Annotated in this window: 100 protein-coding genes and 1 riboswitch (1 of these 101 only partly in view); of the genes, 44 read left to right on the top strand and 56 right to left on the bottom strand. The window is 73.3% G+C overall.

All coding sequences use genetic code 11. The features are described 5' to 3' along the window. From ACFC1T_RS23285 to ACFC1T_RS23260, 6 genes are all read left to right on the top strand, one after another. Positions 1-792: the 3' portion of an FAD binding domain-containing protein gene (locus tag ACFC1T_RS23285; protein WP_375891470.1), read on the top strand. 96 nt of this gene lie to the left of the window's left edge; 792 of the gene's 888 nt are visible here — the last part of the coding sequence; its start codon lies off the left edge, out of view; the stop codon is at positions 790-792. Continuing rightward, positions 789-1,277, top strand: a complete 489-nt coding sequence (locus ACFC1T_RS23280) for a (2Fe-2S)-binding protein (protein WP_375891469.1) — start codon at positions 789-791, stop codon at positions 1,275-1,277. The genes ACFC1T_RS23285 and ACFC1T_RS23280 overlap by 4 nt, the downstream gene beginning before the upstream one ends. Beyond that, a complete protein-coding gene (gene pucD, locus ACFC1T_RS23275) occupies positions 1,274-3,640 on the top strand; it encodes a xanthine dehydrogenase subunit D (protein ID WP_375891468.1) in 2,367 nt (788 codons plus the stop codon). The genes ACFC1T_RS23280 and pucD overlap by 4 nt, the downstream gene beginning before the upstream one ends. Positions 3,641-3,996: 356 nt before the next feature. Continuing rightward, positions 3,997-5,481 carry an NCS2 family permease gene (locus tag ACFC1T_RS23270; RefSeq protein WP_375891467.1) on the top strand — a complete coding sequence of 495 codons (1,485 nt, stop codon included), beginning with the start codon at positions 3,997-3,999 and terminating at the stop codon, positions 5,479-5,481. 92 nt (positions 5,482-5,573) lie between these two features. Next, on the top strand, positions 5,574-6,764 hold the full coding sequence (locus ACFC1T_RS23265) for an XdhC family protein (RefSeq protein ID WP_375891466.1): 1,191 nt from the start codon (positions 5,574-5,576) through the stop codon (positions 6,762-6,764). 115 nt (positions 6,765-6,879) lie between these two features. Next, positions 6,880-7,179 carry a hypothetical protein gene (locus tag ACFC1T_RS23260; protein WP_375891465.1) on the top strand — a complete coding sequence of 100 codons (300 nt, stop codon included), beginning with the start codon at positions 6,880-6,882 and terminating at the stop codon, positions 7,177-7,179. 64 nt (positions 7,180-7,243) lie between these two features. Here ACFC1T_RS23260 and ACFC1T_RS23255 read toward each other — a convergent pair whose 3' ends face one another. From ACFC1T_RS23255 to ACFC1T_RS23190, 14 genes are all read right to left on the bottom strand, one after another. After that, entirely contained in the window at positions 7,244-7,864 is a 621-nt protein-coding gene (locus ACFC1T_RS23255) for a LysE family translocator (protein WP_375891464.1), read from the bottom strand. Between the two features lie 33 nt (positions 7,865-7,897). Continuing rightward, positions 7,898-8,314 (bottom strand): PIN domain nuclease, encoded by a 417-nt coding sequence (locus ACFC1T_RS23250; RefSeq protein WP_375891463.1) that lies wholly within the window; start codon positions 8,312-8,314, stop codon positions 7,898-7,900. After that, positions 8,307-8,504, bottom strand: coding sequence for a type II toxin-antitoxin system VapB family antitoxin (locus tag ACFC1T_RS23245; protein WP_375891462.1), 198 nt, complete (start codon positions 8,502-8,504; stop codon positions 8,307-8,309). Before ACFC1T_RS23245 ends, ACFC1T_RS23250 begins: the two co-directional genes overlap by 8 nt. A 95-nt stretch (positions 8,505-8,599) precedes the next feature. Next, positions 8,600-10,333: an SDR family oxidoreductase gene (locus ACFC1T_RS23240; RefSeq protein ID WP_375891461.1), complete on the bottom strand. Its 1,734-nt coding sequence runs from the start codon at positions 10,331-10,333 to the stop codon at positions 8,600-8,602. After that, positions 10,330-11,271: a M24 family metallopeptidase gene (locus tag ACFC1T_RS23235; protein WP_375891460.1), complete on the bottom strand. Its 942-nt coding sequence runs from the start codon at positions 11,269-11,271 to the stop codon at positions 10,330-10,332. Before ACFC1T_RS23235 ends, ACFC1T_RS23240 begins: the two co-directional genes overlap by 4 nt. 12 nt (positions 11,272-11,283) lie before the next feature. Continuing rightward, positions 11,284-12,396, bottom strand: a complete 1,113-nt coding sequence (locus ACFC1T_RS23230; protein WP_375891459.1) for a PDR/VanB family oxidoreductase — start codon at positions 12,394-12,396, stop codon at positions 11,284-11,286. 167 nt (positions 12,397-12,563) lie between these two features. Beyond that, a complete protein-coding gene (locus ACFC1T_RS23225; RefSeq protein WP_375891458.1) occupies positions 12,564-13,481 on the bottom strand; it encodes a metal-dependent hydrolase in 918 nt (305 codons plus the stop codon). 235 nt (positions 13,482-13,716) lie between these two features. Further along, on the bottom strand, positions 13,717-14,496 hold the full coding sequence (locus ACFC1T_RS23220; RefSeq protein ID WP_375891457.1) for an IclR family transcriptional regulator: 780 nt from the start codon (positions 14,494-14,496) through the stop codon (positions 13,717-13,719). 332 nt (positions 14,497-14,828) lie between these two features. Beyond that, positions 14,829-16,289 (bottom strand): catalase, encoded by a 1,461-nt coding sequence (locus ACFC1T_RS23215; RefSeq protein ID WP_375891456.1) that lies wholly within the window; start codon positions 16,287-16,289, stop codon positions 14,829-14,831. Between the two features lie 68 nt (positions 16,290-16,357). Beyond that, positions 16,358-17,632 (bottom strand): allantoicase, encoded by a 1,275-nt coding sequence (gene alc / locus ACFC1T_RS23210; RefSeq protein ID WP_375891455.1) that lies wholly within the window; start codon positions 17,630-17,632, stop codon positions 16,358-16,360. Positions 17,633-17,756: 124 nt separating this feature from the next. Then, complete coding sequence (gene allB, locus ACFC1T_RS23205) at positions 17,757-19,115, bottom strand: allantoinase AllB (protein WP_375891454.1); 1,359 nt, start codon at positions 19,113-19,115, stop codon at positions 17,757-17,759. A gap of 113 nt (positions 19,116-19,228) precedes the next feature. Continuing rightward, positions 19,229-20,371, bottom strand: coding sequence for a glycerate kinase (locus ACFC1T_RS23200; protein ID WP_375891453.1), 1,143 nt, complete (start codon positions 20,369-20,371; stop codon positions 19,229-19,231). Positions 20,372-20,826: 455 nt separating this feature from the next. After that, complete coding sequence (locus ACFC1T_RS23195) at positions 20,827-21,720, bottom strand: 2-hydroxy-3-oxopropionate reductase (RefSeq protein WP_375891452.1); 894 nt, start codon at positions 21,718-21,720, stop codon at positions 20,827-20,829. Positions 21,721-21,861: 141 nt separating this feature from the next. Continuing rightward, positions 21,862-22,704, bottom strand: a complete 843-nt coding sequence (locus ACFC1T_RS23190; RefSeq protein WP_375891451.1) for a TIM barrel protein — start codon at positions 22,702-22,704, stop codon at positions 21,862-21,864. A gap of 218 nt (positions 22,705-22,922) precedes the next feature. Here ACFC1T_RS23190 and ACFC1T_RS23185 point away from each other — a divergent pair, with 218 nt between their 5' ends. The 7 genes from ACFC1T_RS23185 to ACFC1T_RS23155 all read left to right on the top strand — a co-directional run bounded on the left by ACFC1T_RS23185 (position 22,923) and on the right by ACFC1T_RS23155 (position 28,954). Continuing rightward, positions 22,923-23,168, top strand: coding sequence for a thiamine-binding protein (locus ACFC1T_RS23185; protein WP_375891475.1), 246 nt, complete (start codon positions 22,923-22,925; stop codon positions 23,166-23,168). Then, complete coding sequence (locus ACFC1T_RS23180; protein WP_375891450.1) at positions 23,165-23,545, top strand: helix-turn-helix domain-containing protein; 381 nt, start codon at positions 23,165-23,167, stop codon at positions 23,543-23,545. The genes ACFC1T_RS23185 and ACFC1T_RS23180 overlap by 4 nt, the downstream gene beginning before the upstream one ends. Positions 23,546-23,793: 248 nt before the next feature. Next, positions 23,794-24,297, top strand: coding sequence for a 2-oxo-4-hydroxy-4-carboxy-5-ureidoimidazoline decarboxylase (gene uraD / locus ACFC1T_RS23175; protein ID WP_375891449.1), 504 nt, complete (start codon positions 23,794-23,796; stop codon positions 24,295-24,297). A 118-nt stretch (positions 24,298-24,415) separates the two neighbouring features. Beyond that, positions 24,416-24,751, top strand: coding sequence for a hydroxyisourate hydrolase (uraH, locus tag ACFC1T_RS23170; RefSeq protein WP_375891448.1), 336 nt, complete (start codon positions 24,416-24,418; stop codon positions 24,749-24,751). A 30-nt stretch (positions 24,752-24,781) separates the two neighbouring features. Continuing rightward, the gene (gene pucL, locus ACFC1T_RS23165; RefSeq protein WP_375891447.1) at positions 24,782-25,702 is read left to right on the top strand and encodes a factor-independent urate hydroxylase; all 921 of its coding nucleotides are present in this window, start codon (positions 24,782-24,784) and stop codon (positions 25,700-25,702) included. A 321-nt stretch (positions 25,703-26,023) separates the two neighbouring features. After that, positions 26,024-27,499, top strand: coding sequence for a nucleobase:cation symporter-2 family protein (locus tag ACFC1T_RS23160; protein WP_375891446.1), 1,476 nt, complete (start codon positions 26,024-26,026; stop codon positions 27,497-27,499). A gap of 69 nt (positions 27,500-27,568) precedes the next feature. Further along, positions 27,569-28,954: an 8-oxoguanine deaminase gene (locus tag ACFC1T_RS23155; protein ID WP_375891445.1), complete on the top strand. Its 1,386-nt coding sequence runs from the start codon at positions 27,569-27,571 to the stop codon at positions 28,952-28,954. 311 nt (positions 28,955-29,265) lie between these two features. Here ACFC1T_RS23155 and ACFC1T_RS23150 read toward each other — a convergent pair whose 3' ends face one another. After that, positions 29,266-29,667, bottom strand: a complete 402-nt coding sequence (locus tag ACFC1T_RS23150) for a gamma-glutamylcyclotransferase (RefSeq protein WP_375891444.1) — start codon at positions 29,665-29,667, stop codon at positions 29,266-29,268. A gap of 162 nt (positions 29,668-29,829) precedes the next feature. Then, complete coding sequence (aceB, locus tag ACFC1T_RS23145) at positions 29,830-31,482, bottom strand: malate synthase A (RefSeq protein WP_375891443.1); 1,653 nt, start codon at positions 31,480-31,482, stop codon at positions 29,830-29,832. A 201-nt stretch (positions 31,483-31,683) separates the two neighbouring features. On the opposite strand from aceB, the gene ACFC1T_RS23140 reads away from it, so the two are divergent. Together ACFC1T_RS23140 and ACFC1T_RS23135 are read left to right on the top strand one after the other, a co-directional pair. Further along, on the top strand, positions 31,684-32,481 hold the full coding sequence (locus tag ACFC1T_RS23140) for an IclR family transcriptional regulator (protein WP_375891442.1): 798 nt from the start codon (positions 31,684-31,686) through the stop codon (positions 32,479-32,481). A gap of 173 nt (positions 32,482-32,654) precedes the next feature. Continuing rightward, a complete protein-coding gene (locus ACFC1T_RS23135; protein ID WP_375891440.1) occupies positions 32,655-33,263 on the top strand; it encodes a hypothetical protein in 609 nt (202 codons plus the stop codon). Between the two features lie 97 nt (positions 33,264-33,360). Here ACFC1T_RS23135 and ACFC1T_RS23130 read toward each other — a convergent pair whose 3' ends face one another. Continuing rightward, positions 33,361-34,713: a hypothetical protein gene (locus ACFC1T_RS23130; RefSeq protein WP_375891438.1), complete on the bottom strand. Its 1,353-nt coding sequence runs from the start codon at positions 34,711-34,713 to the stop codon at positions 33,361-33,363. Positions 34,714-34,720: 7 nt separating this feature from the next. Continuing rightward, positions 34,721-34,828: riboswitch (cyclic di-AMP (ydaO/yuaA leader) on the bottom strand. Between the two features lie 443 nt (positions 34,829-35,271). On the opposite strand from ACFC1T_RS23130, the gene ACFC1T_RS23125 reads away from it, so the two are divergent. Next, the gene (locus ACFC1T_RS23125) at positions 35,272-35,601 is read left to right on the top strand and encodes a MoaF N-terminal domain-containing protein (protein ID WP_375891436.1); all 330 of its coding nucleotides are present in this window, start codon (positions 35,272-35,274) and stop codon (positions 35,599-35,601) included. 73 nt (positions 35,602-35,674) lie between these two features. On the opposite strand, the gene ACFC1T_RS23120 is transcribed toward ACFC1T_RS23125, so the two are convergent. Together ACFC1T_RS23120 and ACFC1T_RS23115 are read right to left on the bottom strand one after the other, a co-directional pair. Further along, on the bottom strand, positions 35,675-36,835 hold the full coding sequence (locus tag ACFC1T_RS23120; RefSeq protein WP_375891434.1) for an alpha/beta hydrolase: 1,161 nt from the start codon (positions 36,833-36,835) through the stop codon (positions 35,675-35,677). A 268-nt stretch (positions 36,836-37,103) separates the two neighbouring features. Continuing rightward, positions 37,104-37,766 (bottom strand): TetR/AcrR family transcriptional regulator, encoded by a 663-nt coding sequence (locus tag ACFC1T_RS23115; RefSeq protein WP_375891432.1) that lies wholly within the window; start codon positions 37,764-37,766, stop codon positions 37,104-37,106. Positions 37,767-37,903: 137 nt separating this feature from the next. On the opposite strand from ACFC1T_RS23115, the gene ACFC1T_RS23110 reads away from it, so the two are divergent. Continuing rightward, positions 37,904-38,668, top strand: coding sequence for an SDR family NAD(P)-dependent oxidoreductase (locus ACFC1T_RS23110; RefSeq protein WP_375891430.1), 765 nt, complete (start codon positions 37,904-37,906; stop codon positions 38,666-38,668). Positions 38,669-38,923: 255 nt separating this feature from the next. Here the strand turns inward: ACFC1T_RS23110 and ACFC1T_RS23105 are convergent, their stop codons facing one another. The 6 genes from ACFC1T_RS23105 to ACFC1T_RS23080 all read right to left on the bottom strand — a co-directional run bounded on the left by ACFC1T_RS23105 (position 38,924) and on the right by ACFC1T_RS23080 (position 43,791). Next, positions 38,924-39,586, bottom strand: a complete 663-nt coding sequence (locus ACFC1T_RS23105; RefSeq protein WP_375891429.1) for a Pr6Pr family membrane protein — start codon at positions 39,584-39,586, stop codon at positions 38,924-38,926. Between the two features lie 138 nt (positions 39,587-39,724). Then, complete coding sequence (locus ACFC1T_RS23100; RefSeq protein ID WP_375891427.1) at positions 39,725-40,657, bottom strand: phosphotriesterase; 933 nt, start codon at positions 40,655-40,657, stop codon at positions 39,725-39,727. Further along, positions 40,654-41,172: a carboxymuconolactone decarboxylase family protein gene (locus ACFC1T_RS23095; RefSeq protein WP_375891426.1), complete on the bottom strand. Its 519-nt coding sequence runs from the start codon at positions 41,170-41,172 to the stop codon at positions 40,654-40,656. Before ACFC1T_RS23095 ends, ACFC1T_RS23100 begins: the two co-directional genes overlap by 4 nt. A gap of 17 nt (positions 41,173-41,189) precedes the next feature. Beyond that, positions 41,190-41,774, bottom strand: a complete 585-nt coding sequence (locus ACFC1T_RS23090) for a DUF4865 family protein (protein ID WP_375891424.1) — start codon at positions 41,772-41,774, stop codon at positions 41,190-41,192. Positions 41,775-41,897: 123 nt separating this feature from the next. Then, entirely contained in the window at positions 41,898-42,464 is a 567-nt protein-coding gene (locus ACFC1T_RS23085) for a TetR/AcrR family transcriptional regulator (RefSeq protein ID WP_375891422.1), read from the bottom strand. A gap of 307 nt (positions 42,465-42,771) precedes the next feature. After that, entirely contained in the window at positions 42,772-43,791 is a 1,020-nt protein-coding gene (locus ACFC1T_RS23080) for an LLM class flavin-dependent oxidoreductase (protein WP_375891420.1), read from the bottom strand. Between the two features lie 522 nt (positions 43,792-44,313). Here ACFC1T_RS23080 and ACFC1T_RS23075 point away from each other — a divergent pair. Further along, positions 44,314-45,306, top strand: coding sequence for an aldo/keto reductase (locus ACFC1T_RS23075; protein ID WP_375891418.1), 993 nt, complete (start codon positions 44,314-44,316; stop codon positions 45,304-45,306). Positions 45,307-45,460: 154 nt separating this feature from the next. On the opposite strand, the gene ACFC1T_RS23070 is transcribed toward ACFC1T_RS23075, so the two are convergent. The 6 genes from ACFC1T_RS23070 to ACFC1T_RS23045 all read right to left on the bottom strand — a co-directional run bounded on the left by ACFC1T_RS23070 (position 45,461) and on the right by ACFC1T_RS23045 (position 51,539). Then, entirely contained in the window at positions 45,461-46,534 is a 1,074-nt protein-coding gene (locus ACFC1T_RS23070) for an LLM class flavin-dependent oxidoreductase (RefSeq protein WP_375891416.1), read from the bottom strand. A 3-nt stretch (positions 46,535-46,537) separates the two neighbouring features. After that, positions 46,538-47,443: an ABC transporter substrate-binding protein gene (locus tag ACFC1T_RS23065; protein ID WP_375891414.1), complete on the bottom strand. Its 906-nt coding sequence runs from the start codon at positions 47,441-47,443 to the stop codon at positions 46,538-46,540. A 152-nt stretch (positions 47,444-47,595) separates the two neighbouring features. Then, on the bottom strand, positions 47,596-48,420 hold the full coding sequence (locus ACFC1T_RS23060) for an ABC transporter ATP-binding protein (RefSeq protein ID WP_375891413.1): 825 nt from the start codon (positions 48,418-48,420) through the stop codon (positions 47,596-47,598). Continuing rightward, a complete protein-coding gene (locus ACFC1T_RS23055) occupies positions 48,417-49,283 on the bottom strand; it encodes an ABC transporter permease (protein WP_375891412.1) in 867 nt (288 codons plus the stop codon). Before ACFC1T_RS23055 ends, ACFC1T_RS23060 begins: the two co-directional genes overlap by 4 nt. Continuing rightward, a complete protein-coding gene (locus ACFC1T_RS23050) occupies positions 49,280-50,308 on the bottom strand; it encodes an ABC transporter substrate-binding protein (protein ID WP_375891410.1) in 1,029 nt (342 codons plus the stop codon). The genes ACFC1T_RS23055 and ACFC1T_RS23050 overlap by 4 nt, the downstream gene beginning before the upstream one ends. 244 nt (positions 50,309-50,552) lie before the next feature. Next, entirely contained in the window at positions 50,553-51,539 is a 987-nt protein-coding gene (locus tag ACFC1T_RS23045; protein WP_375891408.1) for an ABC transporter substrate-binding protein, read from the bottom strand. Positions 51,540-52,127: 588 nt separating this feature from the next. On the opposite strand from ACFC1T_RS23045, the gene ACFC1T_RS23040 reads away from it, so the two are divergent. Beyond that, positions 52,128-52,910: an IclR family transcriptional regulator gene (locus ACFC1T_RS23040; protein WP_375891406.1), complete on the top strand. Its 783-nt coding sequence runs from the start codon at positions 52,128-52,130 to the stop codon at positions 52,908-52,910. Positions 52,911-53,151: 241 nt separating this feature from the next. Here the strand turns inward: ACFC1T_RS23040 and ACFC1T_RS23035 are convergent, their stop codons facing one another. From ACFC1T_RS23035 to ACFC1T_RS23015, 5 genes are all read right to left on the bottom strand, one after another. Beyond that, positions 53,152-53,907 (bottom strand): winged helix-turn-helix domain-containing protein, encoded by a 756-nt coding sequence (locus ACFC1T_RS23035; RefSeq protein ID WP_375891405.1) that lies wholly within the window; start codon positions 53,905-53,907, stop codon positions 53,152-53,154. 722 nt (positions 53,908-54,629) lie between these two features. After that, positions 54,630-55,277 (bottom strand): ATP/GTP-binding protein, encoded by a 648-nt coding sequence (locus tag ACFC1T_RS23030; protein WP_375891403.1) that lies wholly within the window; start codon positions 55,275-55,277, stop codon positions 54,630-54,632. Then, positions 55,258-55,866 (bottom strand): DUF742 domain-containing protein, encoded by a 609-nt coding sequence (locus ACFC1T_RS23025; RefSeq protein ID WP_375891402.1) that lies wholly within the window; start codon positions 55,864-55,866, stop codon positions 55,258-55,260. The genes ACFC1T_RS23030 and ACFC1T_RS23025 overlap by 20 nt, the downstream gene beginning before the upstream one ends. A gap of 8 nt (positions 55,867-55,874) precedes the next feature. After that, positions 55,875-56,294, bottom strand: coding sequence for a roadblock/LC7 domain-containing protein (locus ACFC1T_RS23020; protein ID WP_375891400.1), 420 nt, complete (start codon positions 56,292-56,294; stop codon positions 55,875-55,877). Further along, positions 56,291-59,443: a nitrate- and nitrite sensing domain-containing protein gene (locus tag ACFC1T_RS23015; RefSeq protein WP_375891398.1), complete on the bottom strand. Its 3,153-nt coding sequence runs from the start codon at positions 59,441-59,443 to the stop codon at positions 56,291-56,293. Before ACFC1T_RS23015 ends, ACFC1T_RS23020 begins: the two co-directional genes overlap by 4 nt. Before the next feature lie 550 nt (positions 59,444-59,993). Between ACFC1T_RS23015 and ACFC1T_RS23010 the strand changes: the two genes are divergently transcribed. From ACFC1T_RS23010 to ACFC1T_RS23000, 3 genes are all read left to right on the top strand, one after another. Further along, positions 59,994-61,823 carry an AMP-dependent synthetase/ligase gene (locus tag ACFC1T_RS23010; RefSeq protein ID WP_375891396.1) on the top strand — a complete coding sequence of 610 codons (1,830 nt, stop codon included), beginning with the start codon at positions 59,994-59,996 and terminating at the stop codon, positions 61,821-61,823. A gap of 274 nt (positions 61,824-62,097) precedes the next feature. Continuing rightward, positions 62,098-63,264 carry a polysaccharide deacetylase family protein gene (locus ACFC1T_RS23005; protein ID WP_375891474.1) on the top strand — a complete coding sequence of 389 codons (1,167 nt, stop codon included), beginning with the start codon at positions 62,098-62,100 and terminating at the stop codon, positions 63,262-63,264. A gap of 426 nt (positions 63,265-63,690) precedes the next feature. Continuing rightward, on the top strand, positions 63,691-64,581 hold the full coding sequence (locus tag ACFC1T_RS23000) for a nitroreductase/quinone reductase family protein (protein WP_375891394.1): 891 nt from the start codon (positions 63,691-63,693) through the stop codon (positions 64,579-64,581). Positions 64,582-64,715: 134 nt separating this feature from the next. Here the strand turns inward: ACFC1T_RS23000 and ACFC1T_RS22995 are convergent, their stop codons facing one another. The 4 genes from ACFC1T_RS22995 to ACFC1T_RS22980 form a co-directional block, all read right to left on the bottom strand. Beyond that, the gene (locus ACFC1T_RS22995; protein ID WP_375891392.1) at positions 64,716-65,513 is read right to left on the bottom strand and encodes an SGNH/GDSL hydrolase family protein; all 798 of its coding nucleotides are present in this window, start codon (positions 65,511-65,513) and stop codon (positions 64,716-64,718) included. Positions 65,514-65,779: 266 nt separating this feature from the next. Next, positions 65,780-66,577: an SGNH/GDSL hydrolase family protein gene (locus tag ACFC1T_RS22990; protein WP_375891390.1), complete on the bottom strand. Its 798-nt coding sequence runs from the start codon at positions 66,575-66,577 to the stop codon at positions 65,780-65,782. A gap of 320 nt (positions 66,578-66,897) precedes the next feature. Further along, positions 66,898-67,536 (bottom strand): hypothetical protein, encoded by a 639-nt coding sequence (locus ACFC1T_RS22985; RefSeq protein ID WP_375891388.1) that lies wholly within the window; start codon positions 67,534-67,536, stop codon positions 66,898-66,900. Between the two features lie 191 nt (positions 67,537-67,727). After that, the gene (locus ACFC1T_RS22980) at positions 67,728-68,705 is read right to left on the bottom strand and encodes a hypothetical protein (protein WP_375891386.1); all 978 of its coding nucleotides are present in this window, start codon (positions 68,703-68,705) and stop codon (positions 67,728-67,730) included. A gap of 602 nt (positions 68,706-69,307) precedes the next feature. Here ACFC1T_RS22980 and ACFC1T_RS22975 point away from each other — a divergent pair. Together ACFC1T_RS22975 and ACFC1T_RS22970 are read left to right on the top strand one after the other, a co-directional pair. Further along, complete coding sequence (locus tag ACFC1T_RS22975; RefSeq protein ID WP_375891385.1) at positions 69,308-70,477, top strand: exonuclease SbcCD subunit D; 1,170 nt, start codon at positions 69,308-69,310, stop codon at positions 70,475-70,477. After that, complete coding sequence (locus ACFC1T_RS22970; protein ID WP_375891383.1) at positions 70,474-73,518, top strand: AAA family ATPase; 3,045 nt, start codon at positions 70,474-70,476, stop codon at positions 73,516-73,518. The genes ACFC1T_RS22975 and ACFC1T_RS22970 overlap by 4 nt, the downstream gene beginning before the upstream one ends. An 81-nt stretch (positions 73,519-73,599) precedes the next feature. Here the strand turns inward: ACFC1T_RS22970 and ACFC1T_RS22965 are convergent, their stop codons facing one another. Beyond that, positions 73,600-73,839, bottom strand: a complete 240-nt coding sequence (locus ACFC1T_RS22965; RefSeq protein WP_375891382.1) for a hypothetical protein — start codon at positions 73,837-73,839, stop codon at positions 73,600-73,602. Positions 73,840-74,032: 193 nt separating this feature from the next. On the opposite strand from ACFC1T_RS22965, the gene ACFC1T_RS22960 reads away from it, so the two are divergent. Next, positions 74,033-74,506: a DUF1990 family protein gene (locus ACFC1T_RS22960; RefSeq protein WP_375891380.1), complete on the top strand. Its 474-nt coding sequence runs from the start codon at positions 74,033-74,035 to the stop codon at positions 74,504-74,506. 85 nt (positions 74,507-74,591) lie between these two features. On the opposite strand, the gene ACFC1T_RS22955 is transcribed toward ACFC1T_RS22960, so the two are convergent. Further along, entirely contained in the window at positions 74,592-75,047 is a 456-nt protein-coding gene (locus ACFC1T_RS22955) for a YjbQ family protein (protein WP_375891378.1), read from the bottom strand. Positions 75,048-75,251: 204 nt separating this feature from the next. Continuing rightward, a complete protein-coding gene (locus ACFC1T_RS22950; RefSeq protein WP_375891376.1) occupies positions 75,252-75,521 on the bottom strand; it encodes a hypothetical protein in 270 nt (89 codons plus the stop codon). Between the two features lie 785 nt (positions 75,522-76,306). Here ACFC1T_RS22950 and ACFC1T_RS22945 point away from each other — a divergent pair. After that, entirely contained in the window at positions 76,307-78,538 is a 2,232-nt protein-coding gene (locus tag ACFC1T_RS22945) for a CDP-glycerol glycerophosphotransferase family protein (RefSeq protein WP_375891374.1), read from the top strand. Positions 78,539-78,630: 92 nt separating this feature from the next. Here the strand turns inward: ACFC1T_RS22945 and ACFC1T_RS22940 are convergent, their stop codons facing one another. Continuing rightward, entirely contained in the window at positions 78,631-78,843 is a 213-nt protein-coding gene (locus tag ACFC1T_RS22940) for an EF-hand domain-containing protein (protein WP_375891373.1), read from the bottom strand. A 176-nt stretch (positions 78,844-79,019) separates the two neighbouring features. Between ACFC1T_RS22940 and ACFC1T_RS22935 the strand changes: the two genes are divergently transcribed. After that, complete coding sequence (locus ACFC1T_RS22935; RefSeq protein WP_375891371.1) at positions 79,020-79,688, top strand: lysophospholipid acyltransferase family protein; 669 nt, start codon at positions 79,020-79,022, stop codon at positions 79,686-79,688. A 147-nt stretch (positions 79,689-79,835) separates the two neighbouring features. Here ACFC1T_RS22935 and ACFC1T_RS22930 read toward each other — a convergent pair whose 3' ends face one another. Together ACFC1T_RS22930 and ACFC1T_RS22925 are read right to left on the bottom strand one after the other, a co-directional pair. Beyond that, positions 79,836-81,668, bottom strand: a complete 1,833-nt coding sequence (locus ACFC1T_RS22930) for an ABC transporter ATP-binding protein (RefSeq protein ID WP_375891370.1) — start codon at positions 81,666-81,668, stop codon at positions 79,836-79,838. Positions 81,669-81,902: 234 nt separating this feature from the next. Further along, complete coding sequence (locus ACFC1T_RS22925; protein ID WP_375891368.1) at positions 81,903-82,676, bottom strand: SDR family NAD(P)-dependent oxidoreductase; 774 nt, start codon at positions 82,674-82,676, stop codon at positions 81,903-81,905. 154 nt (positions 82,677-82,830) lie between these two features. Between ACFC1T_RS22925 and ACFC1T_RS22920 the strand changes: the two genes are divergently transcribed. The 4 genes from ACFC1T_RS22920 (at position 82,831) to ACFC1T_RS22905 (ending at position 85,838) form a co-directional block, all read left to right on the top strand. Continuing rightward, positions 82,831-83,031, top strand: coding sequence for a hypothetical protein (locus ACFC1T_RS22920; RefSeq protein WP_375891366.1), 201 nt, complete (start codon positions 82,831-82,833; stop codon positions 83,029-83,031). A 91-nt stretch (positions 83,032-83,122) separates the two neighbouring features. Continuing rightward, a complete protein-coding gene (locus ACFC1T_RS22915) occupies positions 83,123-83,857 on the top strand; it encodes a hypothetical protein (RefSeq protein ID WP_375891364.1) in 735 nt (244 codons plus the stop codon). Then, entirely contained in the window at positions 83,854-84,786 is a 933-nt protein-coding gene (locus ACFC1T_RS22910) for a DUF6895 family protein (protein ID WP_375891362.1), read from the top strand. Before ACFC1T_RS22915 ends, ACFC1T_RS22910 begins: the two co-directional genes overlap by 4 nt. Continuing rightward, the gene (locus ACFC1T_RS22905) at positions 84,783-85,838 is read left to right on the top strand and encodes a serine hydrolase domain-containing protein (protein WP_375891360.1); all 1,056 of its coding nucleotides are present in this window, start codon (positions 84,783-84,785) and stop codon (positions 85,836-85,838) included. The genes ACFC1T_RS22910 and ACFC1T_RS22905 overlap by 4 nt, the downstream gene beginning before the upstream one ends. 12 nt (positions 85,839-85,850) lie before the next feature. Here the strand turns inward: ACFC1T_RS22905 and ACFC1T_RS22900 are convergent, their stop codons facing one another. Then, entirely contained in the window at positions 85,851-86,531 is a 681-nt protein-coding gene (locus ACFC1T_RS22900; protein WP_375891358.1) for a LysE family translocator, read from the bottom strand. A gap of 100 nt (positions 86,532-86,631) precedes the next feature. Here ACFC1T_RS22900 and ACFC1T_RS22895 point away from each other — a divergent pair, with 100 nt between their 5' ends. Then, a complete protein-coding gene (locus ACFC1T_RS22895) occupies positions 86,632-87,966 on the top strand; it encodes a PLP-dependent aminotransferase family protein (protein ID WP_375891356.1) in 1,335 nt (444 codons plus the stop codon). Between the two features lie 99 nt (positions 87,967-88,065). Here the strand turns inward: ACFC1T_RS22895 and ACFC1T_RS22890 are convergent, their stop codons facing one another. Genes ACFC1T_RS22890 through ACFC1T_RS22880 form a run of 3 tightly spaced genes read right to left on the bottom strand, consistent with a single transcriptional unit; the run spans position 88,066 to position 91,570 of the window. Further along, complete coding sequence (locus ACFC1T_RS22890; protein ID WP_375891354.1) at positions 88,066-88,971, bottom strand: SDR family oxidoreductase; 906 nt, start codon at positions 88,969-88,971, stop codon at positions 88,066-88,068. Then, positions 88,968-89,987 (bottom strand): alpha/beta fold hydrolase, encoded by a 1,020-nt coding sequence (locus ACFC1T_RS22885; RefSeq protein WP_375891352.1) that lies wholly within the window; start codon positions 89,985-89,987, stop codon positions 88,968-88,970. Before ACFC1T_RS22885 ends, ACFC1T_RS22890 begins: the two co-directional genes overlap by 4 nt. Continuing rightward, complete coding sequence (locus ACFC1T_RS22880; RefSeq protein WP_375891350.1) at positions 89,984-91,570, bottom strand: flavin-containing monooxygenase; 1,587 nt, start codon at positions 91,568-91,570, stop codon at positions 89,984-89,986. Before ACFC1T_RS22880 ends, ACFC1T_RS22885 begins: the two co-directional genes overlap by 4 nt. 225 nt (positions 91,571-91,795) lie before the next feature. Here ACFC1T_RS22880 and ACFC1T_RS22875 point away from each other — a divergent pair, with 225 nt between their 5' ends. Beyond that, on the top strand, positions 91,796-92,584 hold the full coding sequence (locus ACFC1T_RS22875) for a MerR family transcriptional regulator (RefSeq protein WP_375891348.1): 789 nt from the start codon (positions 91,796-91,798) through the stop codon (positions 92,582-92,584). Positions 92,585-92,642: 58 nt separating this feature from the next. Continuing rightward, positions 92,643-93,638 (top strand): ABC transporter substrate-binding protein, encoded by a 996-nt coding sequence (locus ACFC1T_RS22870; RefSeq protein WP_375891347.1) that lies wholly within the window; start codon positions 92,643-92,645, stop codon positions 93,636-93,638. A 412-nt stretch (positions 93,639-94,050) separates the two neighbouring features. On the opposite strand, the gene ACFC1T_RS22865 is transcribed toward ACFC1T_RS22870, so the two are convergent. The 5 genes from ACFC1T_RS22865 to ACFC1T_RS22845 form a co-directional block, all read right to left on the bottom strand. Beyond that, the gene (locus ACFC1T_RS22865) at positions 94,051-95,646 is read right to left on the bottom strand and encodes a M4 family metallopeptidase (RefSeq protein WP_375891473.1); all 1,596 of its coding nucleotides are present in this window, start codon (positions 95,644-95,646) and stop codon (positions 94,051-94,053) included. A gap of 553 nt (positions 95,647-96,199) precedes the next feature. Continuing rightward, on the bottom strand, positions 96,200-96,541 hold the full coding sequence (locus tag ACFC1T_RS22860) for a glutaredoxin domain-containing protein (protein ID WP_375891346.1): 342 nt from the start codon (positions 96,539-96,541) through the stop codon (positions 96,200-96,202). Beyond that, a complete protein-coding gene (locus ACFC1T_RS22855) occupies positions 96,538-98,643 on the bottom strand; it encodes a serine/threonine-protein kinase (protein WP_375891344.1) in 2,106 nt (701 codons plus the stop codon). Before ACFC1T_RS22855 ends, ACFC1T_RS22860 begins: the two co-directional genes overlap by 4 nt. Positions 98,644-98,755: 112 nt before the next feature. Then, positions 98,756-99,805, bottom strand: coding sequence for an alpha/beta fold hydrolase (locus ACFC1T_RS22850; RefSeq protein ID WP_375891343.1), 1,050 nt, complete (start codon positions 99,803-99,805; stop codon positions 98,756-98,758). Positions 99,806-99,913: 108 nt separating this feature from the next. Then, positions 99,914-100,675 (bottom strand): dienelactone hydrolase family protein, encoded by a 762-nt coding sequence (locus ACFC1T_RS22845; protein WP_375891341.1) that lies wholly within the window; start codon positions 100,673-100,675, stop codon positions 99,914-99,916. A gap of 119 nt (positions 100,676-100,794) precedes the next feature. Between ACFC1T_RS22845 and ACFC1T_RS22840 the strand changes: the two genes are divergently transcribed. After that, a complete protein-coding gene (locus ACFC1T_RS22840) occupies positions 100,795-101,139 on the top strand; it encodes a DUF6191 domain-containing protein (RefSeq protein ID WP_375891339.1) in 345 nt (114 codons plus the stop codon). A gap of 48 nt (positions 101,140-101,187) precedes the next feature. Here ACFC1T_RS22840 and ACFC1T_RS22835 read toward each other — a convergent pair whose 3' ends face one another. After that, the gene (locus ACFC1T_RS22835; protein ID WP_375891337.1) at positions 101,188-102,189 is read right to left on the bottom strand and encodes an iron-sulfur protein; all 1,002 of its coding nucleotides are present in this window, start codon (positions 102,187-102,189) and stop codon (positions 101,188-101,190) included. Positions 102,190-102,421: 232 nt separating this feature from the next. Here ACFC1T_RS22835 and ACFC1T_RS22830 point away from each other — a divergent pair, with 232 nt between their 5' ends. The 9 genes from ACFC1T_RS22830 to ACFC1T_RS22790 all read left to right on the top strand — a co-directional run bounded on the left by ACFC1T_RS22830 (position 102,422) and on the right by ACFC1T_RS22790 (position 113,682). Beyond that, entirely contained in the window at positions 102,422-103,387 is a 966-nt protein-coding gene (locus tag ACFC1T_RS22830; RefSeq protein ID WP_375891472.1) for a FecCD family ABC transporter permease, read from the top strand. An 82-nt stretch (positions 103,388-103,469) separates the two neighbouring features. Further along, positions 103,470-104,504, top strand: coding sequence for a FecCD family ABC transporter permease (locus ACFC1T_RS22825; RefSeq protein ID WP_375891335.1), 1,035 nt, complete (start codon positions 103,470-103,472; stop codon positions 104,502-104,504). Next, complete coding sequence (locus ACFC1T_RS22820; RefSeq protein WP_375891334.1) at positions 104,504-105,340, top strand: ABC transporter ATP-binding protein; 837 nt, start codon at positions 104,504-104,506, stop codon at positions 105,338-105,340. Before ACFC1T_RS22825 ends, ACFC1T_RS22820 begins: the two co-directional genes overlap by 1 nt. 73 nt (positions 105,341-105,413) lie before the next feature. After that, the gene (locus tag ACFC1T_RS22815) at positions 105,414-106,415 is read left to right on the top strand and encodes an ABC transporter substrate-binding protein (protein ID WP_375891333.1); all 1,002 of its coding nucleotides are present in this window, start codon (positions 105,414-105,416) and stop codon (positions 106,413-106,415) included. A 140-nt stretch (positions 106,416-106,555) separates the two neighbouring features. Continuing rightward, complete coding sequence (locus tag ACFC1T_RS22810) at positions 106,556-107,755, top strand: acetyl-CoA carboxylase biotin carboxylase subunit family protein (RefSeq protein WP_375891331.1); 1,200 nt, start codon at positions 106,556-106,558, stop codon at positions 107,753-107,755. Continuing rightward, positions 107,752-109,476: an IucA/IucC family protein gene (locus ACFC1T_RS22805; protein WP_375891330.1), complete on the top strand. Its 1,725-nt coding sequence runs from the start codon at positions 107,752-107,754 to the stop codon at positions 109,474-109,476. The genes ACFC1T_RS22810 and ACFC1T_RS22805 overlap by 4 nt, the downstream gene beginning before the upstream one ends. Continuing rightward, the gene (locus tag ACFC1T_RS22800; RefSeq protein ID WP_375891328.1) at positions 109,473-110,678 is read left to right on the top strand and encodes an MFS transporter; all 1,206 of its coding nucleotides are present in this window, start codon (positions 109,473-109,475) and stop codon (positions 110,676-110,678) included. The genes ACFC1T_RS22805 and ACFC1T_RS22800 overlap by 4 nt, the downstream gene beginning before the upstream one ends. After that, complete coding sequence (locus ACFC1T_RS22795) at positions 110,675-112,453, top strand: IucA/IucC family protein (protein WP_375891326.1); 1,779 nt, start codon at positions 110,675-110,677, stop codon at positions 112,451-112,453. Before ACFC1T_RS22800 ends, ACFC1T_RS22795 begins: the two co-directional genes overlap by 4 nt. Beyond that, complete coding sequence (locus ACFC1T_RS22790; protein ID WP_375891325.1) at positions 112,450-113,682, top strand: type III PLP-dependent enzyme; 1,233 nt, start codon at positions 112,450-112,452, stop codon at positions 113,680-113,682. Before ACFC1T_RS22795 ends, ACFC1T_RS22790 begins: the two co-directional genes overlap by 4 nt. Positions 113,683-113,799 lie beyond the last annotated feature (117 nt).

Here is a 113,799-nt window from a genome sequence, read left to right as displayed (position 1 = left end):
GTCGAGCTGAACTTCGACGTGCACCGGCCATCCGCGATTCTCGACCTGAACCGCGTCACCGAGCTCACCGAATGGACGAACGACGGCAGCGTCGTCCGACTCGGCGCCTCCGTCCCGTACGCCCGGATCATCTCGGAGCTGTCCGGGCCGCTGCCCGGGCTCGCCCTCGCGGCCCACACCGTCGGCTCGCCGCAGATCCGCAACCGCGGCGGCGTCGGCGGCAACCTCGGCGGCGCCTCCCCGGCCGGTGACGCGCACCCCGCGCTGCTGGCGGCCGGGCGGGACGTCTTCGTCGAGGCGGCCTCGGTGCGCGGCACCCGGCTGATCCCGATCGACGAGTTCTACGTCGGCGTGAAGCGCAACAGCCTGGAGGCCGACGAGCTGATCCGGGCCGTGCACATCCCGGTCGCGGACGGCCCCCAGCAGTTCTCGAAGATCGGCACCCGCAACGCGATGGTGATCGCGGTCTGCGCCTTCGGCTTCGCCCTTCACCCGAAGAACGGCACCGTCGGCACCGGTATCGGTTCGGCTGCCCCCACGCCGCGCCGCGCCGTCGAGGCCGAGGAGTACCTGCGGGACGTGCTCGCCGAGCGCGGGCTCTGGGAGTCCGGGGAGCTGCTGGGCACCGAGGTGATCCAGCGCTTCGGCGAGCTGGTCAAGGCCGCCGCCTCCCCCATCGACGACGTCCGCGGCACCGCCGACTACCGGCGGCACGCGCTGGCCGTGATGGCCCGCCGCACCCTCACCTGGTGTTGGAACGACTACAGCAAGCAGATCAGGAGCGCGGCATGAAGGTCACGTTCACCGCCAACGGCAAGCAGGTCGAGGCCGACGACGTGTGGGAGGGCGAGAGCCTGCTCTACGTGCTGCGCGAGCGCGTCGGCCTGCCCGGCTCGAAGAACGCCTGCGAGCAGGGCGAGTGCGGCTCCTGCACCGTCTACCTGGACGGCGTGCCGGTCTGCTCCTGCCTGGTCGCCGCCGGCCAGGTGCAGGACCGCGAGGTGCGCACGGTCGAGGGCCTGGCCGAGGAGAACGGCGAGCTGGGCCTCGTCCAGCAGGCGTTCGTCGACGCCGGGGCCGTCCAGTGCGGCTTCTGCACCCCGGGGCTGCTGGTGCAGACCGACGCCCTGCTGGAGCAGGACGCCCAGCCGAGCGACAACGACATCCGCGAGGCGCTGTCCGGCAACCTGTGCCGCTGCACCGGCTACGAGAAGATCATGGACGCGGTGCGGCTCGCCTCCGCCCGCAAGTGCTCGGGCAAGGGGGCTTCGGCATGACCACGCGGACCATCCAGGGCCAGAAGAACCTGCAGAACATCAACCAGGCCTCGAAGGACGGCATCGGCGGCTCGCCGCTGCGCCCGGACGGCAACCTGAAGGTCAAGGGCGAGTTCGCCTACTCCTCGGACATGTGGCACGAGGACATGCTCTGGGGCATGGCGCTGCGCTCGCCGCACCCCCGGGCCAACATCCTCTCGGTGGACATCTCCGAGGCGCTCAAGGTGCCCGGCGTCCACGCGGTGCTCACCCACGAGGACATCCCCGGCGCCAAGTACTACGGCCTGGAGATCCAGGACCAGCCGGCCCTGGCCATCGACAAGATCCGCTACCACGGCGAGGCGATCGCCCTGGTCGCCGCCGACCACCCGGAGACCGCCCGGCGCGCGGTGAAGAAGATCAAGGTCGAGTACGAGGTGCTCACCCCGATCGTCACCGAGGAGCAGTGCCTGGACCCGCAGACCCACGGGTACGTGCACGAGCCGCACGAGTACAAGTCCCACGCGTACGGCAACATCTGCCACGAGCAGCGGCTGGTCTCCGGCCTCGGCGTGACCGACGAGGTGCGGGCGCTGGCGGACGTCATCGTCAGCGGCGACTACGAGGTCGGCATGCAGGACCAGGCCTTCCTCGGCCCCGAGTCCGGCCTGGCCGTGCCCGCCGAGGACGGCGGCATCGACCTCTACATCGCCACCCAGTGGCTGCACGTGGACCGCGAGCAGATGGCCCCGGTGCTGGACCTGCCCGAGGAGAAGGTCCGGCTCACCCTGGCCGGCGTCGGCGGCGCCTTCGGCGGCCGCGAGGACATCTCGATGCAGATCCACGCCTGCCTGCTGGCCCTGCACACCGGCAAGCCGGTCAAGATCGTGTACTCCCGGGACGAGTCCTTCTACGGCCACGTCCACCGCCACCCGGCGCGGATGCACTACGAGCACGGCGCCACCCGCGACGGCAAGCTGGTCTTCGCCGACTGCCGGATCGTGCTGGACGGCGGCGCCTACGCCTCCGCCTCCCCCGCCGTCGTCGGCAACGCGGCCTCGCTCGGACACGGCCCGTACGTGATCCCGAACGTGAAGATGCACGCCATCGCGCTCTACAGCAACAACCCGTCCTGCGGGGCGATGCGCGGCTTCGGGGCCGTCCAGGCGGCCTTCGGCTACGAGACCCAGATGGACAAGCTGGCCGTCGAACTCGGCATGGACCCGGTCGAGTTGCGGCAGCTGAACGCGATGTCGGAGGGCGACTTCATGCCCACCGGCCAGCAGATCGACTCCCCTGCCCCGGTGGCCGAACTGCTGCGGCGGGCCAAGGAGATGCCGCTGCCGCCGCCGCTGGACACCGAGCACCTCGACGTGCGCTCGCTGCCCGGAGCACTCTCCAACACCTCGCACGGCGAGGGCATCGTGCGCGGGATCGGCTACTCGGTCGGCATCAAGAACGTCGGCTTCTCCGAGGGCTTCGACGACTACTCCACCGCCCGGGTGCGCCTGGAGGTGATCGGCGGCGAGCCGGTCGCCATGGTGCACACCGCGATGGCGGAGGTCGGCCAGGGCGGCGTCACCGTGCACGCCCAGATCGCCCGCACCGAGCTGGGCGTCGAGCAGGTCACCATCCACCCGGCCAACACCGAAGTGGGATCGGCCGGTTCGACCTCCGCCTCGCGCCAGACGTACATGACCGGCGGCGCCGTGAAGATCGCCGCCGAGGCCGTCCGGCGGGAGCTGATCGAGAAGGGCCGGCGCCGCTACGGCTGGACCCACAAGGACATCACGCTGACCGGCGGCAAGGTCGTCTCGGAGAGCGCCGGCGTGCTCGTGCCCATGGTGGACCTGCTCGGCGACGAGGCCATCGACCTCACCCGCGAGCACCACCACCGGCCGACCCAGGCCTTCGACAAGGAGACCGGCCAGGGCTTCGGCCACGTCCAGTACACCTTCTGCGCCAACCGCGCCGTGGTGGACGTGGACGTCGAACTCGGCCTGGTCAAGGTGGTCGAGCTGACCGCCGTCCAGGACGTCGGCAAGGCGCTCAACCCGCTCTCCGTGGTCGGCCAGATCCAGGGCGGCTGCACCCAGGCCCTCGGCCTGGCCGTGATGGAGGAGATCATCGTCCGGGACGGGAAGGTGCGCAACGCCTCCTTCACCGACTACCTGATCCCCACCATCCTGGACACCCCGCCGATCCCGGTGGACGTCCTCGAACTGCCCGACCCGCACGCCCCGTACGGGCTGCGCGGCGTCGGCGAGGCGCCGACCGTGTCGGCGACCCCCTCGATCGTGGCGGCGATCCGCAACGCGACCGGACTCGCGCTCAACCGGATCCCGGTCCGGCCGGAACACCTGACCACCGAACAGCCCGGCTGACAGCGGGAGTTCGACCAGCGAGGTTCCACCAGTTCGGTTCGACCAGTTCGGTTCGACCAGTTCGGTTCGACCAGCGAGGCCTACCACGGCCGTACTTCCCGGGGCGGCGACACGTCTTCCCCGCCGCCCCGGGACCCCCACATCCGCTGCCCTGCCCACGCCGGGGTTCCGCAGTGGTGCGCACCACCCGCACCTGCACCACCACGCACCACCCTCACGCACCACCCCATCCGCACCGCTGGCACTCCCCGACGAGTGCCTCCAGTGAGTCGATACCGTCCCCCTGTGCCAACTTCGTTGACTGGCAGTCAGGTCGGCTCGCCCACCCCAACCCCCTTTGACACTTGGGAGTGGACATGACCAGGATCCCCACGGAGCCCGGCACCACTGAAGCAGACAGACCCGCCGAGGACGAGACCCACCCCTCGCCCTCGACAGCAGAGCCCAAGGGCGCGCTCGACGCGTACTTCAAGATCTCGGCCCGCGGCTCGACCCTCGCCAACGAACTACGCGGTGGCCTCACCACGTTCATGGCGATGGCGTACATCATCCTGCTCAACCCGCTGATCCTCAGTGGCGCGGACGTCACCGGCGTCAAGCTCGACCACGCCGCGCTGACCACCGCCACCGCCCTCGCGGCCGCCGTCACCACCATCCTGATGGGCGTGGTCGGCAACGTGCCGCTCGCCCTGGCCGCCGGCCTCTCCGTCTCCGGCGCGGTCTCCGCACTCGTCGTACCGCACACCACCTGGCCCCAGGCCATGGGCCTGTGCGTGATCTACGGCCTGCTGATCGTGCTGCTGGTGGTCTCCGGACTGCGCGAGAAGATCATGAACGGCATCCCCCTGCCGCTCAAGCACGCGATCACCATCGGCATCGGCCTGTTCGTCACCATCATCGGGCTCTACAAGGCCGGCTTCGTGCACACCGGCGGCCCCACCCCGCTGTCGCTCGGCCCCTTCGGCGAGCTCTCCGGCTGGCCCGTCCTGATCTTCTGCCTCACCGTGCTCACGATCTTCGTGCTGATGGCGCGCGGCGTGCGCGGCGCGATCCTGATCGGCATCGCCGGCGGCACCGTGGTCGCCGTCGTCGTCAACAAGCTCGCCGACCTCCCCGCCAAGGCCTGGGGCAACTCCGCCCCGGTGTGGCCCGGAAGCCCCGTCGCCGCCCCCGACTTCAGCCTCTTCGGCCACGTCGACCTGTTCGGCGCCTTCGGCGGCAAGGGCCTCGGCGCGATCAGCGCCTCGGTGGCCGTGTTCACCCTCGTGCTGGCCGGCTTCTTCGACGCGATGGCCACCATCATCGGCGTCGGCACCGAGGCCGGGCTCGCCGACAAGCAGGGCCGGATGCCCGGCCTGTCCAAGGCCCTGTTCATCGACGGCGCCGGCGGCGCGGTCGGCGGCCTGGCCGGCGCCTCCGGACAGACCGTCTTCGTCGAGTCCGCCACCGGCGTCGGCGACGGCGCCCGCACCGGCCTCGCCTCCACCGTCACCGGCGGCCTGTTCGCCCTGATGCTGTTCTTCTCGCCGCTGGCCGGCATCGTCCCGGTCGAGGTCGCCTCCGCCGCCCTCGTGGTGATCGGCTCGATGATGATGAGCCAGGCCCGGCACATCGACTGGTCCGACCGCGAGGTCGCCATCCCGGCCTTCCTCACCTGCGTGCTGATGCCGTTCACCTACAGCATCACCGCGGGCGTCGCCGCCGGCGTCATCTCCTACTCGGTGATCAAGGCCGGCCAGGGCAAGTGGCGCGAGCCCGGCCTGCTGATGTGGATCCTCACCGCGGTGTTCGTCGTGTACTTCGCGCTCAGCCCCGTCAAGTCCTGGCTGGGCGTGCACTGAGTGCCCTTCTGATCATCACCGCCGCCGTACGGGATCGTTTCCCGTACGGCGGCGTCTCCCGCTACTGTCGAAACGTGTAAGGAGCATCCGACATGCAGGACATCGCCGAGCAGTTGCAGGCCTGGCACGCGTCCGGGCGCTCCTTCGCCGTGGCCACCGTCGTCGGCGTCTCCGGCAGCGCCCCGCGCGACCCCGGGGCGGCCCTGGCCGTCGACGCCGCCGGGGAGGCCGTCGGCAGCGTCTCCGGCGGCTGCGTCGAAGGCGCCGTCTACGAGCTCTGCCAGGCCGCGATCGAATCCGGCGAACCCGTCCTGGAACGCTTCGGATACAGCGACGAGGACGCCTTCGCCGTCGGCCTGACCTGCGGCGGGATCCTGGACGTGTTCGTCCAGCCGGTCGTGCCCGGCACCGACCCGGGCCTGGACACCGGCCTGCGCCACATCGCCGACGGCACGCCCGTCGCCCTCGCCCGGGTGATCGACGGCCCGGCCGGACTCCTCGGCGCCACCCTCGCCGTCACCGCCGACGCACAGCACGGCGCGCTCAGCGTCGGACCGTCCACCGTCGGCGCCCTCGAACGCGCCCTCGTAGCCGAGGCCCGGGCCATGCTCGACGCCGGACGCACCGGACGGATCGTGCTCGGCCTCGACGGCCGGCCCTGCGACGAACAGGAACAGGGGACGGTCACCTGCTTCGTCGAGTCCTACGTGCCCGCGCCCCGGATGCTCGTCTTCGGCGCGATCGACTTCGCCGCCGCCGTCGTACGGATCGGCAAGTTCCTCGGCTACCACGTCACCGTCTGCGACGCCCGGCCCGTCTTCGCCACCACCCGGCGCTTCCCCGAGGCCGACGAGGTCGTCGTCGACTGGCCGCACCGCTACCTGGACTCCCAACTCGGCCGGATCGACGGCCGCACCGTGCTCTGCGTGCTCACCCACGACGCCAAGTTCGACGTCCCACTGCTCGAACGCGCCCTGCGCCTCCCGGTCGGCTACGTCGGCGCCATGGGCTCCCGGCGCACCCACCGCGACCGGCAGGCCAAGCTCCGCGACGCCGGCCTCACCGACGCCGAACTCGCCCGGCTGCGCTCCCCCATCGGCCTCGACCTCGGCGCCCGCACCCCCGAGGAGACCGCCGTCTCGGTCGCCGCCGAGATCATCGCCCACCGCCGCGGCGGCAGCTGCCTGCCGCTGAGCGCCGGCAACGGACCGATCCACCACGACACCGCCGCCCCGCTGCCCGCGCAGGAGTCCGTCGAGCGGCGCTCGCCGCACGCGGCGTGACGCCCCCCGCGTCCGGCCACTCGCTGCGACCGCCCGGGTGACGTTGCGGACGGTAGTCGGCAGCGGGAGGCTGGAGGTGCGGACTCACCCCGAGCCCGGGGAAGGAGCGGGGACCATGCGCGCCCTGCTGGATGTCACCCTCGACACCGCTGCCTCCAACAAGCTCATCGCCGACGGCTCGATGGGCGCCGAACTGGAACGCGTCCTCGGCGAACTCAAGCCCGAGGCCTCGTACTTCTTCGCCAGCGGCGACGGCCGCCGCGGCATGCTGCTCGTCGTGGACGTACCGGACGAGGCCTCCGTCGTCGCGATCTGCGAGCCGTTCTGGCTGCGACTCGAAGCGAACGTGGACGTCCGCATCTGCATGAACGCCGACGACCTGCGCGAGGGGCTGCGGCGGCTCACCCCGGCCTGAACCGGTCCGAACTGGACTGAACCTGCCTGAACCGGACTGAACCGGTCCGGTACGGCAGCTCCGCTCAGTCGGCCAGCGCCAGCTTGAGGCCGAAGCCCACCACCACCGCACCGGTCACCCGGTCCATCACCCGCCGGGCGGCCGGGCGGCGCAGCCAGCCCCGCAGCACCCGGGCGAAGCCGACCAGGACCGTCGACCACAGCACGCCCTCCACCACGTGCACGCCGGTCAGCGCCACCCCGGCGGCGAAGTGCGGGGCCCCGGAGGGGATGAACTGCGGCAGCACCGCCACGTAGAACACCCCGACCTTGGGATTCAGCAGATTGGTCAGCGTCCCGCGCCGCCAGCCGTGGACGAACCCGCCCTCGGCCGACTCCTCCTCGGCCTCGGCCTGCGCCCCGCGCTTGCGCAGCATCCCGACGCCCATCCACACCAGGTAGGCGGCACCGGCCCAGCGCAGTACCTCGTACGCCACCTGCGAGGCGGTGAGCAGCGCCGTCACGCCCGCCGAGGTCAGCGTCCCCCAGATCAGCGTCCCGGTCTGGATCCCCAGCACGACCCCCCACGCCTGCCGCCGCCGCCCCAGCGCGGACGTCCGCAGGATCAACGCGGTGTCGAGCCCGGGGGTGAGGGTGAGCAGCCCCACGACGAGGGCGAAGGACCACAGAGCCGTTGTCATCTCCATGGACCTCGATGCTCTCACAGTGCCGAGGGGCTCTCAGTCCGCCGTCCCCGGCGGGACGACCCACTCGGTGGGCTGACCGGTGACGGCGGCGATCATGTCGTAGTCGCCGTCGTAGTGGAGGACGGTCGCGCCATGACGCTCAGCCGTGGCGGCGATGATGAGATCCGCCACGGACAGCGCCCGCCAGTTGCCGGCGGCCGTGAGGAGGGCCTGCACCTCGATGGCGCGGTCCCACACCTCGTCGGGTGTGGCCAGCCACTCGAACCCGCTCAAGCCCTCCCGGATCTCAAGGGCGTCGGCCTTCGACCGGGCGCTGTGCATGATCTCCAACTCGATGGCCCCACAGATCGCCACCACGCCTCTGAAGATCAGCGGCTTGAGAACCAACATGACCGTCGGCTTGGGATAACGGGCAAAGGCCGACTTGTCGATCAGGTAGCGCTCACTCACCGTTCTCGACCGGTCCGGTGAGATCAGGCAGTCCGCCCTCTGCGAGCCAAGCCATGAACCTCTCGCGCTTGCGGCGCTTCACGAGATCCTCAAGGGCGGCGTTGACAGTCGCGACCTTGGTCGACGTGCCCAGGATCTCGGCGGCCTCGGCCAGGAGTTCGTCGTTGACGTCTATCACGGTGCGAGCCATGAGTCGCCTCCAAAGGAATACAGACCTGCGATATCACAATCGATGATAGTTGATATCGCAGGCCCGTTGGGGCCGATCAGGTGACGTTCGCCCGATCAGGTGATGTTGAGGCGGGCGGCGAGGCGCAGGAGGCCGGGGCTGAGGCGGGAGAGGAGGCGGGCGGCCTTGGCCTCGGGGGTGACCGGGACGACCGGCTTGCCGGTGCGGACGGCGCTGACGATGGCGCCGGCGACCTTCTCGGGCGGGAAGCCGCGGCGGGCGTAGAGCCTGGCGGCGCGGGCCTGCTTGGCGGACTGCTCGTCGGCGGTGGTCGCCGAGAAGGTGGAGGTGCGGGTGATGTTGGTGTTGACGATGCCCGGGCAGATGGTCGAGACGCCGATGCCGTGGCCGACGAACTCGGCGCGCAGGCAGTCGGAGAGCATGAAGACGGCGGCCTTGCTGGTCGCGTAGGCGGTGAGCGCCTTGGCGGGCAGGTAGGCGGCGGCCGAGGAGACGTTGACGATGTGGCCGCCCTGGCCCCGGTCGGCCATCAGGGTGCCGAAGGCGCGGCAGCCGTGGATGACGCCCCAGAGGTTGACGTCCAGGACGCGCTGCCACTCCTTCTCGGTCGTCTGCAGGAACGTCCCAGAGTGGCCGATGCCGGCGTTGTTGACCATCACGTCGGGCACGCCGTGCTCGGCCGCGACGCGCTGCGCGAAGGCGTCCATCGCGGCGCCGTCGGAGACGTCCACCTGGTAGGCGTGCGCCTGCGGGCCGACCAGGGCGGCGAGTTCGGCGGTGCGCTCGGCGGCCGCGAGGTCGAGGTCGCAGACCACCACCCGGGCGCCGTCCTCGGCGAAGGCCAGCGCGGTGGCCCGGCCGATGCCGCTGCCGCCACCGGTGACCACCACCAACCGGCCGTCACCGTAGGACTCTTGGGCCCCGTCCGCCTTCCCGGTGTCGATCCGGGCGGTGAACTCGCGGACCATGCCGGCCACGGCGGCTCCCTTCTCCAGCAGCGCCGACCAGTGGCCGGCGTGCAGCGTGCGGCGGGTCAGGTGGGGCACCCAGCGTTCCAGGCCCTCGGAGAGGTAGGTACCGACGTAGCGGTCCCGGGTGAGGGTGACCAGCTGGACCGGCACCTCCGTCGGCCGCTCCCGCGGACTCCCCAGCGTGGGACGGAAGTTGGCCCGGTACAGCTCGATGCCGCGGACCGCGTCGCGGCGCAGGGTGCGCTGCGGGTGGTCGGCCCGCGGGGTGACGTGCTCCAGGTCGCGCAGCACCCGCGGCCAGGCCCGGGCGAGGCCGAGGCGCCAGACGGCCGGGGCCAGGAAGGGCAGGTGGAAGGCGGTGATGTACCAGGAGTGCGCGCCCTGGTGCAGCAGTTGGCGCAGGTGGCGCGGGGTGGGGCGGCGCATCCGGTGGCGCAGCCAGAAGCCCATGTGGTCCAGGCTGGGGCCGGACAGGGTGGTGTAGGAGGCGATCCGGCGCTCGGCGCCGGGGGTGGTGACGGCCTCCCAGGACTGGATCGAGCCCCAGTCGTGGGCGACCAGGTGGACCGGGCGGTCCGGGCTGACGGCGTCGGCGACGGCGAACAGGTCGTCGGCGAGCTGCTCCAGGCGGTAGCCGTCGCGGTGCGCCGGGGTGCCCGACTCGCCCGCGCCGCGCACGTCGTAGCGGACCACGTGGTGGTCGCGGGCCAGGTCGGCGGCGATGTCGTCCCAGACGGTGTGGGTGTCCGGGTAGCCGTGCACCAGGAGGACGGTGGGGGCCTCGGGGTCGCCCTGCTCGAAGACGGCGAGCGGGATGCCGCCGGAGTGGACGGTCCGGCGGCGGGTGGGGGTCGTCATCGGGTGGCCTCCTGGGCGGTCGGCTCGGCGGTGGCGGTGACGGCCGCGGCGAGGGCGGTCGGCTCGGCGGTGGTGGTGGCGGCGAGGGCGGTCGGCTCGGCGGCGGTCCAGCGGCGGACGTGCGGGAGGTCGTCGTCCAGCCAGTAGGCGTCGTCCTCGGTGACCACCAGCAGTTCCTCGAACTTGATGCCCACGCCGCGGAAGCCGATGTGCGGCTCGACCGCCCACAGCCCCGGGGTGGGCGCGTGCCGGGACGACCGCCCGTCCGCCCACAGCGGCGAACGGCCGTGCAGGCGCTCGGAGATGAGCTCGCGGCCGAGGGTCTGCAGGGTGCGCACGCCGAAGCCGAAGACGTTCACCCCGGCCGGGCCGCGCGCCGTGGTGCGGGTGACCTGGTGGCCGATCACCCGGCCCGGGTAGACCTGGTGCCGGTTGTCGTAGCCGTGCGCGGCGATCTGCGCGTCCACCGCCGCGTACACCTCGTTGAGCGGCTTGCGGGCGCGCACCTCGGTGAGGATCAGCTCGCGGTAGACCTGGAGGTCGGCGGCCAGCCGGTCCCAGACCCGGTTCTCGCCGACCTTGCCGCCGTAGCCGATGTCGGCGGTGTAGCCGTCCACGACGGGCGCGCAGTCCAGCACGTACGGCATGCCCTCCTCCAGACGGCGGCCGCCGGCGAAGAACTGCAGCGGGGTGTGGAAGTGCCGGAACGCCGTGCGGTCGCCGAACCAGGCGAACGGGACGTGGAAGAAGTCCTGCACCCCGGCGGCGACCAGGCGGCGGCGCAGCTCGGCGGTGGTCTGGCGCTCGGTGACCCCGGGCTCGATCCAGGCGGCGACCTGTTCGGCGCAGTGGTACGCCAGTTGCTGGGTCTCGCGGAAGCGGGCGAGGTCGCGCTCGGAGTAGGAGAACGTCGGCATCGCATGCGCCGTCGGGGGCATCGGGGGCTCCTTCTAGACGTCGAGGTCGGCGTCGAGGTCGAGGTCGAGCACGAGGGTCTCACCCTCGGCGGCGCGGGAGACGCAGGGCAGCAGGGCGCCGGCGGCGCGCTGTTCGGGGGTGAGGCGGCGGTCCCGGTGCTCGGGCGTACCGGCCACCAGGCGGACCTCGCAGGTGCCGCAGAAGCCCTGGTGGCAGGAGTACGGGAGGTCGGGGCGGGCCTCGCGCAGCACGTCCAGGGCGGAGCGGTCGGCGGGGACGTCCAGGATCGGCCCGTCGGCGCCGAGCCGGACGGCGAAGGGCCGGCCGTCGGTGACCGGGGCGGCGCCGAAGCGCTCGAAGTGCAGGGCGGTGGAGGTGGATTCGTCCAGAGCCGCCTGGACGGCGGCGAGCATCGGGGCCGGGCCGCAGCAGTAGACGGCGGCGCCGCGCGGGGCGTGGGCGAGGAGTTCGGCGCCGGTGGGGACGCCGCCGTGCTCGTCGTCGGTACGCAGCACGACCCGGCGCGGATCGAGGGCGCGCAGCTCGTCGCTGTACGGGAGGGTGTCGGCGCTACGGCCGACGTGCACCAACGTCCAGTCCAGGCCGTGCCGTTGGGCCTCGCGGGCCATCGGGAGGAGCGGGGTGACGCCGATGCCGCCGGCGAGCAGCAGGACGGCGGGCTCGGCACAGAAGGCGAAGCCGTTGCGCGGACGGCGGGCGGCGAGGCGGGCGCCGGGATGCAGGGCGTCGTGGACCTCGACGGACCCTCCGCCGCCCCCGGGCAGCCGCCGGACGGCGATCCGGTAGTGCCGGCGGTCGGCGGGGTCGCCGCTCAGCGAGTAGTGGCGCTCACGGCCGGAGGGCAGGGCCAGCCGCAGGTGGGCGCCGGGCTGCCAGGACGGCAGTTGCCCGCCGGAGGGGTCGGCGAGCGTCAACTCGATCACGTCGGAGGCGAGTTGACGGCGCTCGGCGACGACCAGCCGGAGCAGCGGGGTGGGGCGGCCGAGCGGGCGGCGGGGGTTGCGGCGCAGCAGCGGGCCGCCGAGCGCCGGGGAGTAGCGGTCACCGAAGGCGGTGAGCCAGCGCATGAAGCCGTCGGCGCGGGGGCGGCCGTAGAGGTCGGGGGGCGGGGTGAGCAGGTCCATCCGGGCGGGTCCTTGGCGGGGAGAGGGGACGGGCGGCGGGAGCGGGCGGGCGGCGGGCGGCAGCTGACGGCCGACGACTGACAACTGACAGATTTCAGATTTCAGCGAACAGATAACGTTCGCTGTTCGTTGAAACCTGTCAGTTGTCAGCCGTCAGCTGTTCCCCGTCAGCCCCGCCCGGCCGCCGCCCGGGCGGCCGGGGAGGTGGCGAGGTAGCCCAGCGCCTGGCTGGAGGAGCCCTCCTGGGTCGGGTGGTAGCCCGGCCGGAGGTAGCGCAGCCCGGAGCGGAGGGAGCGGACCGGATCCGGCAGCAGTCCGCGCCTGGCGATCCGGCTCGCCTCCCGCCAGGTGGGCCTGAGCCGCCCCTCCAGGGTCGGGTCGGCGGCGAGCAGGAAGCGGGCTCCGCGCACCCAGAGGTGCACCAGCAGCGGCCCGGAGATCGCCATGCCGCGGACCCGCCGCAGGTAGCCCGGGTCCAGGTGGACCATCAGGTCGAAGGCGACGCTGCGGTGCTCGACCTCCTCGGCGCCGTGCCAGCGCAGCAGGTCCAGCATCGTCGGGTCGGCCTTGGCCCGGTCCAGGCCCGGGGAGTTGAGCGCCCAGTTGCCGAGGAAGGCGGTGAAGTGCTCGATCGCCGCGACGAAGGCGACCCGTTCGATGACGTTCTCCCGCCGCTGCGCCGGCGTCAGGCCCGGCTTGTCGCCGAGGACGCGCTGGAACAGCCAGGAGATCTGCCGGACGTACGGGCGCGGGTCGAGGCCCTGGCCGAGCAGGTGGTCGAGCACCTCCTGGTGGGCCTCGGCGTGGATGGCCTCCTGCCCGATGAAGCCGAGCACCTCCTCGCGCAGCTGCTCGTCCCGGATCAGCGGCAGCGCTTCCTTGAACACCTTGACGAACCAGCGCTCGCCCTCGGGCAGCAGCAGGTGCAGCACGTTGATCACGTGGGTGGCCATCGGCTCGTCCGGGATCCAGTGCAGCGGCAGCCGGGCCCAGTCGAAGCGGACGTCCCGGGGTTCCAGGACGAGGCTCTCGTGCACCCGCGCCGCGGGGGCGGCGCCGGCGGGGACGGGGGTGGGGCGGGGCATGGCAGGCCCTCCTGACCTGGGGGCGGCGGCTCGACTCTCGGAAACGTACTCGCCGGTAGCGGTGGGGACAAGGGGTTCGGCACCTCTTATCGACATCGAGTCTAATAAGTGATGTGCACCGCGGGACACCCCCGGAAACCCTCCCGTGGCAACCCACCCCCGGCAACCCTCCCGTGGAAAGCGCGCGGGCCCCGCCGGACGACGCGTCCGACGGGGCCCCACGAGCGAGCGGTGCTCAGACCGCCATCGCCAGTATCAGCGGCGCCGCCCGGGCGGCCAGCAGTTCGGCCGCGGCCCTGAGCTTGTGGATGTTGTCCACCGGCATCGAGGTGGCCAGGCAGCCGACCGTGCTGCCCGCCGTGATCGGCACCGCCGCGCAGACGGTGCCGAGCGCGTACTCCTGGATGTCCAGCACCGGCACCGTCGCGGGCTGGCGCTCCAGCCGGTGCATCAGCTGGTCGGCATCGGTGACGGTGCGGGAGGTCAGCCGGGCGACCGGGTGCCGGGAGAGGTGGTCCCGCCGGCCGTCCGCGTCGAGCTGGCTGAGCAGGCACTTGCCGATCGCACTGGCGTGCGCGGTGGCACGGAAGTCCACCCACTCCTGGACGGCGGGCGCGTAGTCGGCGGCGGCGACCGCCTCGACCGACAACTCCCCGTCGTGGTACCGGGTGAAGTAGACCGCGGCGCCCAACTCGTCCCGGAGTTCGGCGAGTTTGCGGTTCAGCCGGGCCTTGACGAGCTGTTCCCGGTTGTGCTGCCCGAGCAGGGCGAAGGTGCCGCCGAGCACCCAACCGCCGTCCTGGCACTGGAGGTAGCCCTCGATCTCCAGGATCTCGGCGAGCCGGCGGACGGTCGGCAGGCCCAGCGAGGTCTCCCGCGCGAGCCCGACCAGGGTGGCGCCGTCGGGGTGCCGGTCGACGGCCTCCAGCAGTCTGAGGGCGTGCTGCAGGGAGGTGAACGGGCCCGTCGGGCCCTGGTCCAGCGCGGCGTGACGACCCGGGGCTGGTGTCGACATGTCGTCCCCTTCCGATGTCCCCCCACGGAGCGACCGCGGGCGGTCTCCAGCCTATCCACCCCGGGCCCCGGGCGGCTGCCGTCCGTGAATATCCGTGAACATTCCGTGGAGCACGGCCGGTCGGCTGGTACAAGGGGCCCCGCGCACACGCACGAACGGAACCCGCACCCGACACCTCCTCCGCCGCAGCGCCCCCGCGAAGCCCGACGGGCCCCTCCCCCACTGCCCGGGGGGAGGGGCCCGTCGTGGAGCCGCCGGGGTGCGGGCCCCGGCGGTCCTGAGGGTGCGGAAGGTCGGTGCGGAGTGTGCGAGGAGGGTCGGCCCGCGGAGGGTCAGCCCTCGTCGCCCGCGCGGAGCTTGGCGACGGCGGCCTCCAGGCGGGCGCCGTACTCCTCGTCGGCGGCGTGGAAGTGGGCGAGGTTCTTCTCCACCACGTCGTCCCGGCTGACCTGCGACAGGAAGCCGGCGATGTTGTCGATCAGGCGGGTCCGCTCGCCCTGCGACATCAGCCGGTAGAGCTCGCCGGCCTGGAAGAAGTCGTCGTCCTTGGTGTGGGCCGGCGTGGTGTAGGTGCCGGTGTAGCCGTCGACCTTGACCGGCGCCGCGAGCGCGCCGTCGGTCTGGGCCGGGCCGTCGTACGAGTTGGGCTCGTAGTTCTTGCCGCGGCCGGCGCTGTTGACGGCCATGAGGCCGTCCCGGCCGTAGTTGGCGGCCTCGGTGGCGTGCGGGGCGTTCACCGGCAGCAGGGTGTGGTTGACGCCGAGGCGGTAGCGCTGGGCGTCGGCGTAGGCGAACAGCCGGCCCTGGAGCATCTTGTCCGGGGAGGGGCCGATGCCGGGCACGAAGTTGTTCGGCGAGAACGCGGACTGCTCGACCTCGGCGAAGACGTTCTCCGGGTTCCTGTTGAGCACCAGGCGGCCGACCTTGACCAGCGGGTAGTCGGCGTGCGGCCACACCTTGGTGAGGTCGAAGGGGTTGAAGCGGTAGTCCGCGGCCTCGGCGACCGGCATCAGCTGGACGTAGAGGGTCCAGGACGGGAACACGCCCCGCTCGATGGCCTGGTGGAGGTCGCGCTGGTGCGAGTCGGCGTCGGCGCCGACCACCTCGGCGGCCTGGTCGCCGTCCAGGCTGCGGATGCCCTGGTTGGTCTTGAAGTGGTACTTCACCCAGTAGGCCTCGCCCTCGGCGTTGACCCACTGGTAGGTGTGCGAGCCGTAGCCGTTCATGTGGCGGTACGAGGCGGGGATGCCGCGGTCGCCGAACAGCCAGGTGATCTGGTGGGTCGAGGCCGGCGAGTGGGCCCAGAAGTCCCAGACGTTGTCCGCCTCCTGCACGCCGGTGTACGGGTCGCGCTTCTGCGAGTGGATGAAGTCGGGGAACTTGACCGGGTCCTTGATGAAGAACACCGGGGTGTTGTTGCCGACGAGGTCGTAGTTGCCCTGCTCGGTGTAGAACTTCAGCGCGAAGCCGCGCGGGTCGCGCACCGCGTCGCTGGCGCCGAGGTTGCCGGCCACCGTGGAGAAGCGCAGGAAGACCTCGGTGCGCTTGCCGACCTCCGACAGGAACGCCGCCCGGGTGTACTTCGACACCTCGTCGGTGACCTCGAAGTAGCCGTACGCGCCGGAGCCGCGGGCGTGCACGACGCGCTCCGGGATGCGCTCGCGGTTGAACCGGGCCAGCTTCTCCAGCAGCTGCTGGTCCTGGATCAGCAGCGGGCCGTACTCGCCGGCCGAGGCCGAGTTCTGGTTGTCGGCGACCGGGGCGCCGGACTCCGTGGTCAGGATCTTGGACATGGAGGGTCCTTCAGGTGTCGATAAGGCGGTGCGTGGAGAGGTGGAGCGGGCGGGCGGGCGAGCCCCGCTCAGACGCCCAGCAGGCGCCACAGCGCCGAGCGGCGGCGGGCGGAGTGCTCGCCGTCCGGGCCGTCGGCCGGCTGGAGGCCGGCGACCGCGGCGGTGGCCGCGGCCGGGTCCGCCAGCGGGCGGGCGGCGGCCAGGGCGGCGGCCTCCTCCGCGCCGAGGCCGGCGTCGACGAGGGCGGCGGCGGCCTCCGCGGCCGGGACGGCGTTGAACCAGCGCAGCGCGAGGGCCGCGCGGCCGGCCTCGGTGAGGCGACCGGTCAGCCGCAGGCGGGCGAGGCCGCCGTCCGGGTAGACGTTGATCCGCACGTGGGTCACCGGGCGGCCGACGTCGAGCCGGAAGCGGTGCCGGGTGTCGGGCTGCAGGCGGGTGCGGGGCAGGATCTCGAACCACTCGCCGTCGGCCGGCGCCTGCGAGGTCGCGGCCTGCCCGGTCGAGGCGTCGAAGCCGATCAGGTCGGCCCAGCCGGGGGCATTGGCGACGAAGTGGGTGGTGTCCACCTCGACCGCCAGGGCCTCACCGCCCCCGGCCAGGGCGATCTGAACCCAGTCGTTGGCCTTGTCGCGCCGACGACGGGTCTCCCAGCCCTCGCCCATGACGGAGGCGCGACCGGGAGCGTTCAGGTTGTGCGGGGAGGAGAAGTAGCGGTCGGACGCCGCCTCGGCCACGCCGCCGTACTCCTGGGCGGCCAGGTCGAAGGTGAGGCCGTCCAGTTCGCGCGGGTCGGGCAGCACCTCGCCGTGCACCCGGAGCCGGGCCACGCCGCCGTCCGGGTAGATGTTGAGCCGCACGTGGGTGTAGCGGGAGTCGTCCTGGACGGCGAACTCGTGGGCGGTGTCGCCCCGCAGCGGGGTGCGCGGCACGAGGACGGTCCACTCGGCGGCCCGCAGCTCCTCGGGCGAGGGGTGCCCGGGGACGGAGGCGGCCTCGACCACGGCGCTCTCCGGGTAGTTGCCGGTGAAGTGCGCGGTGTCGACGATCACGCCGCGGATCGCACCGCCGACGCCGAGCCGGACGATCGCCCAGTCGTGGTCCTGGTCGGTGGGGTGCGGCTGGTCCGCGGAGACGCCGCGGCGGCGCTTGGACTCCCAGCCGTCCATGATCTGGCCCTTGTGGCCGAAGGTGTGCGGGCGGAACTCGGCCGGCTTGGCCACCAGCAGGTTCTCGGCGTCCGCGAAGGTGTCCTCGTTGGTGGCGACGACGCCCGCGCCGAGCAGCCGGGAGGCCAGGTTGACCAGCTCGGTGAAGGGAGCGCTCGGGGTGTCGGCAGTGGTCACTGACTCTCCTCGGAAGGCGTGGTGGGTAAGGGAGTTGGCAGGCCCGGAGCGAGGGACCGAAGCGAGGGCCCGATCCGCCGGGGGCCGGTCCGCCGGGGCCGGTTCCGCCGGGCCGTCCGCCGGGCTAGTCCGCGGGGCGCAGCAGCTGGCGGCCGAAGGGCTCGGCCCCGGTGTCCACCACCCGGCCGCGCAGCCAGGTGGTGCGCACGGCGCCGCTCAGGGTCCGCCCGGCGTACGGGGTGACCGGGTTGCGGTGGTGCAGCTCGCCCGCGTGGACGGCGAACTCCCCGTCGGGGTCGAAGGCGACCAGGTCGGCGTCGCAGCCCGCCGCGATGGCGCCCTTGGTGCCGGTGAGGCCGACCAGTTCGGCCGGTCCGGCGGACATCCAGCGCACCACGTCGGCCAGCGTGTGGCCGCGCCGGCGGGCCTCGGTCCAGATGGCGGGCAGGCCCAGCTGGAGCGAGGCGATGCCGCCCCAGGCCGCCGCGAAGTCGCCGCTGCCGCCGAACTCGGGCAGCAGCTTGAGGTCGGGGGTGGACGGCGAGTGGTCCGAGACGACGGCGGTGAACTCGCCGTCGGCCAGGGCCTGCCAGAGGGCGTCCCGGTTGGCCTCGTCGCGGATCGGCGGGCAGCACTTGAAGGCGGTGTCGCCGTCGGGCACCTGCTCGGCGGCGAGCGTCAGGTAGTGCGGGCAGGTCTCGGCGGTGACCCGTACGCCCGCCTCGCGGGCCCGGCGCAGCAGGGGCAGCACGGCCGCCGAGGAGACGTGCAGGATGTGCACCCGGGCGCCGGTGCGCCGGGCCGTGTCGAGCAGGTGGGCGACCGCGGCGGTCTCCGCTCCGGCCGGGCGGGAGGCGAGGAAGTCCCGGTAGTGGACGCCGGGTTGCTGCGGTGCGGCGGCCAGCACGGCCGGGTCCTCGGCGTGGATGATCGCCAGTGCCCCGATCCGGGCCTGCTCGGCCAGCGCGGCCTCCAGGTCGGCGGCCTCGACGTGCGGGAACTCGTCGACGCCGGACGGGGCGAGGAAGCTCTTGAAGCCGAACACGCCCGCCCGGTGCAGGGGTTCGAGGTCCGGGACGTTGCCGGGCACGGCCCCGCCCCAGAAGCCGAGGTCGACCCAGGCCTGGCCCTCGGCGGTCTTCCGCTTGACGTCCAGCCCCGCCACCGTGGTGGTGGGCGGTACGGAGTTGAGCGGCATGTCGATGATGGTGGTGACGCCGCCGGCCGCGGCGGCCCGGGTGGCGGTGGCGAAGCCCTCCCACTCGGTCCGGCCGGGCTCGTTGACGTGCACGTGGGTGTCGACCAGGCCGGGCAGCAGCGCGGTGTCGCCGAGGTCGACGAGGTCGCTGTCGCCGACCACGAGCGATCCGTGGGCGGCGACCTGCTCGATCCTGCCGTCCCGGATCAGCACGTCCGCGGGGCGCTCGCCCTCGGGCAGCACCGCCCGGCGGGAGCGGATCACCGCTGGCTGGCTGATCGGCATGGGGACCTCCGGAACCTGGGAGTTGGGGGTGGCGGAACACGGGTGGGGTCGAAGGATTGCCGGGAGCCTAGGCCCGCCTTCAACAAAACGTCAATGGAGGAACGTACGAGGGCTCAGCCCGGCAGCAGCTCCACGGCCAGCCGCTCCCCCGCCACCTCGGCCAGCTCGCCGGCCCTGGTCATGCTGTCCCCCGGCTGCTCGGCCAGGTCGGTGAGGGCGACCGCGGCGGTGAAGCCGGCCGCCCGCCACTCGGGCTCGGACAGCTCCAGCCGACCCGCCACGGCGGCCACCCGAACCCCCGCCCGGGCAGCCGCCGCGGCGACTCCGGCGGGGGCCTTGCCATGGAGCGTCTGAGCGTCCAGGCAGCCCTCACCGGTGACGACGAGGCGTGCCCCACGCACGGCCTCGTCGAAACCCAGCAGTTCGAGCAGCAGCTCGATACCGGGTCGCATGGTGGCGCCGAGCAGGGCGAGGGCGGCGAAGCCCACCCCGCCCGCGGCCCCGGCGCCGGGGGCCTCCCGCACGTCCCGACCGGTCACCGCGGCCACCCGGTCGGCGAAGCGGGTCAGCCCCTGCTCCAGGACCACCAGGTCGTCGCCGTCGGCGCCCTTCTGCGGGCCGTAGACGGCGGTGGCGCCGCGCGGGCCCAGCAGCGGGTTGTCCACGTCGCAGGCGACCACGACGTCCACCCCGGTCAGCAGCTCGGCCAGCGGGCCGAGGTCGATCCGCTCCAGGCGGCGCAACGAGGCTCCGCCGGGCGGAAGTTCGACGTCGTCGGCGTCCCGCAGCCGGACCCCGAGCGCCTGCACCATTCCGGCCCCGCCGTCCGTGCAGGCGCTGCCGCCGAGGCCGAGCACGATCCGCTTGGCGCCCATCGACACCGCGCGGGCGATCAGCTGGCCGACGCCGTAGGAGCCGGCCGCGAGCGGGGCGGTCCGGCCGCCGGGCAGCCGGGCGAGCCCGGAGGCCTGGGCCAGTTCGACCACGGCGGTGTCGCCGCGGACGGCCAGGGCGGCGTCCACCGGCAGGCCGGTCGGACCGGCCACCTTGGCCGGGACGCGGTCGAACCCGGCCGCGAGCGCCGCGGCCAGGGTGCCCTCACCGCCGTCGGCGACGGGCAGTTCGCGCACGTCGGCGCCGGGTGCGGCACGCCGGATGCCGGCGGCGATCCGGGCGGCGACCTCGGCACCCTCCAGGGTGCCCTTGAACTTGTCCGGCGCTACGACCACGTGGCCCTTGAGGGGGGTGGGGGGCATCGGTGGTCCTCACTTCCGTGCGGGTCGGGCGGTGTTCCACGAACATGGGTCCGGACAAGCATGGGTCCGGTGGCACCGGGGTTGCGACCCCCTGGCCGGGCGGTGCGGCCCGGCCCGGGGCCGAGCTCCCGCGGGAGCGCCGGTCCCGGAGGATCGTCGCTTCCGTGGGAGCGCCGGTCCCGTAGGGGGTGCGACCCCCTCCCCGCCGTTCCCCTCGACCCGCTTCCGACGTTCGAGGGGCTCCCCTCGGCGAGGAGGGGGCCAGGCGACGCACCGCTGGCACGACCGAAGTGCCCCCGGGGGAGGGTGTGTGCGTCACCGGCTTGGATCGACCGGCGGGCGGGCGGATGAGCCCCTGCCCGCACGCCGGTCGGGTCTGGCCTCCTGGTGGCGCGGGCACGACCGGATCAGGTACACGCCACCAGGAGGAGTCTGTGGGGCCTCGGCCCTTCGGGTCAGGCGACCTCGCGGCCCGAGAGCCGCTCGACGCCGCGCAGCAGCGCCGAGTGGTCGAGCGAACCGTCGCCGTTGGCCCGGGCGGAGGCGACCAGCTGGGCGACCACGGCGCCGACCGGCAGCGCGGCGCCCACGGCGCGGGCGGCGTCGGTGACGATGCCCATGTCCTTGTGGTGCAGGTCGATCCGGAAGCCGGGGGCGAACTCGCGGTTGAGCATGTTCGCCTTCTTGCGGTTGAGCACCGTGGAGCCGGCCAGGCCGCCGCCGAGCACGTCCAGCGCGGCCGCGAGGTCGACGCCGGCGTTCTCCAGGAACACCACGGCCTCGGCGAGCACCTGGATGTTGACCGCGACGATCAGCTGGTTGGCGGCCTTCACGGTCTGGCCGGCGCCGTCGGGGCCGACGTGGACGACCGTGGTGCCGAGCGCGTCGAACAGCGGCTTCGCCTCGGCGAAGTCCGCCGCCTCGCCGCCGACCATGATCGACAGCACCGCCTCGACCGCACCGGCCTCGCCGCCGGAGACCGGGGCGTCCAGGGTGCGCACGCCCTTCTCCCGGGCGGCCTTGCCGACCTTGATGGAGGTCTGCGGGGTGATCGAGGACATGTCGATCACCAGGGTGCCGGCCTGGACGTTCTCCAGGACGCCGCCCTCACCGAGGATGACCGCCTCGACGTGCGGGTCGGCCGGGACCATGGTGATGACGACCTCGGCGTCCTTCACCGCGTCGGCGATGCTGGCGGCACCGTGGCCGCCGGCCGCGATCACGGTGTCGATCGAGGCCGGGGAGAGGTCGAAGCCGGTCACGTGGTGGCCGGCCTTGACCAGGTTGACGGCCATGGGCTTGCCCATGATGCCGAGGCCGACGAAGGCAATCTTGCGGGAGGCGCTCATCGCGTCGGGTTCCTTACGTGTACGGGTGGGGAGGGGTGACGGGCCGGACGGGCGCCGCGGTACGCCGCGCACCCGGGCCGGACGGGCGCCGGGGGCGCCGGGTCGGCCGGCGGAGTGGGCGCCGGCGGAGTGGGCGCCGGGTCAGCGGGCGGCGCGCAGCTCGCGCGGCAGCCAGTCGAAGCTGTCGGCGCTGACGCCGGTGGAGGGGCGGTACTCCAGGCCGATCGAGCCGCTGTAGCCGGCCGCGCTGAGCCGGGCGAACAGGTCCTCGAAGTCCAGCCCGCCGGTGCCGGGCTCGTTGCGGCCCGGGTTGTCGGCGATCTGCACGTGGCCGATCCGGTCGGCGTAGGTGTCGATGACGGCCGCCAGGTCCTCGCCGTTCTTGGCCAGGTGGTACAGGTCGCAGAGGAACCTGGCGTTCCCCAGGCCGGTGGCGGCGTTGACCTTGTCGACCACCTCGACCGCGGCGGCCGCGGAGACCAACGGGTAGTCCGGGGACTCGGCCGCGTTGAGGGCCTCGATCAGCAGGACGGCACCGATCTCGTGGGCCGCCCGGGCCGCGAGCACCAGGTTCTCCAGTGCGACCGCGTCCTGCTCGGCCGGCTCGACGCCCTCGACCCGGTTGCCGTACAGCGCGTTGAGCGCGGTGGCACCGAGCGAGGCGGCCAGTTCCGCGGCGACCGGGACGTTGGCCCGGAAGCGCTCCCGCTCGGACGGGACCGAGACGGTTCCCCGGGCGCCCTGGCTGAGGTCGTCCAGGAAGTTGAGGCCGGTGAGCCGGACGCCCGCGTCACTGAACGCCTTGCGCAGCGCGTCGAGTTCGGCCCGGCCCGGGCTGTGCTCGGTGCCGAAGGGCCACCAGAGTTCGGCGGCCGTGAAGCCGGCCGCGGCGGCGGCCGCGGGGCGCTCCAGCAGCGGGAGTTCGCCGAACAGGATCGACAGGTTGACCGTGAAGCCGTGCTTGGCAGCCGCCGTCACGTCCATCACCTCTCACTCTCTCTTCCTTCATCCGCAACTTCCACGATCCGGAAGAGGGATTCTGTGTGGTGGAAGCATCTCCGGCCCGCCGAGCGGGTGTCAAGGCTGCCGCAACATTTTGTTGAAGTGGCTCCGAGGGGTCCGCCCACCGGTCCCGCGACTGTTCGATCGCCCAGGCCCTGCCCCGGCCCACCCCCGCTCGCTAGAGTGAGCGGGTGCGATTGATGGTGGAGTTCACGACAGAACCGTTCGAACTGGACACGTTCCCCGAGCACGCCGCGACGGCCCGCAAGGTCGTCGACGAGGCCGGCCTGGACGTGGCGGTCGGCCCCTTCGGGACCGGCGCCGAGGGCGAGGCCGACCAGGTCCTCGCCGCGGTGACCCGGCTGCTCCGGGAGACCCTGGACGCCGGGGCGACCCGCATCTCCGTCCAGGTGAGCGTGCTGGGAGAGGAGGGCGGTACGCCGTGACCGAGCACGTGGAGCACCCGCTCGCCGCGGCGGTCAAGCCGCTGCTGGACGCGGTCGGCGCGACGCCCGTCCCACTGGACGAGGCGAAGGCCGAGGACGTCGTCCTGGAGTGGGAGGGCACCCCGGCCCTGGCCGTCCGGCTGCCGCACCTGAGCAGTGCGCTGGACCGGCTGCTGGCCGAGATGGCCCGCCAGTTCGACGGCCGCCCGCTGGCCGAGCTGGACCGCTGGGAGAAGCAGCGGGTCGTCGCCCTGCTGGAGGAGCGCGGCGCCTTCACCGTCCGCCACGGGGTCGAGACGGTCGCCTCGGCCCTGGGCGTCAGCCGCTTCACCGTGTACAACTACCTGAACCGCCAGGACGGCACGAAGCCGTCCTGAGCGCGGCTCGCGGGCTCCCCGCGAAGAGCTCGCAAGGAACCCACGAGGGGTTCGCGGACGGGTGACCCCGCCGCTGTGGACAGTCTCGACCGGCCCACGGCGGGGCACACTTGGCGAATCGCACACGAAAGGGCCCCGCAGCGCGGCCCGGTTCAAAACGTAACCACCAAGGGTTCAACAAACTGTTGACGGCAGGGTGGGGCCGATCTAGCTTTTCCGGGTGGCACCACTCTTCAGGAGGTCCACTCGTGACCAACCACCCCCACGCCCTCGACTCCCTGGCCGCGGCCGATGCCGCGAAGCTGGAGGAGATCCTGCTGGAGGTATGCTCCAGCCCCCGTTGGGCCGCCGCCGTCGCACAGACCCGACCCTGGCCCAGCCGTGAGGCCCTGCTCGCCGCCAACGCGGCGGCCATGGCCGCGCTGACCGTCGCGGACCTGCGCGACGCGATGGCCGGACACGCCCGGATCGGCCGGCCCAAGGAGGGCGACGCCACCTCCGAGCGCGAACAGGCCGGCATCCAGGGCGTGGACCGGGCGGTCCTCGACGAACTGCACGAGGCCAACACCGCCTACGAGGCGAAGTTCGGCCACGTGTTCCTGATCTGCGCGACCGGCCGCACCGCGGTCACCATGCTCACGGCCCTGCGCGAGCGCCACCCCAACGACCCCGCCACCGAGGCGGAGATCGTCCGGGGCGAGCTGCGCAAGATCAACGACATCCGGCTGAGCCGCCTCCTCGACGGTTCCTGACGCATCGTCAAGAATGCTCGGCAGGAAGGGCGTCCCATCCCGGACGCCCCACCCCGGACGTGCGCCCCGCGCGATCTGACGCACCATCACCTCTGCCATCAGTAAGGTCACCTCACCCATGACTGGCATCTCCACCCACGTGCTCGACACCAGCCTCGGCCGCCCGGCCGAGGGCGTCCCGGTCGAGCTCGCACTGCACACCGAGGGTGGCTGGCAGGTGCTCGGCACCTCCGCCACGGACTCCGACGGCCGGGTCAAGGACCTCCCGGCCGTGGAGGCGGGCTCGGTCGTCCGGCTGCTCTTCGACACCGGCGCGTACTACGCGCGGGGGTCCGCGGAGCCGCCGTTCTTCCCCGAGGTCTCGATCGTCTTCACGGTCGCGCCCGAGCAGCACCACTACCACGTGCCGCTGCTGCTGAACCCGTTCGGATACTCGGTCTACCGCGGAAGCTAGTAGACCGACCTGGAAGCTTAGGAGCCTGTCATGGCCCACGTGCTCGGTCAGAACCAGTACGGCAAGGCGGAGAACCGCATCGTCCGGGTCTACCGCGACTCCACCCGGCACGAGATCAAGGACCTGAACGTCTCGGTCTCCCTCCAGGGCGAGTTCGAGGACGTCCACCTCACCGGGTCGAACGCCAACTGCCTTCCCACCGACACCACCAAGAACACCGTGTACGCCTTCGCCAAGGAGTACGGCATCGACTCGGCCGAGGCCTTCGGCATCCTGCTGGCCCGGCACTTCGTCGACGACACCGAGCGCGGCGTCGTGCACAGCGCCCGGATCCGGATCGAGGAGTACGCCTGGGACCGGATCAGGACGCCGGACAGCTCGGCCCGGTTCATCGGCTCGGAGGAGGTCGGCCACTCCTTCGTCCGCACCGGCCAGGAGACCCGCACCACCGAGATCGTCTACGACGGCGAGACGGTGCAGGTCATCTCCGGCCTCAAGGACCTCATCGTCATGAACTCCACCAACTCGGAGTTCTGGGGCTACATCAAGGACAAGTACACCACCCTCCAGGAGGCGTACGACCGTATCCTCGCCACCCAGGTCACCGCCCGCTGGAAGTACGGCTACAGCGGTCGCGACGGCGAGGCCCAGCCCAACTGGAACCGCTCCTACACCCACGTGAAGCGGCACATGCTGGAGGCGTTCGCCGAGACCTACTCCTACTCGCTGCAGCAGACCCTGCACGCGATGGGCACCCGGGTCCTCAACAACCGCGCCGAGGTGGACGAGGTACGCCTCGAACTGCCCAACAAGCACCACTTCCTCGTCGACCTGGAGCCGTTCGGCCTCAAGAACGAGAACGAGGTCTACTACGCTGCGGACCGCATGTACGGCCTGATCGAGGGCACCGTGCACCGCGAGGGCGTCGTCCCGGTCATCCCGGTCGCCTGACCTCCCCCACCCCGCTCACCCCACCCCATGGACTCCGCCCGGAATCGCCGCACCCTCCGGCCCGCTCGGGCCGGTCGAGTTCGGGCGGACCGCACCACCCGCACCACCATCGCCACCCGCACGACCTTCGCCACTCGTACCACCGCACCACGCTCCACCTGTTTCTCCACCCCCACCAACCGGAGTTCGTGCTCGCCTCGCGGCGGCCGGCCCGGGGCACTGGAGAAGCGTCCCGAGGGATCCTTGCTCCGCCGTCCCGCCCTCGGGGGATCTCCAGCGCCACGGGCGCGCCGGGAGCCACGGGCACAAGAGGGGCTCGACATGGCACCCAGCAACACCAGCAGTAACGACGGCGGTTCCACCCCTGCAAGAACCCCAGGCCCGGACGGTACGTCGACCCGCCTGCCCGGCGGGCCGTCCGGGTCCGGGACCCACCCCGTGGACGAGGTGCTGCCCCCGGTGAAGCTGTTCTCCACCGGGCTCCAGCACGTCGCCGCGATGTACGCGGGAGTCGTCGCACCCCCGCTCATCGTCGGCGCCGGCGTCGGACTCTCCGCCACCGACCTCGCCCTGCTCATATCGGCCAGCCTGTTCACCGCCGGACTGGCCACCCTGCTCCAGACCCTCGGCATCTGGAAGATCGGCGCACGACTGCCGTTCGTGAACGGCGTGTCGTTCGCGGGCGTCGCGCCCATGATCGCCATCGCCAAGGAACACGGACCGAAGGACGCCCTCCCGGTGATCTTCGGCGCGGTGATCGTCGCGGGGGCCCTGTGCTTCCTCGCGGCGCCGTACTTCTGCAAGCTCATCCGGTTCTTCCCCCCGGTCGTCCAGGGCACCGTGATCACCCTCATCGGGGTGTCCCTGCTCCCGGTGGCGGTGAACTGGGCGCGCGGCGGCTCGCCGGGCGCCCCCGGGTACGGCTCCGTGCGGGCCGTCGGCCTCGCCGCGATCACCCTCGCCGCGGTGGTGCTGTGCAACCGGCTGCTGCGCGGCTTCTGGCAGCAGCTGTCCCTGCTCATCGGCTTGGCGTTCGGCACCCTGGTCGCCTTCCCGCTGGGGCTGGCCGACTTCGGCGCGGTCCAGGACGCGAAGGTCTTCGCGCTCCCGTCCCCGTTCCACTTCGGCGCGCCCGCCTTCGACGCGGCCGCGATCGTCTCGATGTGCATCGTCATGGTGGTCTCGATGACCGAGTCCACCGCCGACATGCTCGCCCTCGGCAAGATCGTCGAGCGCGAGGCCGACGAACCCACGCTCGCCGCCGGCCTCCGGGCCGACGGACTGGCCACCGCGCTCAGCCCCGTCTTCAACGGCTTCGCCGCCAGCGCCTTCGCCCAGAACATCGGGCTGGTGGCGCTGACCAAGATCCGCAGTCGCTTCGTGGTCGCGGCCGGCGGAGGCATCCTGATCCTGCTGGGACTCTTCCCGGTCCTCGGCTCGGTCGTCTCGCTGGTGCCGCAGCCCGTCCTCGGCGGTGCCGGGATCGTCCTCTTCGGCACGGTCGCGGCGAGCGGGATCCGCACCCTCGCGGAAGCCGGCATGGAGTCCAGCGCCAACACCATCCTGGTGTCGGTCTCGCTCGGGGTCGGCATCATCCCGATCGCCGTACCCACCTTCTACGACGCCTTCCCGGAGGCGGTCCGGACCCTGATGCACTCGGGGATCTCGGCCGGCTGCGTGATGGCCGTCCTGCTCAACCTGCTGTTCCACCACGTCGGAACCGCCCGCCGGTCCGCATCGCAGTCCAGGTCCGGCGAGGCCCCCGGCGCGACGGTGCCGACGGCGACACCGTCCTGACCGGTCCGGGCAGGGGCGCACACCACTCGGTGCGCGCCCCTCCTGGCCCTCCCCCATAGGAGTGACACCATGGCAGTCCAGCCCCCGCCCGCCGACCAGCGGATCGTGATCGAGAACGTCGCGATCGCCACGGTCGACGCCGTCGACACCGAGTACGCCCGCGGCCACGTGGTCATCCTCGGCAACCGGATCGAATCCGTCGGCAACGGCCCCGCCCCGGCGTGGCTGGACAACGTGGTGCGCCGGATCAACGGCGAGGGCCACCTGCTCACCCCCGGCCTGGTCAACACCCACCACCACTTCTACCAGTGGATCACCCGCGGCCTCGCCCAGGACAACATCCTCTTCGACTGGCTGGTCGCCCTCTACCCGACCTGGGCCCGGATCGACGACAAGCTCGTGCACGCCGCCAGCCAGGGCTCGGCCGCCGCCCTGCTCAAGTCCGGCTGCACCACCGCCTCGGACCACCACTACGTCTTCCCCAAGGACGGCGGCGACATCCTCGGCGCCTCGATCGAGGCCGTCCAGGAGCTCGGCCTGCGCTTCACCGCGCTGCGCGGCTCGATGGACCGCAGCAAGAAGGACGGCGGACTGCCGCCGGACCACGCCGTCGAGGAGCTGGACGACATCCTGGCCGCCTCCGAGGCCGCCGTCGACCGCTACCACGACTCCTCCTTCGGCTCGATGCTGCACGTCGCGCTGGCGCCCTGTTCGCCCTTCTCGGTCTCCACCGACCTGCTCCGCCAGTCCGCCGAACTCGCCCGCCGCAAGGGCGTCCGGCTGCACACCCACGGCTCCGAGACGGCCGAGGAGGAGCAGTTCTGCAAGGAGCTGTTCGGCATGGGGCCGACCGACTACTTCGAGTCGGTCGGCTGGCTCGGCGAGGACGTCTGGATGGCGCACTGCGTCCACATGAACGACTCCGACATCGCCAAGTTCGCCGAGACCGGCACCGGCGTGGCGCACTGCCCCTCCTCCAACGCCCGCCTGGCCGCCGGGATCGCCCGGGTGCCCGACATGCTCAAGGCCGGCGTACCGGTCGGGCTCGGCGTCGACGGCACCGCCTCCAACGAGTCCGGCGAGCTGGGCACCGAGCTGCGCAACGCACTGCTGATCAACCGGCTGCACGGCTCCCCGACCGCGCTGACCGGGCGCCAGGCACTGCGGCTGGGCACCATGGGCGGCGCCCGGGTGCTCGGGCGGCAGGCCGAGATCGGCTCCATCGAGGCCGGCAAGCTGGCCGACCTGGCGCTGTGGAAGATCGACGGGGTCATGCACTCCTCGATCGCCGACCCGGTCGCGGCCCTCACCTTCGGCGCCCTGCCGCCGCTGGCGACCCTGTTCGTCAACGGCAACGCCGTCGTCGAGAAGGGCGAGCTGACCACCGTCAACGAGGACCGGATCGCGCGTGCCTGCGCCCGCGCGGCCAAGGAGCTCGCCTCCCGGCCCGTCTGACGGTCCGCCGGGCGGGCCGGAGCTGCCCTCCGGCCCGCCCGGCCCACTGGTTCCGGAGCGCGCCCAGGGACGGTGCGTGACCCGGACTCCGTACGCCCGTCCGGGCGTGCGGACCGCGGCCCCGAACCCACGGCGAGGGTTCGGGGCCGCGGCGTGCCCGGGGCGGGGGGGGGAGGGCGCGGGGGGACAGGGGGCGGCGGAAGGCCGACAGCGAACGGATAACAGATGACAACTTTCATCATCTGTTATCCGTTCGCTGTCTTCTGTTATCTGTCTTCTGTTATCTGTTCGCCGCCATCGGCCAAGCCGCCTCAGGCCGTGCGCCCCAGCGTCGCCAGGTAGGCCCGCCAGCCGCCGTGGTGGGTGATCTCGCGGTGCACCCCGCGCTCGACCTCGCCGCGGGCGAGCAGCATCGAGAAGCACGCGGAGCCGTCCTCCAGCTCGATCACACCGAGCTCCAACTCCCTGGGCTCGCCGGGCAGGATGACGTCTCGCAGGCGCTCCAGGCTGATCTCGTACAGCTCGCCCTCGATCGCGGTGTCGACGGACGGGTCGGCCAGCAGTCCCGGGCAGACGTCCGTGCCGCCGCTGTGGTCGATGGAGAAGAAGCGGTAGCCGGCCGCGGTGCGGGCCGGGCCGATGAGGGCGTCGGCGACCTTCTCGTGGAACGGTCCGCCGACCATCGCCTGGCCGTTGAAGAAGATGCGTGCCATCGGTGAACTCCTCAGGAGGGTAAGGCCGTACGAAGAAAAAGACCGTTCCGCACGGCGACGAGAGGACAGGTGGATTCGTCGCCGTACGGAACGGAGCAAAGGGCGGCGGAACTGCTACGGCCCGGCAGGCGGCAGCGGTGGCGCCGGTGGGTAGATTGGTGCTCAGCCCAGCAGGGGAAGCGCGGGGAGGGTCAGGAAGTCCGCGAACTCCTCGGCCAGGGCGACCTGTTCGAAGAGCTGGGCGGCCTCTCGCCAGCGGCCGTCCCGGTAGGCCTCGTCGCCGAACTCGGCGCGCAGCTCGGCCAGTTCGGTGGCGACCAGGGTGCGGACCAGCTCGGCGGTGGCCTTCTCGCCGGTGTCGGACAGCACGACCCCGTTGTGGATCCACTGCCAGATCTGCGAGCGCGAGATCTCGGCGGTGGCGGCGTCCTCCATCATGTTGAAGATGCCGACCGCGCCGAGCCCGCGCAGCCAGGCCTCGATGTAGCGGAGGCCGACCTGGACGGCGTTGTGCAGTCCGGCCCGGGTGCAGGTGCCCCCGGCACCGGCGATGTCGAGCAGTTCGGCGGCGGTGACCGGCTCGGCGGGGCCCGGGTTGTCCTTCTGGTTGGGCCGCTCGCCGAGCACCGCGTCGAAGGAGGCCCGGGCGACCGGGACGAGGTCCGGGTGGGCGACCCAGGAGCCGTCGAAGCCGTTGCCGGCCTCGCGGTCCTTGTCCGCCTTGACCTTCTCCAGCGCGGCGGCATTGACCTCCGGGTCCCTGCGGCTGGGGATGAACGCGGCCATCCCGCCGATCGCGTGAGCGCCGCGCTGGTGGCAGGTCCGCACCAGCAGCCGGGTGTAGGCGGCCATGAACGGCGAGGCCATGGTGACGCTGTTGCGGTCCGGGAGGATGTAGTGCTCGCCGGCGTCGCGGAAGTTCTTGACGATCGAGAACAGGTAGTCCCAGCGCCCGGCGTTGAGGCCGGCCGCGTGGTCGCGCAGCTCGTAGAGGATCTCGTCCATCTCGAAGGCCGCGGTGATGGTCTCGATCAGCACGGTGGCCCGGACGGTGCCGTGCGGGATGCCCAACTCGGCCTGGGCGTGGGTGAACACGTCGTTCCAGAGCCGGGCCTCGAGGTGGCTCTCGGTCTTCGGCAGGTAGAAGTACGGGCCGGAGTTGGGGTCCTCGGCGCCCTTGGCGATGAGCCGGGCCGCGTTGTGGAAGAAGTACAGGCCGAAGTCGACGAACGCGCCGGCCACCGGGACGCCGTCGACCAGCAGGTGGTTCTCGTCCAGGTGCCAGCCGCGCGGGCGGACCACGACGGTGGCGAGTTCGGCGGCGGGCTTGAGGGCGTAGGCCTTGCCGGCCGAGCTGGTGAAGTCGATCCGGCCCTCGAAGGCGTCGATCAGGTTGACCTGGCCGCTGACCACGTTCTCCCAGGTCGGGGAGGTGGCGTCCTCGAAGTCGGCGAGCCAGATCCTCGCCCCGGAGTTGAGCGCGTTGATGACCATCTTGCGGTCGGTGGGCCCGGTGATCTCGACCCGGCGGTCCCGGAGGGCGCGCGGCGCCTCGGCGACCTTCCAGTCGCCGGCCCGGACGTCGGCGGTCTCGGGGAGGAAGTCCAGCGTGCCGGTGCGGGCGATCTCCGCGCGTCGGCTCTTCCGCCTCGCCAGGAGCTCCTGTCGACGGCCCTCGAAGGCGCGATGGAGGCCCACGACGAAGGCGACCGCCTCCGGGGTGAGCACCTCCTCGGCCCGATGGACGCGCGGTCCGGCGACAGTGACGACCGGAGCGGCGGGGGAGGCGCCGACGGGCCCCTGAGCTGCAGCCATGAGCAGGACACTCCTAAGACGGTTGAGCCTGGCGAAGGGAGCTCCGGTGGGAACTTCCTCGGGAACTTCCTCGATCGTTACCCGCCTGTCGGCGGGTTCGATTCTGTAAGGTGGAGACTAGTTTCCGCGATACAGAATTTCAACGGTTTGTTGAAGAGGTCGCCGGGACTCTACTCCTCCCCGACAGCGAAGGGAACGCCGGTGGTTGCGACCCCCGACACAGCATCGACGACAGGCGCCGACCGCGCGAGCGGCGGCGTGCAGTCCGTCGAGCGCGCCTTCCAACTCCTGGAGGCGCTGGCCGACTCGGGCGGCGTGGCCACCCTCAGTGAGCTCTCCACCAGCTCCGGCCTCCCGATGCCGACCATCCACCGACTGGTTCGTACCCTCGTCCAGCAGGGCTATGTCCGCCAGGACACCGCCCGCCGCTACACCCTCGGCCCCCGGCTGATCCGGCTCGGCGAGACCGCCGGCCGCCTGCTCGGCAGCTGGGCCCGCCCGTACCTGGCCGAACTCATGGAGGCCACCGGCGAGACCGCCAACCTCGCGGTACTGGAGGGCGGCGAGGTGGTGTACGTCGGGCAGGTGCAGTCGCGGCGCTCGATGCGGATGTTCACCGAGGTCGGCCGGCGGGTGCAGCCGCACTGCACCGGCGTCGGCAAGGCGCTGCTCGCCCAGCTCCCCGAGGACGAGGCGCGCGCGGTCCTGGGCCCCAACCCGCTGCCCGCCCACACCGAGTACACCCTCACCGACCCGCAGGAGCTGATGGACCAGCTCGCCGAGGCGCGCGAGCGCGGGTACGTGGTGGACGACCAGGAGCAGGAGATCGGCGTCCGCTGCATCGCGCTCGCCGTCCCGGGCGCGCCGACGCCCACCGCGCTCTCCGTCTCCGGCCCGGAGGCCCGGATCCGGGCGCTGGAGGAGCAGGCGGGGGCGTCCGCACTGGTGCCGGTGATGCACCAGATCGCGGCCCGGCTGGGGCAGGTCCTGGCACCCTGACGCTCCGTCAACCGCCTTGACCGGCAAGAGCGATCGGGCCATGACCGGTGCCCCCGCCGTTCGAGTGGCGGTGGGCGAGTTGCGGCGCCCTCGCGGCGGCGGCTCGGACACCCTGGTGCGGACGCGGCCCGCGACGGTGCGGGCCGCCGGAGCACGGGAACAGGGTGAGCGGCGTGGAGCAGCACGGAGTACGGGGCGGCGCGGGGCGCAGGAGGTTCGGCCGGGCCGGATTGCTGGCGGCGGTGACGGCGGGCTGCGCGGTGGCCGCGCTGGCCGCCGGGCCCTCCTGGGCGGTGCGGCACCCGGTGCCGCGTCCGGATCTGGGGACCGTCGCGCCGGGGGCGCCCGAGGCGTCCACTCTGCCCGCCGTGGTCGCCAAGACGTCCCGCTCCCACCTGGAGGTGGTCCGGATCGACCCGGATCCGGCCCCGCCCGGCGGCGCCACCACCATCCACGCCTTCGTGGCCAATCTCGGCCCGGACACCACCGCCTCACCGCTCACGATCACGGTCACCCTGCCGGACGGGGTGACCCCGGAGGGCCCGTACTACCCCGAGGACTGTGCGGTCGTCTCGCGCGGCAGGCAGGTGCGCTGCGTGTTCGGTCCCGGGCTGCCGGACGGGCGCAGCGTGACCGCCCTCGTCCCGGTCCGGCTCTCCGACAACCTGCCGCTCGGGGTTCTGGAGGGCGGCTCGGTCGAGGTGCGCAGCGCGGACGACCCGGGCGGCAGGGGCCACCGGGAGGAGTTCGACATCAGGGTCGTCGAGACGGCGGGCGACTGACGGACCGGATCGCCCCACCGGTCACCGGCCGTCCGGCGAGCGGCTGCCGGACCTCCGTTGACCGATGGGGCGGGCTCGTGGTTACCGGTAGACGTGGTTACCGGTAGACGCGGACGTAGTCGGCGGCCATGGTGATCGGGGCGTTCCCCTGCGGCGCCGGGTGGTACTTGCCGGCGCTCACCGAGAGGTTGAGGATCAGGTACGCCGAGAAGTTGGCTCCGACGCCCTTGCCGTCCGAGAACACCTTGACGCCGTTGACGTACCAGTCCACCGAGTTGGCGCCGTAGTAGGTGCCGATGGTCACCCACTGGTCGGTGCCGATGGCGCCCGCGTCGGTGTAGTAGTCGGGGTTGCCGGGGTTGACGTGGTTGGTCAGCTCCAGCAGGTTCGGGTTGTCGGGGTGGTACTCGAAGGAGTCGATCTCCCCGTTGCCGTTCTTCCAGGTCCACAGGGCGGGCCAGGCGCCGGTGCCGGCGGGCAGCTTGACCCGGGTCTCGGCGTAGTCGCCGGTCTTGACCTGGAAGCCCTCGGCGGAGCCCTCGGTGGTCAGGAAGCCGGTGTTCCAGGACTGCTTGCCGTTCTCCAGCGTCGGCCCGCCCGGGGTGGCGGTGAAGGTGGCGACGCCGTTCGCGACGGTGACGTTGTTCTTGTTCAGCCAGTCGAGCTTGTTGTCGTCCGGGTTGTGGTTCCCGTACTTGTACGAGGTGCTCTTGTCGCCGACCCAGCGCTGGCCCCAGTTGATCGGGCTGTTGAACTCGTCGGACCAGGTCAGCGACTTGCCGGCGATCAGGGAGGACGGCGCCGGGGTCGTCGGGGTGGCCGTGGCGGTGGGGGTCGGCGTCGCGGTCGGCGTCGCGGTCGGGCTCGCGGTGGGGGACGCGGTCGCGGTGGGCTTCGCCGTCGGGCTCGCGGTCGCGGTCGGAGTCGCGGTGGGCTTCGCCGTCGGGGTCGCCGTCGGGGACGGGGCCGGCGTGGGCGTACCCGTGGCCGAGACCACCAGCTGCTGCGAGGGCAGGTTGTGCCAGGCGCCGCCGAGGTCCTGCCAGAAGCCGAACTGGGTGTACGTCCCGGCGGCCAGGGTGCGGGCGGCGCTGGTGTAGGTGAGTCCGCCGGGGCAGATCTGCACGTTGCTCGCGTTGCCCGGGAAGTCCAGGTTGGTGCCGCGCGCGTCACGGACGCCGACGCCGACGGTCTTGGCGGTGAAGCAGGACGAGGAGTGCAGGGCCAGCGAGGCGGTGCCGGCCCTGCCGGCGACCATGGTGGCCGGGGCGAGCCGGTCCTGGGTGACGGTCGGGCCGGTGGCGGCCTGGGCGCCGGAGACGGACGGCAGACCGAGCAGGCCGGCGCCGGTGATGGCGAGCGCCCCGGTCGTGGCGAGGGCGGCGTTGCGGCCGCGGCGGGACGGACGGGCGTGGCGGGGCGCGCGACGGCGCCGGGCAGGCTGGTGCATGGGGGTCCTCTGCCACGCCTGCGAGGTGAGCTGTCGGATTCGGGCTGCAGTTGCCCGGCCGCCTGTGGAGCGGCTTCACCCCTAGCCACGCCCCGCACGCTGGTGCGTACGGGCCGGGCGCTGACCTTGGTTCCCCCGCTCCCGTCCGCTGTGGTGCTCGGGTACTCGCCGGCGGGTGGACGGGACTCGGCGTCCCGGCGGCGGGGTCCGCGACAGCGGACGACGACTGCAGGCTAGGCAGGCCGTCCGTGGACGGACAACCTCATGGGGCCGGTTGTCGCGCAGCTCACAGTGGTGTCGATCAACGACGCTGCGTGGCGGCCGAGTTGATCAATGGAGCCGACGCCAACCCGCGGCCCCGCTGGGCCCCCCGGGCTGCCGGTCACACACGGTGCGCGGTGCCGCGGTGGCGGACCGTGCGTGACCGCCGTGGCGTGGAGCCGCCCGAGTCCGCCCCATCGGATAAATTGGAGCCCTGGGATTTTCCGCGGTGCACAAGAGCACCGGCCGGAGCCGTACGACCCGTCCCCCGTTCCAGAGAAGAGGTTCCGCCCCACCATGACCGCGCCCCTGCCCGCCTTCGCCGGCCGTACCTACGTCTTCCGGGCCGACAACGGCGCGGCCTTCCGCAACTCCTACTCGGCCGACGGCACCCGGCTGCGCTGGGAGGGCCTCGGTGAGTCGGCGGGCCAGTGGGAGGACGTGCGACTGCACGTCGCCGAGGTCGCGCCGGAGATCTACTTCATCAGCTGGACGGAACAGAGCGGGATCACCGTCAGTCACGTGATGGACCTCAACGCGCTGACCGTACGGGCCTTCTGGACCTTCGAGGGCGAGGGCGGCCGGGTCGGCCAGCTGCACACCGGGACGCTGGAACGGGTCGCCTGACCGGCGCCGGAACGCACCGAACCCCCGGGAGCCGAGGCTTCCGGGGGTTCGGTGCGTTCCGCGGGCGGCGCCGTCAGACGGTCTGGCCCGGGTGGCCCGGCTGGTTCGGGACCTTGAGGTGCTGGGACAGCCACTCCAGCGAGGACGGCAGCAGGGCGCTCCAGGTCTCGAAGTTGTGGCCGCCGTTCTCGAGCATGCTGTAGGAGACCTTCATCGGGCTCCTCGCGGCGTCGATGAACGCCTCGGTGTCGTGCTTGTAGTTGCCGTCGCCCTTCTTGGTGCCGGCCAGCAGCACGGAGACGTCCGGCTGCGGCAGGTTCTTCAACCGCCACATCAGGTCGGCCTCGTCGCGGCGCTGCTTGCTGCCGCCGAAGAGGTCGCCGGTGGTCGGGTCGTCGGCCGCCTCGTAGTACCCGGACAGGGACACGGCGGTCGGGAAGACGTCCGGGTGGCGCATGGCCAGCTTGAGCGCGCAGTAGCCGCCGGTGGAGTTGCCCATGAAGGCCCAGGCCCGGGGGTCGGCCGAGACCCGGTAGCTGGCCTGGATCGCCGACGGGACGTCCTTGGTGAAGTACGTGTCGGACTGGGCGCCGCCCGGGATGTCCTCGCACTCGGTGTCCTGCGGCAGGGCGGGCGAGGGACGCATCAGGACCATGACGGTCGGCTGCATCCGGCCCTCCTGCAGCAGCTTGAGCGCGGCGCCCGGGTAGTTGAAGCGGGTGATCAGGTTCTCGGCGATTCCTGGGAATCCGGTGCTGACGATCACGGCCGGGAACTGCTTCTGCGCGTACTCGGGCTGGAAGTACTGCGGCGGCAGGTAGACGAAGCCCTCGGTCGACAGCCGGCTCTCCTTGCCGTCGATCCGGACCTTGCGGATCTCGCCGGACTGGCTGGGCTCACGGCCCATCGCGCCGCCGCCCTTGACCGACGCCTGGCCTATGGTCTCGACCAGCAGTCGGCCGGAGGCGTCCGCCTTGTTGTGGATGACGACCGGGCCGGTGCTGCCCGTGCCCATCAGGTCGTCCCAACTGCTGTAGAAGGCGAAGTAGTTGTTTGCCACCAGCCCGAGCGCGGCGAGCACCGCCAGCTGAGTCGCGAGCAGCGCGCCGATGCGGCCGAGCACCGCCTGCCAGCTCTTCCGGGCGAGTCTGGGCCAGAGCCAGACCGTGCCGACCATCACCACGACCGCCATCAGCACGGCCAGTGCCAGCACCTTGTGGCTCGTCAGACCCATGTTCCAGTTGCTCCCACGCCTCGAACTCCCGCCCCCTCCACTCAGGGACATCCGAGGAGGTCACCCCGGTTCCCCCACCGGGGCGCGCGCACCAACCCTAGCGGGAGCTGGGAGGAAGCTGATCGGGGGCTGTGGGCAAGCGGCGAACAGATGACAGATTTCAACTTTCAGATAACAGATGACAGCGAACGGATAACAGATAACAGATTTCGAAAGTTGTTCTCTGTCATCTGTTCGCCGCTATCTGTTATCCGTCATCCGGCTGCTGTCATCCGTCCGCTGTCATCCGCTCACCGCTGGGTCGCCACTCCCCCGCCGGCCGATCCCACAGGCGCAGCCCCGCCGTGAGTTCGCGCATGCAGCGGGCGCCGAGGTCCTGCGGGGAGCCGGGGCCGGTGACGGCGGCGTCGGAGCCGGCCCACTGCTCCAGGGCCACCCGGATCGCCGCCGTGGCCGCCGCAGCGGCCAGCCGGACCTCCAGCGGATCGGCGCCGTCCGGACAGCGGGCGGCCAGCACGCCCCGCAGCCGCGCCTCCGACGCGGCATGGACCCGCTGCCAGGTGCCGTCCAGCCGCGGGTCGCGCAGCAGGTCGCGGGTCCAGTGCATCGCCTCGACGGCCTCGTCGTCGGCCGGGGTGAGCGACTCGACGGCCGAGCGCTCCAGCGCCTCGCGCAGCGGGACGTCCGCCGGACTCTCGGCCAGCAGGTCCACCCAGCGCTGCCCGCCCGCCGCCAGCAGCGGGGCGACGGCGTCCTCCTTGACGGAGAAGTAGCGGTAGAAGGTGCGCAGCGAGACGCCCGCGGCGGCGGCGATCTCCTCGGCGGTGGTCGCCTCGGCGCCCTGCTCGGCGAAGAGCGCGGCGGCGGTGCGGGCGATCTCCAGCCGGGTGGCGTCACGGCGGCGCTGGGTCAGGGTCGGGCGTCCGGTCACAGGGATCAGCGTACGCAAGCGATCACGGTCCCGACGCATCGCGCCCAGGTGGCACATCGAGACTTCTTGGCACAACGTGCCACATGGGCGTACCGTGTCTCTTGAGGTCGAGAGACCACGAACGAAGGAGTACCACCATGGAGCGCTTCAGCGGACGGAACGTCCTGATCACCGGCGGCGGCTCTGGCATCGGCCAGGCGACCGTGCACCGGATCCTCACCGAGGGCGGGAAGGTCGTCGCCGTCGACGTCAACGAGGACGGCCTGAAGAAGACCCTGGACCGCGCGACCGCCGAGGGCACCGCCGACCGCCTGACGATCCAGGTCCTGGACATCTCGGACGAGGCCGCCGTGGTGGCGGGCGTCGCCGAGGCCGTCGCGGGCCTGGGCGGTCTGGACGTCCTGGTCAACGCGGCCGGCATCCTCCGTTCCTCGCACACCCACGAGACCACGCTGGAGTTCTGGAACAAGCTCCTCGCGGTGAACCTGACCGGCACCTTCCTGATGACCCGCGAGGCACTCCCCGCACTGCTCGCCACCGGCAAGGGCGTGGTGGTCAACTTCTCCTCCACCTCCGCGAGCTTCGCCCACCCCTACATGGCCGCGTACGCCGCGACCAAGGGCGGCATCCAGTCCTTCACCCACGCGATCGCCTCGGAGTACTCGAAGCAGGGCCTGCGCGCGGTCTGCGTCGCACCGGGCAGCATCGACAGCGGCATGACCAACAACCCGGGCCTGCCCGCCGACGCCGACTTCACCCTGCTGGCCAAGCTCTCCCCCGCCCTCGGACACGGCTTCGCGGGCCCGGACACGGTGGCCGGCGTGATCGCGATGCTGGCCTCCGACGACGGCGCCTTCGTCACCGGCACCGAGCTCCGGATCGACGGCGGCACCCACATGTGAGCCCCCGGTCCGGTCGCCGGCGGGGTCCGTGCCCTCCCCCATCGGGCACGGGCCCCGTCGGCGTCCTCGTTCTCGGGCGTCCTCGTGCTCAGACGCCGTCGTTCGCAGGCGTCCTCGTTCTCAGGCGTCGTCGACCGGTCCGGCCGGGGTGCCGCCGGGCAGGGCCACCGGGTGGCGGTCCGGATGGTCGGGTCGGCCGCCGCCGTACGGGCGGGCGGCGACGGCCGTCAGCGGGTCAGTCTCAGCCAGTCGCTCTCAGCCGGTCGCCCGGGCGCGGGCGTGCCGGCCGTTCGACGCCACGCCCCGCCGGGCGTCGCGGTGGGCGGCGAGGGCGTTGCCGACCGCCGCGAGCGCGGCCCCGAGCAGCAGGAACGCCACCGCCAGCAGGAAGCACGCCCCCGCGATCCGGCGGTAGCCGCCGTGTCGGGCGGGGTCGAGGAACGGGTACGGGTACCAGCCCGCGGCGTGGCCGCGGAGCAGCGCGTACGCCACGTAGAGCAGCGGGAACCCGAGCCAGCCGAGCACCGTCCGGGCCCGGACGGGCCGGGCGGGCGGGTCGACCAGCCAGTCGGCGAGCGCGAGCAGCGGCATCACGCGGTGGACCACGTCGTCCACCCACGGGATCACCAGCGGCGCCGGGTACGTCGCCAGCAGCGTGCCGTACGCCAACCCGGTGACCACCAGGTAGAGCAGCACCGCGCCGCGCACCGCGTCCGGCACGGGCCGGCGGCCGGTCAGCCCGGCCCAGCCGCCGTAGCCGAGGACGGCCGCTCCGGCGAGGTTGGCGAGGGTGGTGAAGTAGCTGAGGAAGTTCACCACCCCGGAGCCGTCCGTCGCCGCGTGGTAGCCGGAGAAGCAGAGCGCGACGACGAGGAAGGCCGCGACGGCGAGCCGGGCGGGGGCGAGCCACGAGTGCATCGTCGGAACCGCCTCTCTGGGGCGTGGTCCGGACAGGGGCTCTTCGGATTCAAACCCCGGCGGGCGGACTCGGCCACACGAGGGACCGCATCAGGGAGCACATCAGGGGCTGTCTCGGGGCCCTCCGTGGGGTGCGCCTCAGGGGGTTCGCCAGTCCGCGGCGAGGGCGGCCGCCGGGTTGGTGACCAGCAGCAGGTCGCACAGCTCGGGCCCGAAGGTGCGGGCCAGTCGCGGGACGAGGTCGGTGAGCAGCCGGGTGGGACCGCCGACCTCGCGGGCCGTCCGGGTGGTGGTGTCGGCACCGAGCAGGAGCCGGTGGGCGTGGCCCGCCTCGACCAGGTCAGCGATCACCTCGAAGGCCTGGAGGTCGGCGGGGTGGCCGATCCGCGAGGGACTGTCCAGGGCGAGGAAGGCCCCCTCGGCGGCGAGGCTGCGGTGCAGCGACCGGTCGGTGAAGCGGGTGAGGTGGCCGAGGAGGATCCGGCCGGGGTCGACGCCGTGCCGCCCGTGCAGCCGGTCCAGGACGCCGTGCGGGTCGCCCTCGGGTTCGAGGTGGACGGCGATCGGGGCGCCGGTGGCGTGGTGCGCCTCGGCCGCGGCGGCCGCCGTCCGGCGGGTGTGCCCGGTCAGCGGGCCCGCGTCGTCGGCGATCTTGATCAGGCCGGCGCGGACGCCCGCGGGGGCGCCGGGGAGCCCGGTGACGAGCTCGGTGACGAAGTGCTCGGCGAGCTCGGCCGACGCGGTGGGGGTGCCGGCGGGGAACCGGTCCTCGGGATAGTGGACCGCCTGGTGCGCGCCGGTGGCGGCGACCACGTGGACGCCGGTCGCGCGGGACAGCGCGGCGAGGGAGCCCGCGCCGCGCCCCATGCCCTGCGGGGTCCACTGGACGAAGGAGCGGCCGCCGGCCGCGGCGTACTCGCGCAGCACCGCCTCGGCGGCGACCGGGTCGTCCAGCTCCTGGCCGGGGAGCAGGGGACTGCGGATGAAGAGGTGGTCGTGGGAGTCCGTGACGCCCAGCTCGCCGGGGGCGAGGTCGCCCAGGACGGTGCGTACGGTGCGGGTGGCGGTCATGCCACGTCCTCCGCCGAGGCGTCGGTCACGGGAGCGTCGGCCGCCGACGCGTCGGTCGCCGGGGCTTCGGAAGCCGGGGCTGCGGACGCCGCGAAGGTGGCGGTGGCGACCCGGAGGCCGGCCAGGGCCTTGGGCAGGCCGACGTACGGGGCCAGGTGGACGATCACCTCGGTGATCTCCTCGCGGCTCATCCCGATCCGCAGGCTGTTGCGCACGTGGTCGGCGAGCTGCGGCTCGACCCCGCCGAGGGCGGTGAGCGCGGCCAGGTTGGCGATCTGGCGGTCGCGCAGGGCGAGGCCGGGGCGCTGGTAGGTGCCGCCGAAGAGGCTGGTGACGATCCAGTCGGCGAAGCCCGGGGCGATCGCGTCCAGGCCGCCGAGGGTCCCGGCGGCGGCCGGACCGGCGAGCTCGGCGAGCAGGGCGTAGCCGGCTTCGCGGTCGAGCGGCGCCGGCGTGAGATCGGCGGGGGCCATGGCGGTAGGGGTGGTGGGGGTGGTGGGGATCGTGGCGGGCATCGCGGTGTGGGGACCTTTCACCAGTGGCGGCCGGCCGGCAGCCGGTCGAGTTCGGGGCGGGACAGGTGCAGCACCCGGAAGCGGGTGCCGGGCGCGTCGTCCGGGGCGGGACCGGACCACAGGGCGAGGCTGAGCAGTTCCCAGCGGCTCGGGTCCACGGCGACGGCCGCGGTGTGCAGGGCGGGGTTCGACGGGTGTGCCGGGAGCTCGGCGAGGGCCCGCTCGACGGCCTCGGCCGGATCGGCGCTCTCCGGGAGCCGGACGACCGTACGCGTGGCGGTGCTCGGGGCCTCCGTCCGGTCGCCTTCGGCCAGGCCCGCGCCGAGCCAGTGGCGGACGACCGGGCGGCCGAAGTCGGCGCTCAGGCCGCGGAAGCCCGGGCCCCAGAGGAAGCGGTTCATGCCTTCGGCGGTGCGCCAGAGGTAGAACGGCGCGTACTGGTTGACCGGCGAGCCGTCCTGGCCGCGTTCGCGGACCAGGTACGCCTTGAGGCCGAGGCCGGGATGGGTGTCCAGCAGGTGGCCCTTGTCGGCCACGCGCCGACGGATGACGGCCATGTCGTAGTCGGCGGGAAGGGTGATCTCGTACTGCATGGCGTGCACGGTGGGCTCCCTGGGTCGGGGGCGGGTCTCGGCCGTCGAGTCGCCGTCGTCGGCCGACGGTCGTCGGTCGACGGTCCTGCCAGACGGTCTCGGCCGGTGTACGGGGGAGGCAGTCGCCGCCGGTCAGGCCCGGCGGTGGGCGCCCAGCAGGCCGAGGGCGCCGCGGACGGCCTGGTCGAAGGGGGCAGCGCTGTCCGCGGCGCGGGCCAGGACGTAGCCGCCCTGGACGACGGCGACCACGGCCGCGGCGGTGTCCGCCGGATCGAGGCCGGCGGCGAACTCGCCGTGTGCCTGGCCCTCGGCGACCAGCTCGGCGATCCGGCCGCGCAGCCAGTCGAAGGTCTCCTCGACGGGGGCCCGCAGCTGCGGGTCCGCGACCACGTCAGGGTCCTGGGCCATCCGGCCGATCCGGCAGCCGCGCAGCACCTCGCGGTCGCGGTGCAGGTAGGCGGCGATCCGGTCGTACGCGGTGCCCGGGGCGGCGAGGTCGGCCTCGGCGATGCCCCGCAGCTGCTCGGCGCTGCGGCGCAGGGCGGCGGCGGCGAGGTCGGACTTGCCGTCGAAGTGGTGGTACATGCTGCCCTGGCCGACGCCGGAGCGCTGCTGGATGGCCTTCGGACTGGTGCCGACGTAGCCGCGTTCCCAGAGGAGGGCCTGGGTGCTCTCGATGAGGCGGTCCTGGGTGGTCATGACTCCACTGTACATACCAGTAGGTACAGAGGGAAGGGGTTTCTCCGGCACGGCGGGCGGGACCAGGGGTGGGTGCGGTGCACCAGGGGTGGGGCCGGTTTCGAGCGACTTCGGGCGACTTCGGCGGAGGCGGAGGAAAGACCGAGGGCCGTGCGCCGCCCCCCGGCGGCCACGGCCCCTCGACCGTTCGTCATCCCCCGCGCCGGCCACCGGCATTCGGCCCGGCCCGGTGGCGCGCGTCACGTTACGCACGGTGTCGGGCGTCACGCCGCGTAGGGAGTGCGCGGCGCCCTGCGCGGGCGGGCGCTCAGGGCAGTTCGCGCCGGATCACCGGCGCCACCTCGGCCGCGAACAACTCCAACTGCTCCCGCTGCACCTCCTCGGTGAGCGCGTCGACCCCGATCCCGACCACCTCGTTGCCGAAGGCCTCGTGGTAACGGTGGATCTTCTCGACCACCTGTTGCGGGCTGCCGACCAGGGCCGAGCCCTCCTCCAGCGCGTCCTCCAGTGAACGGAACGGCGAGTTGTTGTGCTTGCCCGCGGCCGAGTTGACCATGGCCTCCCAGTACGGCCGGTAGCCCTCCACCGCGTCCTGCGAGCGCCTGGCGACGTACAGTCCGCCGAAGCCCGCGCCCACCCGGGCCTCCTTCGGGTCGCGGCCGTAGTGCTCCCAGCGCTCGCGGTAGTCCTCCACCAGGGCCCGGTACTTGGCCAGCGGATGGAAGGAGTTGGCGGAGAACAGCGGATCCCCGTAGCGGGCGGCGAGGTCGGTCGAGCGGGTGCTGGTCGCACTGCCGTGCCAGACCGGGATCGGGTCCTGGAGCGGGCGCGGCGACACGGTGGCCTCCGTGAGCGGCGGACGGGTCGAGCCCCGCCACGTCACCTTCTCCTCCCGCCAGAGCCGGTGCAGCAGAGCGTAGTTCTCGGCGAGCGCCTCCCACTGACGCTCCTCCGGAAGGCCGAACAGGCCGAAGTGGCGGGGGTCGTTGCCCTTGCCGATGATCAACTCGATCCGGCCACCGGAGAGTTGGTCGAGCATCGCGTAGTCCTCGGCGACCCGGACCGGGTCCAGGATGCTGAGCACCGTCACCGTGGTGAACAGCCGGATGGTGCTGGTGCGGGCGGCGATCGCACTCAGCAGCACGGGAGGCGCCGGGGAGAGGAACGGCTCGCCGTGCCGCTCCCCCACCCCGTAGCCGTCGTAGCCGAGTTGCTCGGCGAGGACGGCCTGGTCGACCACGTTCCACAGCTTCTGCTGCGGGGTGCGGTGGATGCCGGTGACGGGATCGGGGGCGTTGGCGACGAGGGACGAGACGGTGAACCGCACGGCGGTCTCCTAGGGGCGCTCGGTGGTCGGACGACGGAACGGCGCTGGGCCGTCCGGGGCGCTGCGGGTGCGGGACGCGCGGGATGCGGGACACGCGGGGTGCGGGACCGGTGCGAGGAGCCCGAGGTACGGAGCCCGTCACGGGGAGTCCGTGACGGCGAGTCCGTGACGGGGAGTCCGCGACAGGGTGGGCGTGGCACCGGCGGAGGCGCGGTACGGCGGCGCTGCGCTCGGACGGGCAGCACCGGAGGTGGACCGGGGCGGGCCTGGCGGCCCGCGGGCGGCGTCAGCGCACGGTGCTGCGGCGGTGACGGCGACAACAGCGGGGCACGACGGTCACGGTGGCCTCGGCCGGTACGGTCCGGACTGCCATCACGCTCCCCCTCCGCCTCGTCCGCGCGCGGCCGCACCCGGCCCCGCGCCGTCCCACCTGGTCCTCCGCGAGGATAAGCAGCGGAGGGAGGCGGGGCAAGACACTCCCAGGGACTTGATCGGGCGGAGCCGACTGGCAAGATGTCCGGCATGAGCTACCTCGCCGCGGATGACCGCTATGCCTCGATGACCTACCGGAAGGCCGGCCGCAGCGGAGTTCAGCTGCCCGCCGTCTCACTGGGGCTCTGGCACAACTTCGGTGACGCCCAGCCGCTGGAGGTGCAGCGGGCGGTGCTGCGCCGGGCCTTCGACCGGGGCGTCACCCACTTCGACCTGGCGAACAACTACGGGCCGCCGTACGGCAGTGCGGAGCGCAACTTCGGCTACCTGTTCGCGCAGGACTTCCGGCCGTACCGCGACGAGCTGTTCATCGCCACCAAGGCCGGCTGGGACATGTGGCCCGGCCCGTACGGGAACGGCGGCAGCCGCAAGTACCTGCTGGCCAGCCTGGACCAGTCGCTGGGCCGGATGGGGCTGGACTACGTCGACGTCTTCTACTCGCACCGCTACGACCCGGACACCCCGATCGAGGAGACGATGGGGGCGCTGGACAGCGCGGTGCGCTCGGGCAAGGCCCTGTACGCGGCGATCTCCAACTACCCGGCGGAGCAGCACCGGGAGGCGGTGGCGATCCTGCGCGAGCTCGGGACGCCGGTGCTGCTGAACCAGTCGGCGTACTCGATCCTCAACCGGAACGTGGAGGAGGGCGGCGTGCTGGAGGCGGTGGGCGACACCCGGACCAGCCTGATCGCCTATTCGCCGCTCGCCCAGGGACTACTGACGGACCGGTACCTCTCGGGCCGGGTCCCGGCCGGCTCGCGCATGTCGGTGGGGAAGTTCCTGACCGAGGAGGTGCTGACCGAGTCGAAGCTGGACCAGCTGCGGGCACTGAACAAGGTCGCCGAGGAGCGCGGACAGACGCTGGCCCAGCTCGCCCTGTGCTGGGTGCTGCGGGACCCGCGGGTGGTCTCGGTGATCATCGGTGCGAGCAGCGTGGACCAGCTGGACCAGAACCTCGACGCACTGGCCGGCGGGCCGCTGACGGAGGAGCAGCTGGCCGAGATCGACCGGCTGAGCGTGTGACGGGAACTTGGTTGGGGTGACGGGGCACTGCGGCGGGTGACGGATGACGGATGACAGCTGACAGATTTCGAAATCTGTCAGCTGTTATCTGTTATCTGTTCGTCGACATCCGTCACCCGTCACCCGTCGGCCAGCGGCCAGCGGCCGAGGGCCGTCAGCGGCGAATACCCAAGGCCGGAAGAACCGTTTCCGCTACTCGATGGGCCTCCTCCAGCAGCGGGTTCCCGGAGAGGATGAAGGTGTCGACGCCCAGCGCCTCGAACTCCTTCAACCGCTCGACCACCTGGGCCGTCGACCCGACCACCGCCGTCCCCGGACCGGGCCGGAACAGGCTCATGCCCGGCCAGAGATTGGGGTAGGCCTCCAGCTCCCGGGCGCGCGCCGGAACCTTTCCGCCGTGCTGGCGGAACTGGCGCTGCCACCCGACGCCGTCCTCCCCCTCGGCGGATCCCAGCTGCCGGGCGTACGTCGCCTCGCTCGTCACGTCCAGCAACCGGTCGGCGGCGGCCCAGGCCTCCTCCTCGGCGTCCCGGACGATCAGGTGCAGCCGCAGCCCGATCCGCAGGCTCCGTCCGTGCGCGGCGGCGCGTTCGCGGACCAGGTCGAGCTTCTCCTTGAGCAGGTGCGGCGGCTCCCCCCAGGTCAGGTAGACGTCCACGTGCTCGGCGGCCATCTCGATGCCGGCCGGCGAGCTGCCGCCGAACCAGAGCGGGATGCCACCGGGCTGCGCCGGGGTGAGCTCGCGCAGGCTCGCACCCGCGTTCTTCAACCGGTAGAACTCGCCCTCGTGGTCGAAGACTTCGCCGGCCGTGAGACGCTTGACGATCGACCAGTACTCGGCGCTGAGCCGGTAGCGGTCGTCGTGCTCGACGTCCAGGCCGTACTCGCGCAGCTGCGCGGTGGAGCCGTTGACCACGTTGAAGCGCAGCCGCCCGCCGTGCAGGTGGTCGAAGCTGAGCGCCATCTTGGCGAGCAGGGTGGGCGAGACCAGTCCGGGGTGGACCGCCAGCAGCGGCTTGAAGGCCGGCCCGGTGGCCGCGGCGAGCGCGCTGCCGAGCGTCCAGACGTCGTACAGGTCGGTGGCGAGCAGCGCACCGGTGTAGCCCAAGCGTTCGACACTGCCGGCGAGTTGCTGCAGGTACCGGAGGTCCACCGGGCGTCGGCCGGACGGCTCCCAGGGGTAGTGTCCTTCGCGCGGGATGATGTACCAGAGGACTTCGGAGGCCACGGCTCAGCGGTCCTTCCCGAGCGCGGCGGCCACCGGGGCCTCCAGAGCGGACAGTTGGGCGTCGGCGACGGTCAGCGCGCGGTCGATGAAGCCGACCCGGTGGAAGATGTCCGCCGCCTCCTGCTGCTCGGCCACGAACGCGTCGGTGGCCGGCTCCAGTTGCCAGGGCAGCGCGACGAGCGCGGCACGCCAGTCGGCGACCGTTCCGCCCAGCTCCCGGGCCGCGATCGCGGCCGCCTCGGCCGGATGGGCGGCCGCCCAGGCGTCCGCCCGGCGCAGCGCGGTCGTGATCGCGGCGACCACCTCGGGGCGGTCGGTGGCGAAGTCCCGGCGGGTGAAGAAGACCGAGCGGTCGGTGATGACGTCCCCGGTGCGGACCAGCGCGCGGAACTCGCCACTGCGACGGGCCGCGGCGAGCTCGGCGCCCTGGGCGATCCAGCCCGCGATCTCGCCCTCGCGCAGCCTCCGGGCCTGGTCCTCCCCTGCCACCGGCCGCGCCGGTGTGACGTCCTCACCGTACGAAAGCCCGTGCGCGTCCAGGGCCTTGGCGAGCAGGTGGGTCTGCCAGGAGCCGACGCCCAGCACGACGGTGCCGCCCTTGAGGTCGGCGACCGTACGGACCGGTCCGCCGTCCAGGACGAGCAGTGCGCCGTGGTCGGGGCGGGGTGCGGAGACCACCGCGTACACCAGGTCGTGGCCGGCCGCCTGGGCGGTGATCGGCGGGGTCGAGCCGGTGCCGCCGAAGTCGATGGTGCCGTCGGCGAGCAGCTCGCCGGTACGGGTCCCGTCGGTGTAGTGGTGGAACGCGCCGCTCTCCCCGAGCGGGGCCAACTCCTCGTCCAGGTAGGGCAACCGGGCGAGGTAGTAGAGCGTGGGATTGCTGGCGTGGACGCCGAGGGTGACGGTCATCTGGTCAACTCCGGTGGTGCGTAGGGGCTCGTGCGGAAGACGTGCGGTGGGGTTGCGGGGGAGGGTGGAGCGGTCGAGCCGCAGAATGGCGGTGCGATGGAGTGGTGGAGTGGTGGAGCGATGGCGTGGTGACGGCGTGGCGGAGCGCCGGTTCAGTGGACGCCGAGGTCGGCGAGCAGTAGGCGGCGCAGGTCGGCGAAGGCGGGGTCGGCCGGGTCCCGGGGGCGTTCGACACCGACGGGTTCGTCCCGGACCAGCAGACCGTCACGCAGAACGGCGACACGGTCGGCGAGCCGGACGGCCTCGTCCACGTCATGGGTGACCAGCAGCACGGCGGGGCGGTGGCGGCGGACGAGATCGCCGACCAGGTCCTGCATCCGCAGCCTGGTCAGGGCATCCAGTGCCGCGAACGGTTCGTCCAGGAGCAGGAGTTGCGGTTCGCGCACGAGCGCCCTGGCCAGTGCGACGCGCTGTGCCTCGCCACCTGAGAGGGTGGCCGGCCAGTCCTCGGCGTGCCGCTCCAGGCCCACCTCGGCGAGTGCCTTCAACCCGGTCTCCCGGGTCGCCGCGCCGCGCGGCAGACCGACCGTGACATTGGCCAACACCCGCTTGGAGGGGACGAGTCGGGGCTCCTGGAAGACCACCGTGCGGACCGGCGGCACCAGCACGGTTCCCCCGTCGGCTTGGTCCAGCGCGCCGAGGATCCGCAGCAGGGTGGTCTTCCCGGTGCCGCTGGCGCCGAGCAGGGCGACGAACTCGCCCCGGGCGATGGACAGGTCGACGCCGTCGAGTACGGCCCTGGTGCCGAACACCCGGCGCAGGCCGCGCAGATGGACGGCGGGGGCGGTATCTTCGGCGGTCGCGGCGGCAGTCACGGCGGCGGTCTCAGTGGCGGTCTCAGTGGCACTCGCGGCGGTGCTCACGGCAGCGCTCACGGTCGAGGCCGGAGCGGAGGCCGACTCGGTGGGGACGGTCATCGGGCAGCTCCTCGGACGGCGCGGCGCCACGGCATCAGCAGCCGTTCCAGGATCCGGACGATGCCGTCGGCGGCGAGGCCGAGCAGACCGTAGATCAGGATGCAGACGGCGAGCACGTCGGTGCGCGAGTAGTTCTGGGCCTGGGCCATCAAGTAGCCGATGCCCTCGGTGGAGTTGATCTCCTCGGCGGCGATCAGGGCGATCACGCTGAGCGTCATGGAGAGCCGCAGGCCGGACAGCAGGGAGGGTAGCGCCCCGGGCAGCACGACCGTCCGTACGATCGCCCAGCGGCCCAGGCCGAAGCTGCGCATCGCCTCCACCAGCTTGCGGTCGGTGTTGCGGACCCCGCCCGAGGCGGAGACGTACATCGGGAAGCTGGTGGCCACCCCGATCAGGGCGACCTTCGCGGTCTCGGTGATGCCGAACCACACCATGAACAGCGGGACGAGCGCCAGGAACGGTACGGTGCGCAGGACTTGGATCGCGGAGTCGAGCAGTTCCTCGCCGAGGCGGGTGAATCCGGTCACCACGCCGAGCACCAGTCCCGTGGTGGCACCGAGCAGCAGTCCGAGTCCGGCCCGGGTGAGCGACACGGTGAGGGCGTCGGTCAGCTGACCGTTGCCCCACAACTCGCCGACCGCTTCGGCGACCTGGGACGGTGAGGCGAGCACGTCCTGGGTGAGCGCGCCGGTGGCGGAGGCGAGCGCCCAGCCGCCGAGCAGCGCCAGCGGACCGAGCGTGCGCAGCAGCACGGCGAGGGCGCGCGGGCGGGGCCGTCGGAGCTGGGCACGCGGCGTCACCAGGCCCGCGGCCCGGGCCGCCCGGGTGCCCTCGGAATCCTGTTCCCTTGCGAGCACGGTCACTTGGCGGCACCGCCGAAGGTGTCGATGTCGATCAGGTACGGCTTGACGTCGACCAGCTGCTTGGTGACCTTCTGGTCGGCGAAGAACTGGGCGACGGTGCCGAAGCGGGCGGTGTCGGCCGCCGAGATGGCGTCGGCCGGAGTGCCCTGCCGACTGACGTTCACCGCGACGTCCTTCTCGGCCGGGGTGACGGCGGTCGGGCCGGAGTCGGTGAAGACGTTGAGGTAGGCGGCCGGATCGGCCTTCTCCTTGGCGCCGTTGTCGCGCAGGTAGGCGTAGAAGGCCTTGACCACATCGGGGTGCTTGTCGGCGAAGCCGTTGCGCACCGCCCAGACCGCGTAGTTGTCGGAGCCGATCGCCTTGCCGTCGACCAGGAAGTGCGCGCCGGCGTTGGCGATGGTGGGCGTGGAGAAGGTGTTCCAGGTCGCCCAGGCATCCACCTGGCCGGAGTTGAAGACTCCCGAGGTCTGGTCGGCGCGCAGGTAGACCCGCTGGACCTGGTCGGCCGGGACGCCGTTCTTCTCCAGCGCCTTGAGCAGGAGGTACTCGCTGGTGCCGCCCTGGGAGACGGCGACCTTCTTGCCGACCAGGTCCTGCACGGTCTTGATGGGCGAGTCGTTCTTGACCAGGATGCCCTCGCCGACGCCGTCGGGGGCGGTCTGGGCGAACAGCTTGAAGCCGGGCTTCTGGGCGAGCGCGGCGACGGCCGAGGTGATCGAGCCCTGGGCGACGTCGAGCTGGTCGGCGGACAGGGCCTGCGCGGCAGGGGCGAAGGGGCCCGCGCTGCCGGTCCAGGCCACCTTGGCGTGGACGGCCGCCAGGGCCCGGTCCAGCGAGCCGTCCTTCTTGCCACGGGCGAGGAAGCCGTTGTTCCCGGGGTCGGGCAGGCGGAGCACAGCGTCGGCCTTGCCGCCGGGCCCGCCTGCGGCGGAGGCACTGCCCCCGTCGGCGGACGAGCCGCAGGCGGCCAGGGCGGTGGTGGCGAGCAGCGCGGTGGCGGCGAGGGCGAGGCGGGCGGTGTTCACGGGGTCTCCAAAACGGGTGACAGATGACAACTTTCGAAAGTTGTTCGCTGAACTCTGTTATCTGAAATCTGTTCGCTGAAAGTTGTTCGCTGAAAGTTGTTCGCTGAAAGTTGTTCGCTGAACTCCGCCGGACTCCGCCGAGCGGCCTCGGACGGCAACGGGCGGCGTCGGGCAGCACCGACCGACGCCACCGAGCGGCACGGCTGACCGGCATTGCCGACTGGCCGGACGAACGAGCGGACGGTCAGCTGGACACGCTCGCCACTTGCTCCCCTCCCGCAGCCCGCCGACCGCGCAGCAGGTCGCGCGCGGCGCGGAGCGGCTCCGGGTCGGCCCAGGCACGGATGTCGACCGGTGAGGCGAGGAAGCCCTGCCCGGCGAGGAAGCGTTCCTGCTGGGCCAGCAGCCCCAGCCGTTCCTCCGAGAGGTCCAGATGCAGCGTGCGATGACTGCCCGCCGCATAGGCGCCCTCGACGCCCTCCGCACCCGCGCCGGTCTCGGCCTGGAGGATCCTGGCCACCTCCACCGGACGCTCGGCGGCCCAGTCGGCGGCCTCCAACAGGACCGCCAGGAAGCGGGCGACCAGCTCCGGGCGCTCGTCCAGCAGCCGCTGGTGGACGGTGACCGGCCGGGGCGTGCCGTTGTTGACCCGGGCCCGGCGGTCCGGAGCCGCGTCCAGCTCCACCGCCACCTCCGCGCCGATCCGGCGGGCCGCTTCGACGGCCAGCGCCCCCTTCACGTACACGGCATCCACCAGGCCGTCTCGCAATGCGGACAACTCGGCGAACCACTGCCCGCCGCCCGGGACGGCCGGGACGTCGACCAGTTCGGCGTCCTCCAGTCCGAGACCCGCGAGCGCCAGGGCGCCCCGGAAGCCAGCCAGGGCCATGGCCCGCCAGAAGTCGATGCCGATCCCATGATGTGGAACCGCCAGCCTCAGCCCGCGCAGCTGCCCGGGCTCACTGATGCCGCTCCCGGCTCGGACCAGGACGACCTGTCGCTCCTCGATCCAGGTCAACCCGATCAGCCGGGTCGCCTCACCGCGCGAACGGGCCCACAGCGCGGGGACGTTGCCGCCCTCGCGGAAGAGCCCGGTGAGCGCGTGGGTGTAGTGGTGGTCGGCGGCCACCTCCGGCGGGGCGTCCTGGAGCGAACGGACGGCGATCCCGTCCGGGGCGAACTCCCGTGCCAGCCAGCCCTGATCGGCGGCGATACCGGTCGCGGTGGGCACCGGGCAGCGGGTGAACCAGAGGGTTTCGGGAACAGCGGAGGAGCTCGGCGAACGACTGGGCACGGGGCGTGGTCCTCTTCGGGGGCTCCGACGGCGGTCGGAGGCAGCGGAGTTCGGGTGCGCCGACGCCGCACGGCACGGCGCACGGCGGCGAGCGGGAAGCGGAGCGCGGAGCGCACGCCGCACGGCGCACGGCGTACGAAGGCGCAGGAGGAGCGGAACGAGGAGCGTCAGCGACAACAGGGACAGGAGGGAACACACCGGTGGGACGTCACGGCGCTACTCCTTCCGGTCCGGCGCACGGGGATCCACGCGTCGCGGCACACGGGTGCACCGAGCGCGGGCGAGGTGGGGTGGCGACGACGATGGCGATGGCGCGCCGTCCGTACCGAGGAGCCGGGCGGCGCGATGCGAGGAGCGTTCCACGCCGGTCGAGCCGGAGGCAAGCCTTTGCCACATGGTGGGATCAGTTGTTCATCAACGCCATTCCATTGCAACGTCGTTGACACATCTCCGCAGCACTCGCTGCCCTACGCTGAGACTCCCTCCGGCGCGCCGCCCGGAGCCACGAACCGAACGCGAGGTGCCATGGCCGAGGCCGCCACCGCCGTCCAGAGCCCCCCGGCCGGCGCCCAGGCCGTCCAGCGCGCACTCGGACTGCTGCACTGCTTCCACGACAACGGCCCCGACCTCAGCGCCTCGGACCTGGCCCGTCGGATGGACCTCTCGGTCTCCACCGCGCACCGGCTCGCCCGCACGCTGGTCAGCGCCGGGTTCCTGGAGCAGGACGATCAGACGGCCCGCTACCGGCTGGGCCCGGCGGTCGCCGAACTCGGCCAACTCACCTTCCACCAGCGCGGACTGCACCTGGCCGGCCCCGAACTGGAGCTGCTCTCCCGACGCACCGGAACGACCGCCGACCTGGCGATCCGCAGTGGCCCGCACGCCGTCATCCTGGTCGGCGGCTCGGTCCGGCCGGACACCGGGCTCGGCCTGCGCCGCCCGCTGCACTCCACAGCGCTCGGCAAGGTCCTGCTCGCCTGGCCGCGCGCGGGCGAGGCGGCGGTGTCCGCACTCGGCCCGCTACCGTCCTTCACCGACCGCACGATCACCGAACCGTCTCTCCTGGAAGAGGAGTTGGCTCGGGTGCGGGCGGCCGGTCACGCGCTCAACGACGGCGAGTCCGCCGCCGGGGTGCGGACGCTCGCGGTTCCCGTACTGGACGCCGCCGGGCAGGCCCGGTTCGCGCTCGCGGTCCGCTCGACCCCGGCGCACCTCACCGACGACCGCCTGGACCGGTTCCTGACCCCCGCCCGGACCTGCGCCGAAGCCCTCTCCGTCCTCCTGCTGCCCCCCGACCAACGGGCCTGACCGGGGCGCCCGCACAACCGGTCCATCCGACTCGTACCGCCCGCCCACGCGCAGCGCCAACACGCGGCAGCGGGCCGCCCGTTCACGGAAGGAACGGGCGGCCCGCTGTGACGCAGAGCGGCCTCACGCCGAAGGCGGTCGGCCACAAGCGGTCGGCCGAAGACGGTCGGCCACCGACGGTGGGCCGGAGAGGGTGGACCGAAGACCCTGGGCCAACGGCCGGACAGCGCGGAGCAGCAGCTCAGTTGACCGGCGTGTACTTGTACCCGACCCGGCGCACCGTCACGATCGAGTCCCGGTAGGCGGGGCCGAGCTTGCGGCGCAGCCGGGCGACGTGCACGTCGACCGTGCGACCGTCCCCGACGTGGCCGTAGCCCCAGACCGCCGAGACCAGGTGGTCCCGGGTGTGCACCCGCTGCGGGTGCTCGGTGAGGTGGGCCAGCAGCTCGAACTCCAGGTAGGTGAGGTCGAGCAGCCGCCCGTCGACGTAGGCGTTGCGGCGCTCGGCGTCGACGGCGATGCCGCGTCCGGCGGGCCGGACCGGACGGACGGCGGCCGGTGCGGCGCCCGTCCCCGCAAGACCCGAACCCGCAAGGCCCGATCCGGCGCCACCCGGCAGCGTGCCCGGCGCGGCGTGCCCGGCCAGGCCGAGCGGACCGGCCGCCGGGCTCTCGGCCGGCACCAGCACCAGGTAGCCGACCATCGGGTGACCGGCGGGCGCGCCGGTCTGCGCGCCGTACTGGGCGAGCAGGCCCTGCGGCAGCACTCCCTGCGGCAGGGCGGCGACGACGGCCGCGCCCTCCGGCAGTGCGGCGAGCAGCGACGCCGGCGCCGGCGGGGCGACCGCCCCGGACTGGGGCGGGACCGACGGGCCGGAGGGCACGGCGGAGGGAACAACGGAGACGGGCGGGACGGAGACCGGGGGAACGGAGCGGACCGCGCGCAGGTGCGGGGTCGCGACGGGCAGGGGCAGGGTGGCCGTGGAGGAGGAAGACATGGTGTGCCGCTCATTTCGCGCGTGACGGACGGGGTGGAGTCGTCTGCGCGTCGACCGGGCGTACTGCCGGAGCTGGACCGGGGGGACCGGGTTCAGCGGGCGGAGGGCCGGGACGCGCTGGGCGAACCCGGACACGTCTGATCGAACAGGTGTGGCTGCCGGGACGGCCAGAACGGTTCGAGGGAGTTGCTGGGGCGAACGGTGTTCACTGGTGGTCTCTCCGCGGGGCGGGGCCGGATCGGTCGGCCGCGGGCGCTCCTGACGTGCGGTCCGCTACGGCCTGGTCGACGGGGTCGGTGGTGCGTCGGGCGGCGGCCGGGTGCAGGCCTGGGGTGCCGGGGACGTACCGGGGTGGAGGAGGCCGGTCAGCGACAACAGGCGCTGCAGATCAGCGCGTGGTCGATGTAGCGGCGGACGGTGAGCACCGGCATGACGGGGCCGGGCACGGCGGTGATGCGTCGCTTGCCGACGGTCATCCCTGCTGCCCTCCCCCTTCGTCCTGCCTCGTCGCGCTCCACGCGCTTGCGCTTCGTTGCGCTTCGTTGCCCGCGCGGCGACACACCCATGATCCGGTGCGCGCCGGGACGGCTTACGTCCACAGAGCCTTCCACGCCCGAGCCTGTCTAGGCAACCTTCCGCGCACCGTTCGTCCGACATGTGGACCACCGAATGAGACGTCGGGTGCACGAAGCGCCCCTGACCAGGACCGATCCCACGGAGCCTCAGGTCCGGGCCGCAGCCCGCCGACGGAGCTCGGCGGCGTGCTCGACCAGCGCCACGAGCAGTCCCTTGCCGTCCTCCCGCAGCCGGGCGTCGCACAGGACCACCGGGATGCCCGGGTCGAGGTCCAGCGCGTCCCGGACCTCCTCCGGGGCGAACCGCTCGGTGCCGTCGAAGCAGTTGACCGCGACCAGGAACGGGATGCCGCGCTGCTCGAAGAAGTCGACCGAGGGGAAGCAGTCGGCCAGCCGCCGGGTGTCCGCGAGCACCACGGCGCCGAGCGCGCCACCCGCCAGCTCGTCCCAGACGAACCAGAACCGGTCCTGCCCGGGCGTCCCGAACAGGTAGAGCGCGAGGCCGGGCCGCAGGTCGATCCGGCCGAAGTCCATCGCCACCGTGGTGGTCCGCTTGGCCTCCACGCCCGAGGTGTCGTCCACCGGGCGGCCCAGTTCGCTGAGTTCCTCCTCGGTGCGCAGCGGCCGGATCTCGCTGACCGACCCGACCAGGGTGGTCTTGCCCGCGCCGAACCCGCCCGCCACCAGGATCTTCACCGCGGCGGCCGGACCGCCGCGCCAGCGCGGGTCGTCGGCGCTCCCGGCGGGCTTCGCGGCGGTGCTCGGCGGGGTGGGGTCAGAGCGCACGGAGTCCATTGATCACGTCTCGCAGCAGGCGCTCGTCCGGCAGCTCGGCGAGCGGAACGGGTCGGGTGACGCTGATCAGGTCGGCGTCGTAGAGGTCGCCGAGCAGGACGCGCACGACGCTGACCGGCAGGTCGGTGTAGGAGCCGAGCTCGGCGACGGACAGCGGCTCGTGGCGGCACCAGGCCAGCAGGGTCTGGTGCTCCGGGTCGAGGACGTGCGCGGGCACGGCCCCCGCGTCCGGCCCGGGCTCCTTGGCGGTGACCAGCGAGATCAGGTCGAACAGCCCCTCCTCGACCGGCCGGGTGCGGCCCCTGGTCATCGAGTAGAGCCGCACCACCGGTCCGGCCTCGTCGTCGAACCACCGGTCGTCGACCGGGGTGCGGGGCCGGAACAGGTCGACCTCGGGTCCGCCCGGGGTGTCCTGCTCCGGCCCCGCACCGTCGGGGGCCGGGCCGTCCGGCTCCGTGCCTTCCGGGGCCGTGCCGTCGGAGGCCGCACCGTCGGAGGCCGGGCCGACGGGCCGCGCACCGTCCGGGGCCGTGCCCGCCGGCTCCGCGCCCTCCGGGGTCACCGAGCCGTCCGCCATCGGATCCGCCATCGGACCGCTCAGCCCCTCGGCGCGGCGGTTTCGGTGCGCGGCTCGGCGGCCATGTGCTCGCCGACCCGCTTGACCAGCAGGGCCATCTCGTAGGCGATCTGGCCGATGTCCGCCTCGGCCTCGCTCAGCACGGCCAGACAACTGCCGTCGCCCGCGGCCGTGATGAACAGGAACGCCTCGTCCAGCTCCACCATGGTCTGCCGGACCCCGCCGACCTTGAAGTGCCCGCCGGCCCCCTTGGCCAGGCTGTGGAACCCGGCCGCGACCGCGGCGAGGTGCTCGGCGTCCTCGCGGTCGAGGTCGCGCGAGGCACCGGTGGCCAGCCCGTCGCTGGAGAGGATCACCGCGTAGCGCAGGGCCGCGACCCGGCCCACCAGGTCGTCCAGGAGCCAGTTGAGGTCCCCGGACGGCTGCGTCGAAGTGGTCATGAATCAGTTCCTTCCGCTGGAGCGGGTGGTGCGGGTACTACGAGGGCTGCGGATCCTGCGGATCCTGAGGGTGCAGCGGGTCCTGCGGCCGTAGCGGGCACTGCCGGTGCTACGGGTCCTGCGGGTACGACGGTTCCTGCCGGTGCTACGGGTCCTGCCGGTGTGGCGGGCACTGCCGGTGCTACGGGCACTGAAGGTGTCACTGGTGGTACGGCCGGGACGGCCGCAGGGTTCCGCCGCACCGGCTGGCCCGGCGGGATCCGACGGGCGAGCGGCGCCCGGGCGGCGTCCCCGGGCGGGGGTGCGGGCAGCGCCGCCGGGGCGGGCGCCGGGCTGATCGCCAGCCGGGAGGTGTCCGGCGGCTGCCAGCGCGGTACGGCGACGGGCCGGGCACCCGACGCGGCCGTACGGTCCCCCGGGGCGGTGGTGCCGCGGCCGCGGGTGAAGCCGCGCTGGAACGAGGCGAAGGTGGCCCTGGCCTCCTCCGGCGAGCGTTCCCTGACCTCCGCGGCCCGGTCGGCCTCCCCTGTATCGGCGGCCTCCGCCGACGGTCCACCGGCCCGGCCCGCGGCCCCGGGTTCCCCGCGGAGGCGGTCCTTCGCCAGTTCCTTGAGCTGCGGAGCGAGGTTCGCCTGCCGGACCCGACGGGGCAGCCCGCCGGGCGTCCGGGGCGCGGCGTCGGCCCCAGCCGCGGCGACGGGGGCGGCGCCCCCGAACACGGCGTCCACCGGCGCGGCATCCACCGGCGCGGCATCCACGGGCACGGCGTCCACCAGGGCGGGCACCGCGGCGACCGCGGCTTGCGCCGCGTCCCGCCGGTGCCGCCCCGTGCCCGACCCGCTCTCGACGTCCGAGGACGGCGCGGGCACCAGCACCGGACCGCCCTTGGTCCGTGCCGCCCGGCGCGGCAACCCGTTGGCCGTAAGCCCGGTCTCGGGCACGGACGGCCGCGGTCCGCCGGTCACCCGGTGCCGCCCGCCCGTGCCCCCGGCGGGCACCGGACCGGCAGACCCGCCCGGGTACGGATCCGTGGACGGCGACGTGGACATGGACGTGGACATGGACGTTGACGAATCCGCGAACGGAGACGCGCCCGCGGACGGGCCCGCGGCGGCGCCGGAGGCCGGGTCGGGCACCGCGACCAGGTCACGCCGCCCGGCCGTACGCCCGGCCGCCCGGCCCACCGGCCGTCGTCCTCCACCCGCGACACCGCCGGCACCGCCCCCGGCCGCGGGCGGCTCCGGCAACCCGTCCGGTGCCTCCGCCAGCAGCTCGCGCGGGATCAGCACCACCGCCGTCGTCCCCCCGTACGGGGACGGCCGCAGGTGGACCCGGATGCCGTGCCGCCGGGCGAGCCGGCTGACCACGAACAGCCCCAGCCGGTCGGTGTCGGCGAGGTCGAACTCCTGCTCCTCGGTGATGCGTTCGTTGATCTCGGCGAGCAGCTGCTCGCTCAGCCCGAGTCCGCGGTCGTCGATCTCCAGCGCGAAGCCGTGCGCCACCACCTCGCCTTGAACGGTGACTTGGGTGGTCGGCGGGGAGAACACGGCCGCGTTCTCCACCAGTTCGGCGATCAGGTGGGTGACGTCGGCGACGGCGCTGCCGAGCAGGCCGGTGCCGGGGAACGGCCGGACGGTCACCCGGGCGTAGTCCTCGACCTCACCGACCGCCGCGCGGACCACGTCCACCATCCGGACCGGCTTGCGCCAGGCGCGTCCGGGCGAGCCGCCGGCCAGGATGATCAGGCCCTCGGCGTGGCGGCGCATGCGGGTGGTGAGGTGGTCGACCTTGAAGAGGTCCTCCAGCTCCGCCGGGTCCTCGGTGCGGCGCTCCATGGTGTCCAGCAGGGTGAGCTGCCGGTGCAGCAGCACCTGGCTGCGCCGGGCCAGGTTGACGAACACCGCCGCGACGCCGCGGCGCAGTTCGGCCTGCTCGACGGCGGCCTCCACGGCGGCCCGCTGGACCGCGTTGATGGCCTGGCCGACCTGTCCGATCTCGGCATGGCCGAAGCGCAGTTCGGGTGCCTCGACGGCGACGTCCACCGGCTCGCCGCGGCGCAGCCGGAGCATGACGGACGGCAGTCGGGTGCTGGCGAGCTCATTGGCCGCGTTGCGCAGGTTGATCAGCTCGCGGGCCAGGCCGCGCCCGATCCGGAAGGAGATCATCACCGACAGCACGACGGCGACCAGGCCGATCGCGCCGGCGATGCCGCCGCGCCACAGCGCCGCGATCGCGGCCGAGCGCCCGCGCTCGTCCATCCCTGCGGTGATCCGGGAGTTGATCGAGGAGAGATCGCCGAGCGAGCGGTCGGCGGTCTCCCGCCAGTTGTCGCCGTTGAGGGCCTGGACCACCCGGTCGGGGCCGCCGGCGCCGACGAAGTCCGCCTCGGCCCGGGCCAGCGCGCCCCAGGCCTCGCCGCCGCGCAGCGCGATGTAGTCGGCCTGGTCGGCGGGTTCCAGCTCGGCGATGTAGACGGTGAACAGGGCCTGCTGGTTGTGCAGGGCGTCCAGCGCGGCCTGGTACTGCTCGGCGGTGGGCCGGGCGGCGCCGGTGCGCAGGCCCTCCATCGCCGCGTCCTCCTGGGAGAGGTACTCGCGGGCGCGCACCAGCTCGATCAGGATGGTGCCCTGGCGCGGGAGTTGGCCGCTCTGCCGGGCGACGTACGCGGACCGGAAGCCGAAGACGGGGCGGATCAGGTCGCTGTACTGTCCGAGGGCGAACTCCCAGTTGAGCGCCAGTCGGCCGACCTGGGCGCGGAGCGGGCCGAGCTGGTCGGCCGCGGCGATGATCTGCAGCAGGCGGGCCCGCTGGCCGGTGGAGAGCCGGTCGCCGGCGGCGTCCTTCTTCTGGCGCAGCACCGCGAGGCTGTGGTCGGTGGCCGTCCGCGCGTGCTCGAAGCCGTCCCGGGCGACCGGCGAGTTCGGGTCGGCCAGGTGCTGGACGGCGGCGCGGCGCTCGTTCTGCAGGTCGCCGGTGTACTGGTCCACCGCCGCCCCGTAGTCCTTGTACGCACTGCTGATCGACAGCTGGCTCCAGGCGTCCCCGGTGGCGGCGAGCGTCGCGTACGCCCACAGGGCGACGAGCGCGACGATGGGCACCAGGAGCAGCGCGATGATCTTCGCGCGGATCGAGCTGCTGCGCAGACGCATGGAGTCCTCGGTCGGGGAAGTGCCAGGCGCGGACGGGGAGCGGTTCGGAGGGCTTCCGGGGTACTGGTGGGACGGCAGGCTGGACGGCGGGCGGGGCGGTACTCGGGGAGTCCTGGACAGGGAGCTGCGGGGGCTCCCGGTCACGGGTCTGCGAGACTCTACTACGCCCTGACCACACGTTCGAGGGTCGAACCGTTCCGCTTCTTCGCCTTGCCCCGGACACGTCAGGGGACGGCCGCGATCCACCCCGCTCCACCCCGAGCCGGACCCGGCCCCTCCTCCCCGGCCCGTCGCCGTGCCGTCACCGACGACTCCCACTCGGCTCCCGGGGCACCCCCGGGGCACCCACCGCCGCCTCCGCGACTCCTCCCCAACTGCGACACCATCCGTGCTGACCGGTGTCGATCTCGTCGCGTCACCGTCACAACCCTGGGCAGTGACAGGCCGATCCGATAGTTTCGCACCACCCCGCACGACCGGGCGCCGCCATCCCGGTGCCCGTGCGCCGGGGCCGACGGACAGCGCCGCGAGACGCGAACTGGGGAGGACTGTGCGCGAGTTCACCACCCCCGCCCCGGCCGGGCCCGAGGCCACCGGAGGACTCGCCGACTCCTTGTACGACACCGCCGAACGCCGCCCCGACCTGGTGCAACTGTCCCGGCGGACCGGCGACGGACGTTGGCAGGACGTCACCGCACGGGAGTTCCGGGACGACGTCCTCGCCCTCGCCAAGGGCCTGCTGACCCGCGGCGTGCGCTACGGCGACCGGGTCGCCCTGATGTCCCGCACGCGTTACGAGTGGACGCTGTTCGACTACGCACTCTGGTCGATCGGTGCGATCACCGTCCCGGTCTACCCCACCGCCGCGCCCGAGCAGGTCCGCTGGATCCTCGCCGAGACCCAGGCGGTGGCCTGCCTGGTCGAGGACGAGGACGCCGCGATGACCGTCGGCGCGGTCTGCGACGCCCTGCCCGACCTGACCGGGATCTGGCAGCTGGACCGCGACTGCGTCGCCGCGATCACCGAGGACGGCCTGGGCGTCCCCGACGCCCTGGTGCACCGCCAGCGGCTCGGCGTCACCGCCGCCAACATCGCCACCGTGGTCTACACCTCGGGCACCACCGGACGCCCCAAGGGCTGCCTGATCAGCCACGCCAACCTGGCCGCCGAGGCCGACTCGCTGCTCGCCGGCTGGGGCGAGGTGCTGCGCGACACCGGCGGTGGCGGCCAGCCCGCCACCCTGCTCTTCCTACCGCTGGCGCACGTCTACGGACGGGCGGTGCAGATCGCGGCGATCCGCGGCGGCTTCCGGATCGGGCACGTCCCCGAGGTCTCCACCGACGCGCTGCTGCCCGCCCTGGCGAGCTTCCGGCCGACCTTCCTGCACGCCGTCCCGTACGTCTTCGAGAAGATCTTCCAGCGGGCCAGGCGCGCCGCCGAGGAGGCCGGGCGCGGCGAACTCTTCGAGCAGGCCCGGCAGGTGGCCGTCGACTGGGCGGCCGCCCGGGAGCAGAAGGCCTTCGGCCGCGGCCCCGGGCCCGGTACGGCCCTGCGGCTGCGCCACCTGGCCTACGAGCGGACCGTCTACCCGAAGCTGCGCGCCGTGCTCGGCGGGCGGGTGCGCACCGTGATGTGCGGAGGCTCCTCGCTGCGGCGGGACCTGGGCCTGTTCTTCACCGGCGCCGGGCTCCAGTTCTACGAGGGCTACGGCCTCACCGAGACCAGCGCGGCGATCACCGCCAACCCGGCCGGCCGGCAGAAGCTCGGCACCGTCGGACAGCCGGTGCCGGGCGCCTCGGTGGCCATCGCGGACGACGGCGAGGTGTGGGTGCGCGGCGGCTCGGTCTTCGGCGGCTACCTCAACCACCCGCAGTGCACGGCGGAATCACTGGTCGACGGCTGGTTCGGGACGGGCGACCTGGGCCGGCTGGACGAGGACGGCTACCTCACCATCACCGGCCGCAAGAAGGACCTGATCGTCACCAGCAGCGGCAAGAACCTCGCCCCGACGGCACTGGAGGAACGGGTCGAGGCGCACCCGCTGGTCTCCCAGTGCCTGGTGGTCGGCGACGACCGCCCGTACGTGGCGGCGCTGATCACCCTCGACCCGGCCGCGCTGGCGCACTGGCTCAAGACCCACGGACGGGAGCAACTGGACGCCTGGGCGGTGCTGGCGGACGAGCAGCTGCACGTCGAGGTCCAGCGCGCGGTGGCGGCGGCGAACACCGCCGTCTCGCGGGCCGAGTCGATCCGCGCGTTCCGCCTGCTGCCACGGGAGTTCAGCCTGGAGCAGGGACTGCTGACCCCCTCGCTCAAGCTGCGGCGGACGGCGATCGCGGAGTACTACTCGACGGACATCGAGGAGCTGTACCTCTCCTGAGCCGGGCCTGACCTCCGTCCGAACCATGCCGTCGGGCAGGTCTTCTGACGTACCGTCTTGTCCCGTTTCGGGACGGATCGTTCGCGCTGCGGTTCACCTGCCGTTCCCTTGACGGGTGGATTGGTCCAGTCCATTGTTGCTCTTCGGTCCGAGTGCGGCGCACCTGCACCACCCGCTCCCGCCCCTCCGGGAGCGCCCCGGTTCCACGGTCCAGATTCCCGTTCCGCGCCCTCCCCACGGGCGTGCCCCCACCTGCTGGAGTCCTCACGTGTCCATGTCCACGCGCCTGTCCGCGCTGGCCGCCTCCGTCGCGCTGCTCACCGCCTTCGCCGTCCCGGCGGCCTCCGCCTCCCCGACGGCCTCCCCGACGGCCTCCCCCGCGACCCCCGTCCCCCCCGCCGGCGGCGCGGGCGCCACGACCGTCAACCTGGCCACCAACCCCGGCTTCGAACTGCCCTCCCCCGCCCTCGCCGACTGGGGCAGCATCCCCGGCTGGAGCTGCACCGGCGGCCCGGCCGAGGCGGCCGTCACCACCTCCGGCGCACACTCCGGCACCTCGGCGCTCACCGTCACCCCGGCCAACGACGACTCCACCGGCGAGTGCGCGCAGACCGTCGCCGTCCAGCCCGGCACCACCTACACCGCCTCGGCCTGGGTGCGCGGCAACTTCGTCTACCTGGGCGCCACCGGCACCGGCCGGGACGTCGCCCCCGCCTGGACCGAGACCACCTCCGGCGGCTGGCAGCAGCTGACCACCCGCTTCACCACCGGCCCGAACGCCCACAGCATCCGGCTGTACGTGCACGGCTGGTACCAGCAGGGCCCGTTCTCGGTGGACGACGTACGGGTCGACGGCCCGGCGCCCGCCCCGGCGGTGGCGGCCGGCTCGATCCCGACCACCGACAAGGTCGTCTTCTTCACCGTGGACGACGGCTGGCAGCGCACCCCCGAGGCGGAACGCTTCATCGCCGACCACCACCTGCCGATCACGGCCTTCCCGCTGCCGATGCCGGCCGGCACCGACCCGGACTTCTTCAAGCGGGTCACCGCCGTGCCCGGCTCCTCCGTGCAGGACCACAGCGTCTCGCACTCCGACCTGAGCAAACTCCCCCTGGAGCAGCAGCAGGTGGAGATCTGCGACGCGCGCGACGCGATGACCCGGCTGTTCGGCACCGCGCCCGTGGTGTTCCGCCCGCCGTTCTTCGCCTGGAACGCCGACACCCTGCAGGCCGCCGCGAACTGCGGCATCCGCACCGTGCTGACCGCCGACGCCGACTACAGCTGGGGCGCCTCCAACATCTGGCACCCGGGCCCGCTCCAGCCGGGCGACGTGATCCTGATGCACTGGACCGACACCCTCGCCACCGACCTGCCCCGCGCCCTCGCCGACGCCGACGCCGCGGGCCTCAAGCCGGCCGGGCTGATCGACTACCTGCACTGACCGGCCCGCCCCCGGGCGGCGAACGGATGGCAGTCGACGCATGACAGCTGACAGATTTCAGATGATGAAATCTGTCAGCTGTTCTCTGTTATCTGTCATCTGTTACCCGTCATCCCTTCGCGGTCGTCCCGTCGCTGCCACCGTCGGCCCCACCCCCTCTCCCCGCGCACGCTCCACGGTGATCACGCCTATTGACACGGCATCCACGGCCCACGTCTCATGGGGGTGTGCAGCGCGGCGTCGGCCACAGAGAAGTGGGCCGGCCGGCAGTCGGGCCAGCACCTTGCACGCAAAGGGACGATGCGCGATGAGTACCTTCTCCGCTGCCCTGATCTGACCCAGGCGGCCACCACGGTGTCCGCCCGTTCGTCGCGTGATGCCGTGTGTGGCCGCGCCCCCTCACTCGCAGGAGACTTCACCACACACATGCCCATGTCCTTCAACCTGAATGTCATCAAGGAGTTCCGCGCCAACGACGGCCGGGTCGGCGGTCCGTTCGAGGGCGGCGACCTGCTGTTGCTGACCACCACCGGGGCGCACTCCGGCCGGCCGCACACCGTACCGCTCGGGTACGTCCGGTCCGAGGGGCTGCTCCTGGTCATCGCCTCGGCGGCCGGCGCGCCGGAACACCTGCAGTGGTACCGCAATCTGCTGGCCCACCCCGTGGTCAGGGTCGAGCTCGGCACCGAGACCTTCGACGCGATCGCGGTACCCGCCGAAGGCCCGCGCCGGGAGCGACTGTTCGCCGCCGTCGTCCGCCGGGCACCCGGGTACGGCGACTACCAGGCCCACACCGAGCGGGAGTTGCCGGTGGTCGTCCTGGAGCGCCCCGAAGCGCCGCCGGGCCACCCGCGCGACGTCCGCAGCCTGGCCGACAAGCTGCTGGAGGCGCACAGCTGGCTGCGGGCCCAACTGCGCCACGTCCGGGCCGAGGCCCAAGCCCACTCCCCCGGCCGCCCGGCCGGGCTCGGGCTGCAACTGCGCCAGCACTGCCTGGCGTTCTGCGAGGGGCTGACGCACCACCACACCGGCGAGGACTCCGCGATCTTCCCCGCCCTCGCGCGCAGCCACCCCGAACTCGCCGGAGTGCTGGAGCGGCTCGGTGAGCAGCACCGGGCGATCGGACGGATCAAGGAGGAGCTGCTGGCGCTGCTGGCCGGGATCGAGGTCACGGATCCGGATCAGCTCCGCTCCGAACTGGACCGGATGTCAGCCGAGTTGGAGGCTCACCTCGCCCACGAGGAGGCGGAGCTGCTGCCCGCTCTCGCCGGGATCCCCTTCCCGCCGGTGCGGCCGGACCCCGGCACCGGGCGCTGACGCGGCGGTGCCGCCGTCCCTTCCCAGGACCTGGGAGGGGACGGCGGCACCGGCGTCACATCGTCAGCCCACCGGGATGGCGACCCGACGGGACGGCGGAGCGGCAGAGCGGCAGAGCGGCAGAGCGCGGACGCTCAGGACTGGCTGAACACCGGGAGGTAGCCGTTGGCCTGGCCGGCCGAGTTGGGGTGGTAGCTCTCGTCGATCGGCAGGGTGGTGCTGTGCAGCCAGGTGTCCTGCGAGCCGCAGATCTCGTGGCCGGAGAAGACGTCACGCACGTCGCCGAAGGTGAAGCCGGCGTTGGCGACCTCCTTGGCGATCACGCCGTCCAGGGTGTCGGCGGCCTCGTTGATGGCGGCACGCTTGGTGTCGCCGATGCCGAAGAGGCAGTAGCCGCCGATCTGGTAGAGGTGCGGGTAGCCCATCACCACGACGTGGGCGTTCGGGGCCTTGGCGCTGATGGCGTTGTACACCTGGTCCAGCTGGCCGGGCAGCGTGTTGGTCGCGTAGCTCTCGGCCGTGCTGACGGCGTTGAGGCAGTCGCTGTCGGAGCCCAGCACGCAGGTCTTCATGGTGCTGGAGAAGCCCGCGTCGTTGCCGCCGACCGAGAGGCTGACCAGCGTGGTGCCGCTGTTCAGCGCGGAGATCTGGCTGTTGAGGATGTCACCGGTTCTCGCGCCCGAGCAGGCGACGAAGGAGAAGGAGGCCGGGGAGTTCGCGTTCGTCCAGAGCTCGGCGTACGCGTTGGCGCTGCGCTTGCAGCTGCCGCTGTCGCCCAGGTAGTTGCCGGCACCGACGCCGGCCGAGTAGGAGTCGCCGAGGGCGACGTAGTTCACGCCGGCCGCGTTGGCGGCTGACGCCGTGAAGAGCGTCGTCATGGTGAGGGCCGCCGCGATCGCGGCGACGGAGAGGGCACGGGCAGGGCGGAGCATCGCACCTCCAGGTATGACGCGGGTCACAGAAAGGGATACCAAGCGGTAATCGAACACGGAAGCGTTCATGCCAAAGACATTGACGGGCAGTCTGCTGGCGCGGAAGTGAACTGCCGCGCGTGCAAGGTCAGTTCACGCCGACCGCCACCCCGGGCGCCGGCGCACCCGCGGACACGCACAGGCGGACGCGCGCTCCGGCACGGAACAACGCGCCGGTGCCCGCCGGCCGTGGCCGCCCGGCACCGACGCACTCGACGCCGCTTCGCTCAGGAGCGGCTGAACACCGGGAGGTAACCCCCGGACTGGCCGGCCGAGTTCGGGTGGTAGCTCTCGTCGATCGGCAGCGTGGTGCTGTGCAGCCAGGTGCTCTGCGAGCCGCAGATCTCGTGCTCGGCGAAGGCGCTGCGCACGTCGCCGAAGGTGAAGCCGGCGTTGGCGACCCGCTTGGCGATCACGCCGTCCAGGGTGTCGGCCGCACCGTTGATGGCGGCACGCTTGGTGTCACCGATGCCGAAGATGCAGTCGCCGCCGACCTTGTACAGGTGCGGGTAGCCCATCACCACGACGTGGGCCTTCGGAGCCTTGGCCTTGATGGCGGAGTACACCCGGTCCAGCTGGCCGGGCAGGGTGTTGGTCGCGTAGCTCTTCGCCGTGTTGACGGCGTTGAGGCAGTCGCTGTCCGAGCCCAGCACGCAGGTCTTCATCGTGTCGGCGAAGCCCGCGTCGTTGCCACCGATCGACAGGCTGACCAGCGTGGTGCCGCTGTTCAGCGCGGAGACCTGACTGTTGAGCACATCGCCGGTTCTCGCCCCCGAACAGGCCACGAAGGAGAAGGAGGACGGCTTGTTCGTGTTCTTCCACAGGTACGCGTACGCATTGGTGCTGCGCTTGCAGCTACCACTGTCGCTCAGGTAGCTACCGGCGCCGACGCCGGCCGAGTACGAGTCCCCGAGGGCGACGTAGTTGACACCCGCCGCGTCGGCGGCTGACGCCGTGAAGAGCGTCGTCATGGTGAGACCGGCCGCAATGGCGGCGACGGACAGGGCACGAGCAGGGCGGAGCATGGCACCTCCTGATATGACGCGGGTCACAGAAGGGATACCAGGCAGTAGCCCGACACGGAAGCGCTCATGCCAAGGACATTGACGGGCCGTCTGATAGCGCAAACGTGAACTACCACCGACCGAGCGTGAGTTCGCCCAGGTGGGTGTGGGTGTACGTCGACGCGCGTCGGTCATCGCGTGTAGACAAAAAACTTCCGAGAAGTCAGCTCGTCGTCAGCCACCGGTCAGGCTGCGGCCGCCGGTGCGTCAGTTCCGCGCCCGCCGCCGGGCAGCCCTGCTCCGGGGACGGCGCGCCGCCGGCCGCGTTCCGGGGGCCCGGTTCAGTACCGCGGGACGCGTCCGCCGCCCGGGTACACCGGGCCGGGGAAGACCGTGCAGCCCTCGACCGGGAGCTCCTCGATCTCCTCGTTCGCAGCGGCCGGCACGCCGAGCCAGTGGACGGCGGTGGCGACCGCCGCCCGGGCCTGGCGCAGCCCGGGCTCGCCCCAGCCCAGCAGCTCGACCGCGAGCCCCGGCGCGACCAGCAGCCGCCGGTAGTGCCGGCCCGAGGCCGGATCGGCCGCGCTCGGACCGACCGCCCGCAGCGCCGCCGCCATCCGGACCCGGGCGCACTCGTGCCCGCCGTTCGCCGAGCCGACCCGGTCGTACAGGTAGCCGAGGTAGTACGGCCGGCCGATCACGGCCTGGGCCTCCTCCCCCGCCTCCCGCGCCAGGGCGGCGGCCGGGTCGCCGTCGTCCTCCGGCTCCAGCGAGCCGCCGGGCAGCGAGCAGATCCCGTCCCGGGGGTTGACCAGGGTCAGCACCCGGCCGTCCGGGGCGAACAGCCAGCCCCAGGACTGCTTCATCGGCAGCCCCTCCGGCACCTGCTCACCCGGCCGCCACGGCCAACCCGCCGTGGGACGCCGGCGCACCTTCCCGAGCAGCTCGGCGATCTCCGCCGTGAACTCGATCCGGCCCATGCCGCGCGTCCCCCCTCTCGGTGTCGGGCTCGCCGGACCCTACGGAGCACGGTACGGAGCGGAGCGACCGGAGTGGCGGCGTGGGGGACCGCGCACTCCTGCTGTTGATCTTCTCCGATCTTCCCCGAACAGGCGGTCGATGAACAGTCCCCAGCGCCGCATGGTGGATGCGGAGGCCGCGAACGCCCTGATCACCCCAGCAGCCCACCCCCGCCCCCGGCCTCCGGGAGGCCCGGCAGCGGGAACCCCGGCTGCGGGACCGCACCGGGCGGGAAGGGCAGCCCGCGCGCCGCGTCGTCGGCCAGCTCGTCGAACACCTCGTGGGCGGTCATCGGCCGCAGCCGCCCACCGGCCAGCGCCCAGCCCCGCACCCGCGGACCGCTCCTCGCCCCGTCCGCGAGCCCGCCCTTCGGAGCGCTCGCCGACCGCCCCGAAGGGTGGTCCGAGGGTCGGTCCGCCTCCCAGTCCGGGGCCCGGTCCGGGGCCCGGTCCGCCGCGTGGCCCGCCGACCGGTACGGCGACGCGGCCGGATCGCCGTGCAGCAGCAACGCCCCCGCACCGCCCGAGGCCACGCCGGCCGCGAGCGTGACGCAGAACGCCTCCACGTCCCGCCCGGCGGGTAGCAGCCGCCCCGCCTCGACGCAGACGTCCACCGCCGAGGTGAGCTGCTCACCGTCCTCCGGGCCGTGGCAGCGCAGCGTCAGCAGGTGGCAGCCCTCCCCCGCGCCCTCGGCCAGCGCCAGGTACACGGACGTCACGTACCGCATCACGGCCGCCATCCGCCGCTGCCCGGCCAGGTCGTCGCCCAGCACGTCGAGCAGCGCCGCACAGCCGACGGACATCCGCACCCGCGCCCGGTGGTCGTCCAGCAGCACCGGGAGGAGGTCGGCCATCGGCTCCCCCGCGTAGACGAAGGGCTCCCCGGCGAGCTCCGGATCCCCCGCGTACGCGACCCGGGCGGCCGACGCCCGGGGGTCGAGGCCGAGCGCGGCGCAGTAGTCCTCGAAGTCACCCGCCTCCAGGACGCGCAGGTGCACCTCCAGCCCCTGCTGGTACAGGCCCCTGAGCTGCTCCTCCGCCCGCACCAGGTACTCCCGGTGCCCGAGCGCGCCGAACAGCCCGTACTCGGCCAGCACGGCGAAGTCCTCCGCCTCGACGGCCAGCGCCACCGCCACCGGCTGGGGCGGCGCCCCGCGGGCCCGGCCGTCGCGCCGCCCCCGCGCCCCGGCTCCCCCGGCCCCGACGGCCCGCGCACCCGGCGGTCGCCCCGCGCCCGGCGGCGCGGCCCCACCGGGCCCACCCGCCGACGGCCGCCCGAACCCGGGGCCGACCCCACCCCCGGGCCCGCTCCCGGGCCCGGATGCGTTCCCGGGCCCGGACCCCGGCCTCCGCCCGCCGGACAGCAGCCGCTTCCGCACCACCACGACGCCCAACACCTCGTACACCGACTCCCGCACGGTCATGGTCTCCTCCTGTCCCGTCGGCCTCCGACCCCCGGATCCGCCGACGCCACGGAACATACACAGAGCCACTGACAATCCACCCCGAGTAATCGAACACCGGCGCCCGAGGCTCCCCAGAGGAGCAACATTTGCCCCCAGGGCCGTCCACCGCAGCCCGCCAAGGGGCAAACATGAGCCCCTCGTCGACCCCCCGCCCACCGTCCACCCGCCACTCGCCCACCGCCCGCCCTCGGCTCGCCCAGCGGACAACCCCCCGTGGCCACTGAGCAGGCCGGGATTGTCAGTGCCGGGCGTTAGGGTCGGGGACCATGCGACTGCTGCATACCTCCGACTGGCATCTCGGGCGCTCGTTCCACCGGGAGAGCCTGCACGACGCCCAGCGCGCCTTCCTGGACCACCTCGTGGAGGTGGTCCGGTCCGAGGGCGTGGACGCCGTGCTGGTCGCCGGGGACGTGTACGACCGGGCGCTGCCCAGCCTGGACGCGGTCGCGCTGTTCGACGACGTGCTGCACCGGCTGGCGGAGCTCGGGGTCCCGACGGTCTTCATCAGCGGCAACCACGACTCGGCCCGCCGCCTCGGCGTCGGCGCCGGCCTGATCGGGCGCGCCGGGATCCACCTGCGGACGGACCCGGGCGCGTGCGCCGAGCCCGTCCTGCTGGCGGACGAGCACGGCCCGGTGGCGGTGTACGGGCTGCCCTACCTGGAGCCGACGCTGGTCCGGGAGCGCTTCGGCCTGGCCAAGGGCGGGCACGCGGCGGTGCTCGGCGCGGCGATGGAGCAGGTCCGGGCCGACCTGGCGGCCCGCCCGGAAGGGACGCGGGCGGTGGTGCTCGCGCACGCCTTCGTCACCGGCGGAGCACCGAGCGACAGCGAGCGGGACATCGCCGTCGGCGGGGTCGCCGCCGTCCCCGCCTCGGTGTTCGACGGGGTGCACTACGCCGCGCTCGGCCACCTCCACGGCTGCCAGACCCTCGCCCCCCACCTGCGGTACAGCGGCTCCCCGCTCGCCTACTCCTTCTCCGAGGCGCGCCAGCGCAAGACCATGTGGCTGGTCGACCTCGCCGCCGACGGCACGGTGGCGGCCGAGCGGGTCGACTGCCCCCGGCCGCGTGCCCTCGCCGCCCTGCGCGGCACCCTCGCCGAGCTGCTCACCGACGAGAGGTACACCGAGGACGAGCAGTCCTGGGTGCAGGCCACGCTCACCGACGCCGCCCGCCCGGGCGAGCCGATGGAGCAGCTGCGCCGCCGCTTCCCGCACACCCTCCAGCTGCTGTTCGACCCCGAGGACGGCGGCACCGAGCCGGCCCGGTCGTACGCCTCCCGGGTCAGCGGCCGGGAGGACCTGGAGATCGCCGAGGGCTTCCTGCGGCACGTCCGCCCCGGGGCCGAGCCGGAGCCGGACGAGCTCGGCTGGCTGCGCGAGGGCTTCGAGCACGTCCGCACGGACGCCGACCGGAAGGCGGACCTGCCCCGATGAGGCTGCACCGGCTCACCGTCACCGCCTTCGGCCCGTTCGCGGGCAGCGAGACGGTGGACTTCGACGCGCTCGCCGCCGGCGGGCTGTTCCTGCTGCGCGGGGCGACGGGCGCGGGCAAGAGCAGCGTGCTGGACGCGGTCTGCTTCGCGCTGTACGGCGAGACGCCCAACGCCCGCCGGGCCAACCGGCTGCGCAGCGACCACGCCGACCCCGGACAGCTGACCCAGGTCGAGCTGGAGCTGACGCTGGGCGGGCGGCGGCTGCGGATCACCCGGCTGCCCGAGCAGCGCCGGCCGAAGAAGGTCGGCCCCGGCACCACCGTCGAGCGGCCGCAGACCCTGCTGCGCGCGTGGACCGCCGACGCGGGCGACGGCGCCCCCGGCTGGCAGCCGGTCAGCAAGTCGCACCAGGAGGCCGGGGAGGAGATCCACCGGCTGATCGGCATGAGCCGGGAACAGTTCTGCCAGGTGGTGCTGCTGCCGCAGGGTGACTTCGCCCGCTTCCTCAAGGGGGACTCCGAGGAGCGCGGCAAGCTGCTGCGCCGCCTCTTCGACACCGAGCGCTACGGGCACGTCGAGGCCTGGCTCGCCGACCGGCGCCGCACCCAGGAATCGGCCGTCCAGGCCGGACGCCGACGCCTGCGGGACCTCGCCAGCAAGGCCGAGCAGGCCGCCGGCCCCGGGGCCGAACCCGCCGGGGCGTGGGTGCCGGCCGAGGACGGCGACGCCGACCTCGCCCCCGGGCTGCTCGGCTGGGCCGCGATCCTGCGCGGCGGCGCGGCCGAGCAGCTCACCGTCGCCGAGGCCGCCCTCGCGGGCGCCGAGGCCGCTCACCGGGCCGCCCAGCACGGGCGCGAAGGCGCCGAGGAGCTCGCCGCCCGCCAGCGCCGGCACCGGGAGGCACTGGCCGAGGCCGACCGGCTGGCGGCCTTCGAACCGGCCGCGGCGCGCGACCGGCAGCGGCTCGCGGCCGCCCAGGAGGCGGTCGGCGTGGAATCCGCGCTGCGCCTGCGGGAGAGCGCGGCCGAGGCGCTCGGCCGGGCCCGGGAGACGGAGCAGCGGCGCCGGGAGGCCCTGGCCCGTACCGGGGTCGCGGAGCACGTCCCGGCCGGGGCCGGGGCCGGTGCCGCCGAGCTGGCCGACGCGGAACTACGGCTGCGCGCCGAGGTGGTCCGGTTGGAGACGGCCCGGGCGGAGGAGCGGCGTTGCGCCGAACTCGCCCGCGAGCAGCTCGCCCTGGCGGCGGAGCGGCGCGGCGCCGAGGAGCGGGCCGAGGAGGCCGAGGACTGGCTGGCCGAGTTCGACGGCGAGCTGGGCCGCCTGGAGGAGCAGCAGGAACGGGCCCGGACGGCGGGCGTCCGGGTCGAGCAACTGGACGGCCGGCGCGCCGAGTCGACCACCCGCCTGGCCGCCGCCCGGGAGCGGGACGGCCTGCGGGTGGAGATCGCGGCGGCCGAGCCGAGGGCCGCCGAGCTGCGCACGGCCGCGCTGGACGCCCGTGAGTTCGGCCTGGACCTGCGGGACCGCCGACTGGCCGGCATGGCCGCCGAGTTGGCCGAGCAGCTCCGCTCGGGCGAGGCCTGCCGGGTCTGCGGCTCGGCCGAGCACCCGGCGCCCGCCGAGGCCGCCGGCGGCGGCCGGGTGAGCGCCGAGGACGAGGAGCGGGCCGGTCGGGCGCAGGCCGCCGCCGAGCGGGCCTGGGGCGAGGCCGACCAGGCGCTGACCGCGCTGCGGGTGCGCGAGGCGACGGCCACCGGTGCGGCCGGCCCCGAGGCCGCGGAGGTGCTCGCGCGCTCGCTCGCCGAGCTGGAGCGGGAGCACCGCGCCGCGCTGCACGAGGCGGAGGCACTCGGCCGGGTCGGCCGGGAGATCGCCCGGCTGTCGCAGGACCGCACCCGTCGGCTGGACGAGCTGAACGAGGCCAAGGAGCGCGCCGCCGTCCTCACCGACCGGCTGCAGGCCCTGGCGGACGACGAGCGGGTGCTGAGCGCCAGGGTGTCGGCCGCGCGCGGCGCGGCCGCCTCGGTCGCCGACCGGGCCGCGACGCTGGGCCGGCTCGCCGAGGCGGTCGCCGCGGTGGCCGGGGCCGCGCGGGCGGCGTCGGAGGCGCGGGAGCGGCTCGACGCGGCCGAGGAGGAACTCGGCAAGGCCGCCGCCGCGGCGGGCTTCCCGGGTGCCGGGGCCGCGCTCGCCGTCCTGCTGCCCCGGGAGGAGCGGGACCGGCTGGAGGCCCGGCTGGAGCGGCACCGCGCGGAGTCCGCCGCCGTCCGGCACGAGTTGGCGCTGCCCGAACTGGCCGAGGCCGCCGCCCGTCCGCCGGTCGACCTGCCCGCCGCCGCGGCCGCGCTGAGCGCCGCCACCGACCGCCTCGGCCGGGCGCACGCCGCCCGGTCGGCCGCCCGGGAGCGCTGCGCGGCACTCGCCGAGATCGGGGACCGGCTGGGCGAGTTGGCCGCCGAGCTGGCCCCGACCCTGGAGCGGTACGGGCGGATCAACCGGCTGGCCGCGCTGGCCGCCGGCACCTCCACCGAGAACCGGCTGCGGATGCGGCTGGAGTCGTACGTGCTCGCGGCCCGGCTGGAGCAGGTCGCGGCGGCGGCCAGCGACCGGCTGGTCCGGATGTCCGGCGGCCGCTACACCCTGGTCCACAGTGACGACCGCGGCACCGGCAACAAGCGCTCCGGACTGGCCCTGCGCGTCGTCGACGCCTGGACGGGCACCGAGCGGGACACCGCCACCCTCTCCGGCGGCGAGAGCTTCTTTGCCTCGCTCTCCCTCGCCCTCGGCCTGGCCGACGTGGTCACCGACGAGGCCGGCGGGATGCCGCTGGACACGCTCTTCATCGACGAGGGCTTCGGCACCTTGGACGAACAGTCCCTGGAGGAGGTGATGGACGTCCTCGACGGCCTGCGCGAGCGGGACCGCGCCGTCGGCATCGTCAGCCACGTCGCCGACCTGCGCAGCCGCATCCCGGCCCAGCTCCTGGTCCGCAAGGGCCGCCACGGCTCCACCCTCGCCCTGGCCGGCCGGGAGGACGCCTGACGCCCACCCCGCCCTACACGCCCCGGCCCGCTCAGCCCGACGCGCTCGGCCCGAGCGGCCGACCCGGCCCCCTCAGCCCGCTCAGCCCGAACAGGCGATCCGCTGAGCCTGCTGCCAGGCACAGGTCGGGCACAGGGTGCTGCCCGGCTGGTCGGCGGGCAGCACCGTCGGCTCACCGCACAGCACGCAGTCGGCCCGCGGTCCCTCCGCCCCCGGGTCCTCCCGCAACGCCGCCTCCGTCGCCCCCACCGGCACCGGCACCGGCCCACAGACCGCCGCGTCCCCGCCCACCACGGCGCCGTCCGTCCTGCTCTCACTCATGCCGCCTTCCTACTCCCCGCGCCCACCCCGCCGCAAGGCGGGCCTGCGGCCCGGGGCTAGCGTGGCCGGCATGGTTGGCACAAGCGGCACAGTCGGCACGGTTCGTGGGTCCGGGGGTCTGCGGCGGCGGTTGCGGGAGGCCCGGGCGGGCCGGCCGACGTACGCGGAGGTGGGGGCGACCCGGGGTGGGCCGTTGCCGGAGGGGTACGCGCACCTGCGCCGGCGGGTGCACCTGGGGCGGGGGCCGGAGGTGCTGGAGCGGGCCGGGCGGTACGTGCTCGGGTGGGGCAGCCAGCTGGGGACCGGGTTCGCGGTGTACCCGGGCGGGCCGGTCCGGGACGGGGCCACCGTGCTGCTGCGGCTGAGCCTGCCGGGCAGCCGGTGGCCGAGGCTGGTGATCCCCTGCCGGGTGGTGTGGACGGTGGCCGGGCCGGACCGGATCGGGTTCGCGTACGGGACCCTGCCGGGGCATCCGGAGTGCGGGGAGGAGTCGTTCCTGGTGTCGATGGACGCCGACGGCGAGGTGTGGTTCGAGGTGGCCGCGTTCTCCCGGCTGTCCGCCTGGTACGCCCGGCTGGGCCGGCCGGTCGCTCTGCTCTGCCAGTACCTGGCGATCGAGCGCTACCTCGCGGCCGTGGCCGGCCACGTCGCGAGGCTCGGCCCGTAGCTCAGCGGGTCGTCCGGCCCGTGGTCCGGCCCGTAGCTCAGCGCGTAGTCCGGCCCGCAGCCCGGCTCGCAGACCGGCCCGTCACTCAGCCGAGGAAGGACAGCCGCACGGTGCGGCGCGGGTTGTCGCCGTTGGTGTCGATCAGCACCACGGACTGCCAGACGCCGAGGGCCAGTTGGCCGCCGAGCACCGGGAGGGTGGCGTGCGGGGCGACCAGGCCGGGCACCACGTGGTCCCGTCCGTGGCCGGGGCTGCCGTGCCGGTGGCGCCAGCGGTCGTCCGCGGGGAGCAGCTCGCGCAGGGTGGCGAGGAAGTCGTCGTCGCTGCCCGAGCCGGTCTCCAGGACGGCGATCCCTGCGGTGGCGTGCGGGACGAAGACGTTGAGCAGCCCGTCCCGCCCGGCGGCCCGCTCGTCGAGGAACGCGGCGCAGCGGTCGGTGATGTCCAGCGCGACCTCGCGGTTGCCGGTGGTGATCTCCAGGGTGGTGGTCTGGAAGGACCCGGTCGCCCCGGCTGACGTGGAGTGGTTGTTGTCCGCCATGGCGCCATCCTGGCCCAGGTCGACCGGTCGGGCGTACTGCCTCGCCGACTGCCCACGCGGGGGCGGCGGCCTCGCGTAGGGTAAAAGGTTCAGACCAATTTGGCGGTCCCGTCTCCGGATACGCCGACGACCCGACGGGCCGGTGGTCCGTCGGGTCGTTCGTGAGCCGGTCCCGGGCCGAGGCCGCGGGCCTGCTCCAGGGTCTCAGCCGCGCCCGCCGAAGAGGCTGCGGCGCAGCCGGCGCAGCGGCGCCAGCAGCGAGACCCGGGTGTGGCGACGGCGGGCCGCCGCCGGGGTGTCGGCGCCGCGCGGCGTCAACTCCCTTATCAACCCGAGCGCCTCGGCGGTGTCCACCGCCGGGAGCGCGGGCGCGCCGAGCACGGCCAGGTGTCGCTCGATCCGGCGGCCGGTCGCGCCGACACCGCACTGGACCGCCGGCACACGGGGCCGAGTCCGCACTTGCATGTGTTCCATCAGTTTTCCCACCCCTACGAGGCGCCAGGGCCGTGAGGCGAAGACTATCCGTGAGGGACGGTCTTCGCGCAACCGTCCTCGGTGTTGTGCCACCGTACCGTGCGGCGTCAACTGACGATGCACCAGGGGCAGCTCGGGCGGTCACGACTAGGCATCAATGATGGTGCACGACCCGCCATTCGTCACCAGGGCCAGGAGGCGCGGCCCCGGCGTCCGTCCGCGCGGTGCACGCCGCGCGCAGGCGGGTGCGGGCGGGCGCGAGCCGGCGTACGACAGGCACTCCTGCGGCGCCGGCTGCGACCTCGACTGCGGTGTCGACGAATCGCCCCCATATAGGGGACAGTCGCGAGGTCGACAAAACGATCACCGACGGGTGGTCGACCGCACGCCGGCCGATTCATGAAGTGAACACATACGAGGGATTGACTCGCGTCGATCCTCCAAGCAGTATCTGAGGCACGCACCGGTGCCCGCACCGCACGCAGGTGCGTGTTCGAGTCGTGAAGCGACTCGATCGAACTCCGGCTCCTGCGGGCCACTGCCCGGTCACCTCGACGCTGCGGTGACCAGGCCCGTACGGTGCCCGGACCGGCGGCCGGCCGTAGAGGGTCGGCCCGGCCGCCACCAGACTGCCGGTGCCACCCCGTTCCGGGGCCAGGCACCGGCGGTCCCGGACCGGTGATCACCCCCGCTCCGCCCCCCGGCGCACCCGGTGGCCGCCCTCGTCCCGTCCCGGCCGGACGTCCCCGCAGGTCGCACCGCGTGGATCGGTAGACTCGGCCAGCGTGTCCCTCCTCCTCAGCATCGTGCTCCCGGTCCACGGCGTGGAGCGGTACCTGCCGCGCTGCCTCGACTCGATCCTCGGCGAGACCCCCGCCGCCGAGACCCGCTTCGAGGTCATCGCGGTCGACGACCTCTCCCCCGACGGCTCCGGCGCGATCCTGGACGCCTACGCCGCCCGCGACCCCCGGCTGCGCGTGATGCACCTCACCGAGAACCAGGGCCTCGGCGGCGCCCGGGCCGCCGCCCTGCCGCAGGTGCGCGGCGAGTACGTCTGGTTCGTGGACAGCGACGACTGGCTGCCCGAGCGGACGGTCGGCGTGATCCTGGACGAGCTGACGCAGGAGCGCCGCCGCGAGGCGCCCGCCGACGTCCTGCTCACCGACTTCACCCACGTCTACCCGGACGGCGGGAGCGAGCCCAACCCCTGGCGGCACGTGCTGGTCGGCTCCCCGCTGGTCGAGGGCTGCACGGTGGCCGAGCACCCGGCACTGTTCCAGACCGTGATGTCGGTGTGGAACAAGGTGTTCCGCCGCGCGTTCCTGGAGGGCCTCGGGGTCTCCTTCGGCCGCGGCTACTACGAGGACATCTCGGTCACCTACCCCGCGCTGCTGGCCGCCGGGCGGCTGCGCTACCTCGACCGCCCCTGCTACAACTACCGGCGCGGGCGGGACGGCGCGATCACCGCCACCGCCTCCCCCAAGCACGCCGACGTGTTCGCCCAGTACGACGCCATCTTCGCCTTCCTGGACCGGTGCGAGCGCCCGGACGGCCCCGGCCGGCCCGTCCCGCCGGCGCTGCGCACCCTGGTCTTCGACCGGACCGTCCGCCAGGCGCTGAACGTCTACGACACCCCCGGGCTGGTCCCGGTCGACCGGCGCCGGGACTACTTCCACCGGGTCGCCGCGCACTTCGAGCGCCACCGCCCGGCCGACTACCGCTTCCCCGGCGGGGTGCGCGGCGTGCAGTACCGGCTGGCCTCGCGGGGCGCCCGGATCGCGTACGCCGAGCTGCGCCGCACCGGCCGGCTGCCGCGCGAACTCAAGCGCGGGGCACGGGCGGTGGCCCCCGCGGTGAAGAAGGGTGTGCGCAGCGGCGCCCGGTTCACGGCGTACAACGCGTTCCGCCGCCTGCCGCTGGACGAGCACCTGGCGGTCTACGCCGCGTACTGGCACCGGGGTTACGCGTGCAGCCCGGCGGCGATCTACGAGAAGGCGAAGGAACTCGCCCCGCAGATCCGCGGCGTGTGGGTGGTGGAGAACCGCCGGCAGGCCGACGCGATGCCGGCCGGCGTCCCGTACGTGATCGTCAACACCCCGGCGTACCTCAAGGCGATGGCGACCGCGAAGTACTTCGTGAACAACGTCAACTTCCCGCGCACGATGGCGAAGCGGCCGGGCACGGTGCACGTCCAGACCCAGCACGGCACCCCGCTCAAGGCGATGGGGATGGACCTGCGGGGCCGCCCCGAGGCCGCCGCCGAGGGGATGGACTTCGACCGGCTCCAGGAGGCCGTCGACCGCTGGGACTTCCTGGTCTCCTCCAACCCGCACACCAGCGAGCACTTCGCCCGGGCCTTCCCGGGCCGCTACGAGATGCTGGACACCGGCTACCCGCGCAACGACCGGCTGGCCAACTCCACCCCGGGGGAGGTCCTGGCCATGCGCGAGCGGCTGGGGCTGCGGCCCGGCACCACGTCGGTGCTGTACGCGCCGACCCACCGCGGCGGCAAGGGCGGCTACGTGCCGCTGCTGGACGTGGCGGAGCTGGCGCGGGCGCTGGGCCCGCGGTTCACGTTGCTGGTGCGCACCCACTACTTCCACGCCGACGGCCCGGGCGACCTGACGGCCGGTGAGGACGCGGCGGAGATCGTGGACGTGTCGGCGCACCCGGTGGTCGAGGACCTCTACCTGGCGGCGGACGCGCTGGTGACGGACTACTCGTCGATGATGTTCGACTACGCGGTGCTGGACCGACCGGTCGTCATATTCGCTCCGGACTGGGAGGAGTACCAGCGCGAACGCGGCGTGTACTTCGACCTGTTCGCACAGCCGCCGGGCGCGGTCACGGTCGACGCGGCGGGGCTGGCGCGGGCGCTGCGCGCGGGCGACCCGGAACCGGGGGCGCGCAAGCGGTTCCGGGAGAGGTTCTGCGTCTGGGACGACGGCGGGGCGGCGGAGCGGGTGGTGCGCCGGGTGTTCCCGGTGGCTCCGGCGGCTCCGGCGGACAGGCCGTAGGACGGGCGGCAGGACGGGCGGGAGGACGAACGACGGGGCCTGCGGACGGGGCCGGTGCCGCCGGTACGGCGACCGGCCCCGTCCGTGCGGGCTCAGCGCTGGCGGGCGGCCAGGAACTCCTCGAAGTCCAGGTAGCCCTGGTGACGGGTGTCCATCGCGTGGATCAGCGCCTCGGCCATCGAGATGGTGACGCTGTGGTCGCCCATCTCGTTGGCGGCCAGCGCGTACTCGGCCGGGGTGATCTTGCCGTCGCCGTTCTTGTCGAAACGGTCGAACATCTCCTTGATGGCCGCGACGCTCTCCATCGTTCCTCCTGGGTACTGCAAATTCTTGCTCGGTTCGGACGGCCGTACCCTACCCGGCCGTGGTGTTCGCCACGGTCGGCGGGAGTGGACGGGCTCCCGGGTGGGTGTCGTAGTCTGCGGGTCTGATTGCTGGCCCGGACTCCTCCGGGGCGGTCGTTCGTCCAGGGAGGGAACCCGTGCTCGACCTCGCCACCAGGCTGGTGCTGAAACCCGTTTCACGCGGGATCTGGCGTCCGGCCATCGAGGGCATCGAGAACGTGCCGCGCAAGGGCGGGGTGATCCTGGCCAGCAACCACCTGTCGTTCATCGACAGCGTGGTGATCCCGCTCACCGCCCCGCGCCGGGTCCACTTCCTCGCCAAGGCCGAGTACTTCACCGGCACCGGGCTCAAGGGCCGGCTCTCCAAGGGCTTCTTCGAGTCGATCGGCGCGGTTCCGGTCGAGCGCGGCACCTACCGCTCGGCCCAGGCCTCACTGGAGTCGGCGCTGGAGATCCTGGAGGACGGCAAGGCCTTCGGCATCTACCCGGAGGGCACCCGGTCGCTGGACGGCCGGCTCTACCGGGGCAAGACGGGGGTCGCCTGGCTCGCGCTGACCGCGGGCGTCCCGGTCGTCCCGGTGGCCCTGGAGGGCCCGGAGCAGATCCTGCCGGTGGGCAAGCGGCTGCCGCGGATCAAGAAGGTGACCGTCCGCTTCGGCGAACCGCTGCACTTCGACGAGCTGCACGGGCAGGCCCGTTCGCTGAAGGCCCGTCGCCAGGTGACCGACGAGGTGATGGCGGCGATCCAGCGGCTCTCCGGCCAGGAGGTCGCGGACGGCTACAACGAGGTGCCGAAGGCGGCCTGAGCGCCGCGTCTCCGGCCTCCTGGCGTTCCGCGCGACCGGTACGAACGCGTGACCGGCGATCCGCGCGACCGGAACGACCACCCGCGACCGGCGATCCGCGCGGCCGGAACGACCACCCGCGACCGGCGTTCCGCGCGACCGGAACAACTACGCGTGACCGAGGGCGGCGTCCGACAGGGACGCCGCCTCCGGCGTCTCCCGGCGCAGCAGCGCCGCGTACCGTCCGTCCCGTTCCACCAGCTCCTCGTGGGTGCCGAGTTCGACCACCCGGCCGCGGTCCAGGACGGCGATCTGGTCGGCGGAGCGGACGGTGGAGAGCCGGTGCGCGATGGTGATGGTGGTCCGGCCGGCGGCCAGGGTGTCCACGGCCTGCTGGACGGCGTGCTCGGTGCGGTTGTCGAGCGCGCTGGTGGCCTCGTCCAGGATCAGCACGGGCGGGTTGCGCAGGATGGTGCGGGCGAGCGCGAGGCGCTGCTTCTCGCCGCCGGAGAAGCGGTAGCCGCGTTCGCCGACCAGGGTGTCGTAGCCGTCCGGGAGGGCGGAGATGGTGTCGTGGATCTGCGCGGCCCGGGCGGCCTCGACCAGTTCGGCGTCGCTGGCGCCCGGCTTGGCGAAGCGCAGGTTCTCGGCGACCGAGGCGTGGAAGAGGTAGGTCTCCTGGGAGACCACGCCGACCGCGCGGGCCAGGGTGTCGAAGGACAGCTCGCGCACGTCCACGCCGTCCAGGGTGACCCGACCGCCGGTGACGTCGTACAGCCGCGGCACCAGGTAGCTGAGGGTGGTCTTGCCCGAGCCGGTCTCGCCGACGACGGCCAGGGACGTCCCGGCCGGGACCTTGAGCTCGACGCCGTCCAGGGTGGGGCGCTCCTGCTCGGGGTCGTACCGGAAGTCGACGGCCTCGAAGCGGACCTCGCCGCGGATGTCGGCCAGGGTGACCGGGTGCGGCGGTTCGGCGATCTCCACCGGCAGGTCGAGGTACTCGAAGATGCGCTGGAAGAGCGCGAGCGAGGTCTGCACGTCCACGCCGGTGGAGAGCAGGCTGACGGTCGGGCGGAACAGGCCCTGCTGGAGGGTGACGAAGGCGACCAGGGTGCCGACCGAGACGATCGGCGCACCGGCGGCGGAGGTCAGTCCGGCCGCCCAGTAGATCAGCGCGGGCATGGCGGCCATCACGATCATGATGGTGTTCATCCGCCAGCGCCCGGCCATGCTGGAGCGCACCTCCAGGTCGGCGAGCTGGTCGGACTGCTCGGTGAACTCCCGGGCCAGCGAGTCGGAGCGGCCCATGGTGCGGCCGAGCAGGATGCCGCTGACCGACAGCGACTCCTGGACCGCCGAGCTCATCGCGGCCAGCTGCTTCTGCCGCTCGGTGGTGATCTTCTTGCGCTCCTGGCCGACCCGGCGGCTGATCCAGACGAACAGCGGGAGCAGCACCAGCGAGATGACGGTCAGCCGCCAGTCGAGGGCGACCATGGCGACGATCGAGGCGATCACGGCGGTGAGGTTGGAGACCAGGCTGGTCGCGGTGGAGGTCACCGTGGACTGCATGCCGCCGATGTCGTTGGCGATCCGGGACTGCACCTCGCCGGTGCGGGTGCGGGTGAAGAAGGCCAGCGACTGCCGTTGCAGGTGGCCGTAGACGGAGGTGCGCAGGTCGTGCATGACGCGCTGGCCGACGGTGGTGGAGATCAGCGTCTGCAGCACGTTGAAGACGCTGTTCACCACGGCGGTGAGGATCATCCCGAGCGCGAGCAGGCTGAGCAGCCCGGTGCGGCCCTGCGGGATGGCGGTGTCCAGCACGGCCTTGAGCAGGAACGGCGAGACGACGGACACCACGGCGGAGGCGGCGACCAGCAGCCCCACCGTGGTGAGCCGGCCCCGGTAGGGACGGAAGAGCGCGATGATGCGGCGCCACTGGGCCGGCGGGCGGGGGTCGCCCTCGGCGCGTTCGGGCGGGGTCCAGTTGATGGCGGGCCTCAAGTACGGGCCTCCCTGGGTCGGGCGCGCCGGGGTGCGGGCGCGGACGGGGGTGCGGCGGCCGGACGGACACCAGCATAGCGAGAGTAGCTCATAGTTAGGCAAGCTAATAGTGAGGGTGGCTCTATTCCCTCGCGCTGGCTCCACTCCCGCTGGATCCCCTCCCACTGGATTCCCTCGCGCTGGATCCCCTCCTGCCGGAGCTGTCCCCGCCCGGCCGACCGGCCGCCGCGCGCGTCAGTTCGTCCGGTACGTGCGCGCCGCCTTCGAGGACAGCCCGCCGAGCTTGCCGGACGGCAGCACCCGGGCGAGCGCCACGGCCAGCTTGTAGCGCTTGCCCGGCACGGACACCGAGCGACCGCGGGCGAGGTCACGCATCGCCTCGTCCACCACCCGCTCGGCCGAGAGCCAGGACCAGGCGGGGATGTTGCCCGTGCCCATGCCCGCCCGCTGGTGGAACTCGGTCCGGGTGAAGCCCGGGCAGAGCGCCATCATCCGCACCCCCGTCCCGCCGAGGTCGCGCAGCACGCCCTGGGTGAAGCTGACCACCCAGGCCTTGCTCGCCCCGTACGTGCCGCGCGGCAGGAAGGCCGCCACCGAGGCGACGTTCACGATCGCGCCCCGGCCGCGCTCGCGCATCCCCGGCAGGGCGGCCGTGGTCAGCCGCAGGATCGCCTCGACGTGCACCTTGAGCATGTCCAGCTCGTCCTGGAGCGGGACGGTCCCGAAGGCGCCCTTGTTGCCGAAGCCGGCGTTGTTGACCAGGAGGTCCACCGGGCGGGCGGCGTCCGCGAGCCGGGCCTCGACGGCGGCGATGCCCTCGTCGGTGGCGAGGTCGGCGGTCAGCACCTCCGTCTCCGCGCCGTACTTGAGCTGCAGGTTCGCGCTCGCGCGCTCCAGGCGCTCGGAGTCGCGGGCCACCAGGACGAGGCGGTATCCGCTGCGGGCGAGCCGGCGCGCGAACGCGGCTCCGATGCCGGCGGTCGCGCCGGTGATCAAGGCTGTGGTCATGCCCAGACCGTACCGACTCACCGCAGCCGCGCCCACACCCAGGGCAACGTCCCAGCTCAGCGGGCTGCGGATGCAGGCACCGGATCGTGCTCGTAGTGTCGGACAGGGGCATCGCCCGACCGGGTGATGAAAACCAGACGAGGAGGCACATCTGATGCTTACTCAGTTCCGGACCGAAACCGCTTCGGCGTCACGCAGCGCGACGCTCGCCGAGGCCGAAACACTCGCGAGCCTGATGGTGGAGGACGAGGCCGTCGTGTCCGACGCGCCCACGTACTCGCCCGAGGCCGCCGGTGTCCTGCTGGCGCTGATCCTGCTGTCGCCGAAGCAGCCCAAGGAGAAGCCGACCCGGTGAGCCCCGGGCGGCCCGACCGCCGGGCCGGTTCGCCACGGCGGACCGGCCCACTCCGTACCGGGACCCAGCGCCCGCAAGGGAGGCACCACCGATGCCGTTCGCCGAGACGCCGCTGCGCGACACCTACGCCGCCGCCGTGGAACAGGTGGCGGGCCGGACCCTCGACGCCCTCCGCAACGGAGACGGCGCCGCCGCGATCGTGGACCCGGACACCGCCGCCACGCGCCCGCTGCTGGCCGCGGTACGCGTGCTCGGAGCGGACCTGTTCGCCCCGCAGCTGTTCACCGGAGCCGAACCGGACGGCCCCACCGCGGCCCTCCTGTCCGAAGGACGACGCGCCTTCCCGGCACCCGCGCCGGCCTCGCCCGAGGCGGAACTGGTGATCGGGTGGCAGGACTGGGCGGCCGGCCAACTGCTCGCCCGCACGCCGTACGGGACCGCCGGAGCACAACCGGCCCCGCTCCCCGACCCGGACGCCATGGGCTGGCAGGCCTGGTCGGTGCGGATGGCACAACTGTCCGCGCTCGCACTGCCGGGCCTCGACGGTCCGGTGCACGAGACGGCCCGGACGAACACGCCGGCGCTCGCCCGCGGCACCGTCCGCGCCATGCTGCGCCGCGACCTCACCACCGCCGCCCGACTCACCCGCTGGCTCGCCCGGGCCGCCGCCGACGGCCACCCGTCGCGACTGGAACTCGAACCCGTCCTGGAGCGGATCCGGCTGGCCGGCGACGGCAGCGCCCGCACCGGACTGGAGCTGGAAGCCGCCCGCCGACTGCTCCTGCGCTCCCGGCCGCCGACCGCCGAAGGGAACCGGGCACCGTGACCGACACCCTCGTCCTCGCCACCGCCCAACGGCTCGCCTCCCGCGCGCTGGGCTGGCTGCACACCTCGCACCGCAACGGCCTGGGCCGGATTCCCGACGACATCGTCATCGACCTCGCCGACCCCAACGACGTCTACAAGCCGCTGGGCGAAGTCGCCCTGGCCGCCTCGCTCGTCCTGCGCGACGGCGTCACCGGGCCCGCCGACAGCCGGGCCGCGCAGGAACTGCTCGACCACGCCTGGGCGCAGTTGCGCGAGGGCGACCTGCTCTACGAACGGCAGCTGCGCCACCTGACCATGACCGACCCGCTGGAGACCTACGCCCACTTCGCCCGGGCCGGGTACCGCCACCCCGCGCTGGAGGAACTCCTCGACTCGCTCAGCCGGTTGCGGTCCGTGCACGCCGCCGAGGTCCAGCCCAACCGGCGGCTCGCCGTGGCCAACGCCCGACGGATCGTCGGGCTCGGCCACCGGCCGGACTGGTCCGCCCTGGCCGCCGGCACCTGGCTCGGCGCGACCCCCGAGCCCTGGACCGTCAACTGGATGACCGGCTACCAGGTCACCCACACCGTGTTCCACCTCACCGACTGGGGCGCCCGCCCGGACGGCCTGCCCGCACCGATGCGCGACTACCTGCGCGACTGGCTGCCGGTCTGGCTCGACATCTGGGCGGAGATCGGACAGTGGGACCTGGTGGCCGAACTCCTCGTCGTCGACGCGTGCATCGGCGAACCGGCCACCGGGCGCCAGGGCTGGGAGGCGCTGGCCACCGTCCAACGCGAGGACGGACTGCTCCCCCGCGACACCGACCCCGTCGACGAGGACCCCGAGCGGGCGTTCCGCGACCACGAGCACACCGCCGTCGTCGCGGTGGTCGCCGGGGACATCACGCTCGCCCGGGCGCTCGGCGCGACCACGGCGGCCGGGTGAACCCGGCCCCCGGACTCGACCCGCTGGTCGCCCGGGCGGTGCGGGCGGCCGGGCCGCACGCCACCGCCGTCACGGTGGCCGTCGCACGCGGGGACCGGGAAGAGATCCGGTGCCACGGACGGCTCGGGCGCTGGCCGACCGCGCCGCCGTGCACCCCGGACACCGTCTTCGAACTCGGCTCGGTGACCAAGACCTTCACCGCGCTGCTGCTGGCCGACCTGGCCGAACGCGGTGAACTCGCCCTGGACGACCCGGTGGAGAACCGGCTGCCACCCCACTGGCGCCCGGCGCGCGTCCGTTCCGCCGAACCGATCCGCCTGCTGCACCTGGCCACCCACACCTCCGGCCTGCCCCGCCTACCGCCGGGGCTGCTCGCGAGCGCCGCGCCGGCCTGGTCCAGCAACCCCTACGCCGCGTACGGCGACGAGCAGTTGAGGGACGGACTGGCCCGAACCACCGTACGCGGGACGCCGGGCAGCCGGTACGGGTACTCCAACTACGGGGTCGCGCTCCTCGGCCGGGCCCTGGCCGAGACCGCCGCGACGCCGTACGGGGAGCTGCTCGCCGAACGGATCTGCCGACCGCTGGGGCTGCGCTCCACCGGCTGCGCACCGGACACACCGGGGCAGGCGGTCGGACACCGGCGCGGGCGGGCGCTGCCGCCCTGGCGGATCCCCGGCCTCCCGGGCGCCGGCGCGGTACGGGCCAGCGGGGCCGACCTGATGCGCTACCTGAGACTCCATCTCGACGGGGCGGACGGCGAGTTGGGGGCAGCCGCGCGGGACGTCCAGCGCTTGAGGCTGCGGCTGCCGCACTCGACCGACCGGCTCGGCCTGGTCTGGATGCACCGGCAGTCGGGCGGGCGGGACCTCTACTTCCACTCCGGCGGCACCCGGGGGTTCACCGCCTTCGTCGGCTTCGCGCCGCAGGGACCGGCCGCCGTCGCCGCGCTGGCCAACACCGCGCCCGCGCTCAACGGGCGCTTCGTGCAGGCGGGGTACGAGCTGCTGCGGGCCGCTGCCCGGGGCGATTGGACGGCCGAGTCGGCTTGACGGCCGCGCCGGTCAGACGGCCACCGCCTTGGCCCGGTCGGCGGCGATGTGCAACGCCAGACCGGCGAGCACCGTGCCCATCACGTACCGCTGGACGCGCAGCCAGGCCGGGCGGCGGCCCAGGAAGCCCGCGATGCCGCCCGCGGTCATCGCGATCAGGCCGTTCACGGTGACCGCGATCACGATCTGGACCAGGCCCAGCACCAGGCTCTGCAGGGCGACGTGGCCGCGCTCGGGCGCCACGAACTGGGGCAGCAGCGAGATGTACACGATGGCGATCTTGGGATTGAGCAGGCAGGTCAGGAAGCCCATCGCGAACAGGCGGCGCGGCGGGTCCGGCGGCAGCTGCTGCGGGGCGAAGACCGCCGCGCCGCCGGGCTTGACCGCCTTCCAGGCCAGCCAGAGCAGATAGCCGGCGCCGGCCAGCTTGATCCCGGTGTAGAGGGCGGGGACGACCGAGAAGACCGCGGCCACTCCGGCCGTCACCGCGACCAGGTAGATCAGGAAGCCGGTCGCGACGCCCGTCAGGGAGACCAGTCCGGCCCGGCGGCCCTGGGATATCGAGCGGGACACCAGGTAGATCATGTTCGGTCCCGGCGACAGCACCATGCCCAGCGCCACGGCGGCGATGCCGAGCACGGCGTGGCCGTCCACGGCGGATGTCAACGTGTCCCACGCATCCAGCTCGTCCATGCGAGGAGGCTAGGGCGCGGAGCCGCCTCGATGCAATGATGGCTTTGCACTCGGTGCAATGAGCCCCCGGCCTCCCGGGGCGCGAAGGAGTGGGGGACCGATGGACGACTACCGGCTGATCGCGGACGAGGTCGCCGCCGACATCATGACCGGACGGCTACGGCCCGGCGGGCAGCTGCCCACCCAGCGGGCCTTCGCCCGCCGCCGGGGCATCGCCGCCTCGACCGCCGGCCGGGTCTACCGCGAACTCGCCCGGCGCGGGCTGACCGTCGGCGAGGTCGGGCGGGGCACCTTCGTCCGGGCCGGGCGCGGTACGGCGGCCGACGACGGGCGGATCCCGCTCGCCGAACCGGCCGACGCGCCGATCGACCTGGAGCTCAACTACCCCACCGTGCCCGGGCAGTCCGAACTGCTGGCCGCCGCACTGGCGCCGCTGCTGCGGGCGGACGCGCTCGGCGAGGCGCTGCGGCCGGTCGGCGCGGCGGGGACGGCGGCCGCCCGGTGGGCCTTCGCGGACCTGCTGTCGACGGATGCGGGCGGCTGGGGCGCCGACCCCGGGGAGCTGCTGTTCGCGGGCAACGGGCGGCAGGCGGTCGCGGGGGCGCTCGCCGCGCTGGTGCCGCCCGGGCGGCGACTGGGGGTCGAGGCGCTGACCTACCCGGTGGTCAAGGCCGTGGCCGGACAGTTGGGCATCCGGCTGGTGCCGCTCGCGGTCGACGAGCACGGGCTGCGGCCCGACGCCCTGGCGGCGGCCCACCGCGCGGCGCCGCTCAGCGCGGTGTACGTCCAGCCCCGGCTGCACAACCCGCTCGGCACCAGCCTGCCGCCCGAGCGAGCGGCGGCCCTGGCCGGGGAACTGCGCCGACTGGACCTGCCGGTGGTCGAGGACGCGATCTGGTCCTTCCTACGGCCCGGGTCGGCTCCGCTCGCCGCGCTGGCGCCCGAGCGGACGGTGCTGGTCGACAGCCTCTCCAAGCGGCTCGCCCCCGGACTGACCACCGGGGTCGCGGTCGTCCCGGACGCGCTGCGCGAGCGGGTCGCGGGGGCGCTGCGGGCCGGCGGGTGGACACCGAACGGCTTCGCACTGGAGGCGGCGGTGCGCTGGATCGGGGACGGGACACCGACCGCGGTGGCGGCGGCGAAGCGGGCGGACGCGACCGCCCGGCAGACGCTGGCCCGGGAGGTGCTCGCCGGACAGCGGCTGCGGGCGGACCCGTGCTCGTACTACCTGTGGTGGGAGCTGCCGGGGGCCTGGCGGGCGGAGACCTTCGTCGCCGCGGCCGCCCGGGCGGGCATCTCGGTCACACCCGCGGCCGCCTTCGCGGTGGACCCGCGGAGCACGCCGTCCGCGGTGCGGGTGGGGCTGGCCTCGCCGCCGTTGCCGGTGCTGGGGTGGGCGCTGGGGGTGCTGGCGGGGATCGCGGGGGGCGGGTGAGGGTGGCGGGTGACAACTGACAGATGACAGATTTCGAAAGTTGTTATCCGTCATCTGTTATCCGTCATCTGTCAGTTGTCAGCTGTTCGCTGTCAGCCGTCAGTCCCCCGCCCCCGTCCGCTCCCTCCGCACCGCGGTGTCAGCCGCGCCGCCGGCCCCGACCGCGCGCAGGCGGGAGGCGGCGGTGGCCGCGAGCTGCGGGGCGAGCTTGGCGACGTCGCGGGAGCCGACCACAGCGATCAGGCTCGGCAGCAGCCAGCGCACCGGCTGCATCCCGCGCAGCCACGCCTGGGCGTACACATGGGCCGAGCGCCGGGCGATCCCGGCGACGATCCGGTCCACGGCCGGCTCCAGCGGGTACGTCTTGTTGGCCGGCCACGGCAGCCGGCTGCGCATCTGCTTGAGCACGGCGTCCTCGTCGGCACCGCGCACCATGTCGGTGTCGGTCCAACTCAGGTACCCCACACCGACCTTGACGCCCTGGTAGGCGACCTCGGCGCGGATCGAGTGGGCGAAGGCCTCCACCCCGGACTTGCTGGCGCAGTAGGCGCTCATCAGCGGTGCGGGCGTGAGCGCGGCGAGCGAGGCGATCTGCAGCAGGTAGCCGCGGCTCTCGGTGAGGGCCGGCAGGAAGGCCCGCGCGGTGGCGACGCTGCCGAGCAGATTGACCTCGATCACCCGGCTGAACGCCCGGTGGTCGCTGTCGGCGAGCGGTCCGCCGATCGCGATCCCGGCGTTGGCGACCACGGTGTCGATCCGCCCGTAGTGCTCCTTGATCCGCTCGGCGGTGTCAGCGAGCGCCTCCAAATCGGTGACGTCCACCTCCCACGCCGTGGCTGCGGCGCCGCACTGCGCCGCGACGGCCTTCAACTCCTCGGGTTCCAGGCCCAGTAGCGCGACCTTGGCCCCGCGCCGGGCCAGCTTCCGGGCCAGCGACGCGCCGACTCCACGGGCGGCCCCGGTGACCACCACGACCTGCGCGGACAGCGGCGGGATGGCATTCATGCGACGGTGGTCCTCTCGACGGCGGGATCGACGGCAGGGTCAACGGCGAGAGCAGGGTCGACGGCAGGAGCGGGGGCGGGCACGGAAGCGGTCCCGGTGGGTGCACCCGCCAGGTGGGCGGAGGCCATCCGGTGGATCTCGGCCGCGACCTCCACCGGACGCTCCAGCGGCGCCATGTGACCGACCCCGGGCAGCAGCAACAGCCCCTGTGGGTCGGCGAGTTCGGCGACCATCCGGTGGGCGTGCACCGGCGGGGTGAGCCGGTCCGCGGTGCCCGCCACCACGGCGGTGGGGGCGATGATCCGGCCGAGCCCGGCCCGTACGTCCAGCCGGTCGAGCACTCCGGCCCAGTGGTAGCGGACCGCGGTCGGGCAGGCGTGCACGATCCGGGCCGTCGCCTCGACCTGCCCGGCAGGTGAACCCGGCCCCATGGTCGCGTACTTGAGCGCGGCCCGACTCACTCCCGAGACCGGCCCGAGCGGCATCCGGGAGCGCAGCAGCTGCCGGTGCAGGAAACGCCGCAGACGCGGGGCGCGCAGGCCGTCCGGCAGGACGGTGAGTTCGGCGACCAGGTCGGCCGGGCCGGTGGAGATCAGGACGTTCGCGGCGGTGCGCTCGGCGACCTCGGGGCGGCCGCCGGCGGCCATGATGGTCATGCCCCCCATGCTGTGCCCGGCCAGCACGGCCCGCTCCCCCGACGGGACGGTCCGCGCGAGCACGGCGGCCAGGTCCTCGGCGAGCGCCCGGGTGGAGTAGCGGGCCCGGCTGGGCGGGATCTCGCTCTGCCCGTGGCCGCGCTGGTCGTAGGCCACCAGCCGGTAGCGGTCGGAGAGTTCGCGGATCACCGGGGCCCAGAAGGCCGTCGAGCAGGTCCAGCCGTGGGACAGCACCACGGTGGGAGCGCCGGGTTGGCCGTGCACCTCGACGTGCAGTCGGATGCCGTCCGCCGATCGGATGCTCAACTCCTCGACGGGCGTGGGCTGGACGTACTCGGCGGGGAGCTGGACGGTGCTCACGCGGTGGCCTCCTGGGCGGCGGTGGAAGCGGCGGGACGGGCGGTCCTCGGCCCGGTGCGCATGATCAGCTCGTACTCGCCCAGGTCGACCTTGCGGGTGGCGCGGCGGAAGGAGGTCGTGGAACCGGGCCAGAGCACGGTGTTCTTGCCGCTCGGGTCCAGGTACCAGCTGCGGCAGCCGCCGGTGGTCCAGACGGTGCGGTCCATCCGGTGCTGGAGTTCCAGGTTCCACTGCCGCTGGGCCCGGACGGTGGGCTGCATGGCGGCGGCGCCCACCGTGTCGAGCGTGGTCAACGCGTCGATCATGTAGTTCAGTTGGGACTCGATCATGAGGATCATCGAGCTGTTGCCGAGGCCGGTGTTGGGGCCGATCACGAAGAAGAGGTTCGGGAAGCCGTGCACGGCCGAGCCGCGCAGCGCCTCCATCCCGTCCTTCCACTCCTCGGCCAGGCTGGTCCCGTTCGCGCCGAACACCCGGGCTCCGACGGGCATGTCGGTGACATGGAAGCCGGTGCCGAAGACGATGGCGTCGACCTCGTGCTCGCTGCCGTCGGCGGCCACCAGGGTGGAGCCGCGCAGTTCGCGCAGGCCGGAGGAGACGACCTCGGTGTTGGCCGCGGCGAGCGCCGGGTAGTAGGTGTTGCTGAGCAGGATGCGCTTGCAGCCGATCCGGTAGTCCGGGGTGAGCCTGGCGCGCAGCGCCGGGTCCGCGACGCCCTGGGCGATGTGGCGTTCGGCGAGCTGCTGGACGACGCGCAGCAGCCCGGGGCGGCGCACGAAGGCGTCGACCTGCATCTCGCGGAGCGCGAACAGGGTGCCGCGGCGGATCTTGGCGGTGACCGGCAGCCGGCCGTGCAGCCACTTCTCCAGCTGGCTGATCTCGCGGTCGCGGCGCGGCAGGACCCAGGCGGGGGTGCGCTGGAAGACGGTCAGCTTGCCGACCTTCGGCTGGATCGAGGGGATGATCTGGGCGGCGGAGGCGCCGGTGCCGACCATCGCCACCCGCTTGCCGGCCAGGTCGAAGTCGTGGTCCCAGCGGGAGGAGTGGAAGACCTTGCCGGGGAAGGTGCTCAGGCCGGGCAGGTCGGGGATCTGTGGGTCGGCGAGCGGTCCGGCGGCGGAGACGACGGCGTCGGCGGTCCACTGGCCGGCCGCGGTGGTGATCCGCCAGCGGGTCTGCTCGGCCTCCCAACGGGCCTCCAGCACCTCGGCGTTGAAGCGCAGGTGGGGGCGGATCCCGAAGACGGTGGCGACCTTCTCCAGGTAGGCGCGGATGTCTGGCTGGCCGGAGAAGCTGCGCGGCCAGTCGGGGTTGGGCGCGAAGGAGAAGGAGTAGAGGTGCGAGGGCACGTCGCAGGCGCAGCCGGGGTAGCTGTTGTCGCGCCAGGTGCCGCCGACCGAGTCCGCGCGCTCCAGGACGACGAAGTCGGTGATGCCGGCGCGGCGCAGTCGGACGGCCGCGCCGAGGCCGCCGAAGCCGGAGCCGATCACGGCCACCCGCACGTGCGGTACGGCCTCCGTCGCGGCGCCGGGGTCGGGCGCCGGGGTCGCGCCGGGGCGGGGGCGCTTGCTGCTGGATGCCATGCGGCCTCCTCCTGAGGGTGGGGCGGTGGTCTTCACGCTCTTCCGGGGGCGGCGCCCTCGGAAACCTCCGGGGCCGTGCCCCGGAACCCTGCCAATCGCGCCAGTAATCACTGGCATGGTTGGCAGGGTAGTCCTTGCTGACACCGGATGGAAGAAGCACGACGGCCCGGATCCACCGGAAGTCCCCGGACTTCCCCCAGGGCCCGCCGCCGACGTGACGGACCTATGCTGATCGCCGTGGACAAGGTCAGAGCTGCTGCGGGCGACAGAAAACGCGAGTACCGGGTGGAGGAACTGGCCGAAGCGGCCGGGATCACCACCCGCACCCTGCGCTTCTACCGTGAGCGCAAGCTGCTCCCACCGCCCCGCAAGGAGGGCCGGATCGCCTGGTACGGCGAGGAGCACCTGACCCGGCTGCGGATGATCGGCGAACTGCTCGACCGCGGCCACACCCTGGGCGGGATCGCCGAACTGATCGGCGCCGGCGAGAGCGGGCGGGACGTCGCCGAGCTGATCGGGCTCGAAGCCGCGATCGTCGCCCCCTGGTCGGACGAGACCCCGGTGCGCCTGGAGTGGGAGGAGCTCAAAGCCGCCTTCGGGGACCAGCTCACCGAGGAGAACACCGCCGAATCGATCGCCCAGGGCTACATCACGGTCGAGGAGGACGGGATCACCCACGTCAGCCGCCGGCTGATGGACGCCACCACCGAGCTGGTCGCCGAGGGCGTACCGCTCTCGGCCGTCCTGGACGCCAGCCGGCGCACCCGGGAGCACGTCGACGCCATCGCCGAGATCTTCATCGACGTGGTCAGCGACCACCTGCTCAGCGTGCTCTCCGCCGACACCCCGCTGGCGCCGGGCGAGGCGGCCCGGCTCACCGAACGCATCCTGCGGGTACGGCCGCTCGCCCGCACCGTCGCCGACGCGCAGTTCACCCTCGCGATGGACCGCCGGGTGCGGGCCGAGTACGCCGAACTGCTGCGCCAGCGACGGGAGTACGGCTCCGAGGCGTAGCGGGTCGGCTGGGCGGGCAGGGATTTCCGCGCCCCGTCAGTCCGTTGAGGAGCCGCCGATGCCCCGCACCCTCGGCCGTCGAACCCCCGACCGCCGAACTCTCAGTCGCCGCACGGCACTCGGCCTCGCCGCCGGGCTCGCCCCGGGCCTCGCGCTCGCCGCCTGCGGGGCCGACTCCCCCACGCCGGGCGGCAGTCCGACCGGCTCCGGCGGCATCCGTACCGTCCAGCACGCGCGCGGCACGAGCACCGTACCGGACCGGGCCGCGCGGGTGGTGGCCCTGGACACCGACGCCCTCGACTCGGTGGTCACCCTCGGGCTGAGCCCGGTCGGCGCCACCACCGTCAGCGAGGGCGCGCCCTTCCCCGGGTACCTCCCCGCCGAGCGGCTGGCCGGGACGAAGGCGGTCGGCGCGATCGGCCAGCCCAACCTGGAGGCGATCGCGGCGCTGCGGCCGGACCTCATCCTCAGCAACCAGGTCCGCGACGACAAGCGGTACGACCAGCTCTCCAGGATCGCTCCGACCGTACTGTCCAGGACCACCGGCCCGACCTGGAAGGAGAACGTCCGGCTGCACGCCAAGGCGATGGGGCGCGCGACCGAGGCCGAGACGGCGGACGCGGCGTACCGGACCAAGGTCCGGGACCTCGTGACCGCACTGGGCGGGCCGGCCAAGGCAGCGGCCACCCGGGTCGAGATGGCCCGCTTCCTGGCCGGCGCGCCCACCCGGCTCTACCTCGACGACACCTTCGTCGGCTCGCTGTTCAAGGACCTCGGGCTCGGCCGCCCGGCCAACCAGGGCAAGCCGGGGTTCTCGCTGGAGATCAGCCCCGAGCAGGTGGACCAGGCGGCGGCCGACGTCATCTTCTACTCGGTGTACGGGGACGCGGCGAAGTCCGACCGGGCCCGGATCACCGAGGGAGCGCTGTGGAAGAACATCGACGCCGTCCGCACCGGCCGGGTGTACCAGGTGGACGACAGCCTCTGGATGCTCGGCATCGGCTACACCGGGGCCGGGCTGATCCTGGACCAGATCCGCAAGGACCTGGCGTGACGGCCGGCGGGTGGGGGCGGACGGCCGGCGACTGACAGATCACGGCGAACAGATCACAGCAAACAGATAACAGATGACAGCTTTCAACATCTGTTATCTGACATCCGTTATCCGTTATCTGTTCGCTGTCGCCTGTCGCCTGTCGCCTGTCGTCTGTCGTCTGTCAGCCGTCCGACGCACCCGACGCCAGAACCCGAACCCGGGCCCCGCAGTGCCGCCCCGCAGTGCCGCCCCGCAGCGCCACCCCGCAGCGCCGCCACGCACGCACGACGGCGGGGGCGACGGTGGTCCGCACACCGTCGCCCCCGCCGCCCGACCCGGCCGTTCGGCACCCACAGTCCGACCGGGACCTGCTCGGACGCGCCCCGGGTCGGGCCTGCCCAACTCAGGCCCGACCCGGTTCAGGCCCGAGTCAGTTGACGTTGACCGCGGTCCAGGTGGCCGCGACCGCGTTGTACTCGGCGCTGTTGGCGCCGTACAGGTCCGACGCCGCGCTCAGGGTGGCCACACGGGCGCCCGCGTAGTCGGTCGTCGAGGTGAAGTACGCGGTCAGCGCCTTGTACCAGATCTGCGCGGCCTTGTCCCGGCCGATGCCGGCGAGCGAGGAGCCGTCCGCCGTCGGGCTGTTGTAGTTGAACCCGTTGATCGTCTTCGCGCCGCTGCCCTCGGACAGCAGGTAGAAGAAGTGGTTGGCCACGCCGGACGAGAAGTGCACGTCCAGGTTGCCGACGTTGGCGTCCCAGTAGTCGGCCGAGTTGCCGTCCTGGCTCGGCTGGTCCATGTAGCGCAGCGGCTTGCCGTCGCCGTTGATGTTGATGAGCTCGCCGATCTGGTAGTTCGGCGGGTTGGCGGGCAGGTTGGCGTACCACTCCACCATGGTGCCCATGATGTCGGAGGTGGCCTCGTTGAGGCCGCCGGACTCGCCCGAGTAGTTCAGGTTGGCGGTCGCCGCGGTGACGCCGTGGCTCATCTCGTGGCCGGCCACGTCGAGTTCGGTGAGCGGGGCGCTGTTGTTGTTGCCGTCGCCGTAGGACATGCAGAAGCAGTCGTCGCTCCAGAACGCGTTGACGTAGTTGGAGCCGTAGTGGACCCGGCTGAGGGCACCGACGCCGTCGTTGCGGATGCCGTTGCGGCCGAAGGTGTTCTTGTAGAAGTCCCAGGTGGTGGCGGCACCGAACTGGGCGTCCACGGCTGCCGATTCGCGGCTGTTGTTGGTGCCGTCGCCGAAGCTGTTGCTCGGGTTGGCGAACAGCGACCCGCTGCCCGACTCGCTGTTGCTCATGTCCGTGGTGGACTGGCCGCCGCGGCTGGTGTCCTTGAGCTCGAACTGCGAGCCGTTCTGGTTGGTGTTGAGGGAGACCTGGCCGACGAAGATGCCGTTGCCGGTGCCGGCGGCGGTCTCGATCTTCTCGTGGGTGGAGAGGACCTTGCCGTCGGCCGCGTCGGTGACCAGGATCTGGGCGCTCGGGGTGCCGTCGGCGCGCACGCCCTCGACGGTGGTCCGGTAGGCCAGGCGCGGGTTGCCGTCGGTGGCCCAGACGACCAGCTCGGCCTTGCCGACCTGGTGGACGCCGGTGATCGGGGCCTGGTCGGCGTCGATGGTCTGGCCGATGGTGGCCTTGACCGTGCCGGCGGCCTGGTCGGCGGCCTTGTCCGCGGGGATCTTCGGGGTCAGGCTCGGCAGCGCGATCCGGGCGGAGACGGCCTTGTCGACCGACTTCACGCCACCGTCGGACTTCTGGTGGACGACCAGGTCGCCACCGATCACCGGAAGGCCGGCGTAGGTGCGCTCGAAGCGCAGGTGCTTGGTGCCGTCCTGGTCGACGACGGCGTCCTTGGCCACCAGCTTCTCCTGGCCACCGAGGCCGAGCACCTGGGCGAGCGGGGCGGACTGACCCTGGGCCACGGCGAGCACGGCCGCGTGCTGCGAGGCGGCCTGCGCCTGCAGCGACGGGGCCGCGGGGGCGGCCTGGGCGGTGGTGGCCACCTGGATGACACCGGTCAGCATGGCCGTGGCCGAGAGCACGGCGACAGCAGCGAGCTTACGCTTCAACGTAAGAGTCCTTCCGGGAAACCGCGTCTGGGCGCGGTCGCACCACGCTCCGGGGGCCGGGGTCGGCACCTGTGGGGCGGAGCGGGCGCTGACGTGCAGGAACCCCGTGCGGTCGAGCGGCTTGCCACCGAGGGGTGGGGGTGGGGGCTACCGCTGGGGGGTGACCAGAAGCATGACAATCCAACAGATGAATTGACAGGTCTGCATCAGTGATTGGCCAGGTCCCGCCAGTTGGTAAAGGGATTCAAAAGGCGGTCAAACCGGGGCAATACGAGCGGCCTTGCAGGGGGCTCCGATCCGAACCAGGCCCGACCGCCTGCGCCGACAGCGGATCGGTCACCGACCACCGGTCGGGGTGTCAATACCGATGACCGGACGATCGGCTTTTACATCCTTGTAGAAGTTTCCATACACACCCTTGACGCCCCATTGGCGAGGTCCCGCCATCGAACGCCCTTGCCCGCCGGGGTGACGGCCTGATAGGACCGGCGCCCCGGTGACCGGCCGCCTACGCGCCGTACTCCCGTGCGGCGGCCAGCAGTTGGCGCAACGAGGGGTTCACCATCGGACGGCCAGCCACCCGCACCGTCGGCACGGTCTCGTTGCCGTCCGCGACCGAGCGCACGTAGGCGGCCGCGTCCGGGTCCTTCCAGATGTTGACCCGGGTGAAGCGGCGGCTGTACCGCAGACGGGTGAAGAGCAGCCCGAACCGCAGCTTCATGCAGTAGGTGCACAAGGGGCGCCAGTAGAGCACCACTTCACCGCTCCCGGTCACCCCGTCCGTCGCCGCACCGTCCGTCGCCGCGCCGCTCGTTGCACCGCTCGCCGCGCCGCTCGTTGCGTCCGTCACTGCAGCCTCCACTCCTGCGCCGTGTTCCCAGGTGTGCACGCGACCATGGTGAGCTCGTTGCCGGGGCCGTTGTCCGTCATGCACGACTGGTTCTGGTAGTCGCCCAACGTGTACGAGCCCGGGGTGCTGCCGTTGCGGACCGTCCACCGGGTCAGGAAGCTGTAGCCGTTGCTCAGCACGACCTTGCCGTCCATGGTCTGGACGAGCTGCGGGCCGCCGTTGTTGCAGGCGTTGAACAGGATCCAGTTGCCCGGGTCGGTGGCGCGCACCCAGCCGTACTGCGAGGCGCCGCCGAGGACGATCGGGTTGTCGCCGTTGAGGTTGTCGCTGCGCATCCCGATCGGGCGGCCGTCCTTGACGCTGACGATGGTGCTCCAGCTGCTGCCCCCGCAGGACGCGGGGCGGCCGGCCGCCGACGGGGCGGGCGGGTTCCCACCCGCCGACGAACCACCCGAACCACCTGAACCTCCCGAACTGCCCGAGCCGCCTGAACCGCCGCCCTGGGAGGCCGGGTTGCCGGGCTTGGACGGCGGCTGGTCCGCCGCCGTCCCCCCGCCGGCGGGCTGGCCGCCCGAAGCCCCGCCGGCGGCCGCGCCGCCACCGGGGTTCGCGCCGCCGCGCCCCTGGGCGGCGCCGCTTCCGCCGCCGCCCTGGGCCGGTACGGGTACGGGCAGTTGGGTGCCGGGCGGCGCCCCGCCGACGGTGGCCTGCTGGTCGGCGCTCGGGGCGGCCGACGGGGTGTCGGTCGGTGACGGCGTGACGGGTCCGGAGGTGGTTGCGGCCGGGGTGGTGGTGGCCGGGGCCGCCGGGACCGTCACCACCACGGTAGGCTGGGCGGCGGGCGGCACGGCCGCGTCGGACCGGCCGGGGCCGCGGTCGACCAGCAGCACCGTCGCCGTGCCCATCGAGATCACGATCGGGACGACCACCGGGAGCAGCAGGGTACGGCGCGAGCGGCGTCGGCCCGGCTCGGTCTCCGCCTGCGGGCCCGTCCGCACCAACTGCTCCGGAGCGGCTGGTGCGGCGCCGACAGCGGCCTTCGCCGGGACGACGGCGGCGCCGCCGCTCGGAGCACCGGTCGGGGAAGCGGGCACGGCACCGGCTTCGGGAACCGCCCCAGGTGCGGCCCCAGGTGCGGCCCCGGGTACGGCCCCGGGTACGGCCCCGGCCCCGACAGCAGCCGCCGCGGCCGTACCACCCGCCGGGGCCGCACCGGCGTCCGCCCGGAGGTCGACCGTCCCGCTGTCCGCCGCCTTCCGGGCCGCCCCCGGCAGCCCGATCGCCACCCGGGCCGCCGCCGCCATCCCGGCCGCGCTCTCGAAGCGGTCCTCGGGCTGCTTGGCCAGCGCGGTGGCGATCAGCGCCCGGACCGCCGCCGGGAAGGTCTCAGGCAACTCCGGTACCGGCTGGTTGACGTGCTTGAGCGCGACCTGCAGCGGCCCCTCGCCCTGGTACGGCACCCGCCCGACGAGCAGCTCGTAGCCGACCACGCCGATCGAGTACAGGTCGGAGGCCGGGCCGGTGGTCTCCCCCGAGGCCTGCTCGGGGGACATGTAGGCCGCAGTGCCGATGACCGCGTACGGCGCGGTGAGCTTGGTGCTGGCGACGGCCCGGGCGATGCCGAAGTCGGTGATCACCACCCCGCCGTCCTCGCGCACCATCAGGTTGGAGGGCTTGAGGTCACGGTGCACGATCCCCCGCCGGTGGGCGGCGTGCAGCGCGTCCAGGGCGTCGGCGAGCAGGCGCAGCGCCCGCTCGGCGCTCATCGGACCGTCGTCCTCGAGCACCCGGTCCAGCGGCCGGCCCTCGATCAGGTCCATCACGATGTAGGCGCAGCGGGCGTCGTCGCCGTCCCCGCCGCTCTCCCCGTAGTCGTGCACGCCCACGATGCCGGGGTGGTCGACCGCGGCGACCAGTTGGGCCTCACGGCGGAACCGCTGGAGGCCGGTGCCGTCCTCGAACAGGTCCGCGCGGAGGATCTTCACGGCGACCGGCCGGGCCAGCACCCCGTCCTCGGCCCGCCAGACCGACCCCATCCCCCCGCCGCCGACCTTCTCGACCAGCGTGTACCGCCCGCCGAGCACGGTGCCCGCGCTACTCATCTCCCCTGCCCCCAGGTGTCATGACCCTCCCCGCCGGGTCGTCGGCACACAGTGTGCCAGAGCGTGCCGCGGGCCCAGCAGCCGCTGTGAGGAGGGGGATTGCCCCGGGAAGTCAGGCCTTCCGGGCGATTCGGACCTGCCGGGACACGGCCCGGACGGCCTCGGCGACCACCCCCGGCCGGTCCTGGTGGACGGCGTGCCCGGCCCCGGGCACCACCAGGTGAACGCCGAGGGCGGCACCGGCCGTGATCCGCGCCTGCGCGGCGGTGAAGCGGGCCCGCAGCCCGCGGGGCAGCCCCAACGTCGCGCTCAGCACGGTGACCGGCACCTCGGGTGACGGCCCGGCGGCCCGGAGACGGCGCAGCTGCCCGGTCGCCCGGTTCGACAGCCGGTTCTCGGCCCGTACGGCCCGCCGCTGGTGGGGGTGGGCGAGGACGGCTGCCTCGGCCCGGTCCGCCGCGTCGCCCGGGCCCGGCGCATCCCCCGGCCCCGGCGCATCCCTCGGCCCCAACGCGGCAGGCACCCGCGCCGCCCGGAGCAGCCCGATCTGCAGCAGCAGCGACTCGATCACGCTGATCGCACGCGGTCGGAAGTCCTCGTGCGCCGGATCGATCAGGACCAGTCCGGCGACCAGCTCCGGCCGCTCCCGGGCCAGGAGTTGAGCCAGTTGCCCGCCCCAGCTGTGCCCGACCAGCACCGCCGGCCCGGCGTCCAGGTGCCGGACCAGCGCGGCCAGGTCCGCGACCTGCGCGGCCAGGGTCGGGGCCGGGGAGCGGTCGGGTTCGCTGGCGCCGAGCCCGGCTCGGTCGTACGCCACGACCCTGGCCCACCCGGCGAGTTCGGGCAGCAGCGGGGCCCAGGTGAGCGAGCTGGTGCCCATCCCGGCGACCAGGACGACCGGCACGACCGGCACGACCGGCGCGACCGGCACACCGCCACCCGGCCCGGAGCCCGACCCTGGACCGCCATCCGGACCGTCGCCCGGCTCCGGCACCGCGCCGGGCCCTGCCTCCAGCCAGCGCAACGCCCGTCCGCCGCGGTCGAGTTCACCCCGCCGCACACCGCCGGGCAGGTGCTCGGCCAGTGCCTCGGCGATGGCCTGCTGAACTCCGGTCAGGGCCGGTGCCCGGCCGGCCTGCACACCCCACCTGCTGGTTGCCACTTCCGCTCCCCCGATCGGCCGTCACGACGGAGCCACCCTACGTCGCTCCGTCCACGACCGGCCGGGGGTGCCTGGGGTGCCTGGGTGCCGGGGCGGCGAACCGGGGCGCTACGCCGGCAGGTTGCGCTTCAACAGGTCGAACAGTGCCGACCAGTGCCGGGCGTCACCGCCCGCGTCGTACCGGGTGGTGTCGGCCTGGGTGTAGCCGTGCCCGGCGCCCTCGTACACCTCCGCCCGGTGGCGGACCCCGACGGTGGTGAGCGCCTCGTCGAGGCGGGCGATCTGCTCGGGCGGCATCGACACGTCCTGGTCGGCGTGGCCGAAGTACAGCTCCGCGGTGATGCGTTCGGCGCGCAGGTGCGGGCTGCCCGGGCGGTCGGTGGCGAGGTGGCCGCCGTGGAAGCCGCCGACGGCGGCGATCCGGTCCGGGTGGCTGACGGCGGCGCTCAGGGCCAGGAAGGCGCCGAGGCAGTAGCCGGTGACGCCGATCGGACCGTCCTGGACCAGCGGGGACTCCTCGAACCAGGCCAGGAAGGCGCCCGCGTCGCGCGCGGCCGTCTCCGGGTCCCTGGCGGCGAGGAGCAGCGGGCCGAGCTGGGCGAAGATCTCGTCGCACTGCTCGATGTCGATCATCTCGGGCAGTTCCACCAGCGGTGCGCGGCCGCTGCGGTAGTACAGGTTGGGGACGAGGACGGTGTACCCGGCCTCGGCGATCCGGTCGGCCATGGCCTTCAGGTGGGGCCGTAGCCCGAAGGCGTCCTGGTAGAGCAGCACGCCGGGGTGGGGCAGGCCGTCATCGGGGTGGGTGAGATAGGCGTCGGCGGCGCCGTCTGCTGCCGGAATGTCCACGAGGGTTCCGCGCACAGTCATGGGTGAGAGCTCTCCTTAGGGTCGCGGGCAGCGTAACCGCTGCGGGCCCGGAACCGGGAACGCTCATGTCGGGACGACACGTTGGGCCTGACATGGGGCTGGTCGTGGGAGTGGCGTGCGTGGCCTTGGCCGCGGTCGGGCTGGTGGTACTGGCGAGTTGGCAGGTGTGGTCCGAGTCCTCGCCGCGCCGTCGTGAGCGCACGCCTGGAGCCGGTGGTGGTGGCGGTGGCGGTGGCGGCGTGCTGGGCGAGATGCACGCGCTGTTCAGTCCGGGCAAGCGGATCCAGGTCGAGCAGCGCCGGGAGGAGACCTCCCGCCGGGACGACACCCTGGCCGGAGCCCCGCCGCACTTCGGGGTCGACCTGGACCGTGGCGTGGCGGTGCTGCGCCGGCCGGACGGCGACGACAGCGCCAACGGCACCAGCAGCAGCGGCACCGGCACCGGCACCGGCACCGAACGTTAGGCCGGGCGCGGGCCGGGCAGGGGCGGGGCGCGTTCCGTGGACCGTCCGTCAGAACCGGCGGATCCGCTCCTCGTCCGTGGTGCGCGGGCAGGTCAGGCAGGCGAGCGCCTCGGGCCCGACGGCGTAGTAGAGGCAGCAGCCGAGCCGGGTGCGGGTGTGGTGGTCCTGGCCGTCCGGGGTGCGCAGCCGGCGGAAGTCGGCGGCTCCGGGCAGCGGCAGGGTGCCGCCGGGCAGCAGGTCCGCGGCGGCGACGACGGCGGCGTCCTCCCCGGCCGTGACACCCCCAGCCGTAGCGCTCCCGGCCGCAGTACCCCCGGCCGCGTCGTCCTGCGCGTCGAGCATCCGGCCGAGGTACCAGACGGCGGAGGCGAGGTCGTCGGTCACCATGCCCCAGAGCGCGCGGTCGCGGCGCCGGGTCGGTCCGGCGAACGCGGCGAGCACCGGTTCGAGGTGGGCCACCACGGCGGCCCGTAGTTCGGCGCGCAGTTCGTCGTCGCCGGGGAGGGTGACGTGCCCGCGCGGGCGCAGGGCGAGGTCGCCGGTCGGGGCGTGCAGCCAGAGGTCGGCGGGGTCGACGGCGGGGACGCGCCGGGCGAGGTGCCAGGGGCCGGCGACGAGCAGGCAGACGGACCAGGCGTAGTGGTGGAGCAACCGGGAGGCGGTGACGTGCGGGCGGGGCGCGCGGCCGTGTTCGGCGGCGATCCGCTCCTCCGCCCCGGCCAGGACGGCGGCCAGGGCCCGTTCGTCGGCGGCGAGTCGGGCGCCCGAGTACCAGCCGTCGACGGCCGAGGGGTCGGGTTCGGCGGGGTCGAGCAGGTGCAGCCGGAGCGCGGGGCAGAGGTCGCGCAGCCGCCGGTAGTCGCCGGTGAGGGCGGCCAGGGCGGTCGGGTCGGCCAGCTCCGTCCGGTCCGTCCGGTCAGTCCGGTCAGTCCGGTCGGTCCGGTCGGCCAGGCCGCTCAGGGCGGTCGACCGGTCCCCGGGACGAACGGGCCGGGAGTCGACCGGCCGGGAGCAGGCGGGTGCGACGGGCAGGGGTGTTCCGGGGACCATCGGCACTCCCGAGTTCGACTCCGAGTGATCGTTAAGGTGAGGCTCACCTTACAATGCCTCAAAGGGTGCACCGACCACCGAGCTGCGCACCCCGGTGTGATGTACGACCATCGGTACGATCTTGACGAATTTAGGCAAACCTAACCTAAGATGTCGACTCGTGCTGAGAACCGACCCACCCGCCACCACAGCCCCGGCGACGCCCCGTCCCGCGGCGGCGCTCCAGCGGCCGCTGCTGCTGGTCGCCGGTGTGGCCGCACTCGTGCTGTGCGCCGCCCTGAGCCTCGCGCTGGGCTCCCGCGCCATCCCGCTGTCCACCGTCGTCGACGCCCTCACCGGTGCCGCCCACGGCGGGGACGCCGACGTGGTGACGGGCCTTCGGGTCCCGCGCACGCTCATCGGCCTGGCCGTCGGAGCCGCGCTCGGCGTCGCCGGGGCGGTCGCCCAGGGCGTCACCCGCAACCCGCTGGCCTCCCCGGTCACCCTCGGCATCAACGCCGGCGCGAGCCTCGCCGTGGTCGCCGCGATCTACGCGCTGGACCTCTCCCGCCCCTCCCAGTACGTCTGGTTCGCCTTCGCCGGGGCGGCCGTCGCCGCCGTCTCCGCCTACGGCATGTCCCGGCGCGGCGGGGACCTCGACCCGATCCGGCTCGCGCTCGGCGGCACCGTGCTCACCGTGGTGCTCACCTCCTGGACCTCGGCGCTGATGCTGGCCAGTCACCGCACCCTGGACGAGGCCCGGTTCTGGCTGGCCGGCTCGATCGCCGGACGCCACCTGGACACCCTCACCCCGGTGCTGCCGTTCCTGGCGCTCGGTCTGGTGGCCGCCTTCGCGATCTCCCCCGCGCTCAACGCGCTGGCCCTGGGCGACGAGACCGCCCAGGCACTGGGCGTGCCGGTGGCCCGGATCCGGGTGGTCGGCGGACTCGCCGTCGTCCTGCTCGCGGGCAGTGCGGTCGCCGTCTCCGGACCGGTGGCGTTCATCGGACTGGCCGCGCCGCACCTGGTCCGCGCCCTGCTCGGCAACGACCACCGCTGGCTGCTGCCCGGCTGCCTGATCACCGGCCCGCTGCTGCTGCTCGCCGCCGACGTGCTCGGCCGGCTCGTCGTGCAGCCCTCCGAGATCGAGGTCGGCATCGTCACCGCCTTCCTCGGCGCGCCGCTGCTCGCGGTGCTGGCCCGGAAGGTGGCCAAGTGAACGACCGGAACCAGCGAACCGTCAAGAGGTGCACCGTGCGTGGCGTGAGCGGGACGACCGCCGGCCGGAACGGGGTGGGCGCATGAGCCCGCTCGCCGTCCCGATGGGCGCGATCGCGCGCCGCCGGGCCCGTACCGCCGCCTGGTCGCTGCTGGCCGTCGCCCTGCTGGTGGTACTCACCGGCATCGCGCTCGGCACCGGCCAGGTGAACATCTCCGCCTGGGACGCGCTGCGCGCCCTGTTCGGCCAGGGCCAGTCCGGCGACGTGCTGGTGGTGCAGCAGTTCCGGGCGCCGCGCGTGGTGTCCGCGCTGATCGCGGGGGCCGGGCTGGCGATGGCCGGCTCGATGCTGCAGCGGCTGTTCCGCAACCCGCTGGCCGCCCCCGACACCATCGGCATCACCGGCGGCGCCTCCTTCGGCGCGGTGCTGATGCTCGCCACCGGCGCCTCCCAGCAGCTGATCCCGCTGGCCGCGGTCGGCGGAGGGCTGCTCGCCGCGCTGCTGCTCGGCGGCCTGGCCTGGCGCTCCAGGATGGCCGTGACCCGGCTGGTGCTGGTCGGCCTGGCGGTCCAGCAGGGCCTGGCCGCCGCCGTGAACCTGATGATCGTACGGTTCCCGGCCGAACTGGCCTCCTCCGCCATGCAGTGGACCACCGGCTCGCTGTACGGGCGCAACTGGACCGAGGTGTGGATCGGCGGCACCGCCATCGCCCTCACCGCCGGGGCCCTCGTGCTCTGCCAGCGGCGGGTCGCCGTCCTCGACCTCGGCGACGACTCGGCCGGCGGCCTCGGCCTCGACCCCGCCCGGGACCGGCTCTGGCTGCTGCTGCTCACCATCACCCTCGCCTCGCTGGCCGCCGCCCTCACCGGACCGGTCGCCTTCGTCGCCCTCGCCGTCCCCCACCTGGTCCGGCTGCTCGCCGGGCCGCCCACCCCCGGCACCCTCGGCCTCACCGCGCTCACCGGCGCCGTGCTGCTGCTCGCGGCCGACCTCCTCGTGCTGCACGTGATCCCCGTCCACGGCCTGCCGGTCGGTGCCGTCACCGCCACCCTCGGCGCGCCCTGGCTCCTGGTGCTGATGATCCGCCAGGGCCGGCTTCCCCAGAGGAGCAGCTGATGACCTCCCTCCCGGCCCCCACGACCGCCAACCGGCTCGCCGCCCACGGCCTCGGACTGCGCTACGGCGACCGGACCATCGTCGACGGCCTCGACCTCGAACTCCCCGGCGGCGCCGTCACCGCGATCGTCGGACCGAACGCCTGCGGCAAGTCGACCCTGCTGCGCGGCCTCGTCCGGCTGCTCGACCCGGCCGCCGGCACGGTCACCCTCGACGGCGCCGACATCCACCGGATGCCCGCCCGCACCCTCGCCAAGCGGATGGGCCTGCTGCCGCAGCAGCCCGTCACGCCGGAGGCGGTCACCGTCGAGGCGCTGGTCCGGCTCGGACGCTACCCGCACCAGCGGATGCTCAGCCCGTGGTCCAAGGCCGACCAGGCCGCGGTCGAGGAGGCGCTGGAGCGCACCGGGACCGCCGAACTGCGCGACCGGCAGGTCGACCGGCTCTCCGGGGGGCAGCGCCAGCGGGTCTGGATCGCGCTCGCGCTCGCCCAGGAGACCGACCTGCTGCTGCTCGACGAGCCGACCACCTTCCTCGACCTGCGGCACCAGCTCGACGTGCTCGACCTGGTCGCCGACCTGCACATCGAGGCCGGACGCACCGTCGTCATGGTGCTGCACGACCTCGGGCAGGCCGCGCGGTACGCCGACCACCTGGTGGTGCTCAAGGACGGGCGGCTCGCCGCGGCCGGTCCGCCCGCCGAGGTCCTGACGGCCGAACTGGTCGAGGCCGTCTTCGGCGTGCCGTGCCGGGTGGTGCCCGACCCGGAGACCGGCACTCCGCTGGTCGTGCCGCGGGCCCGGGTGCGCACTGCCGCCGCGTCGGCCACCGTCTGACCTCCTCCCGCCTCCTCCTCCCGTCCCCCCCTTCTCTTCCGCCTCCCCGTTCGACCCGATCCAAGGAACTCCGATGAACCGCCGACTCCCCGTCGCCGTCCTCGCCGTCACGCTGTCCGCCACGCTCCTCGCCGCCTGCGGCAGCAACGGGGACGGCGCCAAGTCCGGCGGTGACTCCGGCTCCTCCGCCGCCGCCTCGGCCGGCACCGCCGCCGGCTTCCCGCGCTCCGTCAAGCACGCCGCCGGGACCGCCCAGATCAAGTCCCAGCCCAAGCGTGTCGTGGTGCTGGACAGCGGTGAGCTGGACGACGTCACGCTGCTCGGCATCACGCCGGTCGGCGCGGTGTCCCCGCACATGAAGACCGAGGGCGGGTTCCCGAACTACCTCAAGGACAAGATCAAGGACACCAAGGACGTCGGCCCGATGAACGAGCCGAACCTGGAGCTGATCGCCTCCCTCAAGCCCGACCTGATCCTCTCCTCCAAGGTCCGGCACGCCAAGGTGTACGACCAGCTGAACGCGATCGCGCCGACCGTGCTGGCCGAGACCACCGGCTTCCCGTGGAAGGAGAACCTGGCGCTGTACGCCCAGGCCCTCGGCAAGGAGGACGAGGCGAAGAAGGCGCTGGCCGACTACGAGGAGCGGGCGCACAAGCTGGGCGAGGCGATCAAGGCCAAGTACAACGGGACGATGCCGACCGCCTCGGTGGTCCGCTTCGTGGCCGGCCCGACCCGCCTGTACGCGAAGGCCTCGTACAGCGGCGTGGTGCTCAAGGACGTCGGCCTGACCCGCCCGGCCCCGCAGGACGTGGACAAGAACATCATCGAGGTCAGCGCCGAGCAGGTCAGCCAGGCCGACGCCGACCTGGTGTTCGTCACCACTGCTGACGACCCGTCCAAGACCAAGGAGAGCGAGGTCCAGCAGACCCCGGTCTGGCAGGGCCTGAACGCCGTCAAGAACAACAAGGTCTTCACCGTGCCGGACGAGACCTGGATGTCCGGCATCGGTGTCCAGGCCGCGGACGCGATGCTCGTCGACATCGCCAAGGCGGCGGGCGTGGACGCGCCCAAGTAGTCGTCGCGCCACAACGAACAGCTGACGGCGAACAGATTTCAGAATTCAACTTTCAGACGACAGATAACAGATAACAGATTTTGAACTCTGTCATCTGTTCGCCGTCCTTCGTCCGCCCCCACGCCCCGAGGACCATCCCCATGCGGCTCTACCTGCTCGCCCTCAACCCCACCGACTCGGTCACCCGCGGCTTCCTGCCCGCCGCCGCCCGGCTCGGACTCGACGTCACCGTCCTCACCGACCACGTCGAGGCCCACCAACGCGCGTACGCCAGAGCGGAGTTCGCCTGCGAGGTGGTGGAGTGCGACGTCCAGGACTTCCGCGAGGTCATCGGCCTGATATCCCAGCACCACACCCCGGCCGCGGTGTTCAGCAACAGCGACCACCTGCAGACCCAGACCGCCCTGGTCGCCGAGTACTTCGGCCTGGCCGGCAAGGACTGGAAGGCCGCCCTGCGGGCCAAGAACAAGGGCGAGCTGCGCCGCCACCTCGCCGAGCGCGGCCTGGACGCGGTGGAGTCCGCCGAGGTGGCGCCCGGGCAGGACCCGAGCGGCCTCACCCCCTCGTTCCCGTGCATCGTCAAGCCGCGCGAGGGCGTCGCCAGCGAGGACGTCACCCTGGTCGCCGACACCGCCGAACTCGCCCTGCGGGTCAAGGAGATCCAGCAGCGCCGCCCCGGCGCCACCCTGGTGGTCGAGGAATTCCTGGCCGGCGAGCTGTGCACCCTGGAGACCCTGGGCGACGGCCGGACCAGGCGCGTCCTCGGCGGCTTCCGCACCCGGCTCTCCCCGCCGCCGGACTTCATCGAAGAGGTGCTGACCTTCACCCCGGCGCACCCCCACCCGGTGGTCGAGCAGGTGCTCGCCCAGCTCGACGCCCTCGGGGTCGGGCTCGGCGCCTGCCACACCGAGTTCGTCCTCCAGCCGGACGGCCGCGCCCGCATCATCGAGGTCAACTACCGCGCCATCGGCGACCAGTGCGACCTGATGCTCGCCGAGATCCTCGGGATCCCCTACTTCGAGCTGGTGCTGCGCGCCCACCTCGGCGAGGAGCTGCCCGCCGACCTGGGCGCCCGCGGTGACCGGCGGGCCCGCCACGAGCGGGTCTGCGCCGAGCAGCCCGGCACCCTGACCGCCGCCCCCGAGCCGCACTTCGAGCGACGGGCCGACGGGGTCACGCTGTCCTACCTGCCGGTGCGCGAGCTCGGCGCCCGGCACGAGCTCTACCGCACCAACCGCGACTACCTGGGCATCGTCTGGGCGGTCGGTCCGGACCAGGACGCGGTGGACGGCGCGGTCGCGGAGTTCATCGCCGCCAACCGCTGGGAGATCACCTCATGAACCCGGCCGATCATCCCGCCCCCACCGCAACGACCCCCGCCGCTTCGACCCCGGCCGAGCAGCTCACCCTGCGGGTGCTGTCCGCCCTGCTGCGGGAGGACGTGCTCGGCCTGCGCACCCGGGGCACCCTGGAGCAGCGCCCCGACGGACCCTGGCTGAGCGACGGCTCGCTCGCCCTGCCGGTCGCACCCGACGGCTTCCAGGCCGACCACGCCGCCCGGCTGCCGGAGCTTGAGGTCGACGGCGCCCGGCTCACCGAACTGACCGCCGTCCTGGCCCTGCTGGCGGAGCGGGCCGATCCGCTGGACCGCCCCGGCCACCTGGCCTTCGCCGAGGAGTGCCGGCAGACCCTCGCCACCATGGAGCTGCACGACCGGGTGCGGCCCGAGGTGCACGCCGAACTCGCCGAGCGCTACGGCAAGGACGTGGCGGACTGGGCCGGCCCGCGCGCCGCGCTCGGCTTCGAGGCCCTCGCCGCCTTCCTGGACCACCCGGTCTACCCGACCGCGCGGGGCCGCTCCGGCCTGAGCAGGGCCCAACTGCGTTCCTACGCGCCGGAGTTCCACCCGAGCTTCGAGCTGCGCTGGCTCGCCGTCCCGGCCGGCCGGCTGACCGTGCACGGCGACGGTCCGTTGCCCGCCTGGTGGCCGAGCGCCGAACAGCTTGGCGTACCGGGCGAGTTCGCCACCGTTCCGGTCCATCCGCTCACCTCGGACGAGGACTTCACCCGGATCGTGCCGGGCGCGGTGCTCGCCCCCGAGCCGTACCTCGAAGTGCTCCCCACGCTGTCCATGCGCACCGTCGCCGTGGCCGCCGACCCGTCCTGCCACCTCAAACTGCCGCTCGCCACCGCCACCCTGGGCCTGCGCAACCGCCGCACCATCAAGCCGGTCACCCTGGTCAACGGCGCGGTCGGACAGCGCCTGGTGGAGGCCGTGGCCGCCCGCGAACCGCGCTTCGCCGGGCGGATCCTGCACGCCGACGAACAGCACTACGCCCACGCCGAGGACGAGCTGCTGGCCGTCCTGCTGCGCCGCTACCCGGACGGCCTGGACGACGCCGTCAACGTCCCGCTGGCCGCCCTGCTCGCCGAGGCGCCCGACGGCCGGCTGGTGATCGACCACCTGGCCGACCGCTTCCACCACGGCTCCGTCCCCGCGCTGTACGAGGAGTTGCTGCGACTGCTGGTCGACTGGCAGACCACCCTGTTCGGCCACGGCATCGCCCTGGAGTCGCACCAGCAGAACACCTCGCTGGTCCTCGACGGCACCGGCCTGCGGCTGCTCTACAAGGACAACGACGGCCCCCGGGTCAACACCACTCGGGCGGGCCGCTCCCCGGTCCGCGAACTGGCCGCCCTGGTGGCCGAGTTCCGTGATCCGCGAATCCTCGGCGAGCAGGACCGCGCACTCACCGACCTGTTCACCACCATCACCGGCCACCTGTGCACCGCCTCGCTCGCCTTCGGCCTGGCCGCGCACGGCCGGGTGCCGCTGGCGCGGAGCCTGGAGCTGCTGCGCACCGTCCTCGGCGAGGCGGTCGACCGGCTGGGACCGGCCGGGCAACCGCTGCGCACCGACCTGCTGGACGCCGAACGGCTGCCGGTCAAGGCCATGGTGAGCGCCGGGTCGCTGCTCAGCAAGGAGCGCAGCGGCGCCGCGGACATCAACAAGCACTACACCGACGGCCCCAACTACCTCCTGTCCGGGGACCGTTCGTGACGACCGTCGAACCCCTGTCGCGGCCGACCGAGGCCGCGGGGCTGGACCGGCGCCAGGTGCACGCGGTGGCGGCCTGCTACTTCGTCGCCTCCTTCGCCGCCCTCGGTCTGCCGCCGTACCTCACCGAGATCCTCCCCACCCTCGGGGACCACAGCGGCCACTGGGCCGGTCTGCTGTACGTCGTGCCGACCGTCTTCACCGCCCTCGGCGCCCCGCTGTGGGGCCGGCTGGCCGACCGCTTCGGCCAGAAGCGGCTGCTGTTGCGCGCCCAACTCGGCCTCGCCGTCTCCTTCCTGCTCGCCGGAGCCGCCGACAGCCTGCCGGCGTTCACCGCCGCGCTGGTGCTCCAGGGCCTCCTCGGCGGCACCTTCTCCGCCACCAACGGCTACCTCGCCGCGGCCCTGGACGGCTCCCGGCTGTCCAAGGCGCTGACCCTGATGCAGGGCAGTGCCCGGGCCGCCCTGGTGGCGGCGCCGATCCTGGTGGGCGCACTGTCGCCGTGGATCGACCCGCACCGGCAGTACCTGGTGATGGCGGTGCTGCCGCTGACCGCCGCGGCACTGCTCAACTCCCTGCCGGAGCCGGTCCGTCCGACCGTCGCGCCGGCGGGCCGCGCCGCCGCCGCGACCACCGCGACCGGCCCGGCCGACCCGCCCGGCTCCCTCCGGCTGCTCTACGCCTTCGAGTTCGCCTTCGTCTTCGCCACCATCATCTCCTTCCCATACCTGATCACCCTGGTCCAGCAGCGGCTGCCGGGGGCCGGCGGCACCGTCGCGGGCCTGCTGTTCGCGCTGCCGCACCTGGTCTACCTGGTCGCTGCCGGCCGGGTGCACGCCGCCGTCGAGGCGCGCCCGCGCAGCGGACTGGCCCTGGGCTTCGCCCTGGTGGCCGTCGGACTGGCCGGCCACGCCCCGGCCCACTCACTGCTCACCTTCGCCCTCACCCGGGCCGCGCTCGGACTCGGCATGACCTTCGGCCTGGTCTGCCTCGCCGTCCTCGCCGCCGAAGCCGCCCGCGGCCGCGCGCCGGGCCGGATGTTCGGCACCCGCGAAACCGTCTCCAAGTGCGGTGCCGTCGCCGCCGGACTGGCCGCCGCGCTCGCCAACGGCAGCGGCGGACCGGCCGCCCCGGTCGTCACCGGCACCGTCGCCGCACTGGCCGCCGCCCTGCTCGCCCTCCTGACCCGTAGGAGCCCCCGATGACCGCCCGGCCCACCACCCTCCCTGCCACCCTCCCCGCCGCGCCGTCGACCACGCCGTCGGCCACGGACCCCGCCGAACTGCCCGGCGCGGACGCGGCGGTGGCGCACACCCTGCTCAACTGCCTGCTGCGCGAGGTGTCCGCCCCCGAGCACCAGACGGCCGTCGACGACGGGCACCTGCTGCTGCGCCTGCCCCGCCGCGGCACCCTGCTGCGGGTCGCCCTGCGCCGCACCTCGCTGCTCGGGGCGCACCGGTTCACCGGCCCCGTGCACGAGGAAACCCCCGAAGGGTGGCGCGAGTTGGGCTGGCGCGAGCTCGCCGGGTACGCCCAGGAGGAGCTGGAACTGCGCACCGGCACGGTGAACGAGGAGTTCCTCGACCAGGTGGCCTCCAGCCACCAGGGCGTCGGCGCGGGCCTGGCCGACCGGCCGGCCGCCGGGGCGGACCGCTACCTGGAGTCCGAGCAGGCCCTGCTGTTCGGCCACCGCTTCCACCCGGCCCCCAAGTCCCGCTCCGCCGCCCGGGGCGACTGGCGCCACTACGCGCCCGAGTCCCGCGCGGCCTTCCCGCTGCGCCACCTGGCCGTGCGCGCCGAGCTGCTGGCCGAGGAGTCCCTGGACCGGGACGCGAGCGCCGTCCTGGACGGCCTCGGTGAGGTGCCGGACGGCTACCGGCTGCTGCCCGCCCACCCCTGGCAGTACCAACTCATCGGCGACCACCCGCTGTTGCGCGCCGCCCTGGCCCGCGGCGACGTCCTGGACCTCGGCCCGCGCGGCGAGCACTTCGCCGCCACCGCCTCGGTGCGCACCCTGTACGGCGCGGACGCCTTCCTCAAGTTCAGCCTCAACGTCCGCATCACCAACTGCCTGCGCAAGAACGCCGCCTACGAGCTCACCGGCGCCGTCCGGCTCACCCGCCTGCTGGACCCGGTGCTGACCGACCTGGCCGGGCGCTTCCCGGACGCGGCGATGCTGCGCGAACCCGCCTTCCGCACCCTCGCCCTCCCCGGCGCCGACGGCCACCCCGACCGGGCCCTGTTCGAGGGCTTCGGCCTGATCCTGCGCGAGGGCTTCGGCGGCCTGCTGCGGCCCGGCGTCACCCCGCTGCTCGCCGGCGCCGTCGCCGACGAGCACCCGACCAGCTCGGCCCACATCTCCCGGCTGCTGGAGGGGAGTTCGGGCGGGGCGGCCGCGCTCGACTGGTGGCGCGACTACCTGCGACTGCTCCTCCCGCCGGTACTGGCGGCCTACTTCGACCACGGCGTGGTGCTGGAGCCGCACCTGCAGAACGTGCTCATCGGCGTGGACGCGGACGGCCGGCCGGCCCAGGTGCTCTTCCGCGACCTGGAGGGCACCAAGCTCGTCCCCGAGCAGAACGCCGAACTGCTGGCCGCGCTGCCGCCCGAGGTGGCCGGCCCGATGACCTACGACGCCGAACGCGGCTGGGACCGGGTGGTCTACTGCCTGCTGGTCAACCACGTCGCCGAACTGCTCGCCGCCCTCGCCGACCGCCACCCCGAGCTGGAGGGCGCGCTCTGGCAGGCCGTCCGGGACTCCCTGGAGGAGTACGCGGCCGCCCACGGCCGCCCGCCGCGGCTGCGGGCCCTGCTGGCCGGTGTCCCGCTGCCCGCCAAGGCCAACCTGCTCACCCGCTGGGAGCGCAAGGCCGACCGGGAGGCCGGGTACGTCCGGCTGCCCTCCCCGCTGGCCGGCTCAGTGCTCGCCGAGGCCGCCCGCATGACCGCCCACCTTCCGACCGGGAGCGCTGTCCGATGAGCCACACCCCGACCACCGGCGCCCCGGTGAGCGACGCCGTCCACCGCCACGTCGCCTCCCTCGCGCCCGACCAACTGCCCGCCTACGTCTACGACCTGGCCGTACTGCGGGAGCACGCCGCCGCCGTCCGGGCCGCACTGCCCGAGCGGGTCGAGCTGTACTACGCCGCCAAGGCCAACCCGGACGCGCCGCTGCTGACCGCGCTGCGCGCCGCCGTCGACGGCTACGAGGTCTCCAGCGGCGGGGAGCTGGCGCACGTACGGGCCGCCGTCCCGGACGCACCGCTGGCCTTCGGCGGGCCGGGCAAGACCCCCGCCGAGATCCTCGCGGCGGTGGACGCCGGAGTGCACCGCTGGCACGTCGAGAGCGAGCAGGAACTGCACCGGCTCGCCGCCGTCCTGGCGGAGCGCCCGGCGGCCGTCGTGGACGTCCTGCTGCGGGTGAACCTGCCGGTGGTCACCGACGCCCTGGACGCGGTGCCGCTGGCGATGGGTGGACGGCCGACCCCGTTCGGGCTCGACCCCGACCAGGCCGAGGAGTGCGCCCGACTGCTCACCGACGGCGGCCCGCTCGGGCGCCGGCTGCGGCTGCGCGGGGTGCACGCCCACCTGGCCAGCGGGCTGGCGGCGGACGAGCAGCTGGCGGTCGCCGGGCAGATCGTCACCTGGTCGGCCGAACTGGCCGAGCGGCACGGCTTCCCGCTCGCCGAGGTCAACGTCGGCGGCGGGATGGCGGTGGACTACGACGACCCGGCACGGCGCTTCGACTGGACGGCCTTCGGCGAGGGCCTGGCCAAGGTGCTCGACGCCCACCCCGGGCTGACCCTGCGGATCGAGCCCGGGCGGGCGCTGACCGCCTACTGCGGCTGGTACGCGACCGAGGTGCTGGACGTGAAGCGCAGCCACGGCGAGGACTTCGCAGTGGTCCGCGGCGGCACCCACCACCTGCGCACCCCGGCCACCCGCGGGCACTCCCAGCCCTTCACGGTGCTCCCGGTGGACGCCTGGCCGCACCCCTGGCCGCGCCCCGCCGTCACCACCGGCCGGGCCACCCTGGCCGGGCAGCTGTGCACCCCGAAGGACGTCCTGGCCCGGGCGGCGGACGGCGCGGCGGGCCTGCGGACGGCGGACCGGGTGCTGTTCGCGATGGCGGGCGCGTACGGGTGGAACATCTCGCACCACGAGTTCCTGATGCACCCGCGGCCCGGGTTCCACTACCTGGGCGACTGACCCGCAGCCGGTCGCCGGTGGCCGGTGGGCTGCCAGCTGCCGGCAGCCAACCGGCGACCGAAGCCGAACCGCCGGGGAACCGGCGGACAACCAACGGATAACAGATGACAGATTTCG

The organism is Kitasatospora sp. NPDC056076 (assembly GCF_042266305.1).
Lineage (GTDB): Bacteria > Actinomycetota > Actinomycetes > Streptomycetales > Streptomycetaceae > Kitasatospora.
This window is presented reverse-complemented; position numbering and strand designations above follow the sequence as displayed.

Bases quoted from the DNA above. Each gene is read 5' to 3' on its own strand.
- ACFC1T_RS23280 (WP_375891469.1), top strand. From the start codon at position 789: ATGAAGGTCACGTTCACCGCCAACGGCAAGCAGGTCGAGGCCGACGAC.
- pucD (WP_375891468.1), top strand. From the start codon at position 1,274: ATGACCACGCGGACCATCCAGGGCCAGAAGAACCTGCAGAACATCAAC.
- ACFC1T_RS23270 (WP_375891467.1), top strand. From the start codon at position 3,997: ATGACCAGGATCCCCACGGAGCCCGGCACCACTGAAGCAGACAGACCC.
- ACFC1T_RS23265 (WP_375891466.1), top strand. From the start codon at position 5,574: ATGCAGGACATCGCCGAGCAGTTGCAGGCCTGGCACGCGTCCGGGCGC.
- ACFC1T_RS23260 (WP_375891465.1), top strand. From the start codon at position 6,880: ATGCGCGCCCTGCTGGATGTCACCCTCGACACCGCTGCCTCCAACAAG.
- ACFC1T_RS23255 (WP_375891464.1), bottom strand. From the start codon at position 7,864: ATGGAGATGACAACGGCTCTGTGGTCCTTCGCCCTCGTCGTGGGGCTG.
- ACFC1T_RS23245 (WP_375891462.1), bottom strand. From the start codon at position 8,504: ATGGCTCGCACCGTGATAGACGTCAACGACGAACTCCTGGCCGAGGCC.
- ACFC1T_RS23240 (WP_375891461.1), bottom strand. From the start codon at position 10,333: ATGACGACCCCCACCCGCCGCCGGACCGTCCACTCCGGCGGCATCCCG.
- ACFC1T_RS23235 (WP_375891460.1), bottom strand. From the start codon at position 11,271: ATGCCCCCGACGGCGCATGCGATGCCGACGTTCTCCTACTCCGAGCGC.
- ACFC1T_RS23230 (WP_375891459.1), bottom strand. From the start codon at position 12,396: ATGGACCTGCTCACCCCGCCCCCCGACCTCTACGGCCGCCCCCGCGCC.
- ACFC1T_RS23225 (WP_375891458.1), bottom strand. From the start codon at position 13,481: ATGCCCCGCCCCACCCCCGTCCCCGCCGGCGCCGCCCCCGCGGCGCGG.
- ACFC1T_RS23220 (WP_375891457.1), bottom strand. From the start codon at position 14,496: ATGTCGACACCAGCCCCGGGTCGTCACGCCGCGCTGGACCAGGGCCCG.
- ACFC1T_RS23215 (WP_375891456.1), bottom strand. From the start codon at position 16,289: ATGTCCAAGATCCTGACCACGGAGTCCGGCGCCCCGGTCGCCGACAAC.
- allB (WP_375891454.1), bottom strand. From the start codon at position 19,115: ATGCCGATCAGCCAGCCAGCGGTGATCCGCTCCCGCCGGGCGGTGCTG.
- ACFC1T_RS23200 (WP_375891453.1), bottom strand. From the start codon at position 20,371: ATGCCCCCCACCCCCCTCAAGGGCCACGTGGTCGTAGCGCCGGACAAG.
- ACFC1T_RS23195 (WP_375891452.1), bottom strand. From the start codon at position 21,720: ATGAGCGCCTCCCGCAAGATTGCCTTCGTCGGCCTCGGCATCATGGGC.
- ACFC1T_RS23190 (WP_375891451.1), bottom strand. From the start codon at position 22,704: ATGGACGTGACGGCGGCTGCCAAGCACGGCTTCACGGTCAACCTGTCG.
- ACFC1T_RS23185 (WP_375891475.1), top strand. From the start codon at position 22,923: ATGGTGGAGTTCACGACAGAACCGTTCGAACTGGACACGTTCCCCGAG.
- uraH (WP_375891448.1), top strand. From the start codon at position 24,416: ATGACTGGCATCTCCACCCACGTGCTCGACACCAGCCTCGGCCGCCCG.
- pucL (WP_375891447.1), top strand. From the start codon at position 24,782: ATGGCCCACGTGCTCGGTCAGAACCAGTACGGCAAGGCGGAGAACCGC.
- ACFC1T_RS23160 (WP_375891446.1), top strand. From the start codon at position 26,024: ATGGCACCCAGCAACACCAGCAGTAACGACGGCGGTTCCACCCCTGCA.
- ACFC1T_RS23155 (WP_375891445.1), top strand. From the start codon at position 27,569: ATGGCAGTCCAGCCCCCGCCCGCCGACCAGCGGATCGTGATCGAGAAC.
- ACFC1T_RS23150 (WP_375891444.1), bottom strand. From the start codon at position 29,667: ATGGCACGCATCTTCTTCAACGGCCAGGCGATGGTCGGCGGACCGTTC.
- aceB (WP_375891443.1), bottom strand. From the start codon at position 31,482: ATGGCTGCAGCTCAGGGGCCCGTCGGCGCCTCCCCCGCCGCTCCGGTC.
- ACFC1T_RS23130 (WP_375891438.1), bottom strand. From the start codon at position 34,713: ATGCACCAGCCTGCCCGGCGCCGTCGCGCGCCCCGCCACGCCCGTCCG.
- ACFC1T_RS23125 (WP_375891436.1), top strand. From the start codon at position 35,272: ATGACCGCGCCCCTGCCCGCCTTCGCCGGCCGTACCTACGTCTTCCGG.
- ACFC1T_RS23120 (WP_375891434.1), bottom strand. From the start codon at position 36,835: ATGGGTCTGACGAGCCACAAGGTGCTGGCACTGGCCGTGCTGATGGCG.
- ACFC1T_RS23110 (WP_375891430.1), top strand. From the start codon at position 37,904: ATGGAGCGCTTCAGCGGACGGAACGTCCTGATCACCGGCGGCGGCTCT.
- ACFC1T_RS23105 (WP_375891429.1), bottom strand. From the start codon at position 39,586: ATGCACTCGTGGCTCGCCCCCGCCCGGCTCGCCGTCGCGGCCTTCCTC.
- ACFC1T_RS23100 (WP_375891427.1), bottom strand. From the start codon at position 40,657: ATGACCGCCACCCGCACCGTACGCACCGTCCTGGGCGACCTCGCCCCC.
- ACFC1T_RS23095 (WP_375891426.1), bottom strand. From the start codon at position 41,172: ATGCCCGCCACGATCCCCACCACCCCCACCACCCCTACCGCCATGGCC.
- ACFC1T_RS23085 (WP_375891422.1), bottom strand. From the start codon at position 42,464: ATGACCACCCAGGACCGCCTCATCGAGAGCACCCAGGCCCTCCTCTGG.
- ACFC1T_RS23075 (WP_375891418.1), top strand. From the start codon at position 44,314: ATGAGCTACCTCGCCGCGGATGACCGCTATGCCTCGATGACCTACCGG.
- ACFC1T_RS23065 (WP_375891414.1), bottom strand. From the start codon at position 47,443: ATGACCGTCACCCTCGGCGTCCACGCCAGCAATCCCACGCTCTACTAC.
- ACFC1T_RS23060 (WP_375891413.1), bottom strand. From the start codon at position 48,420: ATGACCGTCCCCACCGAGTCGGCCTCCGCTCCGGCCTCGACCGTGAGC.
- ACFC1T_RS23040 (WP_375891406.1), top strand. From the start codon at position 52,128: ATGGCCGAGGCCGCCACCGCCGTCCAGAGCCCCCCGGCCGGCGCCCAG.
- ACFC1T_RS23035 (WP_375891405.1), bottom strand. From the start codon at position 53,907: ATGTCTTCCTCCTCCACGGCCACCCTGCCCCTGCCCGTCGCGACCCCG.
- ACFC1T_RS23030 (WP_375891403.1), bottom strand. From the start codon at position 55,277: ATGGACTCCGTGCGCTCTGACCCCACCCCGCCGAGCACCGCCGCGAAG.
- ACFC1T_RS23025 (WP_375891402.1), bottom strand. From the start codon at position 55,866: ATGGCGGATCCGATGGCGGACGGCTCGGTGACCCCGGAGGGCGCGGAG.
- ACFC1T_RS23020 (WP_375891400.1), bottom strand. From the start codon at position 56,294: ATGACCACTTCGACGCAGCCGTCCGGGGACCTCAACTGGCTCCTGGAC.
- ACFC1T_RS23015 (WP_375891398.1), bottom strand. From the start codon at position 59,443: ATGCGTCTGCGCAGCAGCTCGATCCGCGCGAAGATCATCGCGCTGCTC.
- ACFC1T_RS23005 (WP_375891474.1), top strand. From the start codon at position 62,098: ATGTCCACGCGCCTGTCCGCGCTGGCCGCCTCCGTCGCGCTGCTCACC.
- ACFC1T_RS23000 (WP_375891394.1), top strand. From the start codon at position 63,691: ATGCCCATGTCCTTCAACCTGAATGTCATCAAGGAGTTCCGCGCCAAC.
- ACFC1T_RS22995 (WP_375891392.1), bottom strand. From the start codon at position 65,513: ATGCTCCGCCCTGCCCGTGCCCTCTCCGTCGCCGCGATCGCGGCGGCC.
- ACFC1T_RS22990 (WP_375891390.1), bottom strand. From the start codon at position 66,577: ATGCTCCGCCCTGCTCGTGCCCTGTCCGTCGCCGCCATTGCGGCCGGT.
- ACFC1T_RS22985 (WP_375891388.1), bottom strand. From the start codon at position 67,536: ATGGGCCGGATCGAGTTCACGGCGGAGATCGCCGAGCTGCTCGGGAAG.
- ACFC1T_RS22975 (WP_375891385.1), top strand. From the start codon at position 69,308: ATGCGACTGCTGCATACCTCCGACTGGCATCTCGGGCGCTCGTTCCAC.
- ACFC1T_RS22970 (WP_375891383.1), top strand. From the start codon at position 70,474: ATGAGGCTGCACCGGCTCACCGTCACCGCCTTCGGCCCGTTCGCGGGC.
- ACFC1T_RS22965 (WP_375891382.1), bottom strand. From the start codon at position 73,839: ATGAGTGAGAGCAGGACGGACGGCGCCGTGGTGGGCGGGGACGCGGCG.
- ACFC1T_RS22955 (WP_375891378.1), bottom strand. From the start codon at position 75,047: ATGGCGGACAACAACCACTCCACGTCAGCCGGGGCGACCGGGTCCTTC.
- ACFC1T_RS22950 (WP_375891376.1), bottom strand. From the start codon at position 75,521: ATGGAACACATGCAAGTGCGGACTCGGCCCCGTGTGCCGGCGGTCCAG.
- ACFC1T_RS22940 (WP_375891373.1), bottom strand. From the start codon at position 78,843: ATGGAGAGCGTCGCGGCCATCAAGGAGATGTTCGACCGTTTCGACAAG.
- ACFC1T_RS22925 (WP_375891368.1), bottom strand. From the start codon at position 82,676: ATGACCACAGCCTTGATCACCGGCGCGACCGCCGGCATCGGAGCCGCG.
- ACFC1T_RS22920 (WP_375891366.1), top strand. From the start codon at position 82,831: ATGCTTACTCAGTTCCGGACCGAAACCGCTTCGGCGTCACGCAGCGCG.
- ACFC1T_RS22915 (WP_375891364.1), top strand. From the start codon at position 83,123: ATGCCGTTCGCCGAGACGCCGCTGCGCGACACCTACGCCGCCGCCGTG.
- ACFC1T_RS22900 (WP_375891358.1), bottom strand. From the start codon at position 86,531: ATGGACGAGCTGGATGCGTGGGACACGTTGACATCCGCCGTGGACGGC.
- ACFC1T_RS22895 (WP_375891356.1), top strand. From the start codon at position 86,632: ATGGACGACTACCGGCTGATCGCGGACGAGGTCGCCGCCGACATCATG.
- ACFC1T_RS22890 (WP_375891354.1), bottom strand. From the start codon at position 88,971: ATGAATGCCATCCCGCCGCTGTCCGCGCAGGTCGTGGTGGTCACCGGG.
- ACFC1T_RS22880 (WP_375891350.1), bottom strand. From the start codon at position 91,570: ATGGCATCCAGCAGCAAGCGCCCCCGCCCCGGCGCGACCCCGGCGCCC.
- ACFC1T_RS22875 (WP_375891348.1), top strand. From the start codon at position 91,796: ATGCTGATCGCCGTGGACAAGGTCAGAGCTGCTGCGGGCGACAGAAAA.
- ACFC1T_RS22870 (WP_375891347.1), top strand. From the start codon at position 92,643: ATGCCCCGCACCCTCGGCCGTCGAACCCCCGACCGCCGAACTCTCAGT.
- ACFC1T_RS22865 (WP_375891473.1), bottom strand. From the start codon at position 95,646: ATGCTGACCGGTGTCATCCAGGTGGCCACCACCGCCCAGGCCGCCCCC.
- ACFC1T_RS22855 (WP_375891344.1), bottom strand. From the start codon at position 98,643: ATGAGTAGCGCGGGCACCGTGCTCGGCGGGCGGTACACGCTGGTCGAG.
- ACFC1T_RS22845 (WP_375891341.1), bottom strand. From the start codon at position 100,675: ATGACTGTGCGCGGAACCCTCGTGGACATTCCGGCAGCAGACGGCGCC.
- ACFC1T_RS22835 (WP_375891337.1), bottom strand. From the start codon at position 102,189: ATGGTCCCCGGAACACCCCTGCCCGTCGCACCCGCCTGCTCCCGGCCG.
- ACFC1T_RS22825 (WP_375891335.1), top strand. From the start codon at position 103,470: ATGAGCCCGCTCGCCGTCCCGATGGGCGCGATCGCGCGCCGCCGGGCC.
- ACFC1T_RS22820 (WP_375891334.1), top strand. From the start codon at position 104,504: ATGACCTCCCTCCCGGCCCCCACGACCGCCAACCGGCTCGCCGCCCAC.
- ACFC1T_RS22815 (WP_375891333.1), top strand. From the start codon at position 105,414: ATGAACCGCCGACTCCCCGTCGCCGTCCTCGCCGTCACGCTGTCCGCC.
- ACFC1T_RS22810 (WP_375891331.1), top strand. From the start codon at position 106,556: ATGCGGCTCTACCTGCTCGCCCTCAACCCCACCGACTCGGTCACCCGC.
- ACFC1T_RS22805 (WP_375891330.1), top strand. From the start codon at position 107,752: ATGAACCCGGCCGATCATCCCGCCCCCACCGCAACGACCCCCGCCGCT.
- ACFC1T_RS22795 (WP_375891326.1), top strand. From the start codon at position 110,675: ATGACCGCCCGGCCCACCACCCTCCCTGCCACCCTCCCCGCCGCGCCG.
- ACFC1T_RS22790 (WP_375891325.1), top strand. From the start codon at position 112,450: ATGAGCCACACCCCGACCACCGGCGCCCCGGTGAGCGACGCCGTCCAC.